Annotated in this window: 101 protein-coding genes and 3 tRNA genes (2 of these 104 only partly in view); 41 read left to right on the top strand and 63 right to left on the bottom strand. The window is 67.6% G+C overall.

Features of this window, described 5'->3' with window-relative positions:
• Positions 1 to 73 carry the 3' portion of a GntR family transcriptional regulator gene (locus J3367_RS05175; protein WP_024352357.1) on the top strand. Its footprint begins 962 nt before the window's first position, so 73 of the gene's 1,035 nt are visible here — the last part of the coding sequence; its start codon lies beyond the left edge, outside the window; the stop codon is at positions 71 to 73.
• Between the two features lie 87 nt (positions 74 to 160).
• Here J3367_RS05175 and J3367_RS05170 read toward each other — a convergent pair whose 3' ends face one another.
• Positions 161 to 2,338, bottom strand: a complete 2,178-nt coding sequence (locus tag J3367_RS05170) for a histidine kinase dimerization/phosphoacceptor domain -containing protein (protein WP_024352358.1) — start codon at positions 2,336 to 2,338, stop codon at positions 161 to 163.
• 55 nt (positions 2,339 to 2,393) lie between these two features.
• On the opposite strand from J3367_RS05170, the gene J3367_RS05165 reads away from it, so the two are divergent.
• The gene (locus J3367_RS05165) at positions 2,394 to 2,933 is read left to right on the top strand and encodes a biliverdin-producing heme oxygenase (RefSeq protein WP_024352359.1); all 540 of its coding nucleotides are present in this window, start codon (positions 2,394 to 2,396) and stop codon (positions 2,931 to 2,933) included.
• 27 nt (positions 2,934 to 2,960) lie between these two features.
• Here the strand turns inward: J3367_RS05165 and J3367_RS05160 are convergent, their stop codons facing one another.
• Entirely contained in the window at positions 2,961 to 5,339 is a 2,379-nt protein-coding gene (locus J3367_RS05160) for an FAD-dependent monooxygenase (protein ID WP_024352360.1), read from the bottom strand.
• A gap of 324 nt (positions 5,340 to 5,663) precedes the next feature.
• Here J3367_RS05160 and J3367_RS05155 point away from each other — a divergent pair, with 324 nt between their 5' ends.
• The 15 genes from J3367_RS05155 (at position 5,664) to J3367_RS05085 (ending at position 19,906) form a co-directional block, all read left to right on the top strand.
• Positions 5,664 to 6,845 carry an ABC transporter substrate-binding protein gene (locus tag J3367_RS05155; RefSeq protein ID WP_024352361.1) on the top strand — a complete coding sequence of 394 codons (1,182 nt, stop codon included), beginning with the start codon at positions 5,664 to 5,666 and terminating at the stop codon, positions 6,843 to 6,845.
• 147 nt (positions 6,846 to 6,992) lie between these two features.
• Positions 6,993 to 7,919 (top strand): branched-chain amino acid ABC transporter permease, encoded by a 927-nt coding sequence (locus tag J3367_RS05150; RefSeq protein WP_024352362.1) that lies wholly within the window; start codon positions 6,993 to 6,995, stop codon positions 7,917 to 7,919.
• Positions 7,916 to 8,935: a branched-chain amino acid ABC transporter permease gene (locus J3367_RS05145; RefSeq protein ID WP_024352363.1), complete on the top strand. Its 1,020-nt coding sequence runs from the start codon at positions 7,916 to 7,918 to the stop codon at positions 8,933 to 8,935. The genes J3367_RS05150 and J3367_RS05145 overlap by 4 nt, the downstream gene beginning before the upstream one ends.
• Positions 8,932 to 9,687 carry an ABC transporter ATP-binding protein gene (locus J3367_RS05140; protein ID WP_024352364.1) on the top strand — a complete coding sequence of 252 codons (756 nt, stop codon included), beginning with the start codon at positions 8,932 to 8,934 and terminating at the stop codon, positions 9,685 to 9,687. Before J3367_RS05145 ends, J3367_RS05140 begins: the two co-directional genes overlap by 4 nt.
• Positions 9,687 to 10,385: an ABC transporter ATP-binding protein gene (locus J3367_RS05135; protein WP_024352365.1), complete on the top strand. Its 699-nt coding sequence runs from the start codon at positions 9,687 to 9,689 to the stop codon at positions 10,383 to 10,385. Before J3367_RS05140 ends, J3367_RS05135 begins: the two co-directional genes overlap by 1 nt.
• Positions 10,386 to 10,451: 66 nt before the next feature.
• A complete protein-coding gene (locus J3367_RS05130) occupies positions 10,452 to 10,910 on the top strand; it encodes a cupin domain-containing protein (protein ID WP_009209331.1) in 459 nt (152 codons plus the stop codon).
• A gap of 31 nt (positions 10,911 to 10,941) precedes the next feature.
• Complete coding sequence (locus J3367_RS05125) at positions 10,942 to 12,207, top strand: flavin-dependent oxidoreductase (protein WP_421460309.1); 1,266 nt, start codon at positions 10,942 to 10,944, stop codon at positions 12,205 to 12,207.
• A gap of 107 nt (positions 12,208 to 12,314) precedes the next feature.
• Positions 12,315 to 13,079 (top strand): SDR family NAD(P)-dependent oxidoreductase, encoded by a 765-nt coding sequence (locus J3367_RS05120; RefSeq protein ID WP_024352368.1) that lies wholly within the window; start codon positions 12,315 to 12,317, stop codon positions 13,077 to 13,079.
• Positions 13,076 to 13,618, top strand: a complete 543-nt coding sequence (locus J3367_RS05115) for a MarR family winged helix-turn-helix transcriptional regulator (protein ID WP_024352369.1) — start codon at positions 13,076 to 13,078, stop codon at positions 13,616 to 13,618. Before J3367_RS05120 ends, J3367_RS05115 begins: the two co-directional genes overlap by 4 nt.
• Entirely contained in the window at positions 13,615 to 14,451 is an 837-nt protein-coding gene (locus tag J3367_RS05110) for an enoyl-CoA hydratase family protein (RefSeq protein ID WP_024352370.1), read from the top strand. Before J3367_RS05115 ends, J3367_RS05110 begins: the two co-directional genes overlap by 4 nt.
• A gap of 2 nt (positions 14,452 to 14,453) precedes the next feature.
• Positions 14,454 to 15,608, top strand: coding sequence for an acyl-CoA dehydrogenase family protein (locus tag J3367_RS05105; RefSeq protein WP_024352371.1), 1,155 nt, complete (start codon positions 14,454 to 14,456; stop codon positions 15,606 to 15,608).
• A gap of 11 nt (positions 15,609 to 15,619) precedes the next feature.
• Entirely contained in the window at positions 15,620 to 17,269 is a 1,650-nt protein-coding gene (locus tag J3367_RS05100) for an AMP-binding protein (RefSeq protein ID WP_024352372.1), read from the top strand.
• The gene (locus J3367_RS05095) at positions 17,266 to 17,721 is read left to right on the top strand and encodes a RidA family protein (RefSeq protein ID WP_024352373.1); all 456 of its coding nucleotides are present in this window, start codon (positions 17,266 to 17,268) and stop codon (positions 17,719 to 17,721) included. The genes J3367_RS05100 and J3367_RS05095 overlap by 4 nt, the downstream gene beginning before the upstream one ends.
• 89 nt (positions 17,722 to 17,810) lie before the next feature.
• Positions 17,811 to 19,034, top strand: coding sequence for an acyl-CoA dehydrogenase (locus tag J3367_RS05090; RefSeq protein ID WP_060576928.1), 1,224 nt, complete (start codon positions 17,811 to 17,813; stop codon positions 19,032 to 19,034).
• 35 nt (positions 19,035 to 19,069) lie between these two features.
• Entirely contained in the window at positions 19,070 to 19,906 is an 837-nt protein-coding gene (locus J3367_RS05085) for an alpha/beta hydrolase (protein ID WP_024351389.1), read from the top strand.
• 12 nt (positions 19,907 to 19,918) lie between these two features.
• On the opposite strand, the gene J3367_RS05080 is transcribed toward J3367_RS05085, so the two are convergent.
• Complete coding sequence (locus J3367_RS05080) at positions 19,919 to 20,269, bottom strand: RcnB family protein (protein WP_024351390.1); 351 nt, start codon at positions 20,267 to 20,269, stop codon at positions 19,919 to 19,921.
• A 158-nt stretch (positions 20,270 to 20,427) separates the two neighbouring features.
• Positions 20,428 to 21,336 (bottom strand): LysR family transcriptional regulator, encoded by a 909-nt coding sequence (locus J3367_RS05075; RefSeq protein WP_029703404.1) that lies wholly within the window; start codon positions 21,334 to 21,336, stop codon positions 20,428 to 20,430.
• Between the two features lie 295 nt (positions 21,337 to 21,631).
• On the opposite strand from J3367_RS05075, the gene J3367_RS05070 reads away from it, so the two are divergent.
• From J3367_RS05070 to J3367_RS05040, 7 genes are all read left to right on the top strand, one after another.
• Positions 21,632 to 22,858 (top strand): aminotransferase, encoded by a 1,227-nt coding sequence (locus tag J3367_RS05070; RefSeq protein WP_421460304.1) that lies wholly within the window; start codon positions 21,632 to 21,634, stop codon positions 22,856 to 22,858.
• Positions 22,851 to 23,906, top strand: coding sequence for an agmatinase (gene speB / locus J3367_RS05065; RefSeq protein WP_024351392.1), 1,056 nt, complete (start codon positions 22,851 to 22,853; stop codon positions 23,904 to 23,906). Before J3367_RS05070 ends, speB begins: the two co-directional genes overlap by 8 nt.
• Positions 23,907 to 23,939: 33 nt before the next feature.
• Positions 23,940 to 25,028 carry an ABC transporter substrate-binding protein gene (locus J3367_RS05060; RefSeq protein ID WP_024351393.1) on the top strand — a complete coding sequence of 363 codons (1,089 nt, stop codon included), beginning with the start codon at positions 23,940 to 23,942 and terminating at the stop codon, positions 25,026 to 25,028.
• Positions 25,029 to 25,102: 74 nt separating this feature from the next.
• Positions 25,103 to 26,146, top strand: coding sequence for an ABC transporter ATP-binding protein (locus J3367_RS05055; RefSeq protein ID WP_024351394.1), 1,044 nt, complete (start codon positions 25,103 to 25,105; stop codon positions 26,144 to 26,146).
• Positions 26,147 to 26,214: 68 nt separating this feature from the next.
• Complete coding sequence (locus tag J3367_RS05050) at positions 26,215 to 27,009, top strand: ABC transporter permease (RefSeq protein WP_051141626.1); 795 nt, start codon at positions 26,215 to 26,217, stop codon at positions 27,007 to 27,009.
• Positions 27,006 to 27,812, top strand: coding sequence for an ABC transporter permease (locus tag J3367_RS05045; protein WP_024351396.1), 807 nt, complete (start codon positions 27,006 to 27,008; stop codon positions 27,810 to 27,812). Before J3367_RS05050 ends, J3367_RS05045 begins: the two co-directional genes overlap by 4 nt.
• Positions 27,809 to 28,597 carry a carbon-nitrogen hydrolase family protein gene (locus J3367_RS05040; RefSeq protein ID WP_024351397.1) on the top strand — a complete coding sequence of 263 codons (789 nt, stop codon included), beginning with the start codon at positions 27,809 to 27,811 and terminating at the stop codon, positions 28,595 to 28,597. The genes J3367_RS05045 and J3367_RS05040 overlap by 4 nt, the downstream gene beginning before the upstream one ends.
• Before the next feature lie 36 nt (positions 28,598 to 28,633).
• Here the strand turns inward: J3367_RS05040 and J3367_RS05035 are convergent, their stop codons facing one another.
• On the bottom strand, positions 28,634 to 31,339 hold the full coding sequence (locus J3367_RS05035) for a cation-translocating P-type ATPase (protein ID WP_051141627.1): 2,706 nt from the start codon (positions 31,337 to 31,339) through the stop codon (positions 28,634 to 28,636).
• Positions 31,340 to 31,480: 141 nt separating this feature from the next.
• Entirely contained in the window at positions 31,481 to 32,299 is an 819-nt protein-coding gene (locus tag J3367_RS05030) for a universal stress protein (protein ID WP_024351399.1), read from the bottom strand.
• A gap of 227 nt (positions 32,300 to 32,526) precedes the next feature.
• On the opposite strand from J3367_RS05030, the gene J3367_RS05025 reads away from it, so the two are divergent.
• Together J3367_RS05025 and J3367_RS05020 are read left to right on the top strand one after the other, a co-directional pair.
• Positions 32,527 to 33,450, top strand: a complete 924-nt coding sequence (locus J3367_RS05025; protein WP_024351400.1) for an acetamidase/formamidase family protein — start codon at positions 32,527 to 32,529, stop codon at positions 33,448 to 33,450.
• A 121-nt stretch (positions 33,451 to 33,571) separates the two neighbouring features.
• Complete coding sequence (locus J3367_RS05020) at positions 33,572 to 35,002, top strand: phospholipase D-like domain-containing protein (protein WP_024351401.1); 1,431 nt, start codon at positions 33,572 to 33,574, stop codon at positions 35,000 to 35,002.
• Between the two features lie 64 nt (positions 35,003 to 35,066).
• Here J3367_RS05020 and J3367_RS05015 read toward each other — a convergent pair whose 3' ends face one another.
• The 4 genes from J3367_RS05015 to J3367_RS05000 all read right to left on the bottom strand — a co-directional run bounded on the left by J3367_RS05015 (position 35,067) and on the right by J3367_RS05000 (position 40,200).
• Entirely contained in the window at positions 35,067 to 36,701 is a 1,635-nt protein-coding gene (locus J3367_RS05015) for an MBL fold metallo-hydrolase (RefSeq protein ID WP_024351402.1), read from the bottom strand.
• Positions 36,702 to 36,850: 149 nt separating this feature from the next.
• Positions 36,851 to 37,297, bottom strand: coding sequence for a thioredoxin TrxC (gene trxC, locus J3367_RS05010; RefSeq protein WP_024351403.1), 447 nt, complete (start codon positions 37,295 to 37,297; stop codon positions 36,851 to 36,853).
• A gap of 28 nt (positions 37,298 to 37,325) precedes the next feature.
• Positions 37,326 to 39,743 carry a phosphoenolpyruvate synthase gene (gene ppsA, locus J3367_RS05005; protein WP_421460299.1) on the bottom strand — a complete coding sequence of 806 codons (2,418 nt, stop codon included), beginning with the start codon at positions 39,741 to 39,743 and terminating at the stop codon, positions 37,326 to 37,328.
• Positions 39,744 to 39,828: 85 nt separating this feature from the next.
• Positions 39,829 to 40,200, bottom strand: coding sequence for a hypothetical protein (locus J3367_RS05000; protein ID WP_024351405.1), 372 nt, complete (start codon positions 40,198 to 40,200; stop codon positions 39,829 to 39,831).
• A gap of 229 nt (positions 40,201 to 40,429) precedes the next feature.
• Here J3367_RS05000 and J3367_RS04995 point away from each other — a divergent pair, with 229 nt between their 5' ends.
• Entirely contained in the window at positions 40,430 to 40,864 is a 435-nt protein-coding gene (locus J3367_RS04995) for a potassium channel family protein (protein WP_244495432.1), read from the top strand.
• Between the two features lie 30 nt (positions 40,865 to 40,894).
• Here J3367_RS04995 and J3367_RS04990 read toward each other — a convergent pair whose 3' ends face one another.
• Complete coding sequence (locus J3367_RS04990; protein ID WP_202814812.1) at positions 40,895 to 41,569, bottom strand: hypothetical protein; 675 nt, start codon at positions 41,567 to 41,569, stop codon at positions 40,895 to 40,897.
• Between the two features lie 219 nt (positions 41,570 to 41,788).
• Between J3367_RS04990 and J3367_RS04985 the strand changes: the two genes are divergently transcribed.
• From J3367_RS04985 to J3367_RS04975, 3 genes are read left to right on the top strand one after another with little or no spacing between them, the layout of a single operon-like run.
• Positions 41,789 to 42,499: an ABC transporter ATP-binding protein gene (locus J3367_RS04985; protein ID WP_024351408.1), complete on the top strand. Its 711-nt coding sequence runs from the start codon at positions 41,789 to 41,791 to the stop codon at positions 42,497 to 42,499.
• Complete coding sequence (locus J3367_RS04980; RefSeq protein WP_035695113.1) at positions 42,496 to 44,868, top strand: FtsX-like permease family protein; 2,373 nt, start codon at positions 42,496 to 42,498, stop codon at positions 44,866 to 44,868. The genes J3367_RS04985 and J3367_RS04980 overlap by 4 nt, the downstream gene beginning before the upstream one ends.
• 3 nt (positions 44,869 to 44,871) lie before the next feature.
• Positions 44,872 to 46,089 carry an efflux RND transporter periplasmic adaptor subunit gene (locus J3367_RS04975; RefSeq protein WP_024351410.1) on the top strand — a complete coding sequence of 406 codons (1,218 nt, stop codon included), beginning with the start codon at positions 44,872 to 44,874 and terminating at the stop codon, positions 46,087 to 46,089.
• A gap of 93 nt (positions 46,090 to 46,182) precedes the next feature.
• On the opposite strand, the gene J3367_RS04970 is transcribed toward J3367_RS04975, so the two are convergent.
• The 8 genes from J3367_RS04970 to J3367_RS04935 all read right to left on the bottom strand — a co-directional run bounded on the left by J3367_RS04970 (position 46,183) and on the right by J3367_RS04935 (position 51,301).
• On the bottom strand, positions 46,183 to 46,416 hold the full coding sequence (locus J3367_RS04970) for a hypothetical protein (protein ID WP_024351411.1): 234 nt from the start codon (positions 46,414 to 46,416) through the stop codon (positions 46,183 to 46,185).
• Positions 46,417 to 46,690: 274 nt separating this feature from the next.
• Positions 46,691 to 46,767: transfer RNA gene (locus tag J3367_RS04965), tRNA-Pro, on the bottom strand.
• Positions 46,768 to 46,924: 157 nt separating this feature from the next.
• Positions 46,925 to 47,539: a MerR family transcriptional regulator gene (locus J3367_RS04960; protein ID WP_024351412.1), complete on the bottom strand. Its 615-nt coding sequence runs from the start codon at positions 47,537 to 47,539 to the stop codon at positions 46,925 to 46,927.
• A gap of 25 nt (positions 47,540 to 47,564) precedes the next feature.
• Positions 47,565 to 47,933: an integration host factor subunit alpha gene (locus tag J3367_RS04955; RefSeq protein WP_024351413.1), complete on the bottom strand. Its 369-nt coding sequence runs from the start codon at positions 47,931 to 47,933 to the stop codon at positions 47,565 to 47,567.
• A 105-nt stretch (positions 47,934 to 48,038) separates the two neighbouring features.
• Positions 48,039 to 49,019, bottom strand: a complete 981-nt coding sequence (locus J3367_RS04950; protein WP_029703409.1) for a beta-ketoacyl-ACP synthase III — start codon at positions 49,017 to 49,019, stop codon at positions 48,039 to 48,041.
• Between the two features lie 2 nt (positions 49,020 to 49,021).
• On the bottom strand, positions 49,022 to 50,095 hold the full coding sequence (gene plsX / locus J3367_RS04945) for a phosphate acyltransferase PlsX (protein ID WP_155898520.1): 1,074 nt from the start codon (positions 50,093 to 50,095) through the stop codon (positions 49,022 to 49,024).
• A gap of 88 nt (positions 50,096 to 50,183) precedes the next feature.
• Positions 50,184 to 50,765, bottom strand: a complete 582-nt coding sequence (locus J3367_RS04940; RefSeq protein ID WP_024351416.1) for a YceD family protein — start codon at positions 50,763 to 50,765, stop codon at positions 50,184 to 50,186.
• The gene (locus tag J3367_RS04935; protein ID WP_024351417.1) at positions 50,762 to 51,301 is read right to left on the bottom strand and encodes a ubiquinol-cytochrome C chaperone family protein; all 540 of its coding nucleotides are present in this window, start codon (positions 51,299 to 51,301) and stop codon (positions 50,762 to 50,764) included. Before J3367_RS04935 ends, J3367_RS04940 begins: the two co-directional genes overlap by 4 nt.
• Before the next feature lie 214 nt (positions 51,302 to 51,515).
• Between J3367_RS04935 and J3367_RS04930 the strand changes: the two genes are divergently transcribed.
• Positions 51,516 to 51,980, top strand: coding sequence for an outer membrane protein assembly factor BamE (locus J3367_RS04930; protein WP_024351418.1), 465 nt, complete (start codon positions 51,516 to 51,518; stop codon positions 51,978 to 51,980).
• A gap of 85 nt (positions 51,981 to 52,065) precedes the next feature.
• On the opposite strand, the gene J3367_RS04925 is transcribed toward J3367_RS04930, so the two are convergent.
• The 9 genes from J3367_RS04925 to J3367_RS04885 form a co-directional block, all read right to left on the bottom strand.
• Positions 52,066 to 54,216 (bottom strand): sodium-translocating pyrophosphatase, encoded by a 2,151-nt coding sequence (locus J3367_RS04925; protein ID WP_024351419.1) that lies wholly within the window; start codon positions 54,214 to 54,216, stop codon positions 52,066 to 52,068.
• A 210-nt stretch (positions 54,217 to 54,426) separates the two neighbouring features.
• Positions 54,427 to 55,671 carry an MFS transporter gene (locus J3367_RS04920; RefSeq protein ID WP_244495433.1) on the bottom strand — a complete coding sequence of 415 codons (1,245 nt, stop codon included), beginning with the start codon at positions 55,669 to 55,671 and terminating at the stop codon, positions 54,427 to 54,429.
• Positions 55,668 to 56,201 carry a transcription antitermination factor NusB gene (nusB, locus tag J3367_RS04915; RefSeq protein ID WP_024351421.1) on the bottom strand — a complete coding sequence of 178 codons (534 nt, stop codon included), beginning with the start codon at positions 56,199 to 56,201 and terminating at the stop codon, positions 55,668 to 55,670. The genes J3367_RS04920 and nusB overlap by 4 nt, the downstream gene beginning before the upstream one ends.
• 2 nt (positions 56,202 to 56,203) lie before the next feature.
• Positions 56,204 to 56,653: a 6,7-dimethyl-8-ribityllumazine synthase gene (locus J3367_RS04910; RefSeq protein WP_024351422.1), complete on the bottom strand. Its 450-nt coding sequence runs from the start codon at positions 56,651 to 56,653 to the stop codon at positions 56,204 to 56,206.
• Between the two features lie 147 nt (positions 56,654 to 56,800).
• Entirely contained in the window at positions 56,801 to 57,418 is a 618-nt protein-coding gene (locus tag J3367_RS04905; RefSeq protein WP_024351423.1) for a riboflavin synthase, read from the bottom strand.
• Positions 57,418 to 58,569 carry a bifunctional diaminohydroxyphosphoribosylaminopyrimidine deaminase/5-amino-6-(5-phosphoribosylamino)uracil reductase RibD gene (gene ribD, locus J3367_RS04900; RefSeq protein WP_024351424.1) on the bottom strand — a complete coding sequence of 384 codons (1,152 nt, stop codon included), beginning with the start codon at positions 58,567 to 58,569 and terminating at the stop codon, positions 57,418 to 57,420. Before ribD ends, J3367_RS04905 begins: the two co-directional genes overlap by 1 nt.
• On the bottom strand, positions 58,566 to 59,072 hold the full coding sequence (gene nrdR / locus J3367_RS04895) for a transcriptional regulator NrdR (RefSeq protein WP_024351425.1): 507 nt from the start codon (positions 59,070 to 59,072) through the stop codon (positions 58,566 to 58,568). The genes ribD and nrdR overlap by 4 nt, the downstream gene beginning before the upstream one ends.
• Positions 59,073 to 59,159: 87 nt before the next feature.
• Positions 59,160 to 60,476 carry a serine hydroxymethyltransferase gene (glyA, locus tag J3367_RS04890; RefSeq protein ID WP_009209296.1) on the bottom strand — a complete coding sequence of 439 codons (1,317 nt, stop codon included), beginning with the start codon at positions 60,474 to 60,476 and terminating at the stop codon, positions 59,160 to 59,162.
• Positions 60,477 to 60,637: 161 nt separating this feature from the next.
• Entirely contained in the window at positions 60,638 to 61,981 is a 1,344-nt protein-coding gene (locus tag J3367_RS04885; RefSeq protein WP_024351426.1) for a L,D-transpeptidase family protein, read from the bottom strand.
• A 516-nt stretch (positions 61,982 to 62,497) separates the two neighbouring features.
• Here J3367_RS04885 and J3367_RS04880 point away from each other — a divergent pair.
• Positions 62,498 to 62,971, top strand: a complete 474-nt coding sequence (locus tag J3367_RS04880) for an NUDIX hydrolase (RefSeq protein WP_024351427.1) — start codon at positions 62,498 to 62,500, stop codon at positions 62,969 to 62,971.
• On the opposite strand, the gene J3367_RS04875 is transcribed toward J3367_RS04880, so the two are convergent.
• Together J3367_RS04875 and J3367_RS04870 are read right to left on the bottom strand one after the other, a co-directional pair.
• Positions 62,964 to 64,469: an inorganic phosphate transporter gene (locus J3367_RS04875; protein WP_024351428.1), complete on the bottom strand. Its 1,506-nt coding sequence runs from the start codon at positions 64,467 to 64,469 to the stop codon at positions 62,964 to 62,966. The genes J3367_RS04880 and J3367_RS04875 overlap by 8 nt on opposite strands.
• A gap of 196 nt (positions 64,470 to 64,665) precedes the next feature.
• Positions 64,666 to 64,851 carry a DUF3008 family protein gene (locus J3367_RS04870; RefSeq protein ID WP_024351429.1) on the bottom strand — a complete coding sequence of 62 codons (186 nt, stop codon included), beginning with the start codon at positions 64,849 to 64,851 and terminating at the stop codon, positions 64,666 to 64,668.
• A gap of 211 nt (positions 64,852 to 65,062) precedes the next feature.
• Between J3367_RS04870 and J3367_RS04865 the strand changes: the two genes are divergently transcribed.
• The 3 genes from J3367_RS04865 to J3367_RS04855 all read left to right on the top strand — a co-directional run bounded on the left by J3367_RS04865 (position 65,063) and on the right by J3367_RS04855 (position 68,470).
• Positions 65,063 to 65,647: a DNA-3-methyladenine glycosylase gene (locus J3367_RS04865; protein WP_244495434.1), complete on the top strand. Its 585-nt coding sequence runs from the start codon at positions 65,063 to 65,065 to the stop codon at positions 65,645 to 65,647.
• 127 nt (positions 65,648 to 65,774) lie between these two features.
• Positions 65,775 to 67,673 (top strand): DNA helicase RecQ, encoded by a 1,899-nt coding sequence (gene recQ / locus J3367_RS04860; RefSeq protein ID WP_024351431.1) that lies wholly within the window; start codon positions 65,775 to 65,777, stop codon positions 67,671 to 67,673.
• Positions 67,674 to 67,837: 164 nt separating this feature from the next.
• Positions 67,838 to 68,470, top strand: coding sequence for a cold-shock protein (locus J3367_RS04855; RefSeq protein ID WP_024351432.1), 633 nt, complete (start codon positions 67,838 to 67,840; stop codon positions 68,468 to 68,470).
• 269 nt (positions 68,471 to 68,739) lie between these two features.
• Here the strand turns inward: J3367_RS04855 and J3367_RS04850 are convergent, their stop codons facing one another.
• From J3367_RS04850 to J3367_RS04820, 7 genes are all read right to left on the bottom strand, one after another.
• Complete coding sequence (locus J3367_RS04850) at positions 68,740 to 69,084, bottom strand: HU family DNA-binding protein (protein ID WP_277026358.1); 345 nt, start codon at positions 69,082 to 69,084, stop codon at positions 68,740 to 68,742.
• Positions 69,085 to 69,186: 102 nt separating this feature from the next.
• Positions 69,187 to 71,607: an endopeptidase La gene (gene lon / locus J3367_RS04845; RefSeq protein ID WP_081651953.1), complete on the bottom strand. Its 2,421-nt coding sequence runs from the start codon at positions 71,605 to 71,607 to the stop codon at positions 69,187 to 69,189.
• A 246-nt stretch (positions 71,608 to 71,853) separates the two neighbouring features.
• Positions 71,854 to 73,122: an ATP-dependent Clp protease ATP-binding subunit ClpX gene (clpX, locus tag J3367_RS04840; RefSeq protein ID WP_009209288.1), complete on the bottom strand. Its 1,269-nt coding sequence runs from the start codon at positions 73,120 to 73,122 to the stop codon at positions 71,854 to 71,856.
• Between the two features lie 231 nt (positions 73,123 to 73,353).
• Positions 73,354 to 73,986 carry an ATP-dependent Clp protease proteolytic subunit gene (locus J3367_RS04835; protein WP_009209287.1) on the bottom strand — a complete coding sequence of 211 codons (633 nt, stop codon included), beginning with the start codon at positions 73,984 to 73,986 and terminating at the stop codon, positions 73,354 to 73,356.
• 192 nt (positions 73,987 to 74,178) lie between these two features.
• A complete protein-coding gene (locus J3367_RS04830) occupies positions 74,179 to 76,524 on the bottom strand; it encodes a mechanosensitive ion channel domain-containing protein (RefSeq protein ID WP_421460284.1) in 2,346 nt (781 codons plus the stop codon).
• Between the two features lie 238 nt (positions 76,525 to 76,762).
• Complete coding sequence (gene tig, locus J3367_RS04825; protein WP_024351436.1) at positions 76,763 to 78,127, bottom strand: trigger factor; 1,365 nt, start codon at positions 78,125 to 78,127, stop codon at positions 76,763 to 76,765.
• Positions 78,128 to 78,203: 76 nt separating this feature from the next.
• Positions 78,204 to 78,288, bottom strand: a tRNA-Leu gene (locus tag J3367_RS04820).
• Between the two features lie 403 nt (positions 78,289 to 78,691).
• Here J3367_RS04820 and J3367_RS04815 point away from each other — a divergent pair.
• Positions 78,692 to 78,835, top strand: coding sequence for a DUF1127 domain-containing protein (locus tag J3367_RS04815; RefSeq protein WP_081651954.1), 144 nt, complete (start codon positions 78,692 to 78,694; stop codon positions 78,833 to 78,835).
• A 473-nt stretch (positions 78,836 to 79,308) separates the two neighbouring features.
• The gene (gene trmFO / locus J3367_RS04810; protein WP_024351437.1) at positions 79,309 to 80,730 is read left to right on the top strand and encodes a methylenetetrahydrofolate--tRNA-(uracil(54)-C(5))-methyltransferase (FADH(2)-oxidizing) TrmFO; all 1,422 of its coding nucleotides are present in this window, start codon (positions 79,309 to 79,311) and stop codon (positions 80,728 to 80,730) included.
• Positions 80,731 to 80,765: 35 nt separating this feature from the next.
• Here the strand turns inward: trmFO and J3367_RS04805 are convergent, their stop codons facing one another.
• The 5 genes from J3367_RS04805 to yajC form a co-directional block, all read right to left on the bottom strand.
• On the bottom strand, positions 80,766 to 82,559 hold the full coding sequence (locus tag J3367_RS04805) for a DUF4153 domain-containing protein (protein ID WP_024351438.1): 1,794 nt from the start codon (positions 82,557 to 82,559) through the stop codon (positions 80,766 to 80,768).
• 121 nt (positions 82,560 to 82,680) lie between these two features.
• A complete protein-coding gene (locus J3367_RS04800; RefSeq protein ID WP_024351439.1) occupies positions 82,681 to 83,511 on the bottom strand; it encodes a phytoene/squalene synthase family protein in 831 nt (276 codons plus the stop codon).
• Positions 83,512 to 83,645: 134 nt separating this feature from the next.
• On the bottom strand, positions 83,646 to 84,035 hold the full coding sequence (locus tag J3367_RS04795; protein ID WP_024351440.1) for an Mth938-like domain-containing protein: 390 nt from the start codon (positions 84,033 to 84,035) through the stop codon (positions 83,646 to 83,648).
• Between the two features lies 1 nt (position 84,036).
• Positions 84,037 to 86,604, bottom strand: coding sequence for a protein translocase subunit SecDF (secDF, locus tag J3367_RS04790; protein ID WP_024351441.1), 2,568 nt, complete (start codon positions 86,602 to 86,604; stop codon positions 84,037 to 84,039).
• A 139-nt stretch (positions 86,605 to 86,743) separates the two neighbouring features.
• Positions 86,744 to 87,082: a preprotein translocase subunit YajC gene (yajC, locus tag J3367_RS04785; protein WP_024351442.1), complete on the bottom strand. Its 339-nt coding sequence runs from the start codon at positions 87,080 to 87,082 to the stop codon at positions 86,744 to 86,746.
• 164 nt (positions 87,083 to 87,246) lie between these two features.
• On the opposite strand from yajC, the gene J3367_RS04780 reads away from it, so the two are divergent.
• Complete coding sequence (locus J3367_RS04780; protein ID WP_024351443.1) at positions 87,247 to 88,134, top strand: ATP-binding protein; 888 nt, start codon at positions 87,247 to 87,249, stop codon at positions 88,132 to 88,134.
• A gap of 78 nt (positions 88,135 to 88,212) precedes the next feature.
• Here J3367_RS04780 and J3367_RS04775 read toward each other — a convergent pair whose 3' ends face one another.
• The 12 genes from J3367_RS04775 to J3367_RS04720 all read right to left on the bottom strand — a co-directional run bounded on the left by J3367_RS04775 (position 88,213) and on the right by J3367_RS04720 (position 101,508).
• Entirely contained in the window at positions 88,213 to 89,532 is a 1,320-nt protein-coding gene (locus J3367_RS04775) for a peptidoglycan DD-metalloendopeptidase family protein (RefSeq protein ID WP_024351444.1), read from the bottom strand.
• Between the two features lie 145 nt (positions 89,533 to 89,677).
• Entirely contained in the window at positions 89,678 to 90,340 is a 663-nt protein-coding gene (locus J3367_RS04770) for a protein-L-isoaspartate(D-aspartate) O-methyltransferase (RefSeq protein WP_051141623.1), read from the bottom strand.
• Complete coding sequence (surE, locus tag J3367_RS04765; protein ID WP_024351446.1) at positions 90,340 to 91,095, bottom strand: 5'/3'-nucleotidase SurE; 756 nt, start codon at positions 91,093 to 91,095, stop codon at positions 90,340 to 90,342. Before surE ends, J3367_RS04770 begins: the two co-directional genes overlap by 1 nt.
• Positions 91,095 to 92,378 carry a serine--tRNA ligase gene (gene serS, locus J3367_RS04760; RefSeq protein WP_024351447.1) on the bottom strand — a complete coding sequence of 428 codons (1,284 nt, stop codon included), beginning with the start codon at positions 92,376 to 92,378 and terminating at the stop codon, positions 91,095 to 91,097. The genes surE and serS overlap by 1 nt, the downstream gene beginning before the upstream one ends.
• 47 nt (positions 92,379 to 92,425) lie before the next feature.
• Positions 92,426 to 93,241 (bottom strand): twin-arginine translocase subunit TatC, encoded by an 816-nt coding sequence (tatC, locus tag J3367_RS04755; RefSeq protein WP_024351448.1) that lies wholly within the window; start codon positions 93,239 to 93,241, stop codon positions 92,426 to 92,428.
• Positions 93,238 to 93,651 carry a Sec-independent protein translocase protein TatB gene (gene tatB / locus J3367_RS04750; protein WP_244495435.1) on the bottom strand — a complete coding sequence of 138 codons (414 nt, stop codon included), beginning with the start codon at positions 93,649 to 93,651 and terminating at the stop codon, positions 93,238 to 93,240. Before tatB ends, tatC begins: the two co-directional genes overlap by 4 nt.
• A 116-nt stretch (positions 93,652 to 93,767) precedes the next feature.
• Positions 93,768 to 94,001 (bottom strand): twin-arginine translocase TatA/TatE family subunit, encoded by a 234-nt coding sequence (locus J3367_RS04745; protein WP_024351449.1) that lies wholly within the window; start codon positions 93,999 to 94,001, stop codon positions 93,768 to 93,770.
• A 44-nt stretch (positions 94,002 to 94,045) separates the two neighbouring features.
• A complete protein-coding gene (locus J3367_RS04740; protein ID WP_024351450.1) occupies positions 94,046 to 95,170 on the bottom strand; it encodes an ABC transporter ATP-binding protein in 1,125 nt (374 codons plus the stop codon).
• 89 nt (positions 95,171 to 95,259) lie between these two features.
• The gene (gene nagZ / locus J3367_RS04735) at positions 95,260 to 96,279 is read right to left on the bottom strand and encodes a beta-N-acetylhexosaminidase (RefSeq protein ID WP_024351451.1); all 1,020 of its coding nucleotides are present in this window, start codon (positions 96,277 to 96,279) and stop codon (positions 95,260 to 95,262) included.
• A 128-nt stretch (positions 96,280 to 96,407) separates the two neighbouring features.
• Positions 96,408 to 98,336: an SPOR domain-containing protein gene (locus tag J3367_RS04730; protein ID WP_024351452.1), complete on the bottom strand. Its 1,929-nt coding sequence runs from the start codon at positions 98,334 to 98,336 to the stop codon at positions 96,408 to 96,410.
• 85 nt (positions 98,337 to 98,421) lie between these two features.
• Positions 98,422 to 100,173, bottom strand: a complete 1,752-nt coding sequence (gene argS, locus J3367_RS04725) for an arginine--tRNA ligase (protein WP_421460277.1) — start codon at positions 100,171 to 100,173, stop codon at positions 98,422 to 98,424.
• A gap of 102 nt (positions 100,174 to 100,275) precedes the next feature.
• Positions 100,276 to 101,508, bottom strand: a complete 1,233-nt coding sequence (locus tag J3367_RS04720; protein ID WP_024351454.1) for a deoxyguanosinetriphosphate triphosphohydrolase — start codon at positions 101,506 to 101,508, stop codon at positions 100,276 to 100,278.
• Between the two features lie 106 nt (positions 101,509 to 101,614).
• Between J3367_RS04720 and erpA the strand changes: the two genes are divergently transcribed.
• Complete coding sequence (gene erpA, locus J3367_RS04715) at positions 101,615 to 101,956, top strand: iron-sulfur cluster insertion protein ErpA (protein WP_024351455.1); 342 nt, start codon at positions 101,615 to 101,617, stop codon at positions 101,954 to 101,956.
• Between the two features lie 7 nt (positions 101,957 to 101,963).
• Positions 101,964 to 102,746 carry an exodeoxyribonuclease III gene (gene xth / locus J3367_RS04710; protein ID WP_024351456.1) on the top strand — a complete coding sequence of 261 codons (783 nt, stop codon included), beginning with the start codon at positions 101,964 to 101,966 and terminating at the stop codon, positions 102,744 to 102,746.
• A gap of 60 nt (positions 102,747 to 102,806) precedes the next feature.
• On the opposite strand, the gene J3367_RS04705 is transcribed toward xth, so the two are convergent.
• From J3367_RS04705 to J3367_RS04675, 7 genes are all read right to left on the bottom strand, one after another.
• Positions 102,807 to 103,643: a tetratricopeptide repeat protein gene (locus tag J3367_RS04705; protein ID WP_024351457.1), complete on the bottom strand. Its 837-nt coding sequence runs from the start codon at positions 103,641 to 103,643 to the stop codon at positions 102,807 to 102,809.
• Complete coding sequence (gene ilvD / locus J3367_RS04700) at positions 103,630 to 105,354, bottom strand: dihydroxy-acid dehydratase (protein ID WP_024351458.1); 1,725 nt, start codon at positions 105,352 to 105,354, stop codon at positions 103,630 to 103,632. The genes J3367_RS04705 and ilvD overlap by 14 nt, the downstream gene beginning before the upstream one ends.
• 265 nt (positions 105,355 to 105,619) lie before the next feature.
• Positions 105,620 to 106,882 (bottom strand): long-chain fatty acid transporter, encoded by a 1,263-nt coding sequence (locus J3367_RS04695; protein ID WP_024351459.1) that lies wholly within the window; start codon positions 106,880 to 106,882, stop codon positions 105,620 to 105,622.
• A 373-nt stretch (positions 106,883 to 107,255) separates the two neighbouring features.
• Positions 107,256 to 110,099, bottom strand: a complete 2,844-nt coding sequence (locus J3367_RS04690; protein WP_024351460.1) for a valine--tRNA ligase — start codon at positions 110,097 to 110,099, stop codon at positions 107,256 to 107,258.
• 137 nt (positions 110,100 to 110,236) lie between these two features.
• A complete protein-coding gene (locus J3367_RS04685) occupies positions 110,237 to 111,508 on the bottom strand; it encodes a PopZ family protein (RefSeq protein ID WP_280137476.1) in 1,272 nt (423 codons plus the stop codon).
• 187 nt (positions 111,509 to 111,695) lie between these two features.
• A complete protein-coding gene (locus tag J3367_RS04680; protein ID WP_024351462.1) occupies positions 111,696 to 113,108 on the bottom strand; it encodes a TolC family outer membrane protein in 1,413 nt (470 codons plus the stop codon).
• A 198-nt stretch (positions 113,109 to 113,306) separates the two neighbouring features.
• Positions 113,307 to 113,960 carry a protein-L-isoaspartate O-methyltransferase family protein gene (locus J3367_RS04675; RefSeq protein WP_024351463.1) on the bottom strand — a complete coding sequence of 218 codons (654 nt, stop codon included), beginning with the start codon at positions 113,958 to 113,960 and terminating at the stop codon, positions 113,307 to 113,309.
• A gap of 222 nt (positions 113,961 to 114,182) precedes the next feature.
• Here J3367_RS04675 and J3367_RS04670 point away from each other — a divergent pair.
• A tRNA-Cys gene (locus J3367_RS04670) sits at positions 114,183 to 114,256 on the top strand.
• 72 nt (positions 114,257 to 114,328) lie between these two features.
• On the opposite strand, the gene J3367_RS04665 is transcribed toward J3367_RS04670, so the two are convergent.
• Both J3367_RS04665 and J3367_RS04660 read right to left on the bottom strand, forming a co-directional pair.
• Entirely contained in the window at positions 114,329 to 114,613 is a 285-nt protein-coding gene (locus tag J3367_RS04665) for a hypothetical protein (protein ID WP_024351464.1), read from the bottom strand.
• A gap of 78 nt (positions 114,614 to 114,691) precedes the next feature.
• Positions 114,692 to 115,343: the 3' portion of a LysR family transcriptional regulator gene (locus J3367_RS04660; RefSeq protein ID WP_029703421.1), read on the bottom strand. The gene runs 290 nt beyond the window's last position; only the last 652 of its 942 coding nucleotides appear in the window; its start codon lies beyond the right edge, outside the window; the stop codon is at positions 114,692 to 114,694.

The raw sequence follows: 115,343 nt of genomic DNA, 5'->3' as shown, positions 1-115,343 counted from the left end.
CCGCGTCGATCTTATCCGCCGCGAGTTCGACGCCGAGGATCTGTCCTATCTGGAACGGTTGCCGGCGGATTGATGCCGACCGGGACGCCATGGCCGCCGGGCAGCTTCACGGCGCGCGACAGATCTTGCGGCGAAGAACGCCGCCGCGGCGCAACTCGCCTCAGCCCTGGTGCAGGGCTCGCTCGACCGGTGCGCTGACCGTGGTGACGAGACCGGGCCGGTTTCCGGCCTCCTCCAGCGTGCCCTCGATCTGATCGACCATCGCGCGCATCATCTTCGAGCCGAAGCCCTGATGGTCGCGCGACTTGCCGGCGCCGCGATCAGAGACGGCCAGCCGGAACCGGCCGAGATGCTGGTCGAGGCGGATCGCCAGCGGACCGGCCTTGCCGTCATAGGCGTATTTCTGCGTGTTGATCACCAGTTCGGTCATGATCAGCCCGACATGGACGGCGCGGTCGGCCGCGATCTGGACCGGCGCGAGGTCGAGCCGCGCCCGTTCCGCCCAGGCCCCGTCCATCGACGACGCAAGATCCGTCCACAGGTCGCGGATGTAGCGTGAGAGATCGACGATCTCGACGCTTTCGCCCGAATAGAGCCGCCGGTGGACGAGCGCGACCGCGTTCAGCCGGCGCTGCGCTTCCGACAGCTGGCTCTTCGTTCCCACGTCGTCGAGGTCGCGGGCCTGCATGCGCAGGAAGGCAGCGACCAGCTGCAGGCTGTTCTGGACGCGGTGATTCACCTCCCGCAGCAGGAAGCCCTTCTGCTGCAGGAGCAGCTGGTTCTCGCGCACGGTCTCTAGGAGATCGCGGTTCAGCTCCTTCAGCCGGATCGCCTGCCGACGCTCGCGCAGCAGCCGGCCGACCCGGCTGGCCGATTCCACCTCGGCGATCGACCACGGCCGCGACCGGCCGCGGACCGTGTCGCTCCACGTCTCGAAGGACGACCGCGGCGTCAGCACGGCATTCGGATCGGTCGAGGCGCCTTTGTGGGGATTGCCTGCCCATTCGACGGTCTCGATCTTCTCGGCGCGCAGCCAGATCAGGCAGATCGGCGTCTCGGTCGACAGCGAGACCGCCAGGAGACCGCTGGCCAGGGACAGGAACGCCTCGGCCTCGGGCCAATGCAGCGCCAGCCGGTCGGTGAGGAACGGAAACGGCGCCGCCTTGTCCTTCACCCACTCGCCGATCCTGCGGAGATCCGCCTCGTCCGGGCAGCGACCGAAGGTCGAGATCTGGGTGCCGGACAGGACGGCCAGGCCGTCGGCCCCCAGCATCCGGCAAAGCTCCGAGCCGGCCCCCTCCACGAAGCTCTCGAAGCTGGACTCGGGGTCGTAGAGCGCCAGCGCCGTATCCTCGCTCGCCCGGATCCGGACGCGCTCGCGGGTCAGTTCCGCCTCGTCCTTGGCGGCGATCTGCTGGGACAGCGTATGGGCGAGGATGCGGCAGGCGGTGCGGTCCGACAGCGATATAGTCTTCGCCTCGTCGTGATGACAGGCCACCAGCCCCCACAGATGCCCGTCCATGACGATGGAGATCGAGGCCGAGGCCCCGACGGCCATGTTCTGGAGGTAGCGAATATGAATCGGCGAGACGCTGCGCAGCCCGACATCGGACAGATCGACCTCCGAAAGCCCCGACTCGGCGGCCCGAATCGGCGCCGGCTCGTAGCAGACGTCGGGAATCACCCGGATCCGGTTGCGGATATAGAGGGCCCGCGCCTGCTTCGGAATGTCCGTCGCCGGGAACTGGTGATTGAGGAAGGAGACGAGATGCGCGGCTCGGTCCTCGGCCACCACCGAGCCGGCGCCGTCCTCGTGAAAGCGATAGATCATCACCCGGTCGTAACCGGTGATCGCGCGGAACTGCTGGACCGCCGCTTCGCAGAGATCGAGGAGATCATGGGTCCGGGCGAGGGCCGCACCGGCCTCCTCGATCCGGGTGAAGATACGCGCGGTGCTCGCGCCCGCACGTTCCGCGTCTTCCAGCTCGATCAGCAGATACTCGCCGGTGCGGTGCGCGACACCGTCCAGCGAGTTCTCCAGCCCGGTCACCGGATCGAGCACCGCGGAGGTCTCGTCCTCGATCCCGAGGGCGATTTCCACCGCTGCGCTGCCGATGAGACTGGCCAGCGGACGTCCGAGCCATTGCGGCGCGAGCCGGCCCTCGATGTTGCCCGCCCCGGCCACGACGTCCAGCGTCCCCCGGTCGGCGACCAGCAGCATGCCGTGCGGCTGGATGGAGCCGGGAATGTGGATCGGTTCGCGGTCGCAGAGCGTCAGCTCGTCCGCGGAGACCGCGCGCAGGGAGTCTTGCAGACTGGCGGGGATATCTGCTTTCACCTGTGGCCTCCTGTCGACGTCGGACGGGAACGTGTCACGAGCGACGGATCACTGCATGCCACCACCGAACGGGACGTTTTCCGAACGCCTGCGCACGGAAACTGCGTCACTGCATCTGCGGGTCGACACCGCCTTCAGTGCCTTCGACCTTTCAACACGGTCCGGTTATGGCGGTTTCCTGCGAGCCCATGCAAGGGCGCTGCCCGCCGTGGAGGCAATCGTCGCCGCCGGCATTTCCGTAGCCGCGACCCGTTCCCGCACCGATCTGGCGGTCGCCGATCTGCAGGAACTCGGCATCGACATTCCGCCATCGGCGCCCTTCGACGGCCCTGCGTCGCCGGTCGCGGCGCGCGGTATCCACTATGTTCTGGAGGGCTCCCGGCTCGGCGGCGCGGTGCTGCAACGCCGGGTGCCTGTCGCCTATCCGCGCCGCCTTCTGTCGGCGAGCCACGAGCGAGGCGGCTGGCGGAGCGTGCTCGCAGACCTCGATCGTTGGAGCGAAGGCCAGGACGAGACCACGATCGCCAGCGCGATTGCGGCCGCCGCCGCCTGCTTTTCCCTGTTCGAACGATCCGCCCTCGCCGAGGCCGGCTAGCCGGCCCGCCCGACTCGGCAGCCTGCCCTACTCGGCGGCCTGGCGCGCCGGCGAATCGCTTGCTTCGGCATCGTGCGGCCGCGGTCGGGCCTTGCGCCGAAGCTCGATCTCCTGCGCCCGCTTCTTGGTCAGCTCGCGATGCGCCTGGTCGCGGCCCGAGATGTATTGCTTCGGCCAGGGCTGGTTGCGGGTGTCGTACCAGGCGGCCGCCTCGCGGGCGAAATACGGGTTCCACATATGCGGACGGCCGAGCGCGACGATGTCGGCGCGGCGGGTGTGCAGGATGGTGTTCACCTGCGCCGCCTCGGTGATGGCGCCGACGGCCATCACCGCCATCTTCGGCACGTTGCGGATCGCCTCGGCGAACTGCACCTGGAACATCCGGCCGTATACCGGCGCCTGATCGGCCACGGTCTGGCCGGCCGACACGTCGATCAGGTCGCAGCCGGCATCCGCGAAGGCCTCCGAGATCGCGAAGACGTCCGCCTCGCTGATCCCGCCTTCGGCCCAGTCGGTGGCCGACAGGCGCACCGACATCGGCTTGTGCGCCGGCCAGGCCGCTCGCATCGCGGCGAAGACCTCCAGCGGGTAGCGCAGCCGGTTTTCCACCGAGCCGCCATAGGCATCGTCGCGATGGTTGGTCAGCGGCGACAGGAAGGACGCCAGCAGATAGCCGTGGGCGCAGTGCAGCTCCAGCATGTCGAAGCCGGCCCGGTCGGCCCGCTCCGTCGCCTGGACGAAATCCGCGGTGATCCGGTCCATTTCCGCGCGGTCCAGCGGCTTCGGCACCTGGCTGATGCCGTCGTGATAGGGCAACGGCGAGGCCGAGACGATCGGCCAGTTCGCCGCCTTGTCGGCCAGCGGCATGTCCATCTTCTCCCAGCCGAGCTGGGTCGACCCCTTGCGCCCGGCATGACCGAGCTGCAGCACCATCTTCGACGTCGAATTGGCGTGGACGAAGTCGACGATCCGCTTCCACTGCGCTTCCTGCGCGTCGGTCCACAGACCGGTGCAGCCCGGCGTGATCCGCGCATCGGCCGAGGGGCAGGTCATCTCGGTGAAGATCAGTCCGGCCCCGCCCAGCGCATGGGAGGAGTAGTGGACGAAGTGCCAGTCGGTCGGATTGCCGTCCGCATCGGCCGAATATTGCGCCATCGGTGACATGGCGACCCGGTTTTCGATCGTCATCTCGCGCAACCTGAACCGCGTGAACATCGGCGTTGGCCGGCTCTTGCGGTAATCCTCGCCGGTTTCGCGATAGACCCGCTCGTAGAAAGCCGTGTCGACGGCTTCCACGAAGCCGGGATCGCGCACGATCAGATTGTCGTAGGTGATCGCCTTGGCCCGGCACATCACCACCATGGCGAACTGCTCGGGCTCCATGTCCCAGGAGCGGTTCATGTGCTCGAACCAGGCCAGCGACACGTCGGCATTGTGCTGGGTGATCTGGCAGGGCGTGCGCCGCGCGTCCTCATAGGCCGCGAAGGCGGCCGGAACGCTGGACGGGCCATGGGCGACCACCGCATCCGACAGCGAGATGGCGCATTCCATGGCGAGCTTGGTGCCCGAGCCGATGGAATAATGCGCCGAGGCCTTGGCGTCGCCGAGCAGCACGATGTTGTCGTGGGACCAGCGATTGCAGAAGATGCGCGGAAACTGCCGCCAGTTCGACCGGTTCAGGAGCAGCGGATGGCCCTGCAGCTCGTCGGCATAGAGCGCTTCCAGCACCGCCTTCGACGCCGCCTCGTCCATGCCGTCGAAGCCATGGCCGCGCCAGCAGGCGTCGTCCATCTCGAAGATCCAGGTCGAGCGGCCCGCCTCGTACTGGTAGGTGTGGGCACAGATGATGCCGTGCTCGGTCTGTCGGAAAAAATAGTTGAACTCGTCCATCGGCCGGGTCGAGCCCATCCAGCAGAAGCGGTTCGACTTGATTGCCACATCCGGTTCGAAGGCCGTGCGGAAATGCTCGCGGATGCGCGAATTCACGCCGTCCGCCGCCACGACCACGTCGGAATCGGCAAAGCGCGTGGCGATCTCCTCCGGCGGTACCGACACGCCGAAATGCAGGCCGATCCCCTCCTCCCGGCAGCGCTGCTGCAGGATGGCGAGGAGCTTCATGCGCGAGATGCCGGCAAAGCCGTTCCCGGCGCAGCGCATCTCGCGCCCGTCCTTGTGGATGGCGACGTCGTCCCAATAGGCGAATTCATGGCGGATGCGGTCGAAGGACGGCCGGTCGCGCGACAGGAATTCGTGCAGCGTCTCGTCGGAGAAGACGACACCGAAGCCGAACGTGTCCTCGGCCTGGTTCTGCTCGTAGATGTCGATCGACCAGTCGGGTCGCTGCTTCTTGGTGAGCAGCGCAAAATAGAGGCCGCCGGGGCCGCCGCCGATTACGGTGATGCGCATCGCTGCTCTCCTGTAGGCGGGACCGACACCCGCAACCAGATATTTTAGAGTTAAACTATCGCCGTGGAGCGGGGCATGGGTCAAGGCGTCGCAGCCAGATTCTCGGTGCCGCCCGTCCTCACCGCAGTGCATTCACGGCCGCCGCACTGCAGCATAATTAGGCACGCCCAAAAAATCGGCCAATCCGGTTGCGAGGCACTATTTTATGTGTAAACTAATTTTCGGATCGGGGCGCAGAGGCGCCGCGCCGCATGCCGAACAAGGGGCACGGACCGCCGAGGCGGGGCCGGATCTGCCGCAGAAACTTTGCATGGAGATGCAGGAATGACAATGATCCGCACCGTCGCCCTCGGCCTTCTGGCGGCCACCGCCCTGACCGGCAGCGCGCTCGCGCAGGACGCCGCCGACGACAAGCTCAAGGTCGGCCTGATGTTCACCCTGTCCGGCCCGGCCGCGGTGCTCGGCGAGCAGGGCCGCGACGGCTTCATGCTGGCGGTCGAGACGATGGGCGGCAAGCTCGGCGGCCTCGAGACCGAGATCACCACCGTCGACGACGAGCTGAAGCCCGACATCGCGGCCAACAAGGCTCGTGAGCTGGTCGAGCGCGACGATGCCGACTTCGTCGTCGGGCCGATCTTCTCCAACATCCTGATGGCCATCGCCAAGCCGGTCACCGACGGCGGCGCCTTCCTGATCAGCCCGAATGCCGGCACCTCGAACTTCGCCGGCGCCGAGTGCAACGCCAACCTGTTCGTCTCGTCCTACCAGAACGACCAGGTCCACGAGGTGCTCGGCAAATACGCCGAGGACACCGGCTACAAGCGGCTCTTCCTGCTGGCGCCGAACTATCAGGCGGGCAAGGATTCGCTCGCCGGCTTCAAGCGTTCCTACAAGGGCGAGGTGGTCAACGAGATCTACACCCCGCTCGGCCAGCTCGACTTCTCGGCCGAACTCGCGCAGATCGCCGCCGAGCAGCCCGATGCGGTCTTCACCTTCATGCCCGGCGGCATGGGCGTGAACCTCGTCAAGCAGTACCGCCAAGCCGGCCTCGACAACATCCCGTTCCTCTCCGCCTTCACCGTCGACGAGACGACGCTGCCGGCCCAGCAGGACGCGGCCGTCGGCTTCTTCGGCGGCGCCAACTGGGCCCCGGACATGGACAACGAGCAGTCCAAGGCCTTCGTCGCCGCCTATGAGGAAAAATACGGCAGCGTGCCGGGCACCTACGCCATGCAGGCCTATGACGCGGCCCAGATGATCGACAGCGCCATCAAGGCGGCCGGCGGCGACCTTTCCGACAAAGACGCCCTTCGCGCCGGCCTGAAGGCGGCCGATTTCCAGTCCCTGCGCGGCGACTTCTCCATCGGCGACAACCACTACCCGATCCAGGACTTCTATCTGGTCAAGGTCGCCAAGCGCGACGACGGCAAGTACCAGACCCAGATCGAGCAGAAGATCTTCGACGACTACCAGGACAATTACGCCGCCGACTGCAAGATGCAGTAACCGGCAGCCTCCGGCTCCGGCTCGCCAGGTGCGGGCCGGAGCGTCAACGACCCACGTCGCGCATGCGACTTCCGGCGCGAGCCGGACCCTGCGACGAACCACACGCCCCCGCCCGGTGAACGAGCGGTCGCGGCAGCGGGACCCGGCATGCTCAATCTCTTTCTGCTCCAGGCGCTCAACGGCCTCCAGTTCGGCATCCTGCTGTTTCTGGTCGCGGCCGGCCTGACCCTGATCTTCGGGATCATGGACCTGATCAATCTCGCCCATGGCGTGCTCTACATGGTCGGCGCCTATCTGGTCGCCACCCTGACGGCCTATACCGGCGACTTCTTCCTCGGCCTCGCGCTGACCATTCCGGCGACGCTGCTCTTCGGGATCATCCTCGAAGTGCTGATCTTCCGCCGCCTCTACGACCGCGACCATCTCGACCAGGTGCTGGCGACCTTCGGCCTGATCCTGATCCTCAACGAGGGCGTCCAGATGCTGTGGGGCGCAGCCCCCATGAGCGTGCCGATCCCGGACGTCCTGTCCGGTTCGATCCCGCTGATCGGCAACATGCGCTATCCGCTGTTCCGCGTCCTGATCATCGCCGCCGGTCTGGCGACGGCCCTCGGGCTCTATCTCCTGGTCAGCCACACCCGCATCGGCATGCGGCTGCGCGCCGGCGCCACCAATGCACCGATGATCTCGGCCCTCGGCGTCGACATCCGCCGGCTCTTCATGCTGGTCTTCGCCCTCGGCGCCATGCTGGCGGGTTTTGCCGGCGCCATGGTCGCGCCGATCCTGTCGGTGCAGCCCGGCATGGGCGATTCCATCCTGATCCTGACCTTCGTGGTCATCGTCATCGGCGGCGTCGGCTCGGTGCGCGGCGCCTTCGTGGCGGCGCTGCTGGTCGGGCTGGTCGACACGCTCGGCCGCACCTTCGGTCCGATTCTCCTGCGCAGCCTCATGGACCCGTCCGCCGCGTCCCAGACCGGCCGCACCCTCGCGCCCATGCTGATCTACATCCTGATGGCCGCCGTCCTGTTCTTCCGGCCGGCCGGGCTCTTCCCGGCCAAGGGGGCGGCCCAATGAGCGCGAGCGACCTCACCCTTGCCGGCAAAACGCCCGATGTCGCGCCCCAGCGTCGCCCAAGCCGCCTCGACGGGCGCGGAACGGCGCTCGCCGCCGGGCTGATCTTCGCGACGCTGGCGCTCTTGCCGCTGCTCGCCACCGCGATCGACGACCAGTTCCTGCTGGTCACGGCGACGCGGATCATGATCTTCGCCCTCGCCGCCCTCTCCCTCGACCTGATCCTCGGCTATGGCGCGCTGGTTTCCTTCGGCCATGCCGCCTTCATCGGCCTCGGCGCCTATTCGGTGGCGATCCTCGCCGCCCACGGCATCGACGACATCCTGGTCCAGTCCGCCGTCGCGATCCTCGTCTGCAGCCTCTTCGCCTTCGTCACCGGCGCCATCTCGCTGCGGACCAAGGGCGTCTATTTCATCATGATCACCCTCGCCTTCGGCCAGATGGCGTATTTCTTCATGGTCTCGCTGTCGGCCTATGGCGGCGACGACGGCATCACCCTGACCGCTCGCTCGACGCTGTTCGGCGCGCCGGTCCTGAAGGGCAATCTGACCTTCTTCTACGTCGTCCTCGCCGCGCTTGCCGGCGCCTTCGTGACCTTGCGCGCCGTCGTCGGCTCGCGCTTCGGCCGTGTCCTGCGCGGCACCCGCGACAACCGCGTGCGGATGCAGGCAATCGGCTTTTCGCCCTTCCGCTACCAGCTTACCGCCTACGTCATCGCCGGCGCCATTGCCGGTCTCGCCGGGGTCTTCCTCGCCAACCAGGCCGAGTTCGTCTCGCCCGCCTATATGAGCTGGCAGCGCTCGGGCGAGCTCATCGTCATGGTCGTCCTCGGCGGCATGGGCACGCTGGTCGGCCCCATCGCCGGCGCCGTCGCCTTCCTCCTGCTGGAGGATTGGCTGGCCCAGATCTCCGAGCACTGGAAGCTCGGCCTCGGCATCTTCCTGGTGCTGCTTGTCCTGTTCACGCGCGGCGGCATCGCCGGCTTCGTCAGCCGCATCACGGGTCGGGGAACGCCATGACCGGACCGCTTCTCGACATCCGCAATCTGCGCAAGGCCTTCGGCGCCCTGCACGTCACCGACGACGTCAGCTTCCAGGTCATGCCCGGCGAACTCCACGCCATCATCGGGCCGAACGGCGCCGGCAAGACGACGCTGATCCACCAGCTCTCCGGCAGTCTCGCCAGCGATGGCGGTTCCGTCCATTTCGCCGGCGAGGACATCACCCGGGTCGACATGGCGGGGCGCGTCCATCGCGGACTGGCGCGCTCCTTCCAGATCACCTCGATCCTCGACGGCTTCACCGTGCTGGAAAACGCGGCGATGGCTGTGCAGGCCCGCTCGGGCTCGAGCTTCCGCTTCTTTGCCTCCGCGGCGCGCGAGACCGCGCTCAACGACGCCGCCATGGCGGCGCTTGCCCGCGTCGGTCTCGACGATCGGGCCCAACGACGCGCCGGCAGCCTGTCCCATGGCGAAAAGCGCCAGTTAGAGATCGCCATCGCTTTGGCGACCGGCGCCCGGCTGCTCTTGCTCGACGAGCCGCTCGCCGGCACCGGCCACGAGGAATCGGCGGTTCTGGTCGCGCTGATGGCCGAACTGAAGACCACCCACACCATCGTCCTGATCGAGCACGACATGGATGCCGTCTTCGCCCTCGCCGACCGGGTCAGCGTCCTCGTCTACGGCCGGCTCATCGCCACGGGCACCGCCGAGGAGGTCCGCCTCCATCCCGAAGTGCGGACCGCCTATCTCGGCGAGGAGGAGGCCGCCTGATGCTGCGGGTCGAAAATCTCCAAAGCGCCTATGGCGACAGCCGCATCCTCTTCGGCATCGACCTCGAGGTCGGCGCCGGCGAAGTCGTGACGCTGCTCGGGCGCAACGGCATGGGCAAGACCACCACGATCAACTCGATCTTCGGCCTGGTGAAGCCGCGCGGCGGCTGCGTCACCATCGATGGCGTCGATGTCACCGGCCGCCAGCCCCATGTTGTCGCCAATCGCGGCCTCGGCCTCGTGCCGGAAGGCCGGCAGATCTTCCCGACCCTGTCGGTCGAGGAAAATCTCGTTGCCACCCATCGCGCAGGCCGCGGCCCCGCCAAATGGACGCTGGCCGAGATCTACCGCCTGTTTCCCCGGCTGAAGGAGCGGCGCCGCAACATGGGCAACCAGCTCTCGGGCGGCGAACAGCAGATGCTGGCCATCGGCCGGGCGCTGATGACCAATCCCCGCCTCGTGGTTCTCGACGAGGCGACGGAAGGGCTCGCCCCGCTGATCCGCGAGGAGATCTGGACCTGCCTGACGGCCATCAAGGACGCCGGCGAGGCGATCCTCGTCATCGACAAGAATGTCGATGCGCTGGCCCGCTTCGCCGACCGCCACGTCGTCATCGAGAAGGGCCGCGTCGCCTGGACCGGCACGACGGCCGAACTCAGGGCGACCCCTGCCGTGAAGGAGCGCTTCCTTCATGTGTAGGCCAGGCACCGACCGCGGCGCCGTTGGCGCCACGCCTTTCCATTCCGCAAACAAGGAGCCACGCCCATGCCGATCATGACCGCCGGCGTCACCAAGGCCAACGAGGGGATGGACGGCATAAGCTGGAACATCCTCGGCCAGATCTACGTGCCCAAGCAGCATGCCGAGAGCTCGTTCTCCTGGCACGCGACCTTCCCGGTCGGCACCTTCGTGCCGCCGCACATCCATCCGACCCAGGAAGAGTTCGTCTACATGCTGGAGGGCCGTCTCGACGTGATCCTCGACGGACAGGAAAGCCATGCCGAGCCCGGCGATCTCGTCCGCCTGCCGCGTGGCATTCCGCACGGCCTGTTCAACCGGACGGATTCCGACGTGAAGTGCTATTTCTGGGTCTCCCCGGCCCAGCGCCTCTACGATCTGTTCTGGGCGCTCCACAATCTCGGACCGACCGCCGACCCCGCCGAGGTCGTCGCCGTCTCGGCCCAGCACGAGGTCGATTTCCTGCCGCCGCCAGACGCGGAATAGGCGGGGACAAGGGGCGCAAGGAGGCAAGGCCATGAAGGTGATCATCGCAGGCGCAGGCATCGGCGGGCTGACCGCCGCGCTCATGCTGCACAAGCGCGGCATCAAGGCCGAGATCTACGAACAGTCGCCAGCTGTCCGCGAGGTCGGGGTGGGCATCAACACCCTGCCCCACGCCATCCGCGAACTCGCCGAGATCGGCCTCCTGCCCGCCCTCGACAAGGTCGGCCTGCGCACCCGCGAGCTGGTCTACTACAACCGCCAGGGCCAGGAGGTGTGGAGCGAACTGCGCGGCATCGACGCCGGCCACCCCGTCCCGCAATTCTCGATCCATCGCGGCCGGCTGCAGAAGCTGATCTACGACGCCGTCATCGAACGGCTGGGGCCGGACGCGGTGAAGACCGGCCTCAGCCTGTCGGGCTTCATCCAGAACGAGGGCGGCGTCACCGCCCATTTCACGGATTCGGTCCGCGGCGACGCCGGAACCACCGTGCGCGGCGACATTCTCGTCTGTGCCGACGGCATCCATTCCACCGCCCGCAAGCGCTTCTACCCGGACGAGGGCGCGCCCTGCTGGAACGGCGTCCTGATGTGGCGCGGCGCCACCGAATGGAAGAGCTGGCGCGACGGTCGCACCATGGCGATCGGCGGCGGCATGGGCGCGAAGTTCGTGCTCTATCCGATCGCCGAGAAGGGCGACGGCACCCAGCTCATGAACTGGGTCGTCAACATCAAGATGGCCGACGGCGCCAAGTCCCCGCCGCCGAAGGAAAGCTGGTCGCGCCCGGCCCTGCGCTCGCTGGTCCTGCCATATGCCAAGCGCTTCGCCATTCCCGACTACGACGTCCCGGCCCTCGTCGAGGCGACGCCGCAGGCCTTCGAATACCCGATGTGCGACCGCGATCCCCTGCCGCGCTGGACCTTCGGCCGGGTCACGCTGCTCGGCGACGCGGCCCACCCGATGTATCCCGTCGGCTCGAACGGCGCCTCGCAGGCGATCCTCGACGCCCGCTCGCTGGCCGACTGCCTGGAGCGTGCCGAACATCCCCGCCAGGCGCTGTGGGAATACGAGAAGGACCGCCTGCCCAAGACCGCCGAGATCGTCCGCCTCAACCGCAAGGGCGGCCCGGAGCGGGTGATCGACGAGGTCGAGAAGCGCGCGCCCGCCGGCTTCGCCAATGTCGAGGACGTCATGAGCCGGGCCGAACTGAAGGCGATCGTCGGCGGCTATGCCGGCAAGGCGGGCTTTGCCGCCGAACCGGACCGCCTCGTCTCCGAACGTCGCGCCGCCAACGCCTGATCGCCCCGACCGCGGTCCTGAACAACGGCGGTCCTGAACAGAAGCCGACACGCTTGCCGCAGCACGACCAGATAGTTTAGGCTTAAACAAATTCATCGGAGGTCGTCATGACCCCATCTGCCAGCCCTCGCCACGTCTTCGTCACCGGCTCGACCCGCGGGATTGGCCACGCCATCGCCGCCGCCTTCGTGGCGGCGGGCGATCGCGTGACGGTGCATGGCCGCAGCGCCGAAAGTGCCGAGCGGGCCCGCGCCGAACTCGGCGCCCATGCCGGCGTCGCAGCCGACGTGACCGACGCCGCAGCGCTGGAGGCAGCCCTTGCGAGCGCCGCCGAGCGCGCCGGCCCGATCGAGGTGCTGGTCAACAATGCCGGCGCCGCCGAGACCGCACCGCTGTCGCGCCTCGACGTCGACCAGATGCGGCGGATGATGGCGCTGAATGTCGAGCCGGTGCTCACCGCGATCCGCGCCGTCGTGCCGGCGATGAAGGCGGCCGGCACGGGCCGCATCGTCAGCGTCGCCTCGACCGCCGGCCTCAAGGGCTATGCCTATGTCGGCGCCTATACGGCGGCCAAGCACGCCGTCATCGGCCTAACCCGTTCGCTGGCGCTGGAGCTGGCCACCGCCGGCATCACCGTCAATGCCGTCTGTCCCGGCTACACCGACACCGCGCTGATCGCCGGCTCGCTCGACCGGCTGGAGGAAAAGACCGGCCGCGACCGCGATGCGATCCTGAAGGATTTCACGCGGGTCAATCCGCTCGGCCGGCTGATCCGCCCCGAGGAGGTCGCCGACAGCGTGCTGTGGCTGGCCGGAGCCGGCGCCAGCGGCGTCACCGGCCAGGCGATCGCGATCGCGGGAGGCGAATTGTGAGTGTCACCCGGCAGACCCCGATCGACCATATCGACGCCGAGTCCAAGGTCGGCGAGAGCCCGCAGGATCACCGCGCCGAGCTGCGCCTGTGGCTGCGCCTCCTGACCTGCGCCAACCTCGTCGAGGCCGAGATCCGCAAGCGCCTGCGCGAACAGTTCGGCACCACCCTGCCCCGCTTCGACCTGATGGCCCAGCTCGAACGCTCGTCCGACGGCATCCTGCTCGGCGAGCTGTCGCGGCGGATGATGGTCTCCAACGGCAATGTCACCGGCCTCGTCGACCGCCTTGTCCAGGAGGGGCTGATCGAGCGTCAGGTCTCCGAACACGACCGGCGCTCGGCGCGGGTGCGCCTCACCGAGCAGGGCCGCTCGACCTTCGCCCGCATGGCCCGCGCCCACAGCGACTGGCTGGCCGAACTCCTCGCCGGCATCTCGCCGGAGGAGCAGACCGAACTCTGGTCGCGGCTCGGCGACCTCAAGCACTCGGTCCACGACGCCAGCCGCGCCGGACCCGCACCAACACAGCCAGAGGACGAATGATGAAGCGCCAGAACGCGATCGCCGCACCCTTGCGGGACTTCGTGCCCGAGCATTTCCGCCTCGCGATCGACAACGGCATCGCGGTGATCACCCTCGACCGGCCGGATCGCAAGAACCCGCTGACCTTCGAGAGCTATGCCGAGCTGCGCGACACCTTCCGGGCGATGCGCTTCGACGACGACGTCACCGCCATCGTCGTGACCGGATCGGGTGGCAATTTCTCCAGCGGCGGCGACGTCTTCGAGATCATCGAGCCGCTGACGAAGATGGAAGCGGCCGAACTGCACGCCTTCACCACCATGACCGGCGATCTCGTCAAGGAGATGCGCGCCTGTCCGCAGCCCGTCATCGCCGCGGTCGAGGGCATCTGCGCCGGGGCCGGCGCGATCATGGCCATGGTCTCCGACATGCGGATCGCGGCCAGCGGCGCCAAGGTCGCCTTCCTGTTCAACCGCGTCGGCCTTGCCGGCTGCGACATGGGCGCCTGTGCGATCCTGCCCCGCATCATCGGCCAGGGCCGCGCCTCCGAACTCCTCTACACCGGCCGCTTCATGAGCGCCGAGGAAGGCGAGCGCTGGGGCTTCTTCAACCGGCTGACTGACACCGGCGGCGCCATGGATGCCGCGATGGAGATGGCGGCCGCGCTCAACGAAGGCCCGACCTACGCCAATTCGGTGACCAAGCGCATGCTTCAGATGGAATGGGCGATGGGCGTCGACGAGGCCATCGACGCCGAGGCGATCGCCCAGGCCCTGTGCATGAAGACCGGCGATTTCCGCCGCGCCTTCGAGGCCTTCGCGGCCAAGCGCAAGCCGGTCTTCGAAGGGAACTGATCGTGGCCGACCGCAGCTTCCTCGACTGGCCGTTCTTCGACCAGAGCCACCGCGACCTCGCCCGCAAGGCCGAGGACTGGGCTGCCGCCAACGTCGCCGGCCTCGTCGATCACCACGATGTCGACGGGACGTGCCGGCGCCTCGTCGGTGCCATGGGCGAAGCCGGTTTCCTCGCCCATGCCGCGCCCAGGGACGGTCGCTTCGACGTGCGCAGCCTGTGCATCCTGCGCGAGACCTTCGCCCGCTTCGACGGCCTCGCCGACTTCGCCTTCGCCATGCAGGGGCTCGGCACCGGCGCACTGACCCTTTACGGCAGCGAAGCCCAGAAAGCCTCTGTGCTGCCCGGCGTGCGCGACGGCACGGCGATTGCCGCCTTCGCGCTGACCGAGCCGGACGCCGGCTCCGACGTCGCCGAGATCGCCCTCGCCGCGACCCCGGTCGGCAACGACATGATCCGTCTCGACGGCGAGAAGACCTGGATCTCCAATGGCGGCATTGCCGACCATTACGTCGTCTTCGCCCGCACCGGCGAGGCACCCGGCGCCAAGGGCCTTTCGGCCTTCTGCGTGCCTGCCGACACGCCGGGCCTGACCATCGCCGAGCGGCTCGACACCATCGCCCCGCATCCCCTCGCCCGCCTCCGCTTCGAGGATTGCCGGGTCCCGGCGTCGAATCGCATCGGAGAGCCCGGCGCGGGCTTCCGGATCGCCATGGCGACGCTCGACGTCTTCCGCACCACGGTGGGCGCTGCCGCCCTCGGCTTTGCGCGCCGGGCCCTCGACGTGACGCTGGACCGCGCCCGTTCGCGCAAGCTGTTCGGCGCGCCGCTTGCCGATATGCAGCTCACCCAGACGGCCCTCGCCGAGATGGCAACGGCGATCGACAGCGCCGCCCTGCTCGTCTACCGCGCGGCCTGGACCCGCGACAGCGGCGCGCCGCGCATCACCCGCGAGGCGGCCATGGCCAAGATGGTCGCCACCGAAAACGCGCAAGGGGTCATCGACCGGGCCGTCCAGCTCCATGGCGGCGAAGGCGTGCGCTCCGGCTCCGTGCCCGAGACGCTGTACCGCGAGATCCGCGCCCTGCGCATCTACGAGGGCGCGACCGAAGTCCAGAAGCTCATCATCGCCCGCCAATTGCTGTCGCAAGCCGCCTGAGGAGATCGCCCATGCCCGCCTCCTGCCATGTCGACACCTTCGTCCTCGACAACCTGCCGCCCGCAGCCGAGCAGCCGGACTTCATCAATCTCGACCGGCTCGGCTATCCCGAGCAGCTCAACGCTGCCGCCGAACTCGTCGACCGCCATGTCGCCGAAGGCCGCGGCGAGCGGCTCGCCATCCGCGCGCCGGGCGTGCACTGGACCTATGCCGAACTCGCCCGGACCGTCGACCGGATGGCCAATGTCCTGACCGGCGAACTCGGACTTGTGCCCGGCGGCCGGGTTCTCCTGCGTTCGGCCAACAACCCGACCCTGGTCGCGCTCTACATGGCGGTCATCAAGGCCGGCGGCATCGTCGCCGCCACCATGCCGCTGCTGCGCGCGCGCGAGCTCGTGCAGATCCTCGACAAGGCCGAGATCGGGCTCGCTCTGTGCGACGCGACCCTGGTCGACGAGATGGACAAGGCCGCGAATTCCGCCGCCCGGCCGGTCCGGATCGTCACTTGGGAGGGGCTTGCGGGCGGTGATCTCGGCGCTCTCATGGCTGGCGCGGCCGACCGCTTCGAGGCCGTGGCCTCGCGGGCCGACGATCCCTGCCTTCTCGGCTTCACCTCGGGAACGACCGGCCTGCCCAAGGCGACGATCCACTATCACCGCGACCTTCTGGTCATCTGCGACTGCTATGCCCGCGACGTGCTGCGCGCGGGCGCCGACGACGTCTTCATCGGCTCGCCGCCGCTGGCCTTCACCTTCGGTCTCGGCGGCCTCGTCCTGTTCCCGTTCCGGATCGGCGCCTCGACCGTGCTGCTCGAACGCGCCGGCCCGCCGGATCTTGCCGCCGCCATCGGCGAATACGGCGCGACGGTCTGCTTCACCGCCCCCACCGCCTATCGCGCCATGCTGGCGAAGATCGACGAATACGACCTGTCGTCCCTGAAGAAATGCGTCTCCGCCGGCGAGACCCTGCCGCGCCCGACCTTCGATGCCTGGCTGGAGGCGACCGGCCTGAAGCTGATGGACGGCATCGGCGCGACCGAGATGCTGCACATCTTCATCGCCGCGCCGCAGGAGGCGATCCGCCCGGGCGCCACCGGCAAGCCCGTGCCCGGCTACGAGGCGCGCATCGTCGACGCCTCAGGCACGCCGCAGCCCAAGGGCACCGCGGGCCGCCTTGCGGTGCGTGGTCCGATCGGCTGCCGCTACCTCGCCGACCGGCGCCAGGCCGTCTATGTCGAGAATGGCTGGAACATCACCGGCGACACCTATGTCGAGGACGAGGACGGCTATTTCTGGTTCCAGGCCCGCAATGACGACATGATCGTCTCGGCCGGCTACAACATCGCCGGCCCCGAGGTGGAGGCCGCACTTCTCGCCCATCCGCTGGTGCTGGAGGTTGGCGTCGTCGGCGCCCCGGACCCGGAGCGCGGCCGCATCGTCAAGGCCTTCATCGTCCTGGCCGACCCGTCGGCGGCCGGGCCCGATCTCGCCAAGGAACTGCAGGACCATGTGAAGCGCGAGCTCGCGCCCTACAAATACCCACGCTCGGTCGTCTTCGTGGACGCCTTGCCCAAGACCGGTTCGGGAAAACTGCAGCGCTTTGCATTGCGCCAGCAGGCGGAGGCCGAAGCCGAGGACGCGACCCAGGGAGTGAACGCGTGAACATCAACCAGCCGATCGGCGCCAGTCCGACCCCTTCGTCCGAAGCCGGTGACGACGCCGCGCTCGATACCCTGCAGCCGCCCGGCTGGAAGAAGCCCCGCGGCTACGCCAACGGCATGGCCGGTCGCGGCCGGCTGGTGCTCACCGGCGGCCTGATCGGCTGGGACGAGACCGAGACCTTCGCCGACGGCTTCATCCCGCAGGTCGAACAGACGCTTCGCAATGTCCTCGCCGTGGTCGCGGAAGCCGGCGGCGGGCCGGAGCATATCGCCCGCCTCACCTGGTATGTGCGCAGCATCGCCACCTACCGCGCCTCGACCGCCGAACTCGGCGCCGCCTATCGCCGCGTCCTTGGCCGGCACTATCCGGCGATGGCCCTGGTGGAGGTCTCCGACCTGGTCGAACCCGAGGCGCTGGTCGAGATCGAGGCCACCGCCATCGTGCCCGACTAGGCCGCGCTGTTCCGACCGGCAGCGCTTGCGTCCCAGACATTCAGACAGATCCCGGCCCCGTGCCGCGCCACCACGACAGGAACCCCGCCATGTCCAACGCTTCGGCCGCCGCGCCTTCGCCGTCTGCGTCTCCGTCCGCCGGTTTCGACTGGGCCGACCCGTTCCGGCTCGAGGACCAGCTGTCCGAGGACGAGCGGCTGATCTTCGAGACCGCCCGGTCCTATGCCGAGGAGAAGCTGCGGCCGCGCATCGTCGAGGCCTATCGCAACGAGACCACCGACCGGTCGATCTTCAACGAGATGGGCGAGCTCGGCCTGCTCGGCCTGACCCTGCCCGAGGATTATGGCTGCGCCGGCGCGTCCTATGTCTCCTACGGCCTCGTCGCCCGGGCCGTCGAGGCGGTGGATTCGGGTTATCGCTCGATGATGAGCGTCCAGTCCTCCCTGGTGATGTATCCGATCTTCGCCTATGGCGACGAGACCCAGCGCCGCAAGTACCTGCCCAAGCTCGCCACCGGCGAATATGTCGGCTGTTTCGGCCTGACCGAGCCCGATGCCGGCTCCGATCCCGGCGGCATGACCACAAGGGCCGAGAAGATCGACGGCGGCTACCGCCTGTCGGGCGCCAAGATGTGGATCTCCAATTCGCCCATCGCCGACGTCTTCGTCGTCTGGGCGAAGTCCGCCGCCCATGACAACAAGATCCGCGGCTTCATTCTCGACAAGGGCATGAAGGGCCTGTCGGCGCCCAAGATCGAGGGCAAGCTCTCCCTGCGCGCCTCGATCACCGGCGAGATCGTCATGGACGGTGTCGAGGTCGGCGAAGACGCGCTGCTGCCGAACGTGTCGGGGCTCGGCGGCCCCTTCGGCTGCCTCAACCGGGCCCGCTACGGCATCTCCTGGGGCGCCATGGGGGCTGCCGAGGATTGCTGGAAGCGGGCGCGCGACTACACGATGGAGCGCACCCAGTTCGGCCGCCCGCTGGCCCAGACCCAGCTTGTCCAGAAGAAGCTCGCCGACATGCAGACCGAGATCGCGCTGGGGCTGCAGGGCTCGCTTCGGGTCGGCCGCCTGTTCGACGAGGGCGCCATGGCGCCGGAGATGATCAGCCTGGTCAAGCGCAACAATTGCGGCAAGGCGCTGGACATCGCCCGCACCGCCCGCGACATGCATGGCGGCAACGGCATCATGGGCGAGTACCACGTCATGCGCCACGCCCAGAACCTGGAGACCGTCAACACCTACGAGGGCACGCACGACGTCCATGCGCTGATCCTCGGCAAGGCCCAGACCGGCCTCCAGGCCTTCTTCTGAGCCGCGCCGGAGAGAACGACACGAGGCGACGGGGCATGAGCCAGATGGTGGACGCGGCGATCACGGATTTCGACACGGCCTATGGCAATGCCGGCGCGATTGCCGGGGCCGAGACCTATCCGCCGCGCTGGCGTGAGCGGGCAGCGGCTTTCCGGCAGGAGCTGGAAGCCGCCGGTCGCGCCCGCCTCGCCTGCCCCTATGGCGACGGCGAACGGGCGGTCTACGATCTCTTCCTGCCGGAGGGCACGCCCGCCGGTCTCGCCGTCTATGTCCATGGCGGCTACTGGAAGGCGTTCGGCCGGTCCGAATGGTCGCATTTGGCGGCCGGCGCGCTGGCGCGCGGCTTTGCCGTCGCCATGCCGTCCTATCCGTTGTGCCCGACGGTTCGAATCGCGGAGATCACACGTCACGTCGGGCAGTTCCTCGACACGGTCGCCGCGGAGGTCTCCGGCCCGATCCGCCTGTCCGGCCATTCGGCCGGCGGCCATCTGGTGACGCGGATGATCTGCACGGATTCGCCGCTCTCCGAGGCGACCGCCGCCCGGATCGACCGGGTGTTGTCGATCAGCGGCGTTCACGACCTGCGTCCGCTCCTGAAGACGCAGATGAACGAGATTCTGGCCCTCGATCTCGCCGAAGCCCGCGCCGAAAGCCCGGCGCTGCTCGAACCGCACGGCAATGCCGCCCTCACCTGCCTCGTCGGCGGCGACGAACTGCCCGAATTTCGCCGGCAGAACACGCTGCTTGCGAGCGCCTGGCGCGGGCTCGGCCTGCGCACCGCGGCGATCGAAGCGCCAAGGCAGCACCATTTCGACGTCATCGATGCATTGGAAGACCCCGCCAGCGACGCGGTTGCGCTGCTGGCGGGGTGACAGGCGTCCGGCTTAGCGGGCGGCGGCAAGGCCGAGGATCAGCCCGGTGGCCGCGGAGATCAGCAGATACTGGTTGTCGACCTTGATCCAGTTCTGCCCCCGGCCAGGCGCGCGCAAACCGTGCCGGCGGAAATCCCGCACGCTCTGGTGACGCTTCCAGTTGCCGTAGCGCTGGCCGGACCGGAACTTGGCCCGTGCAGCGGTCGGCCGCTGCGCCCGATGCCGCTGGGCGCCGTGGTCGCGAGACTGGCTCTGCTGTGCGGTGGGACGGTTGTTGTCGTGCCGGCTCTGGGCCTGCGCCTGGGCCATCGGCGCGGCCAGCATGGAGACGGCTGCGATGGCGATGAGTGTGCGCTTGAACATGATATGTGTCCTCATTGGTGGTGAGAGGACGGTAGGCCTCGGCACATGAACCGCATATGAACCAGTATGTTACGAAGTGTAACCGCAGTCATGGTTGAAGCACGGAGCATCGTTGCGACCGCCTGCTGCGCCTCCACGCGAAGCGAAGGCCGAACGCGTCAGGTGTCCTGCGCCGACGGCCAGACCGTGCGCACCGTCTCGATGAAGGCGGCGGCGACATCGCTCGGTCGGCGGTTGCGCGGCGAGAACAATTCGAACTCGCAGGTATAGCCGATCTCCTTCGGCCGGATCGCCCGCAGCGTGCCGGCCGCCACTCCCTCGGCCGCGTAATGGTTCGGCAGGAGACCGATATAACGGCCGGACTGGATCAGAATGAGCTGCGGTTCGATCTGGAAGACCGTCGCCTCGACGCGCCAGTCGAGCTGGCGCAGCGTGTCCTCGTCCCGCCAGTAGCCGCGGTGGACGAAAGGCATGGCCGCAAGACGCGCATCGGTCAGCTCGGCATCGTCGGCCTCGAACGCCTCATGCAGACGCCCGCAATAGAGGCTGTGGCGCTCGTCATGCAGCCGGTCGTAGACGATGCCGTCGATCCGGTTGCGATAGCTGCCGATGGCGCAGTGATAGAGCCCGTCCAGCACCTTCTGCTGCAGATCCTGCGGTCGCTCCTGGGCAATCACCAGCCGGACATGCGGCGCGATCCGGCCATAGGCGGCGATGACGTCGGCAAGGCGGTTGGCCGGATCGGAGACCACCGCGTCGAGAATGCCGATCCGCAATTCGCCGCGCAGCTCGCCCCGCACCGAGGCGACGTCGGTGGAAAAGTCCTGGAGCGCCTTTTCGAGCTGGCGCCCGGCCTCCCAGACCGCCCGGCCCTTCTCGGTCATGTGAAACCCACCGCGGCCGCGCTGGCACAGGACAAAGCCCAGCCGCTCCTCCAGCGCCGTCATGTGGTTGGAAATGGTGGACTGGCTGACATTCAGATCCAACGCCGCGGCCGCGAAGCCGCCATGCCGCACCACCGCGTCGAAGACCTGCAGCAGGCGAAGATCACTTCCGGAAACGCGCATGAGCGACCGCACCACTTTGACGTTTTTCAATGTTTGAATTGATAGGCCGATATTCCACCATGCGTCCAGCGCGGCACATGATGAGGAAAAGGGCAAAGGCCCGGTTTGAGCAATCCGCAAGCAGCCGGTCGCTGCCATCATCGGGTGAGCGGGCAGTCGGAGAGAGTATCCATGATCCGTTTGGAGGCGGCGATATCCCGGTGAGAGGCCCGTTGAGCGTCCTGCAGAACCCCGCTGAGGCTGCGCCGTGCACGGGGCGTTCGCCGCGGCCGACTAACGCCTGTCCGGATTGCCAGTGACCGCGCCGCTGCCCAATCCGTTGCTGACCGCCGTCTCGGTGCCGCCGATCGCGCGCGCCGGCCGCTGGATCGCCGCCTATGACGGAAGGCACGGCCCGCTGATCGACTGCAGCCAGGCCGTTCCGAACCATGCCCCACCGGCCGGCTTCGCCACCCGCCTGGCCGAAGCCGCGGCCTCGGCGGCCGGTGCCCGCTACGGCGACATTCTCGGCGACCGCGCCTTGCACGAGGCCTATGCCGACCATGTCGCCGCGCGCTACGGCATGCCCGTCGCGGCCGGCCGCGTCGCCATCACCAGCGGCTGCAACCAGGCCTTCTTCGCCGCCATGCTGACCGTCGCGCGCGCCGGCGACGTGGTCGTGCTGCCGGCCCCCTGGTACTTCAATCACAAGATGACGCTGGAAATGCTCGGCATCGAGGCGCGCCCGTTGCAGACCGAGGCGGCCGATGGCTTCCTGCCCTCCGTCGCCGGGCTGGAGGCGGTGCTCGATTCGCGCTGCCGGGCGCTGGTGCTGGTCAGCCCGAACAACCCGACCGGCGCCGTCTATCCGCCGGAACGCCTCGCCGAACTGATGGAAGTCTGCGTTTCGCGTGGGATGTATCTCGTCCTCGACGAGACCTATCGCGACTTCCTCGACCCGGCGCTCGGCAAGCCGCATGGGCTGTTCGCGGAAACCGACGCGCGCGAAAACCTGATCGCGCTCTACTCATTCTCCAAATCCTACGCCATTCCCGGCCACAGGGTGGGCGCCATGATCGCCGGCGAGGCGACCATCGCCGAGTTGGAAAAGGTCATTGACTGCATCCAGATCTGCGCGCCCCGCCCGGCTCAGGCGGCACTGCCCTGGGCCATTGATGAACTGGCCGACTGGCGCGACGCAAACCGCGACGAGATCGCACGACGGGCAGACATCTTCCGCGCCGCCTTTGCCAGCCTGCCGGGCTGGGAGCTCGACCAGATCGGCGCCTATTTCGCCTATGTGCGCCATCCCATCCCGGACCGGCCGGCCGAGGCGGTCGCCGAGGCGCTGACTCGCGAACTCGGGGTGCTGGTCCTGCCCGGCAGCTTCTTCGGCCCCGGCCAGGACCAGCATCTGCGGATCGCCTTCGCCAATGTGGATGCGGACGGCATCCGCGAGATGGCGCGCCGGATCGGCCTCGGCCTGTCCGCCGGCGCCTTTGCCAACGAACCAGACCGTCCAGCGGGGAACCTTCATGGATAGCGGCAAACTGGAAGCGCTGCGGCAGCGCTTCGCCGGCGACAACGAGCGGATCATCTACGACAAGGGCTTCGCGGCCGTGGCCGACCGGCTCTTCGACCCCAAGGGCACCCGTGTCGCCCCCTATGCCGGCGTGCCGACCCTGCTCGACGCCCCCCATCGCGCCATCGACTGGGCCGCGCCGGATCTCTCAAACCTCGACGTCGCGATGATCGGCGTGCCGATGGATCTCGGCGTCACCAACCGCAATGGCTCGCGCTTCGGCCCGCGTGCCCTGCGCACCATGGAGCGCGTCGGACCCTACAATCACGTGCTGAAGACCATGCCGACGGCCAGTCTCAAGGTCGCCGACATCGGCGACGTGCCGTTTCGCAGCCGCTTCGATCTTGCCACGTCGCACGAGGATATCGAGCGCACCGCTGCCACGATCGCCAAGGCCGGCGTCCTGCCTCTCTTCGTCGGAGGCGACCATTCGATCACCCTGCCGATCCTGCGGGCGCTGGGCGCCGAAGCTCCGGTCGGCATGATCCATATCGACGCCCATTGCGACACGTCCGGGCCCTTCGACGGCTGCAAGTTCCACCATGGCGGCCCGTTCCGGCAGGCGGTGCTGGATGGCGTGCTCGACCCCGAGCGCACCATCCAGATCGGCATTCGCGGCGCCTCCGAATATCTGTGGGAGTTCTCCTTCGAATCCGGCATGACCGTCATCCATGCCGAGGAGATTCCCGGCCTCGGCCTCGAGGCGGTGATCGCCAAGGCCCGTGCCGTCGTCGGCGACGGTCCGGTCTATATCTCCTTCGACATCGACAGCCTCGACCCGGCCTTCGCGCCCGGTACCGGCACGCCGGAGATCGGCGGCCTGACGACCCGCGAAGTGCAGATGATCCTGCGCGGTCTCGCCGGGATCAACATGATCGGCGGCGACGTGGTCGAGGTCGCACCGCAATACGACGCCACCACCAACACCGCCCATGCCGGCGCGCAGATGCTGTTCGAGCTTCTGAGCCTTCTGGATTTCACGCCGGACCGTTCCGGCGCCGCCCGCTGATCGAAGTCACGTTGCAACCAAGGAGATGAAGTCATGACCCGGAAGTCCCCGCTCATCCTGAACCGGCGGCATCTGCTCGCCGCAGCCGGCGCCGCGGGCGCCACGCTGGCCATGCCGTCGATCCTCAGGGCTCAAGAGAAGAGCCTGAAGGTCGGAGTCTATGGCGGCTATTTCAAAGATTCCTTCGACAAGAACGTCTTCCCGGCCTTCACCGAGGCCACCGGCATCACCGTCGAGAGCGTCGCCGAGCCGACCGGCGAAGCCTGGCTGGTGCAGCTCGAGCAGGCCGCCCGCGCCGGTGTCGCGCCGGCCGACGTGTCGATGATGTCCCAGGTCGCCATGCGCAAGGGCCTCGCAACCGAACTGTGGCAGCCGCTGGACATGGACAGGATCGCCAACTCCGGCGACGTCCTGCCGCCCTTCGTCGTGAACTACCCCGACGGCCGCGTCGCCGGCGTCGGTGCCGTGGCCTGGTACATCAACCTCGTCACCAACACCGACACCTATCCGGACGCGCCGGAAAGCTGGGCGGCCCTGTGGGACCCGGCCAACAAGGAGAAGCTCGGCCTTCTCGCCCTCGTCTCCAACTCGTTCCTTCTGGAAGTCACCGCCAAGACCTTCTTCGGCGGCACCGACGTGCTCGACACCGAGGAAGGCATCCTGAAGGTGATGGACAAGCTCGCCGAGGTGAAGCCGAACGTCCAGCTCTGGTACCGCGACGAAGCCCAGTTCGAACAGGCGCTGAAATCCGGCGAAATCCCGATGGGCCAGTATTATCACGACGTCACGGGCCTCGCCGCGGCCGACGGCTTCCCGGTCCGCTCGACCTTCCCGAAGGAAGGCGGCATCTCCGACTCGGGCTGCTGGGCGATCTCCAAGGCCTCCGAGAAGGGCGACGTCGCCCACGAGTTCATCGACTACATGACCCAGCCGGAGGTCCAGAGCCTGCTCGCCCGCAAGGTCGGCACGGCACCGGTGATCAAGCGTGACCTTCTCGACCTGACCGACGAGGAATTCGCGGCGGTCTCCTCCGAGATCGACCCGATCGTTCCGCGCTATGATCTCTATGTCGAGAAGTCCGACTGGCTGAACCAGAAGTGGACCGAACTCATCGTCGGCTGAGCCCGACGCCCGCCCATTCACCGGCCGCCTCGTCAGGGGCGGCCGGACCCCAGCACCAGGAAACGTCCAGGCCGATGAGCGCACTCGAACTTGCCAACATCACCAAGCGCTACGGCTCGGTCCTCGCCGTCGACGACGCCGTCCTCGACGTGCCGGCCGGCAGCTTCGTCTGCCTGCTCGGGCCGTCAGGCTGCGGCAAGACCACCTTGATGCGGATGATTGCCGGCCTCGAAACCCCGACCGCCGGCACGATCCGCTTCAACGACGAGACCATCAACGACCGCCCGGTCCACCGCCGCGATTTCGGCATGGTGTTCCAGTCGCTGGCGCTGTTTCCGCATCTGAGCGTCGGCGAGAACATCGCCTATCCGCTGAAGATCCGCGGCCGGCCCCGCGCCGAGCGCGATGCCCGCGTCGTCGAGCTGCTCGATCTCGTTCGCCTGCCCGGCGTCGCCGACCGGTCGGTGGCGCAATTGTCGGGCGGCCAGCGCCAGCGCGTCGCCATCGCCCGGGCCCTCGCCGTCTCGCCCAAGCTCTTCCTTCTCGACGAGCCCCTGTCGGCCCTCGACGCCAAGCTGCGCGAAGCCATGCAGGTCGAACTGCGCCAGCTGCAGGAACGGCTCGGCATCACCACCATCGTCGTCACCCACGACCAGCGCGAAGCCATGACCATGGCCGACACCATCGTCGTCATGAAGGGCGGCCGCATCCAGCAGATGGACCGGCCGATCGACATCTACCGGAGGCCCGCCAACGCCTTCGTCGCCGACTTCCTCGGCCAGACCAATCTCCTGACCGCCCATGCCGCCGATGGCGGCGCGACCATCGCCGACGCGCCGGTCCCCGGGCTGACGCTGCCGGCCGGCTGCGCCACGGCGGAAATCTCGATCCGGCCGGAGGACGTCAGCGTCGAGCGCGAGGGCGCCGCGCCCCTGCCCGCCACCGTCGAGTTCGTCCGCGACATGGGCTCGGCCGTCGAGGTGTATCTGGCGACCGCCGCCGGCCGCATCGTCGCCCAGCGCGCTGCCGGCCGTAACGATCTCATGGTCGGCGACACCGTCTCTCTGGCGCTCGATCCCGCCGCCATCGTCGTCTTCCCTGCCGGAGCTTCCGCGTGAGCGCCGCCGCGCCCGGAACGAAGGCCGGAGGCTGGCGCGAACAGGCGCCGCTGATCTTTCCGGCGCTGATGCTGCTCGCCTTCTTCGTCGTGCCCTTCGGCCTGATGATCGCCGTCTCGCTGTTCGAGCGGGTCGCCGGCGGTTTCTACCAGCCGGTGCTGACGACGGCGAACTATGCCCGCTTTCTCAGCCTGTTCTTCGGCAAGATACTCGTCTTCTCGCTCGGCCTGTCGGCGCTGGTTTCGGCACTCTGCCTGATCGTCGGCGCACCCTTCACCTATCTGCTGACCAAGCTCCGCCGGAAGTGGCAGGTGCCCTGGCTGGTGGCGATGCTGGCGGTCCTGTCCCTGTCCGAGGTGATCATCGGCTTTTCCTGGTCGACGCTGCTCAGCCGCACGGCCGGGCTCTCCAACCTGTTCGTGTCCCTTGGCCTGATGGACAACCCGGATGCCTGGACGCCCGGCTTCTTCGCCGTCCTTGCCGGCATGACCTACCAGGCCTTCCCCTATGCGGTGCTGGTGCTCTACCCGTCCTTCTCCCGGCTCGACCCGTCGCTGGCCGAAGCCGCCCGCACCCTCGGCGCCTCGCCGCTCAGGGCCTTCTTCACGGTGATCCTGCCGGCGCTGCGGATGGCGCTGATCGCCACCTTCATCATCGTCTTCGTCTTCGCGCTGGGCGCCTATCTCCTGCCGCAACTGCTCGGCCGGCCGGAGCACTGGACCCTGTCGGTGCTGATCACCGACCAGGCGATCTACCAGTCGAACATGCCGTTTGCGGCGGCAATGGCGGTGTTCCTGGTGGTCACCAGCCTGTCGCTCGTGCTGCTGACCACGACGCTCGGCCGGAAGGGACGCGCGGCATGATCGGCACGTTCCTCACCCGCCTGTTCTTCGCCGCCGTCGGGCTGTTCATGGCGGCGCCCATCGTCGTCATCGCCGGCGTCTCGATCAACGAGAAGCGCAGCCTGACCTTCCCGCCCGAGGGTTTTTCGCTCGCCTGGTACGGCCAGATCTTCGCCGACGAGGGCTGGCGCGGCGCCCTGACCACCTCGGTGCTGATCGCCCTCGGTGCGGCGACCATTGCCGTCCTCATCGCCCTGCCGATCGCCTATGCGCTGTGGCGCCGGGTCACCGCGATCGGCCGGACCGTGCAGTTGCTGGGCGTCTCGCCCTTCGTCCTGCCGCCGGTAATCACCGCGCTCGGCGCTTTGTCCTTCTGGGCGACGATGGGCGGCTACGGCGCCTGGTACACGGTGGTCATATCCCACGCGATCTTCTTCACCAGCCTGCCGCTGGTGACCATCTCGCTCGGCTTCCAGACCATCGACCGCGAGGTGACCGAGGCCGCGCGCACCATGGGCGCCAACGACCGGACCATCCTGACGACCATCGTGCTGCCGATGATCGCGCCCTACATCGTCTCGGGCTTCGCCTTCGCCTTCGTCCTGTCGCTGAACGAGTACATCGTCGCCTACATGACGGTGGGCTTCACGCTGGAGACGGTGCCGATCAAGATTTTCAACGCCCTGCGCTACGGCTACACGCCGACCATGGCCTCGGTCTCGATCCTCTTCGTCGCCGTGGCGGTGGTGGTGTTCGGCTTCGTCGCCCGCTTCGGCGACCTGCCGCGCCTGCTCGGCGCCTGGTCCAACGGAGACGGCAAGTGAAGGTCGCCGCCATCCAGTTGGACGCCGCGATGACCGACGCGGCCGACCGGCACGCAGCAATCCTGCGCAGCCTCGAGGACGCGGCCGCCGCCGGCGCTGACCTCGCCGTCCTGCCCGAGCTCGCGCCGACCGGCTACGGCGCCGGCCAGTCGATCGCCAACACCGCAGAGGCAGCGAACGCCGGCCTTGCCGAATGGCAGGAGGCGTCCGCCCGGCTCGGCATCGCCATCGTCATGGGGCTTGCGATCCGCACAGCTCACGGCGTCGACAACGCCGCCGCGCTGATTACACCGGGCCGCGCGCCGGTCCTCTACGCCAAGCGCATGCTCTATGGCGACTACGAGAAGGGCCTGTTCCGGCCGGGCGATGCGCCCTCGCCCATCGTCGAGATCGCCGGCCTGCGCTGCGGCCTGCTCGTCTGCTTCGACGTGGAATTTCCCGAGCTGTGCCGCGACCTCGCCTTGCGGGGCGCCGAGGCGATCATCGTGCCGACGGCATTGCCCAAGAGCGACGGCGCGCGCTTCATCGCGCAGAACGTCGTGCCGGTGCGCGCCTTCGAGAACCAGCTCTTCGTGGTCTATGCCGATCATTGCGGCAGCGACGGCACATTTGCCTATCAGGGCCTGTCGGTGATCGCGGCCCCGGACGGCTCGGTGCTGGCCTCGGCCGGCGAAAGCGACGCGACGACGATCCTCGCCGATCTCGACCCCGCGGCCTACGGCGCCAGCCGCGACCAGAACCCCTATCTCGCCGAAGTCAGCGCCCACCTCTCGCCCCGTCGCTGACGCACCATCCCGGACACGCCGCGCGTCACCCAGCGGTTATCGGCCCCGACCCGCCCTGCCGACGCTGCGGCTGGCCCGCAGCGCCTTGTCGATCTCCATGACGACCAGCACCGACAGCGCCATCGGCACCAGCAGCGCCCATTGCTCCCACGGGATCGGCGCAAGGTCGAGCACGTCACGCAGGCCCGGCGTGAAGGCCGCGCCGATATGGATCGCCTGCGCCGCGACGATCGATGCGAGCAGCGGCCAGTTGTTCGCCAGGGGCACCCTGAACGCCGAGATCGTCTCCGACCGGCAATTCATCACATGGACGTTCTCGAAGGCGACCATCAGGAACAGAAGGACGTTGCGGGCCTCGAACTCGCTCCAGCCCGCCGAGATCGCCCAGGCGAAGACCAGATAGCCGACGATGCCGATCACCGCGCCCGAGAGGGCCGTCTGGCGGATCATCAGGGCGTCGAAAATCGCCTCGCCGGTGCGCCGCGGCGGCCGCGACAGGAGGCCCGGCTCGGGCTTTTCCAGCGCCAGGGCGACATGCTGGCCGCCATTGGTCACGAGATTCAGCCAGAGCAGCTGCACCGCCGTCAGCGGCACCGGAAAGCCGGTGAACAGCGCCATAAGGAAGAACACCGCCTCGGCGGCGCCGGTGCTGATCGCCAGATAGATCACCTTGCGGATATTGGCGTAGGCGGCGCGCCCCTCGTGGATGCCGGCCGTGATCGAGGCGAAATTGTCGTCGGTCAGAACGAGATCGGCCGCGTCGCGGGCCGCATCCGTGCCGTCGCGCCCCATCGCGACGCCGAGATCGGCCCGGTGCAGCGCCGGCGCGTCGTTGACGCCGTCTCCGGTCATCGCCACGACATGGCCGCCGCGCTGCAAGGCCTCGACGATCCGCACCTTGTGGCTCGGTTCGACCCGGGCAAACACGGACGTCGCGGCGATGCGCGCGTCGGTTCCCGTCGCCGGGTCGTCCATCTGGCGGCCGGTCATCACGTCTTCGGGCCGGGCTGCGATGCCGAGATTGCGGGCGATCGACAGCGCCGTGGCCGCATGATCGCCGGTGATCATCTTCACCGCGACGCCAGCCCCGCGGCAATCAGCGACGGCATCCTTCGCTTCCGTGCGCAGCGGGTCGATGAAGCCGACGAGGCCGAGAAGGGTCAGCCCTTCCAGCGGCTGGTCCATCGGCGGCAGGCGGCCCGCGGCCTCGTCCCGGCCAAGGGTCCTCGCGGCAACCGCCATGACGCGAAAGCCCTGCCCGGCCATTTCGTCGGCGAGCGCCAGCACCGCGTCCACATCGACGCCGAGGCAGTGCGGCACCAGCACCTCTGCCGCGCCCTTGACGTGCAGGCGGATTGAGCCGCCCTCCTCGTCGAGACTCGCGGCATATTTGCGCTCGGCCGAGAACGGCAGTTCGGCCATCCGCCGTGCGGTGTGGCGCAGGGCCGCGACGTCCAGTCCGGTCTTCATCGCCAGAACGAGAAACGCGAGATCGACGGTGTCGCCGCTGCGCCCCGCCTCGCCGCCGTCCGGATCGAAGGCCGCGTCGTTGCAGAGCGCGGCGGCGGCAGCGAGATCCCGGGCCGCCTCCTGCGCCGGTGGGGCGAGCGGCGCCTCGTCCTGCAGCAGCCGTCCACCCAGATCGAAGCCGGCGCCCTCGATCGCGACGGCCCCATGCCCGGGCAACCACAGCCGCTTGGCCGTCAGCTGGTTGCGGGTCAGCGTGCCGGTCTTGTCGGTCGCCACCACCGTACAGGCGCCCAGGCCCTCGACGGCCGGTAGGTGCCGCACGATGACGTTGCGCCGGGCCATCCGGCGCGTCGCCACCGACAGGGCGACCGTGACGGCCACCGGCAACCCTTCGGGAATGACCGAGACGGCCAGCGCCACCGCCACGAAGAAGGTCGCCTGCAACGACGCCCCAATGCTGAATTGCTGGGCGACGACGACCGCCACCAGGGCGAGCGCGACGAGGCCGAGCATGCGGGTGAAACGGTCGAGCTTGACGGTCAGCGGCGGCGGCGCCGAGGCTTCCTGCAGCGAGCCGGCGATCTGCCCGAGCTCGGTCTGGGTGCCGGTCGCCACGACAACCGCCTGGCAGCGTCCGCGATGCAGCGTCGAGCCGGCAAACAGCATGGTCGCACGCTCGGCAAGAGGCGTGTCCGGTGCCAGCGCCCCGCCGGCGGCCTTTTCCACCGGCAGCGATTCCCCGGTGAGTGCGGATTCGTCGGCCTGGAGTTCGGATGCGGAGAGGAGGCGCAGATCGGCCGGGACCCGGTCGCCGGCCTCCAGGATCACCACGTCGCCGGGCACCAGCGCCTTGCTGTCGGTCAGACGCACCGCCCCCTGCCGCCAGACGCGGCAGACGGTCGTGATCGCCGTGCGCAATGCGGCGGTATTGGCTTCCGCGCGAGATTCCTGCGCCGCCCCGATGGCGGTGTTGATGGCCAGGACGATGAAGATGAAGACCGCCTGGTCGATCTCCGCAAGGACGAGCGATACGGCCGCAGCGGCGAGCAGCAGATAGATCAGCGGGCTTTTCAACTGACCGAGGACGATCAGCGTCAGCGAGCGCGACGGCGGCTCCGGCAGCGCGTTCGGGCCGTACTCGGCGAGGCGCCGTGCCGCCTCGGCATCGTCGAGCCCGGCGGCGGCGGTGCCGAGCCTGCCGAAGGTCGCCGCCTCGTCGAGCGCGTGCCATCCATCCGCCGGCCGCTGGCCCGGCTCCGGGTCTGCGCTCATGGGGCTCATCGGATCGCTCACAATCATTGCGCGGCCCGGATCTCGGCGTGAGGGGTGGTCGTGCCGGCAGCATACACCCCGCCGCACCGCGGGGCCCTGTTCGACCGGGCGGGCGAAACCGCCTTGCGCGTCATCGGCGCCCTATCGCGACATCAGAACCGGCACGGTCATGTGCTGCAGGATATGCCGGGTAACGCCGCCGAAGAGCATTTCGCGCAGCCGCGAATGGCCGTAGCAGCCCATCACCAAGAGATCGTGGCCGTGATCGACGAGTTGCGCCAGTACCTCGTCGCCGACGGAAATCTCGCCACTGTGCGAACGGGCCGCCTCAGCCCTGATGTCATGCCGGGCCAGCGCCAGCGCCATGTCGTCGGCAGGAGCCAGGCCGGCCTTGGCGCCCGCCTTGTCGGGGTCGATGCAGAGCACCCGCACCAGCGATGCGTCCTTCAGAAGCGGCAGCGCGTCGAACACGGCGCCCGCCGATTCGCGGCTGCCGTTCCAGGCGACGAGCGGCTGCTTGCCCACCTGCGCATATTCGCCGGCATAGGGCACGAACAGCACCGGTCGCCCGGTCTCGATCAGGAGATCGGTCAGCGGCACGTCGGCGCCGCCGGCCGCCTGCCCGACCACGACGAGATCGGCGACCAGCGCATTCCGGGTCCAGACCGAGTCCGCATCGCCTGCCATCGGCTCCTCGCGCCGCCATTCGGTCGAGACGCTGGCACCCGCGGTCGCCGTCTTGAAGACGTCGGCAATGGCATCGGCCTCGCTCTGCGCCGCCTGCCGGGCCTGGTCGATGTATTCCAGCGAGACCTCGGTCGGGATGCTGACCACCACGTCCTGCACGACATGCAGGCCGACCAGATGGGCGCCCTGCCGCTCGGCGATCGCCAGCGCCGTCCGCAGGATCGCGCCAGCGCGCTCGCTGTTGTCGAGGCAGACCAGTATCGTCCGGTACATGGAAAACTCCCTTGGCTGGGCCGCGACGGGGCCGTCATTCGCCCGACCGTAGCCCGCCCCCGCACGAGCGCCATTGACCTCGCGCAAATCGGCAAATGCCCGGCCAGCGGATCGCGAACACGGGACGGGATTTCGCGGCGCGCCGGCGTTTTGTCGCCCCGCGGCATTGGCCGTCCCCCGTCCCCGCGGCTATAGGCAGAGGGAACGCGAATGACCGGAGTTGTCCCGTGGCCGAACACCGTTTCCAGCCGACACGCTTCCACAACACGCTGGGCCCGCACGAGCCGGCGCTGAGCATTGCGCCGGGCGACACCGTCATCACCGACACGCTCGACGCCTGGGGCGCCGACGCCACCGGCGCCTTTGTCGGCACGCGGCCGAACCCGATGACCGGTCCCTTCCTCGTCGAAGGCGCCGAGCCGGGCGATACGCTGCGCGTCACCATCGAGCGCATGACGCCGAACCGCGACCGCGGCTGGACCTTCTCCGTCCTGGCGCCGAACGTCGTCGATCCGCAGCGCGCCGCCCGGATGCCGGAGCGCGAGCGGGTCGAGTGGATCATCGACAAGGACGCCGGCACCGTGCGGCTGGAGAACCCGCCGACGCGGCTGCGCGACTGGGTGTTGCCGCTGGCCCCGATGATCGGCTGCTGCGGCGTCGCGCCGGCGCTCGGCCAGGCCATATCCACCGCCACCAGCGGTCCCCATGGCGGCAACATGGACTATCGCGGCATCACGGCCGGCGTGACCCTGTCATTCCCGGTCTTCCGGCCCGGCGCCCTGTTCTTCCTGGGCGATTGCCATGCCTGCCAGGGCGATGGCGAAATCGTCGGCACCGGCATCGAGACCTCCTTCGAGGTCGCCTTCACCGTGGAGATCGACAAGGGCCGCACCATCGGCTGGCCGCGCGGCGAGGATGCGCAGGGCATCTTCACCCTCGGCAATGCCCGCCCCCTCGACCAGGCGCTGCAGCACGCCACCACGGAGATGCTGGACTGGTTGTCCCGCCACTACGCAATGGATGCGGTGACGGCGAGCCACTTTCTCGGCCAGACGGTCCGCTACGACGTCGCCAACGTCTTCAACCCGGCCTATTCCGTCGCCTGCCGGATTGCGAGAGAGGACCTCGAACAGGCCGGCGCCGCCGCGTGACCACCGGGCCGTTTCCGGAGGTTTCGGAGGATCGGCGACAAGATCGTTGCGCGACGGGCTTTCCGTGCGCGGGTCTGCTGCTAGCTTCGTTCCCGTCAACGAAACGCCACTGGAAGACTGTATGAACGCGCATGCGCTCGACGAACAGACGGACGACTGGTTCTGGCGCCGGGAACGGGCCGACAGACTGTCGGTCATCATCGACGCCGCCGACTTCTTCAAGGCGGCCAAGGACGCCATGCTGCAGGCCCGGCATTCGATCCTCCTGATCGGCTGGGATTTCGACGCGCGGATCGACCTGGAGCCGGAAGGCAAGACACTGGACGGTCCCAACCCCGTCGGCCCCTTCCTCACATGGCTCGGCAAGCGCCGGCCCGAGCTCGATATCCGGATCCTCAAATGGGATACCGGCATGATGTACTCGATCGGCCGCGGCGAGACGCCCCTTACCCTGCTGCGCTGGAAACTATCCGGCCCGGTGCAGATGCGGCTCGACGGCGTGCATCCGCCGCTCTCGACGCATCACATGAAACTGCTGGTCATCGACGAGGCACTGGCCTTCTGCGGCGGCATCGACATGACCACCGGGCGCTGGGACACCAGGGACCACGCCGAGGCGAGCCCGGGCCGGCTGTCGCCCCGCAAGGCGCCGCTCGGCCCCTGGCACGACGCGACGACCTGCGTCACCGGTCCGGCGGCCAAGGCGCTCTCCGATCTTGCCCGCAGCCGCTGGGCCCATGCGACGGGCAAGATGCTCGGCCCCTTCGCCGGCGACTTCGATATCTGGCCCAGCGACGTGACGGTGGACTTCGAGAATATCGACGTCTCGATCTGCCGTACGGTACCCGAGCATCTCGAACGTCCGCAGGTGACCGAGATCGAACGCGCGACGCTGGCGGCCATCGCGACGGCCAGGCACCGCCTCTATATCGAAAGCCAGTATTTCGCCTCCCGCCGGATCGCCGAGGCGATCGCCGAACGGCTTGCCGAACCGGACGGGCCGGAGATCCTCGTGGTCAATCCCGACACGGCCGATGGCTGGCTGGAAGCCGAGTTCATGGATTCCTCGCGCATCCGCATGATGCAGATCGTGCGCAAGGCGGACCACAACGACCGCTTCCGCCTGGTCTATCCGGTGAACGCCGCCGGCACGCCGATCTACGTCCATGCCAAGATCATGATCGCCGACGACCGCCTGTTGAAGATCGGCTCGGCCAATCTCAACAACCGGTCCATGGGCTATGACAGCGAGTGCGACCTCGTCATCGAATCCGAGGACGATCCCGCGGTCGCGCAGCGGATCGCCCACATCCGGGACGATCTCCTCGCCGAGCATCTCGACTTGCCCGAGGATGCGGTCCGCGACGCGCTGGCCGACGGCGGATCGATGATCGCCCTCGTCGACAGGGTCAGCGCCACGAACGGCCGCCGCCTGGTGCCGCTGCCGATGCGCGAACTCACGCCGGACGAGGAAATGCTGGCCGAATCCAACCTTGCCGACCCGCTGCGTCCCGGCCGGCTCAAACGGACGTTCCGCAAGCTGCTCGGCTGATCACCGCCAGCCGCGGCGATCAGGCATGCGCGCGATCCGTGCCGCAGCCCGATCACCCTTCGGCTCAATCGACCTCGCTCATGGCCCGGCGCAGCTTCCGGATCATCACGCCGCGCGCCTTGTCGCCGGCCGCGTTCTCCAGACGCTCGTTGATGTCGAGAAGCAGGCGGGACACCTCGTTGTGCCAGTCCAGATGGCCCGGCTGGGCCGGATCGATGCGGGAGACGGGCTCCGAGGATACCGGCACGGCCGACCGCGCTGTCAGCCTGAACGCCGCGTCCAGTTGCGGGATGACGATGCGCTCCTGGGCGACCACGCCCGCGAGCCGTGCCTTCAGTGCGTCGATGGCCTCGACCTCGCCATGGACGAGAAACACGCCGGCCGCCACCGGGCACCGCTCGGAGAGCCATTCCCGCAATTCCGGCCCGTCGGCATGGCCCGAATAGAGATCGATCGCCCGGATCTTGGCCCGCACGATCACCTCGTCGCCCTGAATGCGGACCGTCGACGCCCCGTCCCGCAGGATGCGGCCGAGCGTCCCCTGGGCCTGGAAGCCGACGAACAGCACCGTCGCCTGCGGCCGCCACAGCCAGTTGCGCAGCCGATGGCGGATCCGCCCCGCCTCGCACATGCCGCTGGCGGCGATGACGATGTGAAAGCCCTTCAGCCGGTCGAGCGCCTTGCTCTCCTCGGCGGATTCGGTGAAGCGGATATTCGGCGATGTCGGCGCCCGCGACAGGATCTCGCCGTGATCCAGCTCCCTGGCGTGCCGGGCGAAGACGCCGGTGGCACGGGTGGCCAGCGGCGAGTCGATGATGATCGGCACCGCCGGCAGATCGCCGCTCTCGATCAGGATCTGGAGGTCGACGAGCAGTTCCTGGGTCCGCTCCACCGCAAAGGACGGAATCAGCAGCGCCCCGTCCGGGTCCAGCGCGGCCTCCACCGCCTCGCGCAACAGCCGGCGGCGGTCGGCCTCGCTCGCCCCCTCCCGGTCGCGATCGCCATAGGTGCTTTCGCAGATGACGTAGTCGAAGCCGGAGGGTGCCGATGGATCGGCCTGCAGCAGCTTGTGCTCCGGGCCGATGTCGCCGGAAAACAGCAGGCGCCGCGGCCGCTCCCCGGGTGCCGGACATTCGAGCTCGATGGAGGCCGAGCCGAGCAGGTGCCCGGCATTCCAGTAGCGTGCCCGGATGCCGCCAGCGACGGTGAACCAGTCGCCGAGCGCGACGGGCTCGAACTGCTTCAGACAGTTCACCACATCGGCGCCGTCATAGATCGGCACCACGGTGCGCCGGCCGCGGCGCTTGTTGCGCCGGTTCAGATGCGCGACCTCGGTGTCCTGGATGTAGGCGGAATCTGGCAGCATCACCGTGCACAGATCCTCCGTCGCGCGGCTCGCGAAGATCGGACCGGAAAAGCCCGCCTTCGTCAGCTTGGGAAGCAGTCCGGAATGGTCGATATGGGCGTGGGTCAGGAGAACCGCGTCGATGCCGTTCGGATCGAAGGGAAAGGCGCGATAGTTCAGTTCCTTCTCGGCCTTCGAGCCCTGGAACAGGCCGCAGTCGATCAGGATCCGCCGGCCGTCCGCTTCGAGCTCGTAGCAGGAGCCGGTGACGGCCCGCGCCGCGCCGTGAAAGCGCAGGACGGGCTCGGCGAGCCTGTCGCGTCCTTCGGTCTGCAGTGCCGGATGGTCGTCCACGGGCGTCTCCTCAGGCTTTCAGGGGCCGGGATGGAAGGGAACGGCGGCAAGGCGCGGGCGGAGGACGCCGAAGACGGATGCTGCCGCTCGGCCCCCCATAGTTCTCGCTCCGGGACGACGGCCCCGGGTGCGACAGGCGCGTTCCGCCGTCAGGCGCTCGCTGCCGGCAAGTGGTCCCGGACCCATTGCACGATCTGCCCCGTTCCCATGGCGCCGGAGGTCCGCGCTACCTCCCGCCCCCTGGCGAACAGGATCATCGTCGGAATGCCACGGATCGACAGGCGGGAGGCGGCCGCCTGCTCTGCGTCGGAATTGAGCTTGATCAGCCGGACATGGGGTTCGAGTTCCGCGGTCGCCGCCGCATAGGCCGGCGCCATGGACAGGCACGGTCCGCACCACGGCGCCCAGACATCCACCAGGACCGGAATCGTGCTGCGGGAAACCTGACGCTCGAAGACCGCCGCGTCGACATCTTCGGGATGACCGGCAAACAGCTTCGATTTGCATTTCCCGCATCTGGCGGCGAGCGCCGGGCGGTCCGGCGCGACACGGTTGATGCCGCCGCATCGGGCGCAGACGACGAGGTTCTCGCTCATGGCATCGGCCTTCGAAATTGTTGCCCGATCATGATAGCGCAGCCTCCGCCGGACGCGAGGCCGTCCCCTCGCCGGCCTCGGCGCGTGCGACATGCTGCTTCACGGCGACGAAGCTGTCCGGCGTGACGGAGATCGAATCGATGCCGCATTCGACGAGGAAGGCCGCGAAGGCCGGATTGTCGCTGGGCGCTTGGCCGCAGAGGCCGACCTTGGCGCCGGCCCGGTGCGCCTCGCCGATCACGTGGCGGATCATCCATTTCACCGCCGGGTTCTCCTCGTCGAAGGAGGCGGCGAGAAGGTCCGAATCCCGGTCGATGCCCAGCGTCAGCTGGGTCAGGTCGTTGGAGCCGATCGAGAAGCCGTCGAACCTTGTGGCGAACTCCCCCGCCAGGATCACGTTGGCGGGGATCTCGCACATCACATAGACCTCCAATCCGTTCTCGCCGCGCACCAGCCCGTTCTCGGCCATCACCGCGAGCACGCGATCGGCTTCCTCAAGCGTGCGGCAGAACGGGATCATGACGATGACGCCGGTAAAGCCCATCTCCTCGCGCAGCTTGCGGATCGCCCGGCATTCCAGCGCGAAGCCCTCGCGGTACTGGGGGGAATCGTAACGCGAGGCGCCGCGGAAGCCGAGCATCGGGTTCTCCTCCTCGGGCTCGAAGGCCCGGCCGCCGAGAAGATGGGCATATTCGTTGGTCTTGAAGTCGCTCATCCGCACGATGCAGGGCTTCGGATGAACGGTCGCGGCGATGCGGGCGAGCCCCTCGGCCAGCCGGTCGACGAAGAAGGCGGACTTGTCCTCGTATCCGCGGGTGATCCCGGCGATCTCCTCCCGTTCCGCGGCGTCGGCGATGCGCTCGGGATGGACCAGCGCCATCGGGTGGATCTTGATGGCGTTGTTGATGACGAATTCCATCCGCGCCAGCCCGACCCCGTCGGCCGGCAGCCGCCACCAGCGCATCGCCGCGGCGGGATTGGCGAGGTTCAGCATGATCCGGGTCCGCGTCGGCGGAACATCGGCGAGATCGAGGACGTCGGCCGTCACCTCGGCGTCCCCCTCATAGACGAAGCCGACCTCGCCCTCGGCGCAGGAGACCGTCACCTCCTGCTCGTCATGCAGGATCTGCGTGGCACTGCCCGTACCGACGATCGCCGGCAGGCCGAGCTCGCGGCTGACGATGGCGGCGTGCGAGGTGCGCCCGCCATGGTCTGTGACGATCGCTGCGGCGCGCTTCATGATCGGCACCCAGTCCGGATCGGTGATCTCCGTGACGAGCACCGATCCGTCAACGAAGCGTGCGATCTCGCTGGCATCCCGGATCACGCAGACCGGACCCGCAACGGCGGCCTCCCCGATCGACAGGCCGGCGCAGAGCTCGCGGCCATGCGCGCCGACATGGTAGCGCTTCACCGCACCGACCTCGCGCCGCGACTGCACCGTCTCGGGCCGCGCCTGGACGATGAACAGCGCGCCGTCGCGCCCGTCCTTGGCCCATTCCATGTCCATTGGGCAGCCGTAATGGGCCTCGATGATCACCGCCCAGCGGGCCAGCGCCAGGATGTCGGCGTCATCCAGCACGAACTGCCGGCGCTCGACGAGCGACGTCGCGACGTTCTTGACCGGCCGGTCTCCGCTCGTGGCGTAGACCATCTTCTTGTCCTTGGCCCCGAGCGCCCGGTGGATGATCGGGGTCAGCGCCGGGTCGTCGAGAAAGGGCTTGAAGACCTGATACTCGTCCGGATCGACGGCGCCCTGCACGACGTTCTCGCCAAGCCCCCAGGCGGCATTGATCAGCACGACGTTGTCGCAGCCGGTGTCGGTGTCGAGCGAGAACATCACCCCCGACCCGCAGAGATCGGACCGCACCATCCGCTGCACCCCGACGGACAGGGCCACCTTGAAATGGTCGAAGCCCTTGGCCTCGCGATAGGCGATCGCCCGGTCGGTGAACAGCGAGGCGTAGCAGCGACGACAGGCGTCCAGCACGGCGGAGGGACCGGACACGTTGAGGAAGGTTTCCTGCTGCCCGGCGAAGCTGGCGTCCGGCAGATCCTCCGCCGTCGCGCTGGAGCGCACGGCCACGTCGACATCCTCGATGGACGAACGGCGCGACAGCTCGCTATAGGCTTCGCCGATGGCCGCCGCGGTCTCCGGGGGCCAGTCGCCACGCACGAAGGCGGCGCGGATCGTGCTGCCGGCCTCGGCCAGGGTAATTTTGCCGGCGGCGCGTGCATCCAGCGTGTCGCGCAGGACGGCGTGGAGCCCGTTGGCCGTCACGAAGCGGCGGTAGGCGTCCGCGGTCGTGGCAAATCCCGGCGGCACCGCCACGCCGGCCGGGGCCAGCGCGCGCACCATTTCGCCGAGCGAGGCATTCTTGCCGCCGACCCGCGCCACATCACCGCGCCCGGTCGCTTCGAACCAGAGGATTTCCCTGTCGGGCATGTTCCGTCTCCTTCGATGTCCGGACGGATGGCCGCGAACCGTCGCTCAGGCTGCGTGAAAAGTGCTGCGCCAGGGGCGCGTGCGATCAGCGGTAACCGGCCTTGAACCCGGCGATCGCCTTCAAGGTCGCGGTGGCAATCGCCATGGCCGGGGTGTTGCCGCGGGCCGCCGCCACGGTCTGATCGTCGTGGTGGCCTTCGCCCTCCCGTAGCACGCAGTGCCAGTGCCCGCCAGGACCCGTGCCGCCGCGCAGGATGATGCTCCAGCCCGGAAGGGTCTTGGCGACCATCGCCAGCGCCCCGTCGGCGGACGCCAGGGCGAGGTCCGCGTCCGCGGCGCTCTCGACTGACGACGCATGCTCATGCAGCGCCGTGCGAAGCTCGGCCTCTAGCGCAGCGTCGGTCGCGGTCGCGGCCTCGCACCGGACCAGGATTGCGTTCAGATCGGTCGTGACCATGATGGGCTCCTTCCCCGCCGGCTCCCGGGTTTCGGATCGGGGAACCGGCCAAGGTCACAATGGGGGAGGATCACCCCGACGGGATTGATCTGGCGCAAGCACACGCAGCGATCGTCGCTTTACCCATGGTCCGGGATGCTGCCGTGCCTCGGCTCCTGAAAAGTGGCGGGCCGGCACTGCATCGGCGCTGCGCGCCATCGGATCCAAACGATGCATCGGAGAGACGCTGTTGCTGCTCAATCTCGCCATCGGCACCCTGGTGATCGCGCTCACGGTCCTCGTTCATACGCTCGGCCTCGTCGCGCTCACCCGCGCCATGGCATGGGTGATCCGCGGGCTGAACCTGAACCGCCACGCTCTGGGGCGGTCCCTGTCGATGCTCGGGACGGTGCTCGGCCTGTTCGCCCTGCACACGATCGAGATCTGGCTGTGGGCCTTCGCCTACATGCTGCTGGGCGCCCATCAGAGCTTCGACGAGGCGCTGTATTTCTCGACCTCGACCTTCTCCACGGTCGGCTATGGCGACGTGGTGCTGCTGCCGGAATGGCGGTTGCTGGGGGCGCTGGAAGGGGTCGGGGGCTTCATCCTGATCGGCTGGTCGACCGCCTATCTCGTCGCCGCCTCGACCCGTCACGGGCCGTTCAGGATCGGCGTGCATTTCTGATGCCGCGCCGCGCGACTGGCGGCGGAAGCGTCAGTGCGGCCCGCCGGCCGTCCCCGGATTGAAGGACGGCGCATCGCTGGCCGGAAAGGATTCCCTCCCCGCCTCGTCCAAAAGGTCACCGATCCGGCGCTTCATCTCGGCGGCCTCCTTCGCGGCGGACGTCAGATCGTGGACATGAACGTCCGTCCCGCCATTGCGCCGCATGATGTCCACGGCGCGGGCCTCGTGCTCGGGATCGCGGACATGCGCCCACAAGAGCAGCCCGCCATCGGCAAGCTGTTCTTCCAGGCGCCGCGAATACCGGCGCTCGATCGTCCGGTCGAGGACGCTGCCGAGCGAGCCAGCGATGTAGCCCGAAACCGAAGCGGCCGCGATGGCCGCGGCAAGCGTGCCGCCGGAGGCCAGCATGGCGCCGGCCGCAGCGACGGCACCGACATAGATGAGCATCCCCGCGACCATGCCTTCGGCATCGCCGAGGCTTTCTTTCGAGACATAGGCGACGACCGGAACGGCCGGATCATCCTCCAGCTCGCGCACCGATCTGTAGCGATGGCCGAGCTTCGCTTCGACGGCCGCGCGGCTGGCCAAAAGGCTGATCTCCGCCCGGTCGAAGCCGCCGAGCAGCAGATCGTCGATCGCCGCCTGGAACTGCGTCTGGTCGTGGAACACGCCCACGGCCTCGCGCACCTGTGTCACGTCGTTCATGGCCAATCTCCCTGGTAACGACAGCGCGGCCGGCGCGATGCGGAACGACGCCTAATGTCTGATGCGGCGCATATTCCGCGCGTCCGAACCTGCGGCGCGCCGGGCATCCTGCAGGATGACCCCGACCGCGACGCCCGGCCTTGATCCCGATCAACAGCAGCCTCCGGCGGATTGAGGCAGGTCAAGGTCTCCAGGCTCCGCGGATGCTCGTCTGGCGGCATGACGGACAACGCTGTCTTTGCGATGCAGGACGTCACGAAGGTCTACAGGACCGGCGGTGCGGACGTCTGGGCGTTGCGCGGCGTCAGTGCCGAGCTCGCGGCCGGCGAAGTGGTGGTCATGCTAGGCCCGTCCGGCTCCGGCAAGTCGACGCTTCTCAACATCATGGGCGGGCTCGACCGGCCGACCGACGGCCGCGTCAGCTTCCAGGGCAATGACCTCAGCGGCGCAAGCGACCGCGAACTGACGCTGTACCGGCGCAACCATGTCGGCTTCGTCTTCCAGTTCTACAATCTGGTCCCCAGCCTCACCGCCCGCGAGAATGTTGCGCTGGTCACCGAGATCGCGCGCAATCCGATGACGCCGTCGCAGGCGCTGGAACTTGTCGGGCTGACCGAGCGCCGCGACCATTTCCCGGCGCAATTGTCGGGCGGCGAGCAGCAACGCGTCGCCATCGCCCGGGCCATCGCCAAGCAGCCGGAAGTGCTGCTGTGCGACGAGCCCACCGGCGCGCTCGATTCGGCGACCGGCATCATGGTGCTGGAGGCGCTGACCACCATCAACCGGACCCTCGGCACGACCACCGCCATCATCACCCACAATGCCGGCATCCAGGCGATCGCCCACCGCGTCTTCCAGTTCGTCGACGGGCGGATCGAGAGCACGCACCGCAACGCAACGCGCCTGGCCCCGAGCCAGGTGAGCTGGTGATCCCGGTGGGCGCGCTGGACCGCAAACTCCTGCGCGATCTCATGCGCCTCTGGGCGCAGGGCCTGGCGGTGGCGCTGGTCATGGCCTGCGGGGTGATGACGATCATCATCGCGGTCGGTGCGCACCGGTCCCTGCTGCTGACCCGCGAGGCCTATTACGAGCGCTACCGCTTCGCCCATGTCGTGGCCGAGGCGAACCGGGCGCCGCTGTCGCTCGACAAGGCGATCTTGGAGATTCCCGGCGTCGCCTCCTTCGAGATGCGGATCAGCCGCCGGGTGCTGCTCGACCTGCCGCAGATGCGCGAACCCGCCTCCGGTCAGGTGATCTCGCTCCCCGCCCATGGCGAACCCCGGGTCAATCGGCTGCTGGTGCGTCGCGGCAGGCTCCCCGAAGCCGGCCGGGCCAACGAGGTCGCCGTCAACGAGGATTTCGCCAAGGCCCACGCCTTCCGCATCGGCGACAGCTTTTCGGCGATCCTCAACGGACGCAAGGAACGGCTGCAGATCACCGGAACGGTCCTGTCGCCGGAGTTCATCTACACGATCGGGCCGGGCGACATGGTCCCCGACCCGCGCCGCTATGCCATCCTCTACAGGCCCGGGGACGTGCTGGGACCGGTGTTCGACCGCAAGGAGGCGTTCAACAATCTGGTCCTGCGGCTGATGCCCGGCGCCAGCGAACCGGCGGTGCTGATGGCGGTGGACCGCCTGCTTGAGCCCTATGGCGGCATGGCAGCCTATGGGCGCAAGCATCAGATGTCGCACGCCTTTCTCGACGCCGAGCTGGACCAGCTCGCGGCCATGGCGCGGATCATCCCGCCGATCTTCCTCCTCGTCTCGGCCTTCCTCATCAACATCGTGCTGACGCGGCTGGTGGCCCTGGAGCGCGAACAGATCGGCCTCCTGAAGGCGCTCGGCTATTACGATCGCACGATCGCCTGGCACTACGCCAAGCTGGTGATCGCGATCTCGGCGGTCGGCGTCGCGATCGGCGCCGGAGCCGGAACCTGGCTCGGGCGCGGGCTCGCCCGCCTCTATGGCGAGTTCTTCTCCTTCCCCTTCCTCGTGTTCCAGTCGAGCCCCGACCTCTATGCCATCGCCGCCGGCATCTCGATCGCCGCGGCGCTGGCCGGCGCGATGAAGGCGATCCTGTCAGTCCTGGCGCTCGATCCCGCCGTGTCGATGCGCCCGCCGGCACCGGCGCGCTTCGGCCGGTCGCTGCTCGCCCGTCTGGGACTGGCGAACCTCTTCTCCAAGCTCACCGTGATGGCGTTCCGCCAGTTGCTGCATCAGCCGGTCCGTGCCGCGCTGACCAGCCTCGGCATGGCCCTCGGCGTCGCGCTTCTGGTCACGGCGCTGTTTGCGCGCGACTCGGTCGACTTCATGGTGGAGACGGTGTTCTGGCGGGCCGATCGGCAGCATGCGAGTCTCGCCTTCGGCGAGCCGGCACAGCCCGCCGTCATGGCGGCCGTGCGCCATCTGCCCGGCGTCGTCGCCGCCGAGCCCTATCTCAGCGTGCCGGTCATCCTCAGCAACGGCAACCGGTCACGCCGCCTCGCCATCACCGGAAAGCCGCCGGCGACCACCCTCTCCCGAGTCCTCGACGCGAACTTCGATCCGATGGTGCTGCCGTCCGACGGCGTCGTCATTTCCGAACGCGTCGCCCAGGTGCTCGGTCTGACCCGGGGCGGAACGGCGAATGTCGAGGTGCTCACCGGCCGCCAGATCACGACCACCGTACGGATCAGCGCCGTCGTGCAAAGTTTTCTGGGGCTGGGCGTCTTCATGGACATCGACGCCCTGTCGCGCCTCACCGGCGAGGGACCGCGCGTCGGCGGCGCGCATCTGGCGGTCGACACGGCCGCGCTCGATGCCCTCTACGCGGCGATCAAGTCGACGCCCGCGATCGCATCGCTCGGTCTGCAGACCCTGTCGCGCGACAAGTTCCGCGAGACAATCGACCGCAACATCTCGATCATGACGACCCTCTACCTCACGCTGGCGATCATCATCGTCTTCGGCGTGATCTACAATTCGGCGCGCATTCAGCTGTCGGAACGGGCGCGGGAACTTGCCAGCCTTCGGGTGCTCGGCTTCACCCGGATGGAGGTCTCGCAGGTCCTTCTGACCGAACTCCTGCTGGTCGTCATCCTTGCGCAGCCCCTCGGCTGGGCGCTGGGTGCCGGTTTCGCGATGCTGGTGACGGACGGGTTCGCCAGCGACCTCTTCCAGATCCCGCTGGTGCTGGAGCCCGCCATCTTCGCCAAGGCCAGCCTTATCGTTCTGGCGGCCGCCGCGGGCTCCGCCCTGCTGGTGCGTCGCCGGGTCGACCGCCTCGACCTGATCCGCGTCCTGAAGACGAGGGAGTAATCCATGGCACGCTGGCTCAAATACCTCCTGCTCGCGCTGGTCCTCGCCGGTCTCGCCTTCGCCGCCTACGAGGCCCTGCGCCCCAAGCCGATCCCCGTCGATATCGCCGTCGTGACCACCGGCCCTCTCACCGTCACCGTCGACGAGGAAGGCATCGCCCAGTACCGCGACGTCTACACGGTGTCGGCGCCCTATGCGGCCCGAACCGAGCGCAGCCCCCTGCATGTCGGCGACCGGCTGGTAGCCAATCGTAGCCTGATCGCCACGCTGCATCCGATCGATCCCAGCTTCATCGACATGCGCTCGGAAGGCGAATTGGCCGCCGCAGTCGGCGTCGCCCGCGCGGGGATCGAACTGGCCGAGACCGACCTGACCTTTGCCGCGACGGATCTCAAGCAGGCCGAATCGGAACTGCAACGTGCCGAGAAGCTGAAGGCGACCAACATCATCTCCGCCGCCGCGCTGGAGGCGGCAAGAACCGCCGTCGAACTCAAGCAGGCCGCGCTGCAGCGCGCTGAGAACCAGGTGGCGCTCCGGCAGAGTGAACTGGTGAGCGCCCAGGTGCGGCTGATCCAGCCGGACGACGCGCCCTCGGTCGGCTCCCTCTCCGACCGCTGCGTTCCCCTGCTCTCGCCGACCGACGGCGTGGTGATCTCGGTGCCGGTGGAGAGCGAGGCGGTGGTGCCGGCCGGCACCGCCCTCGCCGAGATCGGCGACCCGCGCCGGCTGGAGGTGGTCGTCGACCTGCTCTCCTCGGACGCGGTCCGGGTGCGCGAGGGCGCCACGGCCATCATCGCCGACTGGGGTGGACCCGATCTGACGGCCAAGGTGCGCCGCATCGAGCCGACCGCCTTCACCAAGGTGTCCGCCCTGGGCATCGAGGAACAGCGGGTGAATGTGCGGCTCGACATGGATCCGACCGACGCCGAGACGCCGCTGCCCGGCCACCGCTACCGCGTCTTCGTCAGGATCGCGCTCTGGCAGGCCGACGCCGTCCGCCGGGTGCCGCTCGGCGCGCTGTTCCGCTCGGGCGACGCCTGGAATGTATATGTGGTCGAGGACGGCCGCGCAGTCATGCGGCCAGTCGACATCGATCACCGCGACGACGCGATGGCCGAACTGCGGGACGGCGTGCCGGAGGGCGCGCGGGTCATCCTGTTTCCCAGCGACAGCGTCACCGACGGCGTCAGCGTCGAGTCCCGCGATGCGGATGCGCTTTGAAGGCTGAAGATGCGATGCCGGGACGCTGCGTCCGAGAATACGCGTCACATGAGTTTGCCGAACGGTGCTGCGCCGTCCGGCACGCTGCAACGGTCAATCGCCGGTCTGCGAGTCCTGCGGGGACACGACGACGCTGTCGGTCTGTTCGGACGTGGTCCGGGTGGAATCCGGTTCCAGCGTATCGCCATCGGGCTGTGTCGAATAACCGATCGCTCCGACGATGAAATAACCGACCACGATGAGGAAGAGACCGGCGATCAGGATCAGGAGGACGGGACGCCCCCTGCTTCCCTGCCGGGCCTCGGTCGAACTGACTTTCTTGACCATGCGTGCTCCGCTTCGTGTTCCAACTCAAGGGGTGAAACAGTGCGTGGCGCGATAGGTTGCGGATCGATTGGCGAGCACATTGCCGCATGCCCGTCGCAGACTGACCGGCCCCGCCTCGACACAACCGCCCGGACAATGACGGACGGGCTGGCGGCACGCGCGATTGCGCAGGCGATGGCGACGCGCAAAGGGACAAGCCCAAGCGCCGCGCCGTGAACGGCACGGACAGGCCGTGTCGTCTCAGAAATCATGCTGCGATGTCATGTGGGAAAGCTGGTCGGAGCGAGAGGATTCGAACCTCCGACCCCCTGAACCCCATTCAGGTGCGCTACCAGGCTGCGCTACGCTCCGACTGCGTCACTCCTAGAGGCCGGACGCTTTCGGTGCAACAGGAAAATCGGCGCGAAAGCGCCATCGTCTGATGTCGATCGGCGGCGCATGCGGGTGGCCCGGAACGCGGCGGCGGCGACGCGATGGTAGCCCCGCAATCGCGGCCCGTACCGGCCGATCAGCGGACCTGATCGAGCAGGCGCTTGCACTCGAGAAGTTCGAGAATCACGTCGTCGAGGGCGGCGATGCTTTCGGCCGGAAGCCCCATGCCGGCATCCGCGGCAGGCTCGCGATAGCGCTTCAGGAAACCGCCGCGCGGCTTCGCCGGCTCGTCCGGCTCCCGGATCTCGGGTTCGGGAGCGGCCATGGGCGCCGGCGCGGCCTCGGCCGCCGATGGCTCGGGCAACGGTTCGGTGGCGATCAGATCGAGATCGTGCAGCGGCGGCTGGGGCGCCTCGGCCGCGGGCGCGGCGGCAGCGGGCGTCCGGCCAGCCTGGATCTGGGCCAGCGCCGCCATGTCGCCGGTCCCTATGGCAACGACGAAGCGCGGACCGTTCTCCCTGAGGATCCGCTGCACGCCCTTGATGGTGAAGCCCTTGACGTAGAGCAGGTAGCGGATGCCGCGCAGGAGCTCGACATCGTCCGGCCGATAATAGCGGCGCCCCCCGCCCCGCTTCATCGGCTTGATCTGCTGGAAACGGGTTTCCCAGAACCGCAGCACATGCTGAGGCAGGTCGAGTTCGTCAGCGACCTCGCTGATGGTCCGGAAGGCGTCGGCGCTCTTGTCGGTCATGGTCGCAATCGTCGAGCCGTTTCGGCTATTCGGCCGCCGCGTTCAGCATGGCCATGGATTCGGTCTCTTTGTCGGCGCTGCCGCCGTCCTGGCGCTGCACATGCGCCTCGACGATCCGGTCCTTGAGGACGTTGGAGGGCTTGAACACAGCAACGCGGCGCGGAAGGATCGGCACTTCTTCGCCGGTCTTCGGATTGCGGCCGATCCGCTCGTTCTTCTCGCGCACCAGAAACGACCCGAAGGACGAGATCTTCACCGATTCCCCGCTGGCGATCGTCGAGCACATCTCGTCGAGGACCATTTCCACCAGCTGCGCCGACTCGGTTCGCGACAGCCCGATCTTGCGAAAGACGGCCTCCGAAAGATCCGCTCTGGTGAGAGTTCTCTCTCCCATCAATGTCCCCTAACTTTGCCGGAAGACCGCAGGGCGAAACATGCGGGCAGCGCCTTGTTCGTTGCGAACATTAACGAAAACAGCATGTGAATCAAGGATCGATGTCTACCAGCGGATCAGAACTGCCCCCCACGTAAACCCGCCGCCCATCGCCTCCAGAAGGACGAGGTCGCCGCGCTTGATCCGGCCGTCCCGCACGGCCGCGTCGAGCGCCAGCGGAATCGAGGCGGCGGAGGTGTTGCCGTGCTGATTGACGGTGATCACCACCTTTTCCGGCGCGATTCCCAGCTTGCGTGCCGAGGCGTCGATGATCCGGCGATTGGCCTGGTGCGGCACGAACCAGTCGACGTCGTCCGGGCCGATGCCGGCCGCCGCGAAGGATTCCTCGATGACGTCGGTGATCATTCCGACCGCATGCTTGAAGACCTCGCGGCCCTCCATGCGCAGCTTGCCGACGGTGCCGGTGGTGGACGGGCCGCCATCGACATAGAGCTTGCCCTGATGGGAGCCGTCCGAGCGCAGCTTGCTGGTGATGATGCCCTGGGCCGACCCGACATCGGCCGCGTCCGCGGGCACCGCTTCCAGCACCACCGCGCCGGCGCCGTCGCCGAACAGGACGCAGGTCGAGCGGTCTTCCCAGTCGAGAATGCGCGAAAAGGTTTCCGCGCCGATCACCAGCGCCCGCTTGGCGGCGCCGCCCTTCAGATAGAGATCGGCGGTCGTCAGCGCGTAGACGAAGCCGCTGCACACCGCGTGGACGTCGAAGGCGAAGCCATGGGTGATGCCCAGCTTGTGCTGCACCTGCACGGCGGAGGCCGGAAAGGTGTTGTTCGGCGTGGCGGTCGCCAGGATGATCACGTCGATATCGGCGGGTGTCAGGCCGGCCGCGTCCAGCGCCTTGCGGGCCGCGCCCTCGGCGAGCGACACCGTCGTCTCACCCTCGCCCGCAATATGGCGCGCCTCGATGCCGGTGCGCTGGCGGATCCACTCGTCGGAGGTCTCGACGATGCCGGCGAAGTCCTGGTTGCGCATCGTGCGTGCGGGCAGAACGGAGCCCGTGCCGCGGATCACGGATCGGATGGACATCGTCATTGACTGCTGCTCTCGGGGGGCGCCGGTACGTCGTCGGACACACGCAGGTGAAAGTTTTCCAGGTCGGCTTCGATCTTCTCGCGCAGGCCGTGCCGGGCCATCGCATGGGCGAGATCGATCGCCGCCGCGATGCCTTCGGCGTCGGTCCCGCCATGGCTCTTGATGACGATGCCGTTGAGGCCGAGGAAGACGCCGCCATTGACCTTGCGCGGATCCATCTTGTCGCGCAGCCGCTGGAAGGCGCTGCGGGCGAGCAGATAGCCGGCGCGGGCCATCCAGGTCCGGTTCATCGCCGCCTTCAGATAGGCGCTGATCTGCCGGGCGGTGCCCTCGGCGGTCTTCAGGGCGATGTTGCCGGTGAAGCCCTCGGTCACCACCACGTCCACGGTTCCCTGTCCCAGATCGTCGCCCTCGACGAAGCCGCGATAGTCGATACCCGGGATCGGCGTCTCCTTGAGCAGGCGCCCCGCCTCGCGGATCTCGTCCTGGCCCTTCACCTCCTCGACGCCGATATTGAGGAGGCCGACCGTCGGCCGCTCGACGCCGAAGAGCGCGCGCGCCATGGCGCCGCCCATCATCGAGAAATCGATCAGCTGCTGGGCGTCGGCGCCGATCGTGGCGCCCACGTCCAGAACGATGCTCTCGCCGCGCAGGGTCGGCCAGATCGCCGCGATGGCCGGGCGCTCGATATTGGCCATGGTGCGCAGGCAGAATTTCGCCATCGCCATCAGGGCGCCGGTGTTGCCGGCCGAGACCGCGACGTCCGCCTCATGGGTCTTCACCGCCTCGATGGCGCGCCACATGGACGATTTGTACCGCCCCTGCCGCAGCGCCTGGGACGGCTTGTCATCCATGCGGATGGAGATCTCGCAATGGTGGAAGGTCGAGGCCGCCTTCAGTTCGGGATGCTGGTCGAGCACCGGCAGCACCGCCTCGCTCTGACCGAACAGCACGAACCGCGTGCCCGGATGCCGCTGGAGCGCGATGGCAGCTCCCGGCAAGACGACGGAAGGGCCGTGGTCGCCGCCCATGGCGTCGACCGAAATCGTGATACCAGTGTTTGAAATCAATGGTCTCTCGCCTTTGCGCACGGCGTCCTGGCCGCGCGGCGCGAAGATATCGGTTTACGCGTGAACAGCAACCGCCGAATTGAAACAGTCATTCGCCCTTGGCGTCCTTGGTCTCGCGCGGCACCAGGGTGGTGAGCACGTCGAAGGCCGAGCGGACGCCCGCCTTGGGGTCGGGATCGGTGTCGACGGCCTCGAAGGCGACGTCGGATTCGCGCGGATAGGGATCGAGCCCCAGCGACACCGCTTCCATCAGGAACGGCCCGACGTCGATCTGCGGTCCACGGAAGGTCTCCGGCGGGTCCTCGCTTTCCAGATCGACATGGATCTCGTTCTCGCCGGTCTGGGGCACCGGCGCCAGCCGCGAGCCTTCCGGCACGAAGGTGGTTTCGAACGCCTCGTTCAGCGCCTGGCTGACCGGCTCCAGCGTCACGACGCTCTCCTGGACCAAGGTGGCGCGCAGGCTGCCCTTCACCTTCACCCCTTCGCCGCGCCAGCGCGAGGCGGTGAGGTCGGCCCGCAGCTCGCGAACCTCCAAGATATCGAGATGCCGGGCCAGCGCGGCACGCTCGGCCTCGTTCGCCTCGTAGTGGATCTCGAGGCCGTCGCGCGGCAGCTTCTCGGCGGCGATGTGAAGTCGGATCGGGTCGGGCCCGGTCTGCGGATTGCTCATGGTCTGGTCCCTGGTTGGAGCGTGCCGGCCAGGATCGTCTCGGCCGCGATCGCTCCAAATCGCTCGTTTTCCGCCATCATGTAGGTCGCAAGGCGCGCGCTTGCATCCTCCGGCGCATCCGCCGGCACCGCCCGGCCTTTCAGGCCAGCCGAAAGGGCCGCCGCGTCGCCAGCGTCGAGCGCGGCATCATAGACCGACACCCGCTCGTAGAAGACGCCGGCCAGCTTGCGCATGCGCTTGGGCACGGACGGATCGCCGACGCCGAGTTCGCGGATCGAATCCTCGATGTCGGTGATGAAGCGATCGACCACCTCCTGCGCCAGCGGCCGCAGGGTCGGCTCGTCCCGGCAGCGCCGCAGGAACAGGAAGACGTGCACCGACAGCGCCTCGAAGCGTCCCATCACCGTGTCGGGAATAGCGCAGGCGAGATAGAGGTCGTCCTGGCGCGACCGGATCACCAGCGCGGCGTAGAGATCGTCGACGACCTCGCGGTTGCGCGCCTTGAGACGACGGTTGGCTCTGAAACGTTGAAACATTGCTGGGCCGATCGATGGCTACACTGCCACGGGCGGTGCCACAGCGCCGGATCGATTGCAACGCTCCCGCAGGTGCTTTACCAAAACGCATCCGCCGCGCTCGCGCGTCAGCCGGAGGCGTCCGCTTGCGGACATCCCGCCGGCCGGCACTCCCGCGTCGCGGCAACGGACCTGCCAGCCGCGTATCGGCGATGGCCTCAAGGAGTAAGACAGCGTGAAGCCTTCCGTCCGACTCAAGCGCCCTCTCCTCGCCTCGGCCGCCGTTCTGGCCGCACTGGCCCTGTCGAACTGCACGACCAGCGAAGTGCTGACCCAGGGCTACGTGATCGACGAAAAGACCGTCGAACTCGTGCCGGTCGGCTCGAGCCGCGAACAGGTGCTGCTGGCACTGGGCTCGCCCTCGACCACGGCGACCTTCGACAACGAGGTGTTCTACTACATCTCGCAGAAGCGGGTCCGGCCGGTCGCCTTCATGAAGCCGCAGCTCGTCGACCAGCGCGTCCTATCGGTCTATTTCGACGGCGAGGGCCGGGTCGAGCGCATCGCCAATTACGGCCTGCAGGACGGCCAGCCCTTCGACTTCATCTCGCGCACCACGCCGACCGGCGGTCAGGACCGCACCTTCCTCGGCCAGATCCTGTCCGATACCGGCAGCGGCTCGCCGGGCCCGAACCTCTAGGGTTTGCCGAGACCGCTACCGCGTCACCGAAAAGGCCCCGCAGGTTTTCGCCTGCGGGGCCTTTCTTGTTTCGGCTCAGCCGCGATCAGTTGTGCGCCAGCACCGCGAGCAGCAGCAGCGCGACGATGTTGGTGATCTTGATCGCCGGATTGACCGCCGGTCCGGCCGTATCCTTGTAGGGATCACCCACCGTGTCGCCGGTCACCGAGGCCTTGTGGGCGTCGGAGCCTTTCTCGTGACGCACGCCTGCGCTGTCCACGAAGCCGTCCTCGAAGGACTTCTTGGCATTGTCCCAGGCCCCGCCACCGGAGGTCATCGAGATGGCGACGAAGATGCCGGTGACGATGACACCGAGCAGCATCGCGCCCACCGCCGAGAACGCCTGGCTCTTGTCGGCGATCAGATAGACGCCGAAATACACCACGATCGGCGCGAGCACCGGTAGCAGCGACGGCACGATCATCTCGCGGATCGCCGATTTGGTCAGCAGGTCGACGGCCCGTGCATAGTCCGGCCGCTCGGTGCCGGCCATGATGCCCGGCTTCTCGCGGAACTGCCGACGCACCTCGTCCACCACAGAGCTCGCGGCGCGGCCGACGGCTGTCATGGCAATACCGCCGAACAGGAACGGGATAAGGCCGCCGAGCAGCAGACCGACCACGACGAAGGGGTTGGTCAGGGCGAAATCCGGTTCCACGCCCCGGAAATACTCGAAGCCGTTGCCGGCATTCGCCTGCTCGACGAAATAGGCCAGATCGTAGTTGTAGGCCGCGAACAGCACCAGCGCGCCGAGACCGGCCGAGCCGATCGCGTAGCCCTTGGTGACCGCCTTCGTCGTGTTGCCGACAGCATCGAGCGCGTCGGTGGACTTGCGGACATCCGCCGGCAGGCCGGCCATTTCGGCAATGCCGCCGGCATTGTCGGTGACCGGACCGAAGGCGTCGAGCGCCACGATCATGCCGGCGATGCCGAGCATGGCCGTCACGGCGATGCCGGTGCCGTAGAGCCCGGCAAGCTGGAAGGTCGAGATGATGCCGGCGACGATGACGATCGTCGGCAGCGCCGTCGATTCCAGCGAGATGGCAAGGCCCTGGATGACGTTGGTGCCGTGGCCCGACACCGACGCCTCGCTGATCGAGCGGACCGGCCGGAAGCCGACGCCTGTGTAGTACTCGGTAATCCAGACGATCAGGCCGGTCACCACGAGGCCGATGATGCCGCAGACGAACAGGTTGAGACCGTTGATGGTCATGCCCGACGCTGCTTGACCGATGTCGCCGAAGCCGATGGTCGCCCAGGTGGCGACGGCGATGCCGACGATCGACAGGAGCGTCGTCGCCCACAGGCCCTTGTAGAGCGCGCCCATGATCGAGCCGTTCGAACCGAGACGCACGAAGAACGTGCCGACGATCGAGGTCAGGATGCAAGCACCGCCGATCGCCAGCGGGTAGATCATGACGCTTTCGATGATGTCGGTGCCGGCGAAGAAGATCGCGCCGAGCACCATGGTCGCGACGACGGTCACGGCGTAGGTCTCGAACAGATCGGCTGCCATGCCGGCGCAGTCGCCGACATTGTCGCCCACATTATCGGCGATGGTCGCCGGGTTGCGCGGGTCGTCCTCGGGAATGCCGGCTTCCACTTTGCCGACGAGATCGCCGCCGACATCGGCGCCCTTGGTGAAGATGCCGCCGCCGAGGCGGGCGAAGATCGAGATCAGCGAGGCGCCGAAGCCGAGCGAGACCAGCGAGTCGATGACCGTGCGATCGGACACGTCGAGGCCGATCCAGACCGTCAGGACGTAGAAATACACGGTGACGCCGAGAAGCGCGAGACCGGCAACCAGAAGGCCGGTGATGGCGCCGGACTTGAAGGCGATGCCGAGGCCGAGGCTGAGCGAGCGCGAGCAGGCCTGCGCCGTGCGCACATTGGCCCGGACCGAGACGTTCATGCCGATAAAGCCGGCCAGACCGGACAGGACCGCGCCGATGACGAAGCCGACCGCCGCGTAGATCGACAGGAGCAGCGCGGTGACGATCGCCACGACCACGCCGACAATGGCGATCGTCGTGTACTGGCGGGCGAGATAGGCCTGGGCACCTTCGCGGATGGCCCCGGCGATTTCCTGCATCCGGGCATTGCCCTGGTCGGCCGCAAGGACCGATCGCGTCGCCCAGCCCGCATAGGCAAGAGCCAGCAGCCCGCACAGGGCCACCACTATGAGAATTGTCGGCATGCTGTCCCCTCGATCCGTGCCGGTTTGGTCCGGCAATCTTCGATTGTTCTGCCGAAGACGGGGAAGGCTCCCCGCCTTGCCAAGCGGGTCGAGGTTATATGGAGTCGGCAAGCCGTCAAGCGCCGTGATCTTCGGCACGACGCGGTCGCGGTCAGGCCGGAATTCAGGCTCGTGTCCGTCCGGGCCGGACGGGCGCCCGGCACGAGGATCTCAGTCGGCGGCCGATTGCAGCGGCGCGAAGCGCGCCTGCAGGACGAGAACCACGAGACAGACCAGCACCACCGGGAAGACGACCATGTTCATCGTCTCCCATCCGGCGGCCACGAAGGTGCGCCCCGACAGGAAGGAGGCCAGCGAGACCGACGAGAACAGGACGAAGTCGTGCAAGCCTTGCGTCTTGTTCTTCTCGGACGGGCGATAGGTCTCCGCCACGATGGCGGTCGAACCGATGAAGCCGAAGTTCCAGCCGAGACCGAGCAGGATGAGGCCGGTCCAGAACTGCCAGACCGCGAGACCCGACAGGGAGACGGCGGCGCTAGCGGCCAGCAGCAGCAGGCCGGTCGCGACGATGCGTTCCTTGCCGAAGCGCTGGATCAGCCGGCCGGTGAAGAAGCTCGGACCGAACATCGCCAGGACATGCCACTGGATGCCGAGCGTGCTGATGTCCTTGGACAGGCCGCAGCCGACCATGGCCAGCGGCGCGCCGGTCATCACGAAGCTCATCATGGCGAAGCTGCCGACACCGCAGCACAGGCCGGCCAGGAACCGCGGCTGCGCCACGACCGTCGCCAGCGGCCGCGCCGGCAGGAGATCGGCCGGATGCCCCTCGTCGGGACTGTCCGGAATGCGCAGGAAGGACAGGATGGCGGCGCCGGCAAGGCCCAGGAAGACCAGCCCGATGAACGCGCCGGCAAATTCCACCGGCAGGAACAGGTCGGCCGTATAGCGCACCGTCTGAGGGCCGATCACCGCGGCGAAGATGCCGCCGGCCAGGACGATCGAGATCGCCCGCGACTGGAACGAGCGGCGCGCGCCGTCGGTGGCGGCGAAGCGATATTGCTGGACGAAGGAGCCGCCGACGCCGATCAGCATCAGCGCGAAGGCGAACAGCCAGAAGCTTTCCTGGAAGAGCGCGGTCGCCGCGACGAGGCCGCCGGCCGAGGTGACCAGGGCCCCCGAGATGAAGCCGTAGCGCCGGCCGACGGCGCGCATCAGGGCGGCTGCCGGAAGTGCACCGAGGGCGACGCCGAGATTGTAGCCGGTCACCGGCAGGGTCGCGAGCGACTTGTCGGCCAGGAGAAGCCAGGAGCCGGCCAGGCCGCCGATCGAGATGGCGACGGGCCCGGAGGCGCCGCACAGCGCCTGTGCGGCGGCCAGGATGATGGCGTTGCGACGGACGGTCTTTTCGCCGAGCACCGGCCCGGGGGCTGGCGTTCTGGCGACCGGGGCGCTCACGCCGAGGGCTCACCGCCGGCTGCGCCGCGACGCGCGGTCCGGGTCTCGCCGGGCTTCTCGGCCCGTACGCGGCGCGCCACGCGGTCGAGCACGGCATTGACCAGGCCGGGTTCGTCGCCGGTGTAGAAGGCCTTGGCGACGTCGATATATTCCGACACGATCACCGCGACCGGCACATCCTTGCGGTTGGACAATTCGTAGGTGCCCGCCCGCAGGATCGCCCGCAGGGTCGTGTCGATGCGCGACAGCGGCCAGTCGGTCGGCAGCGAGGCGTGGATCTTGGGATCGATCTCGGTCTGGCTGCGCACGACTCCGGACACCACGTCGCGGAACCAGCCGGCATCGGCCTCGCGATAGGTCTCGCCGTCGATCTCGCTGCCCAGCCGGAAATTCTCGTATTCGGCGACGGTCTCCAGCAGCGCGGTGCCGCCGACTTCCATCTGGTAGAGGGCCTGAACGGCCGCGAGCCGTGCCGCGCCGCGCTTGTTGGCCTGCTTGACCGGCCGCGCCTGAGGTTCGGAACTGGACATGATCAGGCTCCCATCCGCTCGCGCAGGGCAATCATCGCCAGCGCCGTACGGGCCGCGGCACCGCCCTTGTCCTTGCGCTTCGGGTCGGCCCGGTCGCGGGCCTGTTCCTCGTTCTCGACGGTCAGAATGCCGTTGCCGAGCGCGATCGACTCATGAACCGTCAGGTCGGTCAGCGCCCGGCCCGATTCATTCGACACCAGCTCGAAATGATAGGTCTCGCCGCGGATCACGCAGCCGAGTGCGACAAAGCCGTCATACTCGGTGCCCGATTCATCCGCTGCGCCGAGGGCGAAACCGATCGCGGCCGGAATTTCCAGCGCACCGGGAACGGTGACGACGTCGAAATCGGCGCCGGCTTCCGTCAGCGCCGCCGTCGCACCGTCCAGAAGGAGGTCTGCGATGGGGTCATAGAAGCGGGCCTCGACGACGAGGAGATTCAGCTTGGCAGCCATTGCGGTATCCTTCGGGGAAGCGATGGCGTGGGTTACCCCTCGCGCGCCCTGCACGCAACAGGATGGAGGCGGCGAAAGCGTGTCGTGACGGGCAAAACCGGCAAAGACATGCAGAAAAGACGATAGGTCTTCGGCTCGCTCGGAGCCTCAGCTCTCCGCCGACCGTGCGCCGAACAGCCGTTCGGCATAGCGCGCGATCTGGTCGACCTCGAGATTCACCCTGTCGCCGGCTTTTCGCGTGCCCCAGGTGGTCACGTCCAGTGAGTGGCGGATCAGGAGAACGTCGAAGCGGTCGCCGTCGACGCCGTTCACCGTCAGCGAAGTGCCGTCGAGGCAGACGGAGCCCTTGCGGGCGATGAAGCGGCTGAGGTCGCCAGGCGCCTGCAGGGTGAAGCGGACGGCCTCGCCCTCCTCGGTGACGGTGACGATCTCCGCCTGCCCGTCCACGTGACCCGAAACGAGATGCCCGCCGATCTCGTCGCCGATCTTCAGCGACCGCTCGAGATTGAGAGCGCTCCCCTCCTCCCAGCTTCCGGCCGTGGTCAGACGCAGCGCCTCCTCCCAGGCTTCCACCTCGAACCAGCGGTCGGCGTCGCCCGCCTGTGGCAGCGCCGTCACGGTCAGGCAGACGCCCGAGCAGGCGATGGATGCGCCCAGCGCGATCCCGGCCGGGTCGTATCGGGTGGCGACGCGGAAGCGGCGGCCGGCGTCGAGGCGCTCGGTGCGGACGATCCGGCCGACGTCGGTGACGATCCCGGTGAACATCAGGCGGCCCTTCTCTCGAACTCGTACCAATGGTCGTCGCCGAAGCGATATTCGCGGACCAGGCGGAAGCGGCTGCGCGCCGTGGCGACGTCGATCGGCGCGCGCACGCCCTCCTCGCCGATCTCCACCGGCCCCTGCACCAGGATCAGCCGGTCGACAAGATCGCTGTCGAGGAAACTGGCGCCGGTCTCGGCACCGCCCTCCACCAGCACGCTCGCAACGCCCGTCGCCGCCAGATCCTCCAGCAGTTCGGGCAGTGCGATGCGGCCGGTCTCCGGATCAGCCTCGCAGGCGATGAACTGCACGCCCTGCCGGGCCAGCGCCGCCCGGCGTTCGGGATCGGCGCTGGCGAGGGTGGCGATCAGCGTCGGCGTCTCGGAGGCAGTGCGCGCGATGGTCAGCTCCGGTGGGGTCCGCAGCCGCGGATCGAGCACAATGCGGTTGGGCGACCGGTCGGCCATGCCCGGCAGACGGCAGTCGAGCCGCGGATCGTCTTCCTGCGCGGTCCCGGCGCCGATCAGAATCGTATCGTGGCGGGCCCGCGCCAGATGGGTCTGGGCGTCGGCGACCGCACCGGTGATCTTCACCTGGCCGCCGCCGCGAATGCCGATCCGGCCATCGCGGGACAGCGCCATCTTCAAAAGGATTTCCGGGCGGCCCGCGCCGTGCCGTGTCAGATAGCCCGAGATGGGCGCGGCGGCTTCTGCGGCCATGACGCGCGGCGTGACCGACAATCCGCCGGCCCGCAGGATCGCGTGGCCGCGGCCGTCGACACGCGGGTCGGGATCGGCCGCCGCCGAAACGACGCGCGTGATTCCCGCCGTCACCAGCGCCTCGGCGCAGGGTGGCGTGCGGCCGTGATGGGCGCAGGGCTCCAGCGTGACATAGGCGGTGGCGCCGCGCGCAAGCTCACCGGCTTCGGCGAGCGCGCCCGTCTCGGCATGCGGCCGGCCGCCGATCGCGGTGACACCGCGCCCGACGATGCGCGGGCCGGTTCCGTCGTCGCGTACGATCAGCGTCGCGACGGAGGGGTTGGTCGCCGTGCGTCCGACATGGCGCTGGGCGTAGCGGATGGCGGCCGCCATGAAGCGCCGGTCGACGTCGGTGGCCGGTCGTTCGGGGCTCGTCGTCAAAGTGCCCTGCCCGGTCACGAGGGTGTCTCGTCGGGCGCGGTCTCGTCCTCGTCGATCGCCGCGGGGCCGTCGCCGCGTCCCAGCTCGCCGATCAGCGACTGGAAATCGCGAGCCTCGCGGAAATCGCGATAGACGGAGGCGAAGCGAACATAGGCCACGTCATCGAGCCCCTTCAGGGCTTCCATGACCATTTCGCCCAGCGCTTCGGACCGCACTTCCTGTTCGCCGGACTGCTCGAGCCGGCGCACGATGCCGGAGATCAGCCGCTCGACCCGGTCGGGATCGACGGAGCGCTTGCGCAGCGCCACCTCGACCGAACGGGCCAGCTTGTCGCGATCGAACGGCACCTTGCGGCCGGACTTCTTCAGCACCTGAAGCTCGCGGAGCTGAATGCGCTCGAAGGTCGTGAAGCGACCGTTGCAATCGGGACAGACGCGCCGGCGCCGGATCGTGCCGCCATCCTCGGCGGGGCGCGAATCCTTCACCTGACTGTCCTGCGAGCCGCAATAGGGACAGCGCATGGCACCTCTTCGATCCTGGAAGCGATCATGCGTGCTGATGGCCGCCGCGCATGATCCCTGGCTGGGCCGTGCCGGCCCGGGCGGCTGTCAGAGGCCTTCGTAGATCGGGAACCGGTCCGTCAGCGCGACGACCTTCTCCTTCACCGCAGCCTCGACGGCGGCGTTGCCCTCTTCGGAATTGGCCGCCTTCAGGCCGTCGAGCACCTCGACGATCATCCGGCCGACTTCCTGGAACTCCGGCACGCCGAAGCCGCGGCTGGTGGCCGCGGGGGTGCCGAGCCGGATGCCCGAGGTCACCATCGGCTTTTCCGGGTCGTTGGGCACGCCGTTCTTGTTGCAAGTGATGTTGGCCCGGCCGAGCGCCAGTTCCGACGCCTTGCCGGTCAGGCCCTTCGGCCGCAGATCGACGAGCATCAGATGGGTGTCGGTGCCGCCCGAGACGATGTCGACACCGCCCTCGCGCAGCGTTTCCGCCAGCGCCCGGGCGTTCTCACAGACCGCCCCGATATAGGAGCGGAAGCCCGGCGTCAGCGCCTCGCCGAAGGCCACGGCCTTTCCGGCGATGACGTGCATCAGCGGTCCGCCCTGCAGCCCCGGGAACACCGCCGAATTGATCTTCTTGGCGATCGCCTCGTCATTGGTCAGGACGATGCCGCCGCGCGGCCCGCGCAGAGTCTTGTGGGTCGTCGAGGTGGCGACATGGGCGTGCGGGAACGGGCTCGGGTGAAGCCCAGCGGCGACGATGCCGGCGAAATGCGCCATGTCGACCCACAGATACGCCCCGACCTTGTCGGCGATCGCCCGGAAGCGGGCGAAGTCGATCTGCCGCGAATAGGCCGAACCGCCGGCCACGATGATCGCCGGCTTGTTCTCGACGGCCAGCGCCTCGACCTGGTCGTAGTCGATCAGGCCGGTCTCCAGATCGAGACCGTACTGCACGGCGTTGAACCAGCGGCCCGACAGATTGGGCTTGGCGCCGTGGGTCAGATGGCCGCCGGCGTCGAGGCTCATGCCGAGCAGCGTATCGCCCGGCTTCGAAAGGGCAAGCAGCACCGCCTGGTTGGCCTGGCTGCCGGAATTGGGCTGCACATTGGCGAATTCGCAGCCGAAGAGCTGCTTGACCCGGTCGATCGCAAGCGTCTCGACGACGTCGACGAACTCGCAGCCACCGTAGTAGCGCCGGCCCGGATAGCCCTCGGCATATTTGTTGGTCAGCACCGAGCCCTGCGCCTCGAGCACGGCGCGCGACACGATGTTCTCGGACGCGATCAGTTCGATCTCGTGACGCTGGCGCGACAGTTCGTTGCCGACGGCGCCGAAGATGTCGGGGTCGCGGTCGGCCAGCGAGGCGGTGAAGAAATCGCCGAACTCGCGCGACGCATCGTTACGAATGGCCTGGCTCATGATGGTCTCCTTCGGGCGGCGCGGCGACCCGGCGGGGTTCTGCCACGAGATGGCTGCGCCAATACCATAGCCGCTTGCGCAGCACCAACGGCGAAAGGCCGCGCATGAAAAAGGCCGGGCGCACGCTGCACCCGGCCCGCATGTCGTCGCGTTGGCGTGGCTCAGTAGCCGTCGTCACCGCGGGCATAGGGGTTCTGCTGGTTCGGCGCATAGGCCGTCGCCGTCAGTTCGCTCATCGCCAGCTGCTCGACACCGTCGCGGTGATAGATGTCGTCGCGGAACTGCACGACCGTCGGATCGGTCGCCCAGGCGGTGATGTAGGTGAAATGCACCGGCACCGGGTTCTCAAGGTCGATGTCCTGACGCTCGCGGGCGGCGATCACCTGCTCGATGCGCTGGCGATCCCAGCCCGGCACGTCGCGGGCCAGCCAGACGATCAGGTCGCGCACGTTCTGCACGCGCACGCAGCCCGACGATTCGAACCGCATCAGCTCCGAGAACAGGCTCTGCTGCGGCGTGTCGTGCATGTAGACCGCATGCGGGTTCGGGAAGTTGATCTTCACCGACGCCATCGCGTTGATCTTGCCCGGATCCTGGCGGAACAGGTACTTCACCGCCTCTTCCGTGTTCCAGTCGATCGTCTGCGGCGGGATTTCCTGACCATTGCCGTCGAAGATGCGGATGGCGTTCCGCTCCAGATAGGTCGGGTCCTTCTGCATCAGCGGGATGATGTCCTTGCGGACGATCGACACCGGCGCATGCCAGTACGGGTTCAGGTTGAGATTGGTGATGCGCGAGTCGAGGATCGGCGTCTGCCGGTCGACCTTGCCGACGACCGCCGTATGGCGCTGCACGACGCGGCCATTCTCCACGGCCTCGATCGAGGCGGCCGGAATGTTGACCACGACGTAGCGCTGGCCGAGATCGGTGGCGACCTTCTCGCGAAGACGCTGCAGATTGGTCTGGAGCTGGCCGAGACGCAAATCGGCGCCGACATTCATCGCCTTGTAGGTGTGGCCCGAGACGACGCCGTCGGCCGGGAGGCCGTGGCGGGCCTGGAAGCGCTTCACCGCCGCATCGACATAGGTGTCGAAGGCGGGCGACCCGCCGGCATTGCTGCCGAGGTCGCCGGCAATCGCCAGGCGCTGCCGCAGCACCGGCACGGTGCGCGACTGCACGCCGATCTTCAGCGTCTCGCCTTCCGGCACCATTGGCCAGCCACCGCCCTGCACGATGGCGGAATAGCTGTTGATCGCCTCCTGCAGCGAATAGATCGTGTTTTCGGAGAGCACCGGGGAGTTCGAGGCGACCTGACGGACGTTGGAGCCGCGCGTGTCGAACTGATCGTCCCAATTGCCGCGCGTCGGCGCCTGCAGCAGTTCGCCGAGGGCGTTCTGCGCAAAGGCGGCACCGGGCAGCATCGCTGCACTGGCGGCCGCCGTGCCGAGCACGAAGCGACGGCGGCTGAGCCGCTTGCCGTTGCACGCGTCGTTGGAAATCGTCATCGAAACTCCTCGTGGATATGCACGTCCCTGCAGAACCTAGCCCGTCATGGTAAACGGAAGCTGACGGGTCTTGCCGGATTCGCCCGCTGACCAAGCGTTACAAGCTCGTAACGCACTCCAATATGGCCAAAGCATGAAGCCGGAAGTCCGCCTGGCGCGGCCTTGCGGACTATCGTCGCGACCCGTGTCCGAACGGCCACCAGGCTCTCCCGCGATTCACGCAAGCGTGAAGACAAACGCTTGGCGCCACAGGGCTTTTCCTCTCGCACCCGACAGCAGGGGCTGGAAAGCGCACGAGGTGCGCCCTATAACTCATGCACGGATGATACGCTGCGATTCGATGTCTGCCGCCCTGCCTCTAGCAGGCGCCGCGCAGGCTCGCCGCGACACAATCTTTACAGGCAACTTGCCGCCGCCAGACCGAGGCAAGTTCAATGCAGTTGATATGATGATGATCTGCTTTGCGCGCGCCGGGATGGCCTGCGCGCCGAGCGGAACGAGAGAGGAACCGGCCCCATGATGGAAGTGCTGCGCGAAAGACTCGCCGAACGTTCGATGCTGCGCGGCAGCGACCCCTCGGGCACCCAGACCGGGACGATCCCCTATGCGGTGGTCGGCGACCAGCCCGTCTTCCTGCTGATCACCTCGCGCCGCACCGGCCGCTGGATCTTTCCGAAGGGCTCCCTGATGGAGGGCCTGGCCCCCTGGGAGAGCGCCGCGCAGGAAGCGCTCGAGGAGGCCGGCGTCCAGGGCCATGTCGAACAGGCCCCGCTCGGCACCTACCGCACGCTCAAGCGCGGGCTTCGCCAGACCAAGGTCCTCGACGTGACGCTCTATCCGCTGCGGGTCGAGCAGCAGCACGACGCCTGGCAGGAAATGCGCCAGCGCTACCGGCACTGGGCAACCTTCGCCGAAACCCGCCGCCTGCTGACGGAAAAGCCGGTCGTCGAGCTGACCGAGAAGCTCTACCGCCGGCTGACCGCTAGCTGACGACCATCGCCGACATGGCGAGGTAGAGCAGCGCCGAGAGCAATGCTGCCGCAGGAACCGTGATCACCCAGGCGGCGGCGATGCCGAACAGGTGCTGACGCCGCACCAGACGCCGCCGTTCGCGCTTCTGGAAATTGGCGATCGCCTCCTCGGGCGTCGCGTTCAGCCGCGACGTCTTCAGGAACAGCGTCCGCGGCTGCACCCCGGGATTGACCAGCCCGCGGTTCGACTTGAACTCGCGCAGGAAGCCGACGCCGAAGATCGCGCCCACCGCGATATGGGTCGAGGACACCGGCAGGCCGAGGCTCGAGGCCAGCAGCACCGTGATCGCGGCCGACAGGGCGACGCAATAGGCGCGGATCTCGTTCATCTTGGTGATCTTCTCGCCGACGGTGCGGATCACCCGCGGCCCGAACAATGCGAGGCCGACCGCGATGCCGATCGCGCCGATCGACAGCACCCAGAGCGGCAGGACCACCTGCCCGTCGGCAGTCGATCCCGACGTGGCAGTCGCCACGATCGCGGCCAGCGGTCCGACCGCATTGGCGACGTCGTTGGCGCCATGGGCAAAGGACAGCAGCGCGGTCGCGAAGATCAGCGGCGGCACGAACAGGCTGCTGATCGTCTTGATGCGGCTGTCCATCCCCGTGGAACGCCGACGGATCCAAGGCCGGGCGACGAGCCAGCCGACGATGGCGAACGCGAGCCCGCCCGCAAGCACATGCGCCAGCTCCGGCTTCCACAGCCGCTTCAGGCCCTTGGTCATCAGATACATGGCGAAGATGCCGGACATCAGCGCCACCAGCACCGGCACCCAGCGCCGGGCCGCCGCGAGACGGTCCTCGCGGTTGAGAATCAGGGTCTCGACCAGTGCCAGGAGCAGCGCGGCAATGCCGCCGCCCAGCGCCGGCGAAATGATCCAGCTGGCGACGATCGCGCCCAGCATCGGCCACGCGACGATCCCGGCGCCGGCTGCCGCGACGCCGGAGCCGACGACGCCGCCGACAATGGCGTGGGTGGTGGAGATCGGCGCGCCGAAGACGGTCGCGAGGTGAATCCACAGGCCGGCGGCGAGGAACGCCGCCATCATGATCAGGATGAAGTCGATCGCCTCCATCGCCGCGTGCGGCTGCAGGAGATCGCGAGAGATCGTGCTGACCACGTCGCCACCGGCGATGATGGCGCCCGCGCCCTCGCAGACAGCGGCGATCGCCAGCGCACCGGCCAGCGTCAGCGCCTTCGACCCAACGGCCGGGCCCATGTTGTTGGCAACGTCGTTGGCGCCGACATTCAACGCCATGTAGCCGGCGATCACCGCGGCGATGACGACGAGATAGGTCAGCGGACCATCGGCCACGAAGACGCTGGCCAGCGCCATCGCCCCCAGAAGGAAGAGCACCGCCATGCCGGGCGCCGCGACCGAGCGGGCCGAACCGTAGGTGGCCGTTTCCAGTGAAACGACCTTTTTCAGATCCTTGTCGAGGGCGCTTTTCGGCATCGCTAGAAGACTGCTCCGTCACATGATGTCGGGCGCCCTTAGCACATGTGTTCCCCGATGCACGCCGCGGCTCACGATGCCGGCGCCGCTGTCGCACAAGCGCCACGGCGTCTTCGCCGGCCTCTACGTACCCGATACGGCAACAGCCGGCAGGGTCACCTGCCGGCTGTTGATTGCAAGGCGAAGAACGGTGGCGCTAGTCGGACTTGTGCTCCGGCTTGCCCTTGCGCTGGGTCGACGCCATGTCGTCGAGCTCTTTCTCGCTCATCGATTCGTACATGCCTTTCGACGCGCCCTGCAGATCAGAGACCTTGGTGTCACCGCGCTTGGCGGACAGGGCCGCGCCGGCGGCCTTCTGCTGTGACTTGGACTGAGCGGGCATGGATACCTCCTCAAGTTGCCTCGACCGCGAAACGTCAAGGCGCCGATGCCGTTCCCGACCACCGCCATCCGGTGGGCCACCGATCTGCGGAAGGGCGGGCACGTGAAATCGATGCGTTCCGCCTCGCCGCAGTCGGAACGAAACGGCGCGCCGTGCGTCGTCGAAGCACCGCCGATCGCCAAGCGCCCTAAACAGCCACCGCCGAGCCATGATGATCCCAACGCGCTTCTTCGACCGTGACGTCGTGTCCGTCGCCCGGGACCTGATCGGTGCGACGCTCGTCGTCGACGGCACCGTCGGCGGCACGATCGTCGAGACCGAGGCCTACGACCAGCAGGACCCCGCCTCCCACAGCTTCAAGGGCGCCACGGCGCGCAACGCCGCGATGTTCGGCGAACCGGGTCGGGCCTATGTCTATCGCTCCTACGGCATCCACTGGTGCCTCAATTTCGTCTGCGAGGCGCCGGGCAACGCCAGTGCCGTCCTGATCCGGGCGATCGAACCGACGCTCGGCCTCGACGCCATGGCGGAGCGGCGCGGCCTCGCCGACATCCGCAAGCTCTGCGCCGGTCCGGGGCGACTCACCCAGGCTCTCGGCATCACCGGCGCGCAGGATGGCTGCCGCCTCGACGCGCCGCCGTTCCGGCTGGAGCCGGCAGCCGCATCGCCGCAGATCGTCGTCGGGCCGCGGATCGGCATCACCAAGGGCGCCGAGACGCCGTGGCGGTTCGGCCTCGCGGGCTCCCGCTTTCTCAGCGCCCGTTTTCCGGTCGATGCCGGATCGGGCGCCCCATGAACCCATTGCGGCCCCGTCACGGGCCACCACCTACACGTGACCGATCGCCGCCGGTCCGGCACGGGCCGACGAGTTGCGTTGCGCCGCCCGATGGCCGACCCTCGCGCGGCGATTCCCGGAGACGATGATGCAGCAAGAAGGACGCCGGTCCGCCGGGCCGGCCAAGACCGATCCCCTGTTCGACAGGAACGGCCCGACGCAGGCGACCAATGCCGGCGCGACGGCCGATCCGCGTGAGATGCTGCGGACGGTCTTCGGCCACGCGGCCTTTCGCGGCCAGCAGGAAGCGGTGGTCGATCAGGTCGTCGCCGGCGGCGATGCCGTCGTCCTGTTCCCGACCGGCGCAGGCAAGTCGGTCTGCTACCAGATCCCGGCACTCTGCCGCCCGGGCGTCGGCATCGTCGTCTCGCCGCTGATCGCGCTGATGCACGACCAGGTCGAGGGTCTGCGCCAGGCCGGCGTCAACGCTGCCTCCCTGAACTCGTCCATGAGCGACGAGGAGCGCGACACGGTGCGCGCCGACCTTCTCGCCGGCAGGCTCGACCTTCTCTACGTCACGCCGGAGCGGATCGTCAGCGAGGGGTTCCGGCGCACGCTGTCACGTGTCCGCATCGCCCTCTTCGCCATCGACGAAGCCCATTGCGTCAGCGCCTGGGGTCACGATTTCCGGCCTGAATACCGGCTGCTCGAAACCCTTGCCGACGACTTTCCTTCGGTGCCGCGGATCGCCCTGACCGCGACCGCGGATCAGACGACGCGGGCCGACATCATCGAGCGTCTGCGGCTGACCGACGCGCCGGTCTACATGACCAGCTTCGACCGGCCGAACATCCGCTACGCCATCGTCGAGCGCGACAATCCGAAGAAGCAGCTCCTGTCGTTCCTGGAACGCCACGAAGGCGCCAGCGGCATCGTCTACTGCCTGTCACGCCGCAAGGTGGAAGAGACGGCGGCCTGGCTGAACACCCAGGGCATCCGCGCCCTGCCCTACCATGCGGGCCTCGACGCCAGCGTGCGCGCCGCCAACCAGTCCGCCTTCCTCAACGAGGAGAATCTCTGCCTCGTCGCGACGGTGGCCTTCGGCATGGGCATCGACAAGCCGGACGTGCGCTTCGTCGCCCATCTCGACCTGCCCTCGTCGGTCGAGGCGTATTACCAGGAGACCGGCCGCGCCGGGCGTGACGGCCAGCCGAGCGACGCCTGGATGGCCTACGGCATGCAGGACGTGGTCCAGCGCCGGCGGATGATCGATCAGGGCGGCTCGGAGGAAACCATCAAGCGGGTCGAGCGCGCCAAGCTCGACGCCCTTCTGGCCATTTGCGAGACGGCCGACTGCCGCCGCGCCGCCATCCTCGCCCATTTCGGCGAGCATCACGAGGGGCGGTGCGGCAATTGCGACACCTGCCTGTCTCCGGTCGAGACCTGGGACGGCACCGAGGCGGCGGTCAAGCTGCTCGCCGCCGTCTACCGCACCGGCGAACGGTTCGGCTCGGGCCATGTGATCGACGTTCTCACCGGCAAGGCGACCGACAAGGTCGTGCGCGCCGGCCAGGACGGCATCCCGGTCTTCGGCGCCGGCAAGGATACCGAACAGCGTGTCTGGCAGTCTGTCGCCCGGCAGCTCACCGCATCGGGCCTTCTGACCATCGACCACGCCGCTTTCGGCGCCCTGAAGCTGGGCGAGGATGCCCGCGCCGTGTTCCGCGGCGAGCGCAAGGTGATCCTGCGCAAGGACCGGGTCCGCAAGGCCACCCAGTTCCGCCGCAGCGACCATGCGACGGAAGGGATGGACGAGACCGCGGCGACATTGTTCGAGGCGCTGCGCCAGGAGCGGCTGCGGCTCGCCAAGGAGCAGCAGGTCCCGCCCTACATGGTGTTTTCCGACGCCACCCTCAGGGCCATGGCCGAGCGGCGGCCACACGATGCCGACGCCTTGCACGCGGTTCCCGGCGTCGGTCTCGCCAAGCTGGAACGCTACGGCGACACCTTCCTCGCTGTCATCGCCGATGCGGCGGAACGCGCCTGACGGCGATATTTCGCCGTCGCATGCGCGATCATTTGCTGGTAAATCATTCGCGGAAAACAGCTATCGCGCGAGCGGAGGATGTAAAACGCATCCTCTGCCGCTTGCGCGTGATGCCGTTTCCTTTACATATTCCGCAATCCGAACATGTCCAAGCTGAGACCACCATGGGTAAATACCGAGACCACCGCGACACGCGCCGCCGCGGATTCGATGATGACGGCGCCTTGCCGGCGGAGCGGGATGCCGAGCCGAGCTACTTCCAGCGCTCGTCGCCCGCTGGCGGGTCCGGCGGATCGCTGCCGTCCGACGCCGAAGTGATGTGGTTCAACGCCACCAAGGGCTTCGGCTTCGTGAAGGCTGCCGACGGCACCGAGGCATTCCTGCACGTGCGGGCCCTCGAGGCGGCCGGCGCCAGCGCCGACGGCGTGACCGAAGGCACCCGCCTCACGGTCCGGATCGACCAGGGCCAGAAGGGCATGCAGGTCACCGAGGTGCTTTCGGTCGCGGCCGGCTCCGGCAACCCCGCACCGGCACGCGCCCGTCCCGCGCCCCAGCGGCAGGGCGGCGGTGCTCCCGGCGGTCCCGAGGAAGAGGCCACCGGCACGGTCAAGTGGTACAATGCCGACAAGGGCTTCGGCTTCATCGGCCTCGACGACGGCGCCGGCAAGGACGTCTTCGTCCATGCCACGGCCCTCAACCGTTCCGGCCTGACCACCCTCGCCGACGGCCAGAAGGTCACCGTCCGCTTCGTCCAGGGCAACAAGGGCCCGGAAGCACGGACCCTCAGCGCCGACTGATACGCCGCGGGGCAGGCCTTCCCGCCTGCCCCGCCGGCAGCCGTCCGCAGCGCCATGCCGCGCGGACCGCATCCTGCCAGCGGCACCCTGCCCGCTCCGGCCCTGCGGCCCTGCCGCACATTCTCTCCGATTTCTGACTGCAAGCCACGACGCCGGCCTTTGTTCGCTGTGCGATACCGGCCCCTGAAACGCAAAACACCGGTCAGGCTTGTCGCCTGGACCGGTGTCTTTACGTTCGCACTGCTGCGGCCGCGGGGCCGCGCCAGAACTTACTTGTTGTTGACGGCGTCCTTGAGACCCTTGCCGGCAGCGAACTTCGGCACGTTGCGGGCCGGGATGTCGACCTCGGCACCGGTCGAGGGGTTGCGGCCCTTGGAGGCGGCGCGATGCGACACCGAGAAGGTGCCGAAGCCGACGAGGCGGATGTCGTCGCCCTTCGCCATGGTGGCCTGCAGCGTGTCGAACACCGCGTCCACTGCGGAGCTGGCGTCCTGCTTGGACAGGTCAGCCTTCTCGGATACGGCGGCGATCAGTTCATTCTTGTTCATGGATACCCTCCTTTTATCGTTCGCGCATCTTAGCGATCCGTGAGTACGGCCGCGACTTTCGCGGATGATACAACGTTCTGCAACGCCAAAGCCCCTGTTTTCAGGGCTTTGGGGCAAAAAAATGCCGCCGACGAGCGGCGGCATTACTAACAAGATGTGAAGGTGAGCCTAGTGGGCAACAGCCGTGGCGCCGTTTTCCACCAGCGGCTGACCGGACATCGGCTCGTCCACTTCCGACCATTCGACCGGAGTCGGCATCTCGATCAGCGCGTGCCGCAGCACCTCGCCCATCCGCGACACCGGCACGATCTCCAGCCCGTTCTTCACATTGTCCGGGATGTCGGCCAGATCCTTGGCGTTTTCCTGCGGAATCAGCACCTTCTTGATGCCGCCACGCAGCGCCGCCAGGAGCTTCTCCTTCAGGCCGCCGATCGGCAGGACCCGGCCACGCAGGGTGATCTCGCCGGTCATGGCGATATCGCGGCGCACCGGAATGCCCGTGAGCACCGAGACGATGGCCGTGGCCATGCCGACACCGGCGGACGGACCGTCCTTCGGCGTCGCGCCTTCCGGCACGTGGACGTGGATGTCGCGCTTCTCGAACAGCGGCGGCTTGATGCCGTAGTCGAGGGCCCGCGACCGGACATAGGAGGCCGCAGCCGAGATCGACTCCTTCATCACCTCCTTGAGGTTGCCGGTCACCGTCATCTTGCCCTTGCCGGGCATCATGACGCCTTCGATCGTCAGCAATTCGCCGCCGACCTCGGTCCATGCCAGTCCGGTCACCACGCCGACCTGATCCTCGGTCTCCGCTTCGCCGTAGCGATAACGCGGCACGCCGAGATAGTCCGACAGATTCGCGGCCGTGACCTCGATCTTGCTCTCTTCGCCCTTGAGGATCTTGGTGACGGCCTTGCGGGCGAGCGTCATCAGCTCGCGCTCGAAGTTCCGCACGCCGGCCTCGCGGGTGTAGCGACGGGCGATCTCCTGCAGCGCATCGGCGCTGACGGAAAACTCCTCGGGCTTCAGCGCATGGTCGCGGATCGCCTTAGGCAGCAGGTGCCGCGACGCGATCTCGACCTTCTCGTCCTCGGTGTAGCCGGCGATGCGGATGATCTCCATCCGATCCATCAGCGGCGCCGGGATGTTCAGCGTGTTGGCCGTCGTCACGAACATGGTCGACGACAGATCGTATTCGACCTCGAGATAGTGATCGACGAAGCTGGCGTTCTGCTCGGGATCGAGCACCTCCAGAAGCGCCGACGACGGATCGCCGCGGAAGTCTTGGCCCATCTTGTCGATCTCGTCGAGAAGGAACAGCGGGTTGGTCTTCTTGGCCTTCTTCATCGACTGGATGACCTTGCCGGGCATCGAGCCGATATAGGTCCGCCGGTGGCCCCGGATCTCGGCCTCGTCACGCACGCCGCCCAGCGCCATGCGCACATATTCGCGGCCGGTCGCCTTGGCGATCGACTTGGCGAGCGAGGTCTTGCCGACGCCCGGAGGGCCGACGAGGCACAGGATCGGCCCCTTCAGCTTCGACTGGCGGCTCTGCACGGCCAGATACTCGACGATCCGCTCCTTGACCTTCTCGAGCCCGAAATGATCGGCTTCGAGAACGTCCTCGGCCTTCTTCAGATCAACCTTGACGCGCGACTTCACGCCCCAGGGCAACCCGAGGATCCAGTCCAGATAATTGCGCACGACCGTCGATTCGGCGGACATGGGCGACATCTGCTTCAGCTTCTTCATCTCGGCGGCGACCTTCTCGCGCGCCTCCTTGGAGAGCTTCGTCTTCTTGATCCGGTCCTCCAGCTCGGCCATCTCGTCGCGGCCGTCCTCGCCGTCGCCGAGCTCCTTCTGGATCGCCTTCATCTGCTCGTTCAGGTAGTACTCGCGCTGGGTCTTCTCCATCTGGCGCTTGACGCGCGAGCGGATACGCTTCTCCACCTGCAGAACCGAGATTTCCGATTCCATGAAGCCGAGGGCCTTTTCCAGCCGCTCGCGCACGCTGATCATCGCCAGCATATCCTGCTTCTCTGGGATCTTGATCGCCAGATGCGAGGCGACCGTGTCGGCGAGCTTCGAGTAGTCCTCGATCTGGCCGGCAGCCCCCACCACTTCGGGCGAGATCTTCTTGTTCAGCTTGACGTAGTTCTCGAACTCCGAGACCACCGAACGCGCCAGCGCCTCGATCTCGACCGGGTCTTCCTCGGTCTCCTCGATCAGGCTGGCGGAGGCCTCGTGCCACTCGGTGCGCGGCGAGAAGCTCTCGATCTTCGCCCGGCCCATGCCTTCGACCAGCACCTTCACGGTGCCGTCCGGGAGTTTCAGGAGCTGCAGCACGTTGGCCACGGTGCCGATCTCGTAGATCGCATCCGCGGTCGGGTCCTCGTCGGAGGCGTTCTTCTGGGTCGCAAGCAGGATCTGCTTGTCGGCACCCATCACCTCCTCGAGCGCCTTGATCGATTTTTCGCGGCCGACGAAGAGCGGCACGATCATGTGCGGAAACACGACGATGTCGCGCAGCGGCAGAACCGGGTACAGAGCCGCCCCGGCGGCACCCTGGCGTTCTTGCATATCAGACATGGTATTCCTTTCTACGGCATCCTCGCCGTGTTCGGCCACCGATCCTGCGCCTTCTTCGAAGCGCGCGGGTACAGCGCCATCACGACCGTAATGTGGGCGTCACACGCCTGCTATTCAAGCGATTCGGCAGCGGGACGCGGGTGCTGTCCGATGTCGCAGGCGACGGTCCTCGAAAATGAAAAGCCCGCCCCGGCGCCAAGCCGGGACGGGCTCATAAGCCGTCAAACCTCGCCTTGATGATTCACATCAGGCGCTGACGTTTTCCTTTTCGCCGTTCCGCTCGGAATAGATGTAGAGCGGACGGGCATTGCCGTCGATCACGTCCTCGGAGATCACGACTTCCTGCACGCCTTCCAGCGTCGGCAGGTCGAACATCGTGTCGAGGAGCATGGCTTCCATGATCGAGCGCAGGCCGCGGGCACCGGTCTTGCGCTCGATCGCCTTGCGGGCGATCGCGCGCAGCGCGTCCTCGTGGAACGACAGCTCGACATTCTCCATCTCGAACAGACGCTGGTACTGCTTGACCAGCGCGTTCTTCGGCTCTTCCAGGATCTGGACCAGTGCCGCCTCGTCGAGATCCTCGAGCGTCGCCAGGACCGGCAGACGGCCGACGAACTCGGGGATCAGGCCGAACTTCAGGAGATCCTCGGGCTCGACCTGACGGAACACGTCGCCCGTGCGCCGGTCGTCGGGACCCGCGACATTCGCCGCAAAGCCGATCGAGGTCTTGCGACCGCGATCCGAGATGATCTTGTCGAGACCGGCAAAGGCGCCGCCGCAGATGAACAGGATGTTCGCCGTGTCCACCTGCAGGAATTCCTGCTGCGGGTGCTTGCGGCCGCCCTGCGGCGGAACCGAAGCGACGGTGCCTTCCATGATCTTCAACAGCGCCTGCTGGACGCCCTCGCCCGACACGTCGCGGGTGATCGAGGGATTGTCCGACTTGCGGCTGATCTTGTCGATCTCGTCGATATAGACGATGCCGCGCTGGGCGCGTTCGACATTGTAGTCGGCCGACTGCAGCAGCTTGAGGATGATGTTCTCGACATCCTCGCCGACATAGCCGGCTTCGGTCAGCGTGGTCGCGTCCGCCATCGTGAACGGCACGTCGAGGATGCGGGCCAGCGTCTGCGCGAGCAGCGTCTTGCCGCAACCGGTCGGGCCGATCAGCAGGATGTTGGACTTCGCCAGTTCGACGTCGTTGCTCTTGGCTGCGTGGGCGAGCCGCTTGTAATGGTTGTGCACGGCGACGGAGAGCACCTTCTTGGCGAAGGACTGCCCGATCACGTAGTCGTCGAGAACCGCGATGATTTCCTGCGGGGTGGGGACACCCTCCCGCGACTTCACCATGGAGGATTTGTTTTCCTCCCTGATGATATCCATGCACAGCTCGACGCACTCGTCGCAGATAAAGACCGTCGGCCCGGCGATCAGCTTACGGACTTCGTGCTGGCTCTTCCCGCAGAAAGAGCAGTAGAGCGTGTTCTTGGAGTCGCCGCCGCTCGTTTTGCTCATGCGTCTTTCCTTCCGATCCGGTCCCCTCCAGGGATCCGTTTCTCGTTTGGTCTACCGAACCTAGTGCCCCCGGCCCCGTTCGGCAAAGCGACTCTCACCCGAAAGCCACGACCCGATACCATCGGCCACTCTTGCACATCGTCCAGCGTAGCGTCGATTGCTTGAGCGGCGCTTAACGCACGCGCCGCCATGATCGCGATGCAAGTGTGGCCGTGGCGTGACGACGCAGCCCTACTTGGTGCCTTCGGCCTCGAGGGCGTCGCGCGACGAATAGACTTTGTCGATCAGACCGAACTCGCGCGCCTCCTGGGCGGTCATGAAGTGGTCACGATCGAGCGTGCGTTCAACCGTCTCGTAGTCCTGGCCGGTGTGCTCGACATAGACCTCGTTCAGGCGGCGCTTCAGCTTGATGATGTCCTGGGCGTGACGCTCGATGTCGGACGCCTGACCCGAGAAGCCGCCGGACGGCTGATGCACCATGATGCGGGCGTTCGGCGTGGCGAAGCGCATGTCCTTGTGACCGGCGCACAGCAGCAGCGAACCCATCGAGGCCGCCTGGCCGATGCACAGGGTCGAGACCGCCGGCTTGATGAACTGCATGGTGTCGTAGATCGCCATGCCGCTGGTCACCACGCCGCCGGGCGAGTTGATGTAGAGGGCGATTTCCTTCTTCGGATTCTCGGCCTCGAGGAACAGCAGCTGGGCGCAGACCAGCGTGGCCATCGAGTCTTCGATCGGGCCGGTAATGAAGATCACCCGCTCCTTCAGAAGCCGCGAGAAGATGTCGTAGGCGCGCTCGCCCCGGTTGGTCTGCTCGACCACCATGGGAACGAGGTTCATCGCGGTTTCCACGGGATGTGTCATCGGTCGTCGTCTCGCTGCTTGGTCTGATGAGCGGCACCACCGGGTGCCGCGGGAATAGCGAAGGGATTCGTCTGGTTCAGTAGATAGGACTTGGCCAAGCGCCTATGCAAGGCGTTCCCCCGCGCCGAATGCCATGAGGCCCAAGGGATTGGCCCCTGTGCCCCATATGGTCGTGCGCGGGCCGTTGCGCAATCAGCCCCTGCCCTCGCCGGCACTGTCGATGTCGCCGCCGCCCGGCGGAATCGGCTTGCGGTCCGCGTCGTGGGTGCCGTAGTCGCCGCCCTCGGTCGGCTGGCCGCTCGCCTCGATCGCCGGATGCGCCGTATCGGCTTCCAGGTTCTGGCGCACCCGCACCGGCGGCGCCTTGCCGTTCCGGTCCTCGCCGAACCACAGCGTCATGTGCGGGAACGGGATCTCGATGCCGCGCTCGTCGGACATCCGCTTGATGATCTCGCGATAGGCCCGGCCGACGCCCCACTGGGTCGACGGCTTGGTCATCACCCGGCCGCGCACGACGACGGCCGAATCGCCGAGCTCGTTGACCCCCCACATGTCGAGCTCGCTCAGGAGGTTCTCCCCGACGGCGGTGGTCTTCAGCTCGTCGAAGGCGTCGAACATCATCTGCTTCACGTCGTCGACATTCTCGCGATAGGCCACGCCGATATCGGCGACGTAATAGGCGAAGTCCTTGGAGAAGTTCGCCACCTGGTCCACCGAGGAGAACGGGATCAGGTACCAGGTGCCTTCCAGCGTGCGCAGGCCGACGGACCGCACGGTCAGCTCCTCGACCGTGCCGGAGATGCCGTTCAGTTCAACGATGTCGCCCTCGTTCATGGCGTTCTGGATCTGGATGAAGGCGCCGGTGATGATGTCCTGGACGAATTTCTGGGCGCCGAAACCGATGGCGAGGCCGACGACACCGGCACCGGCGAGGAGCGGTGCGATGTCGATGCCGATCTGCGACAGAACCAGCATCGCCACCAGCACGATCATGGTGATCGTGAAGGCGTTGCGGAACAGCGACAGGAGCGTACGCTCGCGCGCCGTCGGCACGGTGCCGTAATTCGGGTTGAGGCGGTACTCCACCCAGGACGAGACGCCGATATAGATCGTCACGCCGACCGCCAGGATGATGCCCGCGCCGACGAGCCCGCCCGCGAAGCGCTGCCCCAGCGGGCTGGCCAGCCAGTCGCTGAACGACAACAGGTTCCAGGCCTCCAGGATCACCGCCAGGACGACGACGATGACGACGCCGCGCAAGACGGTGAGCGCGTTGGGGATGAAGGAATTCACCCGGCGCTCCAGAAGCGGCAACCGGTCCTTGAGGTTCTGCGGGATCGGGATGCCCCGGGCGATGACCCGCGACAGGATCGACACGATCAGTCCGCCAACGGCCATGGCCGCGATCGACTTCAGCGTCGCCGTCGTCATGAAAGCAAGGCCGGATTCGGGGCTGCGGACCCATACGATGAAAAGCGCCAGCGCGAAGCCGATCGCCAGCACCCACCAGATCTGGCCGACAAAGGCATAGACCCAGGCACTGACCGAACGGTCGCCCTGGTGCTTGGCGCGCTTCAGCCGCTCGCGCACGACGCCGCGATTCTTCAGGATCAGGCCGATGGTCAGGAGCAGGCAGAGGACCACGACGATGAAGCGCACCGCCTCGGCCGCCGCGATGCTCGACGATTGCTGCACGATCGGCGCGACGAACATGAAGGTGTAGCCGAGGATCGAGATCAGCCGCGATATCCAGAAATACCAGTAGCTCGCCTGCCGGTTCGAGAACGGCGTCAGCCGCAATTGCGGGTAGGACGGCGACACGAAGCTGGCAAGGCCGACCTTGACCATCTCGATCAGCAGGAAGGCGTTGAGGAACAGGGCCTGGTTGATCCCCGGCTCGCCGCCGAAGAAGATCACCGCGGCGAGATAGCCGGCGGCCCAGCCGACCACCACCGACAACGCGTCGACGATCGACGAGATGACCAGCAGCAGGAGCTTGTTGATCGGGCCGGTGCGCTCGGCGGCATCGGCCAGCCGCCGGAAGATCGGATATTTGATGACCCGGCTGGCGAACAGCACGCCGAAGGCGACGAGGGCCACCAGCCCCACCGGCAGAATTGCGGAGATCAGCATCGGCAGGTCGATCCGGCTGGCGCCCGACAGCATCTGGGACGCCGAGACGAGACTGGCCGCGACCTGATCCCAGGTGTCCAGCAGGCCCCCCGCCATGGAGCGGGTCCACTGCGCGATCTCGCCGGGCAGCGTGCGCGGCGCGGCGTCCGTGCCGGCCTCGGCCGCTTCAGCGGCTTCCGGCGCCTTGTAGGCGGCGGCCTTCAGCGATTCGATCAGCTTGGCGCGGGTGTCGTCGTTCTCGAGAATGCCGATCAGATCGTCCAGCGAGGGATCGGCCGACGCGCTGGCCTCGGTCTCGCCCGACGCGCCGATCGACAGTCCCGGCATCTGGGCGTGACTTGCGCCGGTGAGGACGAAGAGCCCGATGAGGAAGGCGAGGATGGCGGTCGTCGGAAATCGCTGCATGCCGCGGGGAAGCCTGTTCTGTGATCGGTCCGGGTGGCGGGGGCGCAGGGCCGACGGATCGGCGCTGCCACTATGTGCCGACGCGGCGGGTCCGCGCGGCGCACGTCTCTATCGGCGATAGTGATGACCAGACTTGGGCGGGCGCGAGCCCTGCACTGCCGGCCAGATATGCGAAAGGGCCGACTCGCGCCGGCCCTCCCGAAATTCTCGACGATGGTCGCTTGCGCGACGCGACGCCTTACGACGCGAGGGCGGTTTCCTTGTCGTCCTCGTCCTCGGCCATCAGCTCTTCCTTGCTGACGGTCTTGTCGGTGACATCCACCTCGGCGAGCAGATGGTCGACGACCTTCTCCTCGTAGAGCGGCGCGCGCAGGCTGGCGACGGCGTCCGGGTTCTTCTGGAAGTACTCGTAGACTTCCTTCTCCTGGCCCGGATAGCGGCGCAGCTGCTCGAACATGGCGCGCTGCAGCTCTTCGTCGGTGATCTGCACGCCGGCCTTCTCGCCGATCTCGGACAGGACCAGACCCAGGCGGACCCGACGCTCGGCGAGGCGGCGATATTCGGCGCGCGCCTTCTCCTCGGTGGTGTCCTCGTCCTCGAAGGTCTTGCCGCTGTTGGTCAGCTCGCCCTGCACCTGGTTCCAGATGTTGGTGAACTCGGCCTCGACCAGCTTCTCCGGCAGCTCGAAATCATACGCCGCGTCGAGGGCGTCGAGCAGCTGGCGCTTGACCTTCTGGCGCGTCGCCTGGCCGTACTGGCTCTCGATCTGCTCGCGCACGACCGTCTTCAGGCGATCCAGCGATTCGACACCGAGCTTGGCGGCGAACTCGTCGTCGATCGTGGTCTCTTCGGGAGCGGCGACTTCCTTGACGGTGACGTCGAAGGTCGCGGGCTTGCCGGCGAGATGCGCGGCGCCGTAATCCTCGGGGAAGGTCAGCTCGACGGTCTTCTCGTCGCCGGCCTTCACGCCGATCAGCTGGTCCTCGAAGCCCGGGATGAACTGCCCGGAGCCGATCACCAGGTTGCTGTCGGTGGCGGTGCCGCCATCGAAGGGCTCGCCGTCGATCTTGCCGACGAAGTCCATGGTGACGCGATCGCCCTTGTCCGCAGCGCCATCCTTGGCGGCGTAGGTCCGAGCGTTCTCGGCGATGCGCTCGACCTGCTCGTCGATCTCCGCGTCAGCCACCTCGACGACGGGACGCTCGATCTTGATGCCCTCGGTGCCCTTGAGCTCGAACGCCGGCAGCGTCTCGTAGGTCAGGGTGAACTTGAAGTCGGCGCCGCCGTTGAGAACCTTCTCGGCCTCGGCCTCGTCCTCGGACATGCCGATTTCCGGCTGCATTGCAGAGCGCTCGTTGCGCTCGGCAATGACATTGCGCGGGGTCTCGGTCAGGATCTGGTTGACGATCTCCGCCATCAGCGACTTGCCGTACATCTTGCGCAGATGGCCAACCGGCACCTTGCCCGGCCGGAAACCCTTCAGCTGCACCCGGTCCTTGGCTTCATAGAGCCGGGTCTGGAGCCGCGCTTCAAGATCCGAGGCCGGCACGACGATCTCGATCTCGCGCTTCAGGCCCTCGGCCTTGGTTTCCGTTACCTGCATTCTGGATACCTTCTTGTGTGCTCGAGACGACCGATCATTCAGGCCGACCCGCAATGAATTCCGTGAAAGCGGCCGCTGGTGCGGGTGGAGGGACTTGAACCCCCATGCCTCTCGGCGCTTGGACCTAAACCAAGTGCGTCTGCCAATTCCGCCACACCCGCATAGTGCGCCGTACGGTGGGCGACGCGAGACGCGCGCTTCTATATCACCGGCCTCGCGGCCACGAAAGGCCCATATGGGGGCCAATCCGCATGATTCCATGGCTTTTTCACACGGGACCGGCCGTTTTGGCGTGATCCGGCGCCGAACCCCCGCGCATCCCTTCAGAGAACGGCGAGCGGCTCGACCAGGCTCCTGCCCGCACGAGGGTAAGAGTGAGTTGCCCCGGCGAGCGCGCCCACGACCCGTGCGTCGATGTCAATTGTTGCGATGCACAAATCGCAAGGCTGCCATGCATCGAAGGCTCTAGCGGGTCCGACATGCACCGCCTACCTTCCAGTCAACGAAGCGACGCAGACGAAACAATCAGCCGCTTCAATCGATTTAAGACCGCAGGATAGACCAATGAACCTCGTTCGCTCCTACAACAACTGGCGCCGCTACCGCGAGACGGTCAACGAACTGAACCGTCTCTCCCAGCGCGAGCTGGCCGATCTCGGCATCTCGCGCGGCGACATCAACTCGGTCGCCCGCCGCGCCATCGGCTGATTATCAGCCAAGACTTTCGCAAGGGTCCACTCCTCCTCCCAGGACCCAGGCGGATCGGAAACTGCCACTCCTCCTCCCAGGCAGTTTCCACCCAGACGCCCGCCGGGTCCTCCCCCCGGCGGGCGCCCAGAGATTACAGAGCTTCGCCGAGGGCTACTCCTCCTCCCAAGCCCAAGGCGGATAAAGTGCCTGCGCATCCTCCTCCCAGCGCAGGTACCTCTCAGTCGCCCGTCGGGTCCTCCCCCCGACGGGCGATCAGAGACCTTCTAGAGTTTCGCGTAGGGCCCACCTCCTCCCGGGCCTGAAGCGGATATGACCTGCGCATCCTCCTCCCAGCGCAGGTCCCAATGCGACACCCGTCGGGTCCTCCCCCCGGCGGGTGTTGTCGTTTGGAGGCCGCAAACTTGCCCGATCATGCGCGCGGATCGCCACGCGGCCTTTTGATCGCCACGCGCGACTGCTAAATTACCTCCATGTCGAAACAACCCATTCACGTCGTCGGCGGCGGGCTCGCCGGATCCGAAGCTGCCTGGCAGATCGCCGAACGCGGTCTGCCCGTGGTGCTGCACGAGATGCGGCCCGTCCGCGGCACCGAAGCCCACAAGACCGACCAGCTGGCCGAGCTGGTCTGCTCCAACTCCTTCCGGTCGGACGACAGCCAGACCAATGCGGTCGGTGTCCTCCATGCCGAGATGCGGCTGGCCAATTCGCTGATCATGCGCTGCGCCGACGCCCACCAGGTGCCCGCCGGCAGCGCGCTCGCCGTCGATCGCGAGGGCTTTTCCGGCGCCGTCTCCGACGCGATCGCGGCCCACCCGCTGATCACCGTCGAGCGCGGCGAAGTCGAGGGCCTGCCGCCGGAGGAATGGGGTCCCAGCATCGTCGCCACCGGCCCGCTCACCGCGCCGTCGCTGGCCGAGTCGATCAGCGCCGCCACCGGCACCGACGCCCTCGCCTTCTTCGACGCCATCGCGCCCATCGTGCATTTCGATTCCATCGACATGGACAAGGCCTGGTTCCAGTCGCGCTACGACAAGGTCGGCCCCGGCGGCACCGGCAAGGACTACATCAACTGCCCGCTCGACAAGGACACCTACGAGCGCTTCGTCGCCGCCCTCGTCGAGGGTGACCGCGCCGAGTTCAAGGAATGGGAAGGCACGCCCTATTTCGACGGCTGCCTGCCGATCGAGATCATGGCCGAGCGCGGTCCGGAGACCCTACGTCACGGCCCGATGAAGCCGATGGGCCTGACCAACGCCCACCAGCCGGACATCAAGGCCTATGCCGTCGTGCAGCTGCGCCAGGACAATGCGCTCGGCACCCTCTACAACATCGTCGGCTTCCAGACGAAGCTGAAATACGGCGCCCAGGCGGCCGTGCTGCGGATGATTCCCGGGCTCGAAAACGCCGAGTTCGCACGGCTCGGCGGCCTGCACCGCAACACCTATCTGAACTCGCCGACCCTGCTCGACCCGACATTGCGGCTGAAGGTGCGCCCGCATATCCGCTTTGCCGGCCAGATCACCGGCTGCGAGGGTTATGTGGAATCGGCCGCCGTCGGGCTGATGACCGGCCGTTTCGCCGCCGCCGAGCGCCTCGGCGAAGCCGCGACCCCGCCGCCGCAGACGACCGCCATGGGCGCGCTCGCCGCGCATATCACCGGCGGCCACCTCGCCCATCAGGAAGAGAGCGGCAAGCGGTCCTTCCAGCCGATGAACATCAATTTCGGCCTGTTCCCGCCGCTGGAGCCGGGCGCCATCCAGAAGCCGGAGGGCGTCACGCGCTTTCGCGGCAAGGACAAGGCGATCGCCAAGAAGAAGGCCCTGTCCGCCCGCGCCCTCGCAGATTTCGCCGGCTGGCTCGGCCAGACACCGATCGCGGAAGCTGCCGAGTAGTATCCACGGCCTGATCGAAGACCCAGGGGCCGGGCTCAGCCGCCCGGCCGCTCCTGCCATTCGCCGGACCGGTAGTAGACCGTCAGCAGCGCCGACAGGATGGCCCCGTCGTCACCATCCCGCACGATCTGGCGCAGCGCCAGGCGGACACTGCGCCCGTTCGCGCCGGTGAGATCGACGACCTGCATCGGCAATCGGTCCGGCGCCGTCGCGTAGACCGCCTCCGGCAGGGCGTCGATCGCCACCCCGAGATCGAAGCGGTCTTCCGCCCCGCCGATCCGCAGCACCAACTCGCCACCTGCAAGCGCCAGCACCGCTCCTTCGGATGACGGGGCGTTGGTGCTGCTCGTCTCGCCGTCTGCGGGCCCCTCACGCAGGTCGCGCTCCGGGACGACGCGATCGAACCCGGCGATGTCGATCACCATCGGCGCATTGGCGGTGAAGCTGCGCAATTCGCGCACGCCGACGGGACCCGACAGATCGAGCGCCGCGAAAATGCGCTCGCGCCGGTCCGTTTCCTCCCCCTCCATCAAGTCCGACGGCAGCAGCGGCGCCAGGCGGTCGAGCTGGCTCACATCGTCGAGAACGTAGAGGCGCGAGCGCAGTTCGGCGGACTCGCGATCCGGCCGCTCAGTCGCGACCAGCCGGCGCCCGCCGGCGCCGTCGTCCACCACGAAGCGCTCGACGATGCGGGCGGCCTGACTGCGGCCAACCGTGTCATACGCGCCCCATGGCCCGAAGGCCGACACCGCCAGCAGCAACACCGGCACCGCTGCCATCCAGCGAATGTCGCCACGCGTGCGTCCCGGAAACTGCAGTGCGAGGACCAGCCACGCCGCCAGCGCCCCGAGGGCGAGGTAGTACCGCTCCAGCGTGAACCCCTGGGCGCCGATCCGCAGCCAGATCGCATAGGCGAGCAGCGACAGCGGCACCAGAAGCGCCAGGGCGAAATACCGTGTGAAAAGCCGCGTGGCCGCCGCGGCGCCGGCACGGAACGGATCGACCGCGATGCGCAGCATGAGGACGAACAGCGCGAAGAAGGTGACGATCCAGCCGATCTCGCCCTTCGGCACGTCGCCGGTGACGAGGATCTTGGCGGCATAGAGATGCAGGACCAGCGCCGTCGCCAGCACCAGCGGCACGGCGACCCAGTCGAACAGAATGCGCAGGCCCGAGATCAGCCGTTCGTCCTGTCCCGCCGGCATGCGCTCGTCGAAATGATGCGGGATACGGCCCAGCGCGAAGAGCGGCCCGACCAGCGCGAAGGCCGTGGCGAAGATATGCTCGTAGGCGTCGCCCGGCAGCCCGACCTCGAACAGGTAGCGGATCATCTCCAGGATCGCCGACAGGCCGAGGACGAAGAGCAGCACCGACAGAAAGGCGAGGCTGACGCCGACCACGGTCCAGAAGGTGAAGACCCAGAACCTTTCCGCATCGCGCAGGCCCAGATACCCCGCCAGCGGAACGGCGAAGGTCGCGGCAACGATCAGCGGTGGCGGAAACACCGCCAGCGCCGGCCCGGCCCAGATCGCCGCACCGACGACGAGCGCCACAAGGACAGACGCGCCCTGCCGCACCGCCACGGACGCGCCCCGCGCCTCCATCGCCAGCACCATGCCGACCGACATGGCCGCCGCGCCATAGAACGCCGCCAGCAGCCAGGCGAGATCGTCCTCGGCCACCGGATAGACATCCCGCAGGGCAAGGTTGGACAGGATAGCGATGGCGACGATCAGTAGGCTCGCCAGCGGAAAGCGGAAGGCCGCGACGCCCGCTCCCGCCGCCAGCGAGCGCCAGAACTGCCCGACATGCCGGGGCGCGGACCTCATCGTGCGCAATGCCATGGTGGGGTCGGCTTTCGGATCGGTTGGAAGTTCGTTGTGCTGGCCCGGATGCACGGGCCGCTGCGGCGATGTAAGCGCGGATCGCTCCGGCGGTCGATCCCCGCCGTCAGCGCCGCATCGTGCGCCAGTTGATGTAGGCCTTGCGCAGCGGGCCGATCTCGACGGGCTGGTCGAGCGTCGCCGCTCCGTCCCGTTCGATGAGGTCGAGGTAACGCCCCGCCAGCGCCGCCGGCAGGAAGGCCGGTCGCAGCGGCTTGGGAATGTCGCCGAGTTTGGTCGTCCAGGCGCGCACGTGCTGGCGCCCGAAGGCGGTCATCGCCGCGATCGCGCGGCCTGCCGGTTCCCGCTCGCCGCGGATCAGCTCTTCACTCGAACAGCCGGCAGCGGCGAGAATGTCGGCCGGCACGAAGACCTGCCGCCGGGCGCGGTGCTGCGGCAACAGGCGCAGGACGCCGGCGACCGTCTGGGCAACCCCGGCATGTCCCGCCGCATCGGCCTGCGTCTCCGCCGCGTCGCGCGCCAGCACCATCGCCGTCAGCATGATCAGCGTCGAGGCGGTCTCGCCGGCATAGGCCTCCAGCTCTTCGCTCGACGGCATCGGATCGTCATAGAGGTCGAAGATGCGCGCTTCGAGGAAGCGGTCGAACGCCGCACGCGGCAGGTCGTGGCGGGCGATCGTGTCGGCGACGGCAGCCGCGACCGGATGCCCGGCCGCGCCCTGGTCGGGCGCCGCCAGCGCGTCGCGCCACCATTGCAGGCGGATCTCGCCCGGCATCGGCTCGCTCACCGAATCGCGCACCCGCGCGGTCTCGATGTTGAAGGCATAGAGGGCGGCGACATCGTTGCGTTTGTCCGCCGGAACGAAGGCCAGCGAGATGGCCCGGTCGCGATCGGCCGTCTCCACCAGACGCAGGCACTCGGCGTAATTCTCGCTCAGATCCGTCATGGCCGTGTCTCAGCGCCTCGGCTTGGTTCGGGCTTCGGGCCCGCGGATGAAAGATGGTGTGGCGCGGCGCATCGGGCCAGTCGTTCGGCCGGCGTCAGACCGCCGCGGAGGTCACGAGAACTGGCTCAGTCGACCGCCACGAGCGCCGCCGCTACGGGCCGGCCTTCCGAGAGCATGATGTTGAAGGTGCGGACCGCCGCGCCCGTCGACATCGGATCGCAGGAAATGCCGACCTGGCGCATGCGGTCGGCCAGCGCCGGCGGCAGCCGGCGAATGTCCTTGCCGGTACCGAACAACAGGAAGCCGATCTCTTCGGCTTCCTCGAACACCTTCCCGAGACGTTCGCCGGTGAACGGCGCCTCGGCGGTGCCGTCCCAGCCGTAGATGCCGGACGGCAGGCACAGGATCGAGCCGCGATGCGACATGGAGGCGAAGCGGAAGCCGCCATTGCCATAGGCCTCGATCGGGGCCCGGCCCGGGAAATGGGCCTCGCGGATCTCGATACCCTTCGCCATGTCAGGCCTCGCGCGCCGTCGAGCCGCCCTCGCGCGCCGCCTCTTCCTCTTCCTTCTTGGCTGCGAAGTCCGAAGCCCGCAGCTTGAAGAAGATCAGCGCCGGTGCGGCGACGAAGATCGACGAGAAGGTGCCGATCGCCACGCCGAACAGCATGGAGGCGACAAACGAGCGGATCACCTCGCCGCCGAAGACGAACAGCGCCGCCAGCGCCAGCAGCGTCGTGGCCGAAGTCATGGTGGTGCGCGCCAGCATCTCGTTGTCGGACAGGTCGAGAAGCTGGCCGATCGGCATCTTCTTGAAGCGCCGCAGATTCTCGCGGACCTTGTCGTAGATGACCACCGTGTCGTTCAGCGAGTAGCCGACGATCGTCAGAATCGCCGCGACACTGGCCAGGCTGAATTCCAGCTGCGTCACGACCAGGAAGCCGAGCGTCAGGAAGACGTCGTTGACCGTCGCGATGATCGCGCCAAGCGCGAACTGCCACTCGAAGCGGATCCAGACATAGATTAGGATCGCGAAGAGCGCCGCCAGAACGCCGACGATCGCCGCGAAGGCCAGTTCGCCCGAGACGGTCGGGCCGACCACCTCGGTGCGGCGGAAGTCGTAGTCGGCCGCCAGGGCCTCCTGCGCCGATTCCACGATCGCCACCTGCGAGGCGTCGCCGCCCTGCGAGCCGATGCGGATCAGCGCCTCGGTCGGGGTGCCGAACTCCTGCACCTGCGCGTCCGGCACGCCGATTGCGCCGAGACGCTCGCGGATGTCGCCGATATCGGCCTCGCCATTCTTGGCCTGCACCTCAATGAGCGTGCCGCCGGTGAAGTCGATGCCAAGATTGAGCCCCACCGCGAAGAGGCCGCCCACCGATGCAACGCACAGAAGCATCGACAGGGCAAAGGCTTGCAGGCGGACCTTCATGAACGGAATGCGCGTGACTTCCGGCACCAGCCGGATGAAGCCGCGCGGCAGTTCCTTCGGCCGGCTGCGGCGCACCCAGGCGGCGACGAGCCAGCGGGTGAGCGTGAAGGCGGTGAAGACGGTCGTGATGATGCCGATGGCCAGCGTCACGGCGAAGCCGCGTACCGGCCCCGACCCCAGGAAGAACAGCACGACCGCCGCGATCAGCGTGGTGATGTTTGCGTCGAGAATCGTCGCCAGCGCCTTCTGGAAGCCGATGTCGATGGCCTGCACCACCGAGCGCCCCTGCCGGCGCTCGTCGCGGATGCGCTCGTAGATCAGGACGTTGGAATCCACCGCCATGCCGAGCGTCAGGACGATGCCGGCGATGCCTGGAAGGGTCAGCGTCGCGCCGATGACGGTCAGCACCGAGAACAGCAGCACCAAATTCACGATCAGCGCGATATTGGCGATGATGCCAAGGAAGCCGTAGGCGGCCAGCATGAAGACGACGACGAGGAGGGCGCCGATCACGCCGGCGGTCTCGCCGGCGGCAATCGAATCGGCACCGAGGCCCGGTCCGACCGTGCGCTCCTCGATGATGTTCAACGTTGCTGGCAGCGCGCCGGCGCGCAGCAGCACCGCGAGATCGTTGGCGCTCTGGACGGTGAAGCTGCCGCTGATCTGCGCCTGGCCGCCGAGGATCGCCTCGCGGATGTTCGGCGCCGACAGCACCTTCTCGTCGAGGACGATGGCGAAGGGACGCCCCACATTCTGCTGGGTGACCGAGCCGAAGCGCTGGGCACCCTGGGTGTCGAAGCGGATGTTGACGACCGGCTCGTTGCTCTGGCTGTCGAAGCCGGCCTGGGCGTCGGTCAGGTTTTCACCCGACACCATGATCTGGCGCTGCACGAGAACCGGCGCCGGGGTCGGGTCGTTGGTGTAGAGAAGCTCCGAGCCCGCCGGCGGACGGCTGCCACGGGCGACGTCCTCGGCCGAAGCGGTCACGTCGACGAGGCGGAAGGTCAGCTTGGCGGTCTGGTTGAGCAGCGCCTTGAGCCGCTGCGGATCGCCGAGACCGGGCACCTGCACCATGATGCGGTCGTCACCCTGGCGCTGGATCACCGGCTCGGTGGTGCCGAGCTCGTCGACGCGGCGGCGCACCACCTCGATCGACTGGGTCACCGCAGCCGACGTGCGATAGGCCACGCCCTCGTCGGTGAGCGACAGGGTCAGGACGCCGGGCTGCGGCTCGGCGATCGCTACCTCCGTCACCGCGCCGCCACCCAGCACGCTGCCGCTGGAGATCGGGTCGGTCATCGGCGACAGCGCCTCGCGGGCGGCCGCCACCTGTTCGGGGTCGCGCAGGCGGATCGTCACGGTGCGATCGTTGTCGGACAGGCCGGCATAGCCGATGCGCTCGGTGCGCAGCGCCTGCCGCGCGTCGTCGCGCAGGGTCTGCACCCGGTCGGCGACCAGCGACTGCGAATCCACCTCGAGAAGAATGTAGGAGCCGCCCTGCAGGTCGAGACCCAGCGTCACGGACTGCTGCGGGAACCAGGACGGCAGCTTGTCCAGCGCCTGCTGCGGCAGGACGTTAGGCGACGCATAGAGGACGCCGATGGCGACCGTCAGCCAGATCAGAAACGTCTTCCAGCGCGAGAAATAGAGCATGGGTGTCCCGACAGGGTCGACGGCCGCGCCGGTATTGCGCGCCGTTGGCAAGCGTTAAAACCGCCGCCACCGACCCTTGTGGCAAGGCCGGCAGCGACGCAATCTCAGTCCAGTGGCGCTGTGTGCCGCGCCAACACGGCTATTTGGTGTTGGCGGCGGTCGGCTCGCCCTTCACCCGGACGTCGGCGATGGTGCCCTGCATGACGCGCACGCGGGTCTGCTCGGAGATCTGCACTTCCAGCTCGCCGCTCTCGTGCACCTTGGTGACCTTGCCGACGATGCCGCCACCGGTGACGACGGTGTCGCCGCGGCGGATGTTCTTCAGCATCTCCTCGCGCTTCTTCATGGCGGTGCGCTGCGGACGGATAATGAGGAAATACATGATCGCGAACACGGCCACGAACGGCAGAACGCTGATCAACAGATCGCTCCCCCCCGCTGCGGAACCCGTCTGGGCGAAAGCCTCGGTCACGAACATGGAAAAAACCTCTCAGAAAATCGGCACAGGGTCATGCCTTGCGCGACGCAGCGCCGACAGCAGGGCCTTTACGATGTGCGCGGAATATACGATCGGTCGCCCCGAATGCAACAAGCGTCCGCCGGGCCGACGATCCGGCGAAGCTTCGAGACGAAAGAGCCGCCATGGATGCCGCAGAACTCGCCAGCCTGAAGCACACGATGGACCGGATCGCGGGGGCGCTGGAACGGCTTGCGCCGCCCCCTGCCCCGGCGCCTGACTTTACGGCGGCGGACTGTTTCGTCTTCGACCCGCCGGCTGGGCTCGTGCCGGTTCCCTCGGTCAACCGCGTGCCGATCGCCCTGCTGAAGGGCATCGAGCGTTCGCGCGACATTCTCCTGGAGAACACCGACCGCTTCGCCCGAGGCCTGCCGGCCAACAATGCGCTTCTCTGGGGCGCCCGCGGCATGGGCAAGTCGTCGCTGGTGAAGGCGGCGCATGGCGCGGTCAATGCCGGGCTCGACGCGGGCGCGGCGCCGGTGAAGCTGATCGAGATCCACCGCGAGGACATCGACCATCTGCCGCGGCTGATGGGGATCGTGCGGGCCGCGCCCTACCCGTTCCTGCTGTTCTGCGACGACCTGTCCTTCGACATGGGCGATTCGGCCTACAAGTCGCTGAAGGCGGCGCTGGAGGGCGGCGTCGAGGGACGGCCGGAGAACGTCCTGTTCTACGCGACCTCGAACCGGCGCCATCTCCTGCCGCGCGACATGATCGAGAATGAGCGGTCGACGGCGATCAATCCCGGCGAGGCGGTGGAGGAAAAGGTGTCGCTCTCCGACCGGTTCGGCCTGTGGCTCGGCTTCCACCGCTGCAGCCAGGACGACTATCTGGCGATGATCGACGGTTATCTGGCCGCCTACGATCTCGACGTCGATCCGGATCGGGTCCGCCACGAGGCGCTGGAATGGGCGACGACCCGGGGCAGCCGCTCCGGCCGCGTGGCCTTCCAGTTCGTCCAGGATCTGGCCGGGCGCCTCGGCCGGACGCTGACGCCGGTCGCCGACAGCTGATCCCCTGAAGCCAAACGCAAATGGCCCGACCCCGCTGCTGTCCGCGGGGCCGGGCCTGTCACGCCTGGAGGTCGGCGTCTACTGGAGGTACTTGGTCGGATCGACCGGGGCCGAATCCTTGCGCACCTCGAAGTGCAGAAGCGGAATGTCGGTGTCGCCCGACATGCCGGACTTGGCGATCTGCTGACCGCGCTTGACCTTGGCGCCCCGCTCCACGTCGATCTGGTCGGCGTGGCCGTAGACGGTGACGAGGCCGTTGTCGTGCTTGACGAGAACGGTGTTGCCGAACTCCTTCAGGCCGTCGCCGGCATAGATCACGACGCCGTTCTCGGCGGCCTTGATGGGCGTGCCACGGGGCACCGACAGGTTGAGGCCGTCATTGCGGCGCGAGCCGACCTTCTCGCCGAAGCGATTGACGACGCGGCCCTGCACCGGCCAGCGCAACTGGCTGATGCCCGTGGAGTTCGGCGCGACGGCCGCCACCTCGGTCTCGACTTCCTTGCTGACGGTCGTCGACGGGCTGGCCGCCTTCGGCGTTTCGCTGGCCGACGGACGGCCGGACTTCTCGGCGGTCTTGGGCGGCGAGTAGGATTTCGGCGCCGCACTGTCGGCCTCGACCTTCTGCGGCTCGGCCGGACGCTGCGGCTCCGGCGCGGCCTTGGGCTCGGCAGCCGCGACACGGGTCGGTGCCGATGCGCCGGCCGGCAAGGTCAGCGTCTGGCCGATGCGGATGGTGTCGTCGCTCATGCCGTTGGCGCGCTTGATGTCGGCAACGGAGACACCGGTGCGGCGTGCGATACCCAGCAGCGAATCGCCGCTCTCGACCTTCACGCTGCTGCCGCCGCTGGCGGCGGCCGATCGCGTCGGCTGCGAGGCCGACGACTGCATCGGCCGGCTCTGCGGCGAGACGACACGGGCCGCCTGCTCACCGAGCGTCGAGGGCGGTGCGCCGCGGGTGGCGGGCACCGAGGACGAGGTCGGCGCGGCGGAAGCCTGCGACTGCGGTGCGGTGGCGTAGCTCGGCGGCGGCGGAGGCGGCAGCTGGCTGGTCTGCACGGCGCCCGAGGTGGCGACGCCGCCCTGCGGATAGCTGTTCGCGGCCGTCTGGTAGGAGCCCTGGTTCTGCGCCGGGTAGCCCGATGCCGCCTGGGCGCCGTTGCCATAGGCCGGCATGCCCCGGGAGACGCTGCCGGTGTTCATGGCATCGACATCGCCCGGATAGGGCTGGCTGGCCGCCATCTGGTTGCTGGCCGGCGCCTGCGGCACGGCTCCGGTGTAGAAGCCATCGTCGAAACGCACGACGTCGGAGCTGCAACCCGCCGCGAGGCCGGCCAATCCCACCATCGCGACGGAGCGCACCATTCTGAGCCGCACGGATTTCAGCACATTGATACGCATCGCCGTCCCTTGAGCACGCTAGTTTACTCTTGGACCTATTGAAGCGCGTTAATCTTACTGCCCGGTTAAGTCGCGGGGCAAAAACGACATTTCTTGGACGTTGACGCCATGTTTGACGGCCCTTCGACGCCTTGTCGTGCCCCGATCAGAGGACGTCGGCCGTGCCGAAGGCCAGCGGCTGATAGCGCACCGTGCCCAACGGCTCGCGCTCGAAGCGGCTGCCCACCTTGCGCAGGCGCAGGAGTTCCTGCGGCCCGTCGCCCGGCCCGAGCGCGCAGATCATCGCTGCGTTGGAGCCGAGCTGGTCGAGGAACTGCCGCGGCACGGCGGGAAACGCCGCATGGACGATCACCCGGTCGAACGGCGCCCCGCCGGCAAAGCCGTCGCGCCCGTCTTCCAGGAACAGCGAGATGTTGGTGATGCCGATGTCGCGCAGCCGCCGACCCGCCGGCTCCACCAGCCCGCGATAGCGGTCGAAGGAGCTGACATGGGTGGCGAGCCGGGCCAGGAGCGCGGTGATGTAGCCGCTGCCGGTTCCGATCTCCAGAATCCGGTGCGCCGGCTGCACGTCCAGCGCCGCCACCAGCCGCACGGCGGCCAGCGCCCCGTGCATGGTCTCGCCGCAGGCGATGGGGGCCGAGCGGTTCTCATAGGCGTTGGCGATGCCCTCGGGCAGGAACAGCCGCCGCGGCACCGATTCCACCGCTTCCAGAAGCCGTGCATCGGTGATGCGCTCCGACCGGAGCGACAGGAGGAAGGCCGCCAGATCCTCGCGGTCGCGCCCCATGCCTTCGCCGGTCGGCGCCATCAACCGAGCAGCGTGCGCAGCTCGTCGCGCAGCGCATGGGCGGTCAGGTCGAGATGCAGCGGCGTGACCGAGATCCGCCCGGCCGTCAGGGCGGCCACGTCCGACTGTTCCACTTCGGCGCCGGCCTGCCGCCCGAACTTCAGCCAGAAATACGGGAAGCCACGGCCGTCGCGGCGCTCTTCCATGCCCAGCGAATAGTCGAGCTTGCCCTGGCGCGTGACCTCGATGCCCTCGACCGCGTCGGCTTCGACCGCCGGGAAATTCACGTTGATCAGGTGTCCGGGCGGGGTATCGAACGCCATCAGGCGCTCGATCAGCGCCGGCGCATGGGTCTCGGCCGTCTTCCACAGCGCTTCGCGGTGGCTGCCGGGCTTGAACGCCTGGCTGAGCGCGATCGAGCGCAAGCCCAGCATCGTGCCTTCCATGGCACCGGCGACCGTGCCGGAATAGGTGACGTCGTCGCAGATATTCTGCCCGGCATTCACCCCCGACAGCACCAGGTCCGGCGGCGAATCCATCAGTTGCTTGACCGCCATGATGACGCAGTCGGTCGGCGTGCCGGACAAGGCGAAGCGGCGCTCGTCGATCTTGCGTAGGCGCAGCGGCGAGGACAGCGTCAGCGAATGCGACAGCCCGCTCTGGTCGGTCTCCGGCGCCACGACCCAGACGTCGTCCGTCAGCTCGCGTGCGATCCGCTCCAGCACGGCAAGCCCTTCGGCGTGGATGCCGTCGTCATTGGTCAGCAGCAGGCGCATCAGGCCGTCCTCTCGATCCGTTCGAGCCCGCCCATATAGGGCCGCAGGACCTCCGGAACGGTGATCGAGCCGTCTTCGTTCTGGTAATTCTCCATGACCGCGATCAGCGCCCGCCCGACGGCGACGCCGGAGCCGTTCAGCGTGTGAACGTAGCGCGCGGCCTTCTCGCCCTCGACGCGGTAGCGCGTGCCCATGCGGCGCGCCTGGAAGTCGCCGCAGACCGAACAGCTGGAGATTTCGCGGAACGCGTCCTGCCCCGGCAGCCAGACCTCGATGTCGTAGGTCTTGCGGGCACCGAAGCCCATGTCGCCGGCACAAAGGGTCACGACCCGGTAGGACAGGCCGAGACGCTTCAGCACCTCTTCGGCTGCCGCGGTCATGCGCTCGTGCTCGGCAATCGAGGAGTCCTCGTCGGTCACAGAGACCAGCTCGACCTTGTAGAACTGGTGCTGGCGCAGCATGCCGCGGGTGTCGCGTCCAGCCGAGCCGGCTTCCGAGCGGAAGCACGGAGTCAGCGCGGTAAAGCGCAGCGGCAGGTCGCCCGCCCCCAGCACCTGCTCGCGCACCATATTGGTCAGCGGCACCTCGGCGGTCGGGATCAGCCAGCGGCCTTCGCTGGTGTGGAAGAGATCCTCGCTGAACTTCGGCAACTGGCCGGTGCCGAACAGCGCCTCGTCGCGCACCAAGAGCGGCGCGGCGGTTTCCTGATAGCCGTGTTCGCCGGTGTGTAGGTCGAGCATGAACTGGCCGAGGGCGCGCTCCAGCCGGGCGAGCTGGCCCTTCAGGATGGTGAAGCGCGAACCGGAGATCTTTGCCGCCTGCTCGAAATCCATCAGGCCGAGGCCCTCGCCGAGCTCGTAATGCTCCTTCGGCGCAAAGCCGAAGTTCGGCGCCTCGCCGTGACGGCGGATCTCGACATTGTCGGCTTCGTCCGCGCCCTCGGGCACGTCGTCGAGCGGGATGTTCGGAATGCGGGCGAGCGCGTCCTCGAGCGACTTGTCGATGCGCCGCTCGGTCTCCTCGCCGTCCTGGATGGCTTCCTTGATCTCACCGATCTCGCGGATCAGCTCCTCGGCGCCGGCTTCGTCGCCGGTGCCCTTGGCCTTGCCGATCGCCTTGGACGCCTCGTTGCGCCGCCCCTGCAAGGTCTGCAGGCGGGTCAGATGCGCCCGGCGCTCTTCGTCGAGTTTGAGAAGCTGATCGGCCAGGGGCGCGGCGCCGCGTCGTGCGAGGGCCGCATCCAGCTTGTCCGGATTGTCACGTATCCACTTGATGTCGAGCATTGATTCCCGTTTCCCGACCGACGAGCGGCGGGATCCGGGTCATGCCGTCAGCTATCGGCTTGCGCCTCGCTTTCGCGCTGCCGCTGGGCCCGCTTGCGTTCGATCATCCGTGCCGCAAAGATCGACACCTCGTAGAGAAGGATCGTCGGCAGGGCAAGACCGATCTGCGACATCGGGTCGGGCGGCGTCAGGATCGCCGCGGCGACGAAGGCCAGCACGATGGCGTATTTGCGCTTGTCGGCCAGCCCCTGCGAGGAGGTGATGCCGGCCCGCACCAGAAGCGTCGCCACCACCGGAAGCTGGAACACCAGTCCGAAGGCGAAGATCAGCGTCATGATCAGCGACAGATATTCGGAGACCCGCGGCAGCAGCTGGATCGCGGCCTGTCCGCCGGTTCCCGTCTGCTCCATCGACAGGAAGAACCACATCACCATCGGGGTGAAGAAGTAATAGACCAGCGCCGCGCCGAGCAGGAACAGCAGCGGCGTGGCGACGAGGAACGGCAGGAACGCGCCGCGCTCCTCGCGGTAGAGGCCGGGGGCCACGAATTTGTAGATCTGCGAGGCAATCAGCGGAAAGGCGAGGAAGAAGCCGCCGAAGGCCGCGATCTTCACCTGGGTGAAGAAGAATTCCTGCGGCGCCGTGTAGATCAGCTCGACCTGCTTGTTGTGCACGCCGGCCCATTCCGTCGCTGTCTGGTACGGAACGACGAGGAAATTGAAGATCGGCTTGGCGAAGAAGAAGCAGAGGATGAAGGCCACGAGGAAGCCGCCGAGGCTCCACATCAGCCGCGTGCGCAGCTCGATGAGGTGCTCGATGAGCGGCGCCGAGGAGGCCTCGATATCGGTGTCGTTCCGACTCACGCCGCGTCCTCGCTCTTCTTCTGGGGCGCGGCATCCGCGCTTTCGGCAGGCTTGTCCGCCGGCTGCGGGCTGTTGGTCGCCCCCGCCTTGTCGGGTTCGGCCGCAACGGCCGCACCGGAGGCGCCCGGCACCTTCGGTTCGGGCGCCTTGGTCGCGGCCTTCAGCGACGAGCGAATCTCGTCGCCCACCGCCTTCATCGGGTTCATCGCCGCACGCACGTCCTTGGTCGGATCGAGATCGCGCACCTTGCTCACGGTGTCCCTGACATCGTCGAGCTCAGCCTCGCGCAACGCATCGTCGAACTGGCGGCGGAAATCGCCGGCCATGGACCGCAACTGCTTGCTGGTGCGCCCGAACGTGCGCAGCATGCGCGGCAAATCCTTTGGCCCCACGACGACCACCAGGATCACCGCAACGACCATGAGTTCGGACCAGCCGATATCGAACATTTCAGCGTCTCGGAAACAGCGAACTGACCTGATGACGACGGCGCACCGTCGTCATCGATGACCTCATGTGCAGGCGATCAGTTGACCGTCTTCTCCCGCTTGACGTCGCGGGCCACCACGTCGGCCTCGTTATGGTCGAGCGACCGGCGCTCCTGAGCAGCCGCCTCGGTCTCGTCCTCCGACATGCCCTTCTTGAAGCTCTTGATGCCCTTGGCAACGTCACCCATCAGTTCCGGGATCTTGCCGCGACCGAAGAGCAGCAGCACGACCGCAAGGACGATGAGCCAATGCCAGATGCTGAAGCTACCCATTATAAAATCTCCCTGGAACGCGTAAGGCGTTCGATCTTCCCAAGCTAGCGATCGTCCGCGGACTTTTCAAACACGATAACGTCTTGCGGATCAACGGAAACAACGACGTCGCGCCGCCCCTGCTCGACAATTCCCGCCCGCATGCGCGAGCGCAGCGGATAATCGAGCCCCTCGATGGCCACGGTCATCAGATCGACGCTGCCCAGAAACCGCCGTGCGACGATCCGTCCAAACACGCCGTCGTCCCGCTCCTGCAGGCGCAGGCCCGTCAAACGCAGGGCCACGGTCATCGCCGTGCCGTCCGGCAGGGCCGTGTCGGCGACCGGTCCGAGTGCCGTCACCACGCGGCCGCCGCGCACATTGCCGTCGATGACGTTGAGCTCGGAAAAGAATCCCGCGGCAAAGAGACTGGCCGGGCGACTGTAGAGTTCGGCCGCCGTGCCGAGCTGCACCAGGCGCCCGTCGCGCAGAAGCGCGATTCGGTCGCCCATGCGCATCGCCTCCTCGGCGTCATGGGTCACAATGATCGCGGTCGCACGGCTTTCGCGCAGGATCTGCAGCGTGTCGGTCCGCACCACGTCCTTCAGACGGCTGTCCAGGCCGGAGAACGGCTCGTCCATCAACAGCACCGAGGGGCGCGGCGACATCGCCCGCGCCAGCGCCACGCGCTGCTGCTCGCCGCCCGACAGGGTGTGCGGATAAAGCCCGGCGGAGCCGCTCAAGCCGACCCGCTCCAGCGCGGCCATCGCCTCCTTGCGCGCCGCGTCCCCCGACATGGCGGTCAGGCCGAAGCGGACATTCTCGGCAATGGTCATGTGCGGAAACAGCGCGAAGTCCTGGAACATCAGGCCGATGCCGCGCTTTTCCGGCGGTACGAACGCCGTCTCGCCGGCGATCTCGCGACCGTTCAGAACCAGCCGTCCCGCCGTCTGCCGCTCGATCCCCGCGGCGATCCGCAGGAGCGTCGTCTTGCCGGACCCGGATGGCCCGAGCAGACACAGGATCTCGCCGGGCTCGGCCGCCAGATTGATGTCGTTCAGGATCTGCGTGTCGCCGACCGCGTGCGAGACGTTCTCGAAGGCGAGACGGGCGGCAAAGCTGACGCCGGCGCTCGTCCTGCTCGCGGATTTCTGGGATGGCGCGACGGCGTCGCGGGTCCGGTCATGCACGTTGGACAGCCCGTCACTCTGGTCGGCCGGCGCGCGCGCCCAGCCTTCTGCGCTCTGGCTAACCCTTCGCCGCGGCGACGGCAACCGGTTCAGGCGACGCGGGCGACGAGTTCGCGATATTCCGCCCGCAGCGCGGCCTCGTCGGCCGGCACGATGGGCGCGATGCAGGCCTCGGCGGCGGCGGCGCGGCGCTCGCCCTCTCCTGCCAGCGGCTGCGCGGCGTCAGCGACCTTGCGCATCTCCGCCATGTCGCCATTGCAGTGGAGGACGACGTCGCAGCCGGCATCGAGGCATTCGCGGCTGAGGTCGCCGAGATCGCCCTGCAGCGCCTTCATCGAGATGTCGTCGCTCATCAGGAGACCGTCGAAACCGATCTCGCCGCGAATGACCTCCTCGATCACCACGGGCGACAGCGTCGCCGGGCGACGGGCATCGATATCCGTATAGAGAATATGCGCGGTCATCGCCGCCGGCACCGTGTTCAGGGCCCTGAACGGGGCGAAATCTGTCCGGGACAGCTCGGCGCGGGGCGTTGTGACCACCGGCAGGCGGTAATGGCTGTCGGCATTGCCGCGGCCATGGCCGGGAATATGCTTCATCACCGGTAGGCCGCCGCCGGCCACAAACCCGTCCGCCACGGCCTGACCGAGGGCGGCGACGGTGTCGCCGTCAAGGCCGTAGGCACGATCCCCGATGACCGAATCCGCACCCTGCACCGGCACGTCGAGGCACGGCACGCAGTCGGCATTGATGCCATAGACCATGATGTCGGCGGCCAGCAGCCGGCCCTGCAGCCACGCGGCGCGCACGCCCGCCTCGGCATCGGCGGCATGCAGCCGACCGAGATCGGCCGGCGTCGGATAGGCCGGCGCCATCGGCGGCTTGAGGCGATTGATCCGCCCGCCTTCCTGGTCGATGAAGACCGGGATCGCGGCGCGCCCGCCGATCTCGCGCAGTTCGGCCGTCAGATCGGACAGTTGCGAGGCGTCGGAGATGTTGCGGCCGAAGACGATGAAGCCCCAGGGCCGCTCGTCGGCGAAGAAGGCGCGTTCGTCCGCCGTCAGGCGAAGCCCGGCCGGCGCGGCAATCCACGCCTTCGATCCGCTCATTCCCGTCTCCTGTGCGTGCACGGATGGTCCCGCGTCAGCGCCGGGACGTGTGTCTGTGTGAAGAATGGAAGGAGCCGTCCCGCGCGAGGAACGGCCCGTCAGTGCGACGCCGGCAAGGCCGGCGACGCTCAGCGCGCCACGAAGCAGCTGCCGCCGGCTGATTTGAGCTGGGAGCACAGGCTCGTCGCCTCGTCCTTGGAGCCGGTCGCCACGCGCACCCGGTAATAGGTGCCCTTGCCCGGAATGTCGGCCGACTGGATGACGAGGTTACGCCCGCCGATCACGCCGGCATAGCGCTGGCCGAGCGCCTGGGACGATTCCCGCGCCGCCGTTTCGCTGGGCTGCGAAGAGATCTGGACGTAATAGCCGTCACCGGTAGGGGCCGTCACGGCGGCGGGCGCCGCTGCGGGCTGTGCCGCGATGCTGGCGGTTTCCGTGGCCGAATCGACGGCCGGCTCCGGCGCGACCGGGGTCGGCGCCGGGGCGACGGCGGCCGGCGACACCTGCGGCTCGGGCTCTGCCGTGGCGAGCGCCGCCACGCGGGTCGCGGCGGAGGCCGGTCGCGTCGGCTTCATCGCCGGCACGGGCATGCCCGGTGCAGGCTGTCCTGCCGATGCTGTGTCGTCCACCGTCTCGGTCGTCGCGGCATCGGCCGCGTCCGTCGCCAGTTCCACCGGACGCGAGGCGGCCGGGATCATCGCCGGGTTCTCGCCGCGCAGATCCGCCATCGACGTCTCGGGCACCGTGTCCTCGGTGACCAGCGTGCCATCCGGCCGCACGGTCAGGGTGCGCACGCGCCGCGGCGTCAGGACCGCGATCGGCTCGGCAGAGGCGGATGCGTCGGCGACCCGCACGGAGCCGTCGCCGATCCCGTTCGACGCGGCACGCGCCGTGCCGATCGGGCTGAGATCGACGCCCGGCAGATCGTTGGCGACCTGCGAGGGCAGTTCCAGCGGCTCTTCGGCTGCCGACAGGAGAGTGGTCTGCGATGGCTTGATGTCGGCGTCGGCGCTCTGGACGCGCTCGTAGACCGCCTTGTTCTGATTCGGCACGGCGCGGCCGCCCGGATCCTTCGGCGCGACCTTCACCGGCTCGGGATCGGCGCGCACGATCAGCACCTCGTCGGAGCCCGCAACGCCGCCGCTTCCGGATGCGTAATAGGCGCCAACGCCGCCGAGCAGCGCGATGACCAGCACACTGGCGCCGAAGCCGAGCGAACGGGGCGAGAAACGTCCCTGCCCTGCCGCGAGCATGGCGCCGGCGGCCCGGTGAGACGCACCGCGAACACCGCGGCCATCATCGAAACGATCGTCGAGCGATTCGACGCCGAAGGCATTGCTGTCGTCCTGGGCGAGACCGGCATGGCCGTGCTGCGGCGCGGACGGTCCGGCCGCTGCCATGCGCGTATCGGCACCGTCCCATGCCTCGTTGATGCGCTGCACCTGCGGCGTCGTGGTCATCGCCGCGAGTTCGCTGGCGATCAGTTCGTCGAAATCGTCGAGCGGCTTGGTGCTGGCCTGCGGCATCGGCGCAGGCTCGACCCTTGCCGGCGCAAAAGCCTCGCTGTGATGCAGCGGCGTGCCGCGCGGATTGGCCGGAGCCGACAGGCCACGCAGCGCGACCTCCAGCTCGTCGTCGATCGCGGCGTCGAGCTGGGCCTCGGGGGCAGCCGGCGTCGTCGCGGAGCGCGACTGGCTGGCAAAACCCGTAGACGCGGCAGAAGCGCCGCGCGGCGACACCCAGTTCGCATAGGAATTGGTGATGGTCTCGTCGTCGCGGGACGGCGCGTCAGCAGCCATCGCAGGCGCTGCGAAATCGTCCATCGATTCGAAGCTGCGGTTGAATTCCTTGTCGAGGACGCCGGCCAGGGCCTCCTCGTCGAAACCGGTCGCATCGCCGGTCGGCGCGGCAGCGGCGTCACGCTCGGCGCGCACCGCAGGCTCCGCGCCCCAAGGCTGATCGATCAGTTTCGCCAGATCCGCGAACGGATCTTCGTCAGGCGTCGCCGTCAGCCGGTCCGTCTTCGAACCCGCGCCGTTCATGTCCCCCGTCGACATTCACACCCCCGCCTATCTTCGTGCTCCGGAGGCGTCCGGCCCCTTCTCGTGGGCTAGGGGACGAACTTGACCAAAGCGTGATCGGTCAGCGCATTTCTTCCGGAGCGTCGACCCCGATCAGGCCGAGTCCCGTAGCCAGAACCAGCGCCACGGCCTTCACCAGAGCCAGTCGGGCCAAGGTGATCTTGGCCTCATCAGCGTTAACAAACCGTAATTCCGGCAGGTCCTTGCCGCGATTGTACTGCGCGTGGAACGACGATGCGAGGTCGTAGAGATAGAAGGCCAGCCGGTGCGGCTCCTTTGCATCGGCTGCCGATTTGATCAGCCGCGGGAACTCCGCGAGCTTGCGGATCAGGCCGATCTCGCCCTCGTCGTTCAGGAGATCCAGCGTCTCGCGGTCGAGCGAAGCGAAGTCGGGCAGCGTCAGCCCGGCCTCGACGGCCTGGCGGAAGATCGCGGCCGAACGGGCATGGGCGTACTGCACGTAGAAGACCGGATTGTCCTTCGACTGCTCGGTGACCTTCTGGAAGTCGAAGTCCAGCGGCGCGTCGCTCTTGCGAAACAGCATCATGAAGCGGACGGGATCGCGGCCGACCTCCTCCACCACGTCCGCCAGGGTGACGAAATTGCCGGAGCGCTTCGACATCGTGACCGGCTCGCCGTTCCGGTAGAGCTTCACGAGCTGGCACAACAGCACGTCCGCCGTCGCGGTGCCGCCGGACACCGCCCGCGCCACGGCTTCCAGCCGCTTCACATAGCCGCCGTGATCGGCACCGAGGACGTAGACCATCTCCTGGAAGCCGCGCTCGAACTTGTCGCGGAAATAGGCGACGTCGGCGGCGAAATAGGTGTAACGGCCGTCGGACTTCACCAGCGGCCGGTCCTGGTCGTCGCCGACCTCGGTCGAGCGCAGCAGGGTCTGCTCGCGGTCTTCCCAATCCTCGGGCAACTGACCCTTGGGCGGCGGCAGCGAGCCCTGATAGACGAAGCCCCGCTCCCGCAGATCGGCGATTGCGGCGGCGATCTTGCCGCCATTGTCGTCATGCAGGGTGCGCTCGGAGAAGAACACGTCCTGCTCGATGCCCAGCAGCTTCAGATCGGCGCGGATCATTTCCATCATCGCGTCGATGGCCCGTTCGCGCACCAGCGGCAGCCATTCCGCCTCGTCCATCGCAAGGAGCCGGTCGCCGAACTCGCTCGCCAGCTTTTCGCCCACCGGCTTGAGGTACTCGCCGGGGTAGAGACCGGCCGGGATCTCGTCGATCGTCTCGCCCAGCGCCTCGCGGTAGCGCAGCAGGGCCGAGCGCGCGAGAACGTTCACCTGCTCGCCGGCATCGTTGATGTAGTATTCGGTGGTCACCTGGTCGCCGCCGAAGGCCATCAGGCTCGCCACGGCGTCGCCCACGACCGCGCCGCGGCAGTGGCCGACATGCATCGGCCCTGTCGGGTTGGCCGAGACATATTCGACATTCACCCGGCGGCCGGTGGCAGGCGCCCGGCCGAAATCGCCGCCGGCGGCGAGAATGCCTGCCAGATGCGCGATCCAGAAGGGCTGGCAGAGCTTCAGATTGATGAAGCCCGGCCCGGCGATCTCGGCCGTCTCGACATCGGGATCGCGGGCAAGATGCGCGGCGATGCGGGTGGCCAGATCGCGCGGCTTCAGGCCCAGCGGCTTGGCCAGCACCATCGCGGCGTTGGTCGCAAGGTCGCCATGGGCGGCATCGCGCGGCGGCTCGACCGTGACGCGCGCCAGATCCGGCACGCCGCTTTCACTATCGGAAAGAACGGCTTCGACCGCAGCCTTCACGCGCGATTCGAAATCGGCGAAGATGTTCATCCTGGACCTCGACTGGTTCCGGCGGCCGCCGTCGCGGCGCGGCCCGGACGTTCTGGCGGCCGGGCGTCACGCATCTGCGTGCCTTAAAGAAGGAAAGGCCGGCTAGCGCAATTGCGGAGTGACGTCAAACAGCCGGCGATGCTCGGCCATGGCGAAGGTATCGGTCATGCCCGAGAGGTAATCCGAGACGCGCCGCGCCAGCTTGTCCGCCGGCAGCCTGTCCGCATCGCGGCTCCAGTCGCCCGGCATCAGGTCGGGCCGCGCCATCAGCCGCTCGAACAGCGCATCGACGATGCCTTCGGCGGTGCGCATCACCTGCATGATGCTCTCGTTGCGATAGACCCGTTCGAAGAGGAAACGCCGCGTCTCGTCCACCGCCTGACGCATGGCCGGCGAGAACAGCACGATCGCGCGGTCGGCCGAGCGGATGTCCCCTGCATTCTTCGGGTCGATGGCGGCGATGCCGGAGAGCGCCGTGCCGATGACGTCCTCGACCATGCGGGTGATGTGGCGTCGCAGGATCTCGTGGCCGGTGCGGGTGCGGTCGAGACCGGGATAGGCCTCCTCGACCTCCTTCAGGATGGCGCCGGCGAGCCGCAGCTCGCGCAGATCCTCCACGTCGATCAAGCCGGCCCTGAGCCCGTCGTCGAGATCATGGGTGTTGTAGGCGATGTCGTCCGAGATCGCCGCGGCCTGCGCTTCGAGGCTGGCGAAGCCATCGAGCTCCAGCGGGAACAGCGCGTCGAAATCCGCCACGGGCCTCGGCAGCAGCGTGCCCGGCTCGGCCCGCGGCCCGACCAGCGGGCCATTGTGCTTGACCAGCCCCTCCAGCGTTTCCCAGGCCAGGTTCAGCCCGTCGAACTCGGCGTAACGATGCTCCAGCGCCGTGACGATCCGCAGCGACTGCGCGTTGTGGTCGAAGCCGCCATAGGCCGCCATTTGCCGGTCGAGGGCCCGCTCGCCGGCATGGCCGAAGGGCGTGTGGCCGAAATCGTGGACCAGCGCGATGGCCTCGGTCAGATCCTCGTCGAGCCGCAGCGCCCGGGCGAAGGCGCGGGCGATCTGCGACACTTCGATCGTGTGGGTCAGGCGGGTGCGGAAATGGTCACCCTCGTCGGCGACGAAGACCTGGGTCTTGTGCTTCAGCCGGCGAAAGGCGGTCGAATGGACGATCCGGTCGCGATCGCGCTGAAACGGCGTGCGGGTGCGGCTGGCGGGTTCGGGATAGAGGCGGCCGCGGGATTCCTCGGGCTGCACGGCGTAAGGGGCACGGGCGATGCCGCCCATCCCGATCCGCGCGAATGCCGCGTCGCGTGTTCCCTGGGATTCATCCATCGCGAAACGATCCGTCCCGATTGACCGGCCAACCCGGCGTCCATACTTAAGTGTCAGCCCTCGAACAAGGAGCGGCGCGCCAGCCAACGACGCGCCGAACGGCAAGATGAGCGACACCACCGATCACACCGTCACCGTTTCCGAAGCCGCAGCCCGGCGGATCGCGGCGATCCTGTCGAAAAGCGACGACGCCGATTCGCTGCGCATTTCCGTCGAAGGCGGCGGATGCTCGGGCTTTTCCTACAAATACGACCTGACCAGCGGCCGCGAGGAGGACGACATCATCCTCGAGCGCGACGGCGCGCGGGTCGTTATCGACCCAGTCTCGATCGTCTATATGGAAGGCTCGGTGGTCGATTTCGTCGACGACCTGATGGGCCAGTCCTTCCAGATCCGCAATCCCAACGCCGTCGCCTCCTGCGGCTGCGGCACGTCCTTCTCGGTCTGACGCCCCCGTGCTGATCGCGACCTGGAACATCAACGGCGTCAAGGCCCGCCTCGACGCCCTTCTCGCCTGGCTGCGGGAACGTTCGCCCGACATCGCCTGCCTGCAGGAGATCAAGAATGTCGACGAGACCTTCCCGCGCGAGGCGCTCGAGGCGCTCGGCTACCATGTGGAGACGCATGGCCAGAAGGGCTTCAACGGCGTCGCGCTCCTGTCGAAGGAGAAGCCGGTCTCGATCGAGCCGCGGCTGCCGGGCGACAGCAGCGACGAGCATGCCCGCTTCATTGAGGGCGTCTGGGATTTCCACGGCCGCCCCTTGCGGGTCGCTTCGCTCTACCTGCCCAACGGCAATCCGCTGGGCACCGAGAAATTCACCTACAAGCTCGCCTGGATGCAGCGTCTCCACGCCCATGCCCGCGAAAGCATGGCCCGCGAGGAACTGCTGGTGCTGGCCGGCGACTACAACATCATCCCCGAACGCACCGACGCGGCGCGGCCCGACAACTGGACGGGCGACGCCCTCTTCCAGCCCGAGAGCCGCGCGGCCTATCGCCGGCTCATCAATCTGGGGCTGAGTGACGCGATCCGCGCCACGACCGATGCCGACGGCACCTACAGTTTCTGGGATTATCAGGCCGGTGCCTGGCAGAAGAACAACGGCATCCGCATCGACCATCTGCTGCTGTCGCCCGAGGCGCAGGACCGGATGGCATCGGCGGGGATCGACCGGCATGTGCGCGGCTGGGAAAAGCCGTCGGACCACGTCCCGGTGCTGGTCGAACTGGCAGCCTGAGCCGCTCTGACGCATTCCATCGGAGCGCAGACGCGGCCGTCGCAAACTATCCGCAGATGATCAGTTCTTGGTGCTGACCATGCCGGTCGCGGACGCGATCTGCTGCTCGGCATAGGCGAGCGCGGTGCGCCGTTCGTTTTCCGAGGCGATCGCGAAGATCTCTTCCTGCAGCGGACGGATCCACTTTTCGTCGCGCGGCGAGGCCTGCTTCAGCGCCATGGTCAGCATGCCGAGCCCGCGCACCGGCTGGGCCGGCAGCGAGATGCGGTCACCGTCGAACAGCAGATAGCCGAGCAGCGCCGCGGCGCCGACATTGCCCTTCTCGGCGGCCAGATTCAGCCAGCGCGCCGCCTGCCGGGGATTGGCCTTGCCGCCCTCCCCGTTCAGCGTCATGCGGCCCAGTTCGAACTGCGCCTTGGCGTCGCCGAAATAGGACGCGGCGTGGAAGTAGAACTGCCGCGCACGCTGCAGGTCCACCGCCACCGGACTGCCCGAGATTCCCACGCGCAGATAGTCGGCCAGCGCGACGACCGCGCTGGAGACGTAGGCGGCATTGGTGAAGTTGCCTTCCTCCTCGCCCTGATCGCGCACGATCTGTTCGAAGATCTTGAAGGCCTCGTAGTCGTTCTCCGGCACGCCGTCGCCCTCGGCATACATCCGGCCGAGCTTCCAGCGCGCGCCGGGATGTCCCTTGTCGGCGGCGTAGCGCAGCGCCTCGAAGGCTTCCACCTTCTCGCCGCGCTGATAGGCCTTGAAGCCGAAGGAGAAGAGTTCCAGCGGTCCTGCGTCGGGATTGACCCTGGCCGCCGGGTCGAGCGCAAGCGCCGACCCGCCGACACTGCCAAGCAGCGTCAACGCCAGGATCGAGACCGACAGGAACGAACTAGAGGTCCGCATAACAGTGCTTTTCCGCCGCTCCGCCCGGATGTGTCACTGCGCCGAGGCGCGCCGTGCCGACCTGCTGGGCGTATTTCCAGATGGCACCGGACTGGTAGTCGGTTTCGCGGGGCTTCCAGTCTTCGGCCCGCTTCTTCATGTCGTCATCCGACACGTCCACGTCCAGTGTCCCGGCGACGGCATCGATGGTGATGATGTCGCCATCGCGCAGCAGGCCGATCGGACCGCCGAGCGCCGCTTCCGGGCCGACATGGCCGATGCAGAAGCCGCGGGTCGCGCCGGAGAACCGGCCGTCGGTGATCAGCGCGACCTTGTCGCCCATGCCCTGGCCGTAGAGCGCCGCCGTGGTCGACAGCATCTCGCGCATGCCGGGTCCGCCGCGCGGGCCCTCGTAGCGGATGACGAGAACCTCGCCTTCCTTGTACTGGCGCTTGGCGACGGCCTCGTAGCATTCCTCTTCCGAATCGAAGCAGCGCGCCGGGCCGGAGAACCGCAGGTTCTTCATGCCCGCCACCTTCACGATGGCGCCGTCCTGGGCGAGGTTGCCCTTCAGGCCGACGACGCCGCCGGTCTCGGTGATCGGCGTGTTGGCCGGATGGATGACGTCCTGGTTCGGGTTCCAGGTCACCTTCGCCATGTTCTCGGCAATGGTGCGGCCGGTGACGGTCATGCAGTCGCCGTGCAGATAGCCATGGTCCAGCATGGTCTTCATCAGCATCGGGATGCCGCCGGCCTCGAACATGTCCTTGGCGACGTATTTGCCGCCCGGCTTGAGGTTGGCGATGTAGGGCGTCTTGCGGAAGATCTCCGCGACGTCGAACAGGTCGAACTCGATGCCGCATTCATGCGCGATCGCCGGCAGATGCAGGGCGCCATTGGTCGAACCGCCGGTCGCCGCGACGACGGCGGCGGCGTTCTCCAGCGCCTTGCGGGTGACGATGTCGCGCGGCCGGATGTTGCGGGCCAGGAGCTCCATGACGATCTCGCCCGACGCGTAGCAGAACTTGTCGCGGATCTCGTAGGGCGCCGGCGCACCGCAGGAATAGGGCAGCGCCAGGCCGATGGCCTCGGCCACGGTCGCCATGGTGTTGGCGGTGAACTGCGCGCCGCAGGAACCGGCCGACGGACAGGCGACCTGCTCGATCTCGTCGAGATCGTCATCGTTCATCTCGCCGACCGAATGCTTGCCGACCGCCTCGAAGATGTCCTGGACGGTGACCTGCTGGCCGCGGAAATTGCCCGGCAGGATCGACCCGCCATAGATGAAGACCGACGGCACGTTCAGGCGAACCATCGCCATCATCATGCCCGGAAGCGACTTGTCGCAGCCGGCCAGACCCACCAGCGCGTCATAGGCATGGCCGCGCATGGTCAGCTCGACCGAATCGGCGATGAGGTCGCGCGAGACCAGCGAGGCCTTCATGCCCTGATGGCCCATGGCGATGCCGTCGGTGACGGTGATGGTGCAGAATTCGCGCGGCGTGCCGCGGGCTGCCGCGACGCCCTTCTTGACGACCTGCGCCTGGCGCATCAGCGAGATGTTGCACGGCGCGGCCTCGTTCCAGCAGGAGGCGACGCCGACCAGCGGCTGATGGATCTCTTCCTTGGTGAGACCCATGGCGTAGAGATACGAGCGGTGCGGCGCGCGCGACGGCCCCTCGGTCACATGCCGGCTGGGCAGGTTCTTCTTGTCGATCGAATGCGCGTCCATCGGTCCCCCTCGTACACAACGCTGTTCATGGCCCGCCTCGACGCCGCGCCCGATCAGCACCTCTGGGGTGAGCGGGTTTTGTGGCGGCAACGGGGCATGGCTCCCCGCGGCGGACTATAGGCGATGCTCCGCTGCAATAGTGTTGCAGCGATCCCACAAGCAGCGAATTCGCCTCGATGCCCGCGAGAGGGTCCCGGCCAGCAAAAAGGCGCGCCCTGCGGACGCGCCTTCCTTGTGTTTCAACGAGTTGGTCGTAAGACCGGACTCAGAAAGTGAACTTCATCGAGGCGTTGACCGCATAGACGAAATCGTCGCCGACCGTGGCATTGAAGTACGCACCGTCGCTGGTCGACTGCTCGCCATCGGTCCAGTAGCCGACGAGACCGCCGAAGCGCAGCTCGCTCCACTCATTGGCCTTGAACGAGACGCCGCCGGCCAGGGTGTAGAGATCGGTGTAGGTCGTCTCCGAACCGGTCGACACGCCGCGATCGTAGCCGACCGAGACGGCCGCCGAGATCTCGTCGGTGAACGCCCGGCCGAGGCCGATCGACGCCGTGTAGCCGTCACGCCAGTTGTAGGGCGACAGGCTCGAGCGGGTCACGCCACCGGTGGTGATCGAGCTGACGGCGGTGCCGTTGGTGCTCCAGTCGGTCCAGCGGAACGACGCCAGCAGCAACGTGCCCGGTGCGATGCCGGTCTGCGCGTTGATGTAGAGGCTCTGCGGGCTGACGACATCCGAGAAGTTGGAGGTGCCTGCCGCAACTGGAGTTCCGGGAGCCGGAGCGCCGGGCACGACAACCTGCACGCCACCGGGTCCGATGATGTAGGCATCGCCGTTCGCCGTCACCTGTCCGGTACCGGTGAACTCATCATGCGTTGCCTCGGAGCGATACATCACCTGGGCGCGCAGAGCGATTTCCGGCTTCTCGAATGCCGCACCGACGCGATAGCCGTATGCATAGTCGCTCTTCGTCTCGACGGTCGTGCGCACCGGCAGGAACACCGGAACCGCATTGATCGGAGTCGCAGAGAGGCTGGTTCCATCGAAGGTGAAGTCTTCGGCGAAGACGCCGCCGAGAATGCTGAAGCGGCCGATGTCATTGGTGTAGGACAGGCGGCAGGTCAGGCCGAACTCGTTCGACTCGAACTCGCTCGTCTCGGTTCGCGAATTGGCCGTCGGACCAGCCGGAAGCGCCCCGCCCGGCGCGCCGGTGTAGTCGGATTCCGCCGCGAAGGAGATCACGTAGGTGCCTGCGCAGCCAGCCATCTCGCTGTTGATGCCGAAGGCCAGCGACGGGATGAGGTAATCCTGCGTATAGGTGCCGAAATTGCCGCTCTGGCCGTTTATCGACTCGAAGCCGCGCTGCGGATTGACGTAGGTGACGCCGGTCCGCATCACGGCGGTGCCCTGCTCGAACAGGATGTCCGTGTCAGCCGTGCCGCGCTGGAAGCCACCGGCGAGGGCCGACGTGCTGAGCGCCGCCGAAGCCAGGGACGCGCCGAGAATCGTTGTCAGAAAAGTTCGCAATGGAATCCCCCCACTCTTGTTGAACTTCCGCGGGAACCCAGCCGCTGAAAGTTGACGCAAACGTAAACGATAAATTCGCGGTCCGGAACTCCCCGGTTGCAACACCGGGGCGATTGCGACGCTTCCGCCACAGCGGCGATCATAGCCGGCGAAGCCTGCGCAAGCCTTTGCACATTCTGCTTTTTCGCGTTGGGGAACGGGCAGTTACGTAGGGAGAGATCGGCGCGCGCGCGGCACGAGGAGACAAAATCGTGTCCCGAGCGTGTCATAAATACGACAGATCGACGGCTCGGGGCCAAGGGCCGGATGATACCGGGCCTTGCAGGAGCACGGCGCCTCCATGCAAGGAAACGCCGTGCTCCCGGTTGTAAGGCTACTGCAACCGTTCGAGCGCCGCCGACAGCTTGTCGGCCTCGATCCGGTAGCCTTCGCGCTTCTCGCGCTCCTGCTCGACGATCTCGTCAGGCGCGTTGGCGACGAACTTCTGGTTGGAGAGCTTGCGGTCGATCCGCTCGATCTCGCCCAGGGCCTTGTCGCGGGCCTTGCCAAGGCGGCTGCGCTCGGCGGCGACGTCGATGAGCCCGGCCAGCGGCAGGGCAAAGCTGCCCCCTGCCGCGAGGATCTGCGCCGACTGTTCCGGCGCGGTCTCCGCGGTGACGATGGTCGCCAGCCGTGCCAGCCGCTTCACCGCGGCGCCGTGCCGCTCCAGCCGCGCCGCGGTCGCCGCATCCGGCGCCACCGCGACGAGATCGGCCTCGGTCGCCGCCGGCACGTTCATCTCGGACCGCACCGAGCGGATCTCCGACACAACCTCGATCAGCCAGTTGATGTCGTCGGCGGCGTCGCGGTCGGCGAAGTCGAGCACCGGCCAGGCCGCATGGCAGAGCAGCGAGGCGCGTTCGCCGGCGGCGGTCACCTGCCACAGCTCCTCGGTGATGAACGGCATGAACGGATGCAGCAGCGCGTAGATCCGGTCGAGCACCGCCCCCATGACGTGCCGCACCTCGTTGGCCGCAGCCTCGTCGCTGCCCATCAGAGCCGGCTTGGCCAGCTCCACATACCAGTCGCAGAACAGGTTCCAGACGAAGCGGTAGAGCGTCGCCGCCGCCTCGTTGAAGCGGTAGGCCGCGATGGCGGTCTCAGTCTCGGCGATGGTGCGGCCGAGCTCGGTCACGACCCAGCGGTTCAGCGGCAGCGTGAGCTGCGACGGATCGAGGGTGCCGCCGTGCACGGCGCCGTTCATCTCGGCGAAGCGGGTCGCGTTCCACAGCTTGGTGCCGAAGTTGCGGTAGCCGGCGATGCGCTGCGGATCGAGCTTCACGTCGCGGCCCTGCGCCGCCATGATCGCCAGGGTGAAGCGCAGGGCGTCGGCGCCGAACTCGTCGATGAGATCGAGCGGATCGACCACATTGCCCTTCGACTTCGACATCTTGGCGCCGGTCTTGTCGCGCACCAGGGCGTGGACATAAACCGTGTGGAACGGCTCCTCGTCCATGAATTCGAGGCCCATCATCATCATCCGGGCGACCCAGAAGAAGATGATGTCGAAGCCGGTGACGAGGACGCTGGTCGGATAATAGGTCGCGAGTTCCGGCGTCTGGTCCGGCCAGCCGAGCGTCGAGAACGGCCAGAGGGCCGACGAGAACCAGGTGTCGAGAACGTCCTCGTCGCGATGCAGGAAGCCGTCGCGGCGCGCCGGGTCGGCGGCCATGGCGCGGGCTTCCTCGTCGTCGATTGTGCCGTTGGTGACATAATGCGACAGCGCCGCGGCGACCGCCTCTTCCTCGGTCTTGGCGACGAAGATCTCGCCGTCCGGCCCGTACCAGGCCGGGATCTGGTGGCCCCACCAGAGCTGACGCGAGATGCACCAGGGCTGGATGTTCTCCATCCAGTCGAAATAGGTCTTTTCCCAGTTCTTCGGCACGAACTTGGTGCGGCCCTCGCGCACCGAGGCGATGGCCGGCTCGGCCAGCGTCTTGGCGTCGACATACCACTGGTCGGTGAGGAACGGCTCGATCGGCACGCCGCCGCGGTCGCCATGCGGCACCGTGTGCGGATGGTCCTCGACGGCGGCAAGGAGACCGCCCTCCTCCATCATCGCGACGATGGCCTCGCGCGCGGCAAAGCGGTCCTCGCCGTCGAGCGCCGCAATGGTGCGCTCGAGCTCGGCGGTCTCCTCCAGACCGTCGAGGAAGGCCTCGTTCTCGGCCAGCGTGATCTTCGCGGCGATCGTCAGGATGTTGATCTGCATGAGATCGTGGCGCTTGCCGACCTCGAAATCGTTGAAGTCGTGCGCCGGCGTCATCTTCACCGCGCCGGTGCCCGCCTCGGGATCGGGATATTCGTCGGCGACGATCGGAATCCGGCGGCCAACCAGCGGCAGGATGACGGACTTGCCGACGAGATCGCGGTAGCGCGGATCCTCGGGGCTGACCGCCACGCCGCTGTCGCCCAGCATGGTCTCGGGCCGGGTCGTCGCGACGACCAGATGGTCGCGGGTCTCGTAGCCGGCGGGCTCGCCGTCGGACGGTTTCCACGCGATGCGGTTGCCCTCGGCATCGAGATTGTAGGGATGCTCGTAGGTGACGCCATCGGCCAGCGGATAGCGGAAATGCCAGAGGTGACCCTTCACCTCCTTCTGCTCGACCTCGAGGTCCGAAATCGCCGTGAGCAGCTTCGGGTCCCAGTTGACGAGACGCTTGTCCTTGTAGATCAGGCCCTTGCGATAGAGCTCGACGAAGACGTGCAGCACGGCCTTCGACAGGCCCTCGTCCATGGTGAAGCGCTCGCGCGACCAATCGCAGGACGCGCCGAGACGGCGCAGCTGGCCGAGGATCGCCCCGCCCGATTCGCCCTTCCACTGCCAGACCCGCTCGATGAAGGCGTCGCGGCCCATGTCGCGCCGGCCTGGCTCCTTGCGCTCGGCCAGCTGACGCTCGACGACCATCTGCGTGGCGATGCCGGCGTGATCGAGGCCCGGCTGCCACAGCACCTTCTTGCCGCGCATGCGCTCGAAGCGCACCAGCACGTCCTGCAGCGTGTCGTTCAGCGCGTGCCCCATGTGGAGCGAGCCGGTGACATTGGGGGGCGGAATGACGATCGAGAAGGCTTCGGCGTCCTCGGCGGCGCCGGCTCCGGCGTGGAAGGCCTCGGCCTCTTCCCAACGCTCGGCGATACGCGGCTCGATCGCCGCGGCGTCATAGGTCTTTTCGATCATGGCTTGTCCGGTGCGCGCGCCAGCCGGATTCCCCGGGGCGGTGATGTTCCAGAACCGGTTACAGCCTTGCTTTCGACACTGTCAACGAAGAGCCGTGTCGGCCCGCGATGCGATCTGCGCGCCGCAGGCCGGGTTTGTCAGCGGCGACCGCCGCGGGCGACGCGCTCGATCTCCTCGCGGACCAGCCGCTCGACGAGGCGCGGCAGGTTGTCGTCGAGCCATTCCTGCAGCATCGGCCGCAGCATCTGGCGGACGGTCTCGTCCATGGTGCGCATCTGCTCGTCGCGGATGACGCGGGCGAGATCCTCGAACGACCCGGCGATGCGCTCGCCGGCCTCATGCGAGACAAGGGCGTGGATGTCGGCCGCAGTCGTCGCCGCCACCGGTGCGGACGGCGCCGCCGGCGCCTCGACAGCTTCCGCGGCCTTGGCCTCGACCTCAGCCGGCTCGTGCGCCTGCGACGACGGGCGCGCGGTCATGGCGGGAGCCTCTTCGGCCTCCCGGTCCTCGTCCTCGGCGCTATCGCCGACGACGGAATCTGTTGCCACATCGACGTCGGCGTCGGCCCGGCCCGCCTCGAACAGGCCGGCCCGGTCGAGAAGCTCGCTGGCGAACTCGTCCTCGTCGAACTCGCCGAGATAATCGGCTGGCTCGTCGGCTTCGGCCGAAACCTCGGCAGCGGACGATGTTGCAATGGACCCGGCCGGCATCGGTGCAGCCTGCGCGGAGGCCATCGCCTCCGCCGGCTCCAGCCGCGCTTCAGCAGGCACTTCGTCTTCGTCGTCAGTGGCAGCCATGGCAGAGACATCGGCAACGGAATCGCGCACCGCGTCCGTCCGGCGCTCGGACGCCGCGGCGAGCGAGGCAGCCTGCAGCCGGGCCGACGACAGCGCCGTCACGTCTTCTAAGATGTCCGCGTCGGTCGCATCCGCCGCATTGCCCAGGCGGCCGTCATGGGCCGCAACCGCCTGTCGGACGGCCGTCTCGACCTCGTCTTCGACCATGTCCAGCGAGAGGCCCGGGCCGGACGACATCCCGGCGTCGTCTGCGACATCCTCATCGTCCGCGACCGGCGCCGCGGGCGGCACGATCCCGAGCTTGGGCCGGGGGGCCTGACGCACCGTATCGTTGGCCGGGCGTCCGAGCCCGTCGAAGCCCGAGACCTCGTCGCGCTCGGCCTGAACCGGTGCCGGGTTCTCGAGGCGCGGCTCCGTCAGCGCGGGCCTGGAACCCTGCTGCGCGCGCATTGCCGGCTCGCCAGCCTGCATATCATCGCGCTCGACCGAAGCGGCCGGCTTGGCCGCAGCCCGGCGCGAGGGGGACTTCTCCTCGCCGCTTTCGATGATACGCCGGATGGAGGCCAGGATCTCGTCCATGGACGGTTCCCGTGCCGGTAGAGCATTGCTCATGACGAGCTCCCGCAAAATTGGGCGACAGGCGCAGACCCTATCGCTCGAATCATGCGTGAAGCCTAAGCGCAAAGGGCCTCGACGGGAATCCCGCAAGGCCCTTCAGCGTCTCTATCACCAGCTTCTTGCAGCGTGCTGTTGCCGGCCGGACTCGCTTCGCGGGGTCCGGCGCTCGCCCGATCGAGGCTCAGCGGCCGTCGGGGGTGCGCAGGCCGAACCACTTGTCCTCGACCGCCTCGTAATGCTCGGTCGGCCGATAGACATTCGCCACGAGGTTGAGGCGCTCGGCGGACAGGCGGCCGATGGCCGACAGAACGGCATAGCCGGCGACGACCTCGTCGCGGGTCGAACCGGCCAGCAGGATCTGCGCCGAGATTACGTCGGCCTGGGAGTTCAACACGTCCAGCGTGGTGCGCTGGCCTACATTGCGCTCCTCGATGACGCCGTTGAGGGCGAGCCGCGCCGCGTCGACCTGGGCCCGGTAGCCCGTGATGTTGGCCCGCGCCGCCTGCAGCTGCGCCCATGACGTCGCCACCGCGGCACGCACCTGATCACGGGCGCCATCCACTTCGATGCGCCGCTGGCCGAGCACTTCCTTGGCCTGGCGCACGACGGAACTGGCGCGACCGCCCTGATAGATCGGGATCGTCAGCTGCGCCCCGACCGAGGCGGAGACCTCGTTCTGGGTGTTCACGCGCACGCCCGGCAGGCTGGACGGGTCACGCTCGTTGAGCGCGTAAGTGTCATCGACACGGCCGGTCAGGCTGAGCTCGGGTAGGAAGGCGCCTTCCGCCGACTTCACCTGGAAGGCCGCCGCGTCAACCGCTGCCAGCGTCGCCTGGATCGCCGGATGCTCCGCCTGAGAAATGCGGAAGGCCTCGTCGACCGAGCGCGGCAGCACGCCGGACGGCAGCGTGCCGGCAACCAGATTATCGGGCGAATCGCCAATGATGTCGAAATAGGTCGCCTCGCTGGACGCCACCTGCGCCAGCGCGCTGTTCAGAAGCGCCGTTGCGAGCGCCTGCTGCGATTCGGCCTGGGCGACGTCGGTCCGCGTGCCTTCGCCGACTTCGAACCGTGCGCCGGCGGCCCGCACCTGCTCTTCGAGGAAGCCGAGATTTTCGCGGCGCAGCGCGGCGATGCGCCGGTCACGCAGGACATTCATGTAGGCGCTGGCAGCATCGAACAGGACGTTCTGTTCGGTGTTGGACAGATTGCCGCGCGCTGCCCGGATCTGGGCCTGCGCCGCGGCGACGTTGTTCTGGGTCTGGAAGCCGTCGAAGATCGTCTGGTTCAGCTGCACACCGAAACCGATCGAGTCGGTCCGGTCGCGAATCCGCGGCAGGTCGTCGCCACGGGTCGTGCGGCTGCGGCTGGCATTCGCCGAACCGACGCCGCTGATGAAGGGCCTGAGCGCCGAGCGGGCCTGCGGCACGTTCTCGTCAGTCGCGCGGAGCTGGGCGCGGGCGGCATTGAGATCCTGATTGAACTTGTAGGCCTTTGCGAGCGCCCCGGTCAGCGTTTCCGCCAGCGCCCCACTGGGAGAGGACAACAGCGTGCCCGCGGCCAGAAGCGCGGCAATCACAGTCTTGCCGATCAATGTTCATACTCCATGACGCGGCCCACTTAGGTAACGGTCACCGCCCCCGCCCCGACGTCTCCCGGAAACGTCAGACCCGGGAATGCCATTTGAGGTTTGGGGCATACTAATCAGGCGCACGGCCGATCGATCAAGCGACACGGCCCCCTGCCCGGCATTTGTTTCGCGAATCGGCAAATCTGCAACGATGCTGATCGCTCAGAAGGCGAACTCGGCCTTCCTCTGAAAGCCCGGCAGCGGCCGGATGCTGCAGTTGAATCCGAACCGGCTGCCGACGACGCCGTTGTCGTCCTTGAAGTAGAGCTTGGCTTCCGCCGCATTGCCCTGCCCCTCGACGACGACCAGACGGCCACCATCCCGAAGCTGTTCGAGCAGGGTTTCAGGCAGGATGTCGACAGAACCTTGCACGAAAATGACGTCGAACGGCGCTTCCGACGGATAGCCTTCGTTCAGCGGGCCTTCGACGACGGCGCAGGTGACATAGTCGAGCCGGGCGAGGTTCTCGGTCGCCGCTTCCGCAAGCTCCGGATCCTGCTCCAGCGAGACCACCGAGCCGGCCAGATGCGACAGCACCGCCGACGAATATCCGGTGCCGCAACCGACATCGAGAACGACGTCGTCGGGACGGATCGCGGCGAGCTGGATCAGCTTGGCGAAGGGGGAGGCTTCCATGATGAAGCGGCCGTTGCCGAGCGGCACGTCCTCGTCGATATAGGCCAGCGGCTTGCGCGCGGCCGGCACGAACTCTTCGCGCGGCACCTCGAGGAAGGCCCGCAGGATCTCGTGGCGGGTCACGTCGGTGGTGCGAATCTGGTTGTCCACCATCCGCGTACGGGCGGCATCAAAGTCCATGGTCGACATTCCGATCTCTCGTCGCCGTTTCGCCTTGTTCTCTGTCGTTTCCTTAGTCGCGCCCTAGAAGCGAGGCAAGGCGAAGATCGCCGCAACGCACCGTTCGGCGTTGCGGCGTGACAGAAAACCGGGGCTGCCGGCGTGCCGGCATGACGATGTTCGCAGATCGGATCGGAGGGGCTTGCGAGAGCCCAATCAAATCAGTAGGTACAGCGCCGGTGAGGCCTCGTGGCGGAGTGGTTACGCAGAGGACTGCAAATCCTTGCACGGGGGTTCGATTCCCTCCGAGGCCTCCAGCTTTCTCCCCCTACATTGTATTCACGACAGTTCGACGACCGGCGGCACCATCGCCTGTCAGCGCATGCGGCTTACTGGGCCGGGAAGAAGCGCGGGCCGATCAGGCGATAGCCTTCGGCGGTGCGCTCGACGGGCTCCTGCGGCGCGATGTTGCGGATGGTTTCCGGCCGCGGCGTCGGGATCGGCACGCCGTTGGACGCACTCTTGATGCTGCGGCTCTCGCGCGGCTCGACCGACAGCGACGCCATCTCGATCATCCCCTGCGACAGGGAATCGCCGGAGGTCGACTGCGCGATGGCCGGAACCGTGAAGAGCGCTGCTGCCAGGATCGGGGCTGCCGCAAGCTGCTTGAACATTGTATCCGCCTCTCATTCGTTTGTTGGAAAGCGAAAGGGGTCGAAGCGGAATTCGGTTCCAGATGAGCGACTTGGCGCTCAGGCGACGGTTTGCGATTCGTATACGGCCGCGCGCTTGCGCCGCATCACCTCCGGCAGCGTGTCGATCAGGTGATCCACCAGCAGCCGCACGGCCGGCAGCATGCCGCGCCGCGACGTGAACAGAAGATGCACCATGCTCTCGCCGGCATGATAATCCGGCAGCACCCGGACCAGCGCGCCCGAGGCGAGCGCGTCGTAGCAGACCGCCTGGGGCAGCATCGCGACGCCCAGCCCTTCGATGGCGGCCTCGCGGGAGACGGCGAAGTCGTTGACCAGCAGCCGGGGTTCGTGGCGGATCCGCACCGGCCGGTCGGCGCCGTCATAGAGCTCCCAAATGCTCTGGTCCTGCGTCTTCTGATGGGCGATCGTCGGCAGGCCGGCCAGATCCTCCGGTCGCGCGATGGGTGGATGCGCCGCTAGGAAGGCCGGGCTCGCCACCAGGACGATGCCGATCGGGCCCAGCTTGCGCGCCACCAGGTCGGAGTTCTCCTCGAAGGCGAGATTGGCGCGGATCACCACGTCGACCCGCTCCGCAATGAGATCGATGGTCTCCAGCGACACCAGCAATTGCAGCCGCACCTTGGGATAGGCCGCGAAGAACGCCGGCAGCACGCCGGCCAGCGCATGTTCGCCAAAGCCCGGCGGGCAG

Origin of the sequence: Aurantimonas sp. NFXS3, from assembly GCF_049132005.1 — a bacterium.
GTDB lineage: Bacteria > Pseudomonadota > Alphaproteobacteria > Rhizobiales > Rhizobiaceae > Aurantimonas > Aurantimonas coralicida.
Note: the sequence above shows the minus strand (reverse complement) of the source record. Positions and strands in the feature narration are given on the sequence as shown.

Bases quoted from the DNA above. Each gene is read 5' to 3' on its own strand.
- J3367_RS04815 (WP_081651954.1), top strand. From the start codon at position 78,692: ATGAACCTCGTTCGCTCCTACAACAACTGGCGCCGCTACCGCGAGACG.
- J3367_RS04780 (WP_024351443.1), top strand. From the start codon at position 87,247: ATGGATGCCGCAGAACTCGCCAGCCTGAAGCACACGATGGACCGGATC.
- J3367_RS05125 (WP_421460309.1), top strand. From the start codon at position 10,942: ATGAAGGTGATCATCGCAGGCGCAGGCATCGGCGGGCTGACCGCCGCG.
- J3367_RS05160 (WP_024352360.1), bottom strand. From the start codon at position 5,339: ATGCGCATCACCGTAATCGGCGGCGGCCCCGGCGGCCTCTATTTTGCG.
- J3367_RS04855 (WP_024351432.1), top strand. From the start codon at position 67,838: ATGGGTAAATACCGAGACCACCGCGACACGCGCCGCCGCGGATTCGAT.
- J3367_RS04950 (WP_029703409.1), bottom strand. From the start codon at position 49,019: ATGTCCATCCGATCCGTGATCCGCGGCACGGGCTCCGTTCTGCCCGCA.
- nusB (WP_024351421.1), bottom strand. From the start codon at position 56,201: ATGTCCAGTTCCGAACCTCAGGCGCGGCCGGTCAAGCAGGCCAACAAG.
- J3367_RS05130 (WP_009209331.1), top strand. From the start codon at position 10,452: ATGCCGATCATGACCGCCGGCGTCACCAAGGCCAACGAGGGGATGGAC.
- J3367_RS05085 (WP_024351389.1), top strand. From the start codon at position 19,070: ATGAGCCAGATGGTGGACGCGGCGATCACGGATTTCGACACGGCCTAT.
- J3367_RS04665 (WP_024351464.1), bottom strand. From the start codon at position 114,613: ATGTTCAAGCAGCTTGCGGCAGCCCCGATCCTGGCAGCAGCGCTCTTC.
- J3367_RS05045 (WP_024351396.1), top strand. From the start codon at position 27,006: ATGATCGGCACGTTCCTCACCCGCCTGTTCTTCGCCGCCGTCGGGCTG.
- J3367_RS05100 (WP_024352372.1), top strand. From the start codon at position 15,620: ATGCCCGCCTCCTGCCATGTCGACACCTTCGTCCTCGACAACCTGCCG.
- J3367_RS04975 (WP_024351410.1), top strand. From the start codon at position 44,872: ATGGCACGCTGGCTCAAATACCTCCTGCTCGCGCTGGTCCTCGCCGGT.
- erpA (WP_024351455.1), top strand. From the start codon at position 101,615: ATGAGCGACACCACCGATCACACCGTCACCGTTTCCGAAGCCGCAGCC.
- glyA (WP_009209296.1), bottom strand. From the start codon at position 60,476: ATGAGCCAGGCCATTCGTAACGATGCGTCGCGCGAGTTCGGCGATTTC.
- J3367_RS05140 (WP_024352364.1), top strand. From the start codon at position 8,932: ATGACCGGACCGCTTCTCGACATCCGCAATCTGCGCAAGGCCTTCGGC.
- J3367_RS04870 (WP_024351429.1), bottom strand. From the start codon at position 64,851: ATGCCCGCTCAGTCCAAGTCACAGCAGAAGGCCGCCGGCGCGGCCCTG.
- J3367_RS05150 (WP_024352362.1), top strand. From the start codon at position 6,993: ATGCTCAATCTCTTTCTGCTCCAGGCGCTCAACGGCCTCCAGTTCGGC.
- J3367_RS04805 (WP_024351438.1), bottom strand. From the start codon at position 82,559: ATGAGGTCCGCGCCCCGGCATGTCGGGCAGTTCTGGCGCTCGCTGGCG.
- ilvD (WP_024351458.1), bottom strand. From the start codon at position 105,354: ATGGACGCGCATTCGATCGACAAGAAGAACCTGCCCAGCCGGCATGTG.
- J3367_RS04940 (WP_024351416.1), bottom strand. From the start codon at position 50,765: ATGAGCAATCCGCAGACCGGGCCCGACCCGATCCGACTTCACATCGCC.
- J3367_RS04795 (WP_024351440.1), bottom strand. From the start codon at position 84,035: ATGGCGAAGGGTATCGAGATCCGCGAGGCCCATTTCCCGGGCCGGGCC.
- J3367_RS04880 (WP_024351427.1), top strand. From the start codon at position 62,498: ATGATGGAAGTGCTGCGCGAAAGACTCGCCGAACGTTCGATGCTGCGC.
- speB (WP_024351392.1), top strand. From the start codon at position 22,851: ATGGATAGCGGCAAACTGGAAGCGCTGCGGCAGCGCTTCGCCGGCGAC.
- J3367_RS04705 (WP_024351457.1), bottom strand. From the start codon at position 103,643: ATGCGGACCTCTAGTTCGTTCCTGTCGGTCTCGATCCTGGCGTTGACG.
- J3367_RS04745 (WP_024351449.1), bottom strand. From the start codon at position 94,001: ATGGGTAGCTTCAGCATCTGGCATTGGCTCATCGTCCTTGCGGTCGTG.
- J3367_RS05020 (WP_024351401.1), top strand. From the start codon at position 33,572: ATGAACGCGCATGCGCTCGACGAACAGACGGACGACTGGTTCTGGCGC.
- J3367_RS04770 (WP_051141623.1), bottom strand. From the start codon at position 90,340: ATGGCGCCGACCGGCGAAGGCATGGGGCGCGACCGCGAGGATCTGGCG.
- J3367_RS04960 (WP_024351412.1), bottom strand. From the start codon at position 47,539: ATGACCGACAAGAGCGCCGACGCCTTCCGGACCATCAGCGAGGTCGCT.
- J3367_RS05055 (WP_024351394.1), top strand. From the start codon at position 25,103: ATGAGCGCACTCGAACTTGCCAACATCACCAAGCGCTACGGCTCGGTC.
- J3367_RS04925 (WP_024351419.1), bottom strand. From the start codon at position 54,216: ATGCCGACAATTCTCATAGTGGTGGCCCTGTGCGGGCTGCTGGCTCTT.
- ppsA (WP_421460299.1), bottom strand. From the start codon at position 39,743: ATGCCCGACAGGGAAATCCTCTGGTTCGAAGCGACCGGGCGCGGTGAT.
- J3367_RS05110 (WP_024352370.1), top strand. From the start codon at position 13,615: ATGATGAAGCGCCAGAACGCGATCGCCGCACCCTTGCGGGACTTCGTG.
- J3367_RS05120 (WP_024352368.1), top strand. From the start codon at position 12,315: ATGACCCCATCTGCCAGCCCTCGCCACGTCTTCGTCACCGGCTCGACC.
- J3367_RS04775 (WP_024351444.1), bottom strand. From the start codon at position 89,532: ATGCGTATCAATGTGCTGAAATCCGTGCGGCTCAGAATGGTGCGCTCC.
- J3367_RS04875 (WP_024351428.1), bottom strand. From the start codon at position 64,469: ATGCCGAAAAGCGCCCTCGACAAGGATCTGAAAAAGGTCGTTTCACTG.
- J3367_RS04835 (WP_009209287.1), bottom strand. From the start codon at position 73,986: ATGACACATCCCGTGGAAACCGCGATGAACCTCGTTCCCATGGTGGTC.
- J3367_RS05135 (WP_024352365.1), top strand. From the start codon at position 9,687: ATGCTGCGGGTCGAAAATCTCCAAAGCGCCTATGGCGACAGCCGCATC.
- recQ (WP_024351431.1), top strand. From the start codon at position 65,775: ATGCAGCAAGAAGGACGCCGGTCCGCCGGGCCGGCCAAGACCGATCCC.
- J3367_RS05000 (WP_024351405.1), bottom strand. From the start codon at position 40,200: ATGGTCACGACCGATCTGAACGCAATCCTGGTCCGGTGCGAGGCCGCG.
- J3367_RS05060 (WP_024351393.1), top strand. From the start codon at position 23,940: ATGACCCGGAAGTCCCCGCTCATCCTGAACCGGCGGCATCTGCTCGCC.
- J3367_RS04675 (WP_024351463.1), bottom strand. From the start codon at position 113,960: ATGGACTTTGATGCCGCCCGTACGCGGATGGTGGACAACCAGATTCGC.
- trmFO (WP_024351437.1), top strand. From the start codon at position 79,309: ATGTCGAAACAACCCATTCACGTCGTCGGCGGCGGGCTCGCCGGATCC.
- yajC (WP_024351442.1), bottom strand. From the start codon at position 87,082: ATGTTCGTGACCGAGGCTTTCGCCCAGACGGGTTCCGCAGCGGGGGGG.
- tig (WP_024351436.1), bottom strand. From the start codon at position 78,127: ATGCAGGTAACGGAAACCAAGGCCGAGGGCCTGAAGCGCGAGATCGAG.
- J3367_RS05165 (WP_024352359.1), top strand. From the start codon at position 2,394: ATGCCACCACCGAACGGGACGTTTTCCGAACGCCTGCGCACGGAAACT.
- clpX (WP_009209288.1), bottom strand. From the start codon at position 73,122: ATGAGCAAAACGAGCGGCGGCGACTCCAAGAACACGCTCTACTGCTCT.
- J3367_RS05075 (WP_029703404.1), bottom strand. From the start codon at position 21,336: ATGCGCGTTTCCGGAAGTGATCTTCGCCTGCTGCAGGTCTTCGACGCG.
- J3367_RS04885 (WP_024351426.1), bottom strand. From the start codon at position 61,981: ATGACGATTTCCAACGACGCGTGCAACGGCAAGCGGCTCAGCCGCCGT.
- J3367_RS04985 (WP_024351408.1), top strand. From the start codon at position 41,789: ATGACGGACAACGCTGTCTTTGCGATGCAGGACGTCACGAAGGTCTAC.
- J3367_RS04990 (WP_202814812.1), bottom strand. From the start codon at position 41,569: ATGAACGACGTGACACAGGTGCGCGAGGCCGTGGGCGTGTTCCACGAC.
- lon (WP_081651953.1), bottom strand. From the start codon at position 71,607: ATGTCTGATATGCAAGAACGCCAGGGTGCCGCCGGGGCGGCTCTGTAC.
- J3367_RS04730 (WP_024351452.1), bottom strand. From the start codon at position 98,336: ATGTCGACGGGGGACATGAACGGCGCGGGTTCGAAGACGGACCGGCTG.
- nrdR (WP_024351425.1), bottom strand. From the start codon at position 59,072: ATGCGCTGTCCCTATTGCGGCTCGCAGGACAGTCAGGTGAAGGATTCG.
- J3367_RS04910 (WP_024351422.1), bottom strand. From the start codon at position 56,653: ATGGCTGCCAAGCTGAATCTCCTCGTCGTCGAGGCCCGCTTCTATGAC.
- J3367_RS04935 (WP_024351417.1), bottom strand. From the start codon at position 51,301: ATGTTTCAACGTTTCAGAGCCAACCGTCGTCTCAAGGCGCGCAACCGC.
- trxC (WP_024351403.1), bottom strand. From the start codon at position 37,297: ATGAGCGAGAACCTCGTCGTCTGCGCCCGATGCGGCGGCATCAACCGT.
- J3367_RS05145 (WP_024352363.1), top strand. From the start codon at position 7,916: ATGAGCGCGAGCGACCTCACCCTTGCCGGCAAAACGCCCGATGTCGCG.
- J3367_RS05155 (WP_024352361.1), top strand. From the start codon at position 5,664: ATGACAATGATCCGCACCGTCGCCCTCGGCCTTCTGGCGGCCACCGCC.
- J3367_RS04690 (WP_024351460.1), bottom strand. From the start codon at position 110,099: ATGATCGAAAAGACCTATGACGCCGCGGCGATCGAGCCGCGTATCGCC.
- J3367_RS05090 (WP_060576928.1), top strand. From the start codon at position 17,811: ATGTCCAACGCTTCGGCCGCCGCGCCTTCGCCGTCTGCGTCTCCGTCC.
- secDF (WP_024351441.1), bottom strand. From the start codon at position 86,604: ATGCTCTATTTCTCGCGCTGGAAGACGTTTCTGATCTGGCTGACGGTC.
- J3367_RS04830 (WP_421460284.1), bottom strand. From the start codon at position 76,524: ATGCAGCGATTTCCGACGACCGCCATCCTCGCCTTCCTCATCGGGCTC.
- surE (WP_024351446.1), bottom strand. From the start codon at position 91,095: ATGCGCCTGCTGCTGACCAATGACGACGGCATCCACGCCGAAGGGCTT.
- J3367_RS05050 (WP_051141626.1), top strand. From the start codon at position 26,215: ATGCTGCTCGCCTTCTTCGTCGTGCCCTTCGGCCTGATGATCGCCGTC.
- J3367_RS05035 (WP_051141627.1), bottom strand. From the start codon at position 31,339: ATGAGCGCAGACCCGGAGCCGGGCCAGCGGCCGGCGGATGGATGGCAC.
- serS (WP_024351447.1), bottom strand. From the start codon at position 92,378: ATGCTCGACATCAAGTGGATACGTGACAATCCGGACAAGCTGGATGCG.
- J3367_RS04955 (WP_024351413.1), bottom strand. From the start codon at position 47,933: ATGGGAGAGAGAACTCTCACCAGAGCGGATCTTTCGGAGGCCGTCTTT.
- nagZ (WP_024351451.1), bottom strand. From the start codon at position 96,279: ATGAGCGGATCGAAGGCGTGGATTGCCGCGCCGGCCGGGCTTCGCCTG.
- J3367_RS04720 (WP_024351454.1), bottom strand. From the start codon at position 101,508: ATGGATGAATCCCAGGGAACACGCGACGCGGCATTCGCGCGGATCGGG.
- J3367_RS04970 (WP_024351411.1), bottom strand. From the start codon at position 46,416: ATGGTCAAGAAAGTCAGTTCGACCGAGGCCCGGCAGGGAAGCAGGGGG.
- J3367_RS04905 (WP_024351423.1), bottom strand. From the start codon at position 57,418: ATGTTCACCGGGATCGTCACCGACGTCGGCCGGATCGTCCGCACCGAG.
- J3367_RS05080 (WP_024351390.1), bottom strand. From the start codon at position 20,269: ATGTTCAAGCGCACACTCATCGCCATCGCAGCCGTCTCCATGCTGGCC.
- J3367_RS04865 (WP_244495434.1), top strand. From the start codon at position 65,063: ATGATCCCAACGCGCTTCTTCGACCGTGACGTCGTGTCCGTCGCCCGG.
- argS (WP_421460277.1), bottom strand. From the start codon at position 100,173: ATGAACATCTTCGCCGATTTCGAATCGCGCGTGAAGGCTGCGGTCGAA.
- J3367_RS04685 (WP_280137476.1), bottom strand. From the start codon at position 111,508: ATGAGCAATGCTCTACCGGCACGGGAACCGTCCATGGACGAGATCCTG.
- J3367_RS05030 (WP_024351399.1), bottom strand. From the start codon at position 32,299: ATGTACCGGACGATACTGGTCTGCCTCGACAACAGCGAGCGCGCTGGC.